Here is a 108666-nt window from a genome sequence, read left to right on the forward strand (position 1 = left end):
TCTCCGGGCTCCGCCCGGCCGCTCCGCGCCTCCCCGACCTAACGCGCCTTCGCGCGGGAGCCTGAGAAGCCGTGTCCGCATCCTAAGGAACCTCTCCCTGTGGGGGAGGCGATCGCGCAGCGATCGGTGGAGGGAGTGAGTGGGAAGCCGACCGCCATCTCGAAAGCTGAAACCATCCCCCCACCGGCCTTCGGCCGCCTCCCCCAGAGGGGGAGGTTCGCTGCTCCAGACCCTCCCCCTGAAGGGGAGGGTCGCTAGGCCATCTCTGGTCACGCTCTGCGTGTTGTGGTTTCATTGTACAGCTTCAGATTGGGGGGGGCTGCCATGATCGAGATTTCGAAACTTGCCCGAGGCGCCGTGCTGGCGCTGGCGGCCGCTACGGGGGGACTGGCCGGGGCGGCCCAGGCCCAGACCTATGTGAAGCCGCCGTGCACGGCCCGCGCCGCGCCGGCCTTCGATGACCAGCTGCATGCTCTCTGGTACCGCCGCTTCTGGACCGGCGACTGCATCGGCCTGCCGTTCTGCATGGCGGGCGAGCCTACCTGGAACGGCAAGGTGGCCGACCTCGTGCAGCGGGCGCCGGCGGCGCGCCGGGCCCAGGTCGCGGCCAAGGCCTGCCGGGTCGGACGCCTGGTCGGCCACGAGTGGGCGCGCAGCAACGACATCCGCAGGATCACGACCGCGGACCTGCAGGTCTTCGCCCAGTCGCTCGATACGGCGCAGAACGTCGAGGCCGCCCTCGACGGCGTGGAGCACCGCGCGCGGGCCATGATGAACTAGACGGCGCCGGCGGCCTTCCCCGGGAGGACCGCGCCGGTTCGGGCAAAAGAAAAGGCGGCGGGTCCTTTCGAACCCGCCGCCCCGTCTTCAATCCGGCTCGAGGCCCGGTCTTAGAACTTGGCCTTGATCGCCACGTAGAAGCGGCGGCCGAGCACGTCGTAGGTCGACGGGTCGGTGTTGGCCTGGACGTAGGAGGTGAAGGTCGGCGGATCCTTGTCGGCCAGGTTGGTGACGCCGCCCCGGATGGAGTAGGTGTCCGTCACGCGCCAGGTGCCGTTCAGGTCGAAGTAGTTGACGGCCTTGATCTTCTGGGTGGCCACCGCGGCGTCGGTCATTTCGCCGATGTAGCGCCAGCGGACGCCCAGATCCACCGGACCGACCGCGTAGGTCAGGGTGGTGGCGTGCTTCCACTCGGGGTGGGCCACGGCGACCGAGCTGATCGAGGTGTTGCCGATCGTGCCCTTCAGCTCCTCGAATTCCTCGCCCGGCAGGCTCTGGATCTTGAAGGTGTTGAGCCAGGTGCCGACCAGGTTCAGCTTGATCGAACCGTACTTGTCGTCGAGGCCGACGGCGCCGAGGCCAAAGCCCCAGTCGACCTGGAAGTCCACGCCCGAGGTCTTGAACTCGGCCAGGTTCAGGTTCGTCAGCGTCATCGTGTCGATTTCGCCGGTCGAGGTGTTACGCGTGAACAGGCTGCAGTAGTACGAGGCGTTGGCGTCGCCGTTGTAGCACTTCTCCAGCACGGTCGAGGCGTCGATGGTGCCGATCGCGTCCTTGATGTCGATCGAGTAGAAGTCGACCGACAGCGACAGCTTTTCGAACAGCGGGTTCTCCAGGCGCGGGGTCCAGACGGTGCCGACGCTGAAGGTGTTGCTGGTCTCTTCCTGCAGGTCCGGATTGCCGCCGCTGAGGGCGTTGATCTGGCCGTTGGCGTAGGTGTAGCTGTCGATGATCGCCGACGGCACGCCCTGCGCCAGGCACTGGGTGCGGACGCTGGCGGCGCTGGAGCCGGTGCGGGCCGAGCTGTCGATCGCGCAGGGATCCTCGTCGATCGCCGGGTAGCCCTGGTTCTGCGGCGAGTAGAGTTCGCCGATCGACGGGGCCCGGACGGCGCGCTGGTAGCCGCCGCGCAGACGGAAGCCGTCGAAGACTTCCCAGTCGCCGTCGATCTTGTAGGCGCCGACGCTGCCGACCGTCTCGTAGTCCGACAGGCGGTAGCCCAGCGACAGGTTCAGTTCCTTGACGAAGGGCAGGTCCTTCAGGATCGGCACCAGGGCTTCGCCGTACAGTTCGTAGACGTCGGTCGACGCGTTGATGGCGTCGGCGGCGTTGAAGCCCACGACGTCGCCGGTCGAGAGCAGGCTGTCGGGCACGTACTGGAAGCTGTCGAACTTGTAGTCGACGCCCACGGCGGCGCGGACTTCACCGGCCGGCAGGTTGAACAGGCCGCCCTGGAAGTTCAGCTCGACGACGCGCTGGTCGGCCGCGGTCCAGTTCTTGGTGGTACGCGAGATGTAGCTGCGGCACGAGTCCGACAGGGCGTTGTTGCCGAACGGGTCATAGCCGCCGTCGCAGATGCTGGCGCCGCCGTCGGAGGCGTCGAGCAGGGTCTGGACCGCCGAGTGGCTGACGTTGCCCGACTGGATCTCGTTCTGCTCGGAGCGGCCGAACGAGGCGTAGAGGTCGTAGGTCCAGTCCTTGAAGCCGGTGTCGCCGCGAACGCCGCCGGCGATCTGGAAGACGTTGAAGGTGGTCTGCGAGATCCGCGCGCCGACGTCGGTGAAGCGCTTGCGCAGCAGGAAGTCGGCGGTCGGGTCCGCGCGGCTGGCCAGGAGGGTCGACAGGTCGGCCGGGATGAAGGGGTTGGTCACCGGCACGGAGAAGCCGGTCGAGCTGGCGGCCGGCGACGGGGCCAGCTGGGTGCGCGAGTCATAGTGGGTGAAGGCGAACGAGCCGTAGAACTCGGCGTGTTCGTTCACTTCGTATTCGGCGGCGCTGTAGATCGAGTAGCGGGTCAGCGGCAGCTGCATCAGGTTCAGCGCGCCGGTGTTGTAGGTGCCGTTCACCGGGATCGTCGAATAGTCGATCGCGGTCGAGCCGGTGTAGTTGACGCCGTTGTAGAACAGCGTGCCGTCGTTGTTGAAGCCGAGGTTGGCGCTCGCCTTCACGGTGCCGGCGGTGACGCCGTACTTGGCGAAGACGGCGTCGATGGCCGCCTGGGTGGGCAGGTTGGTCCCGGTGGCGTCGTAGCGGCCGTACGGGGTGGTCGACGAGGCGCCCGAGATCTTGGCGAAGTCGCGGGCGGCGTTGAACACCTCGCCGCGCTGGGTGTAGCCCACCGACAGGACGGCGTGGCCGCGGTCATCGGCGAACTTGCCGCCGGCGGCGAAGGCCAGCGAGCTTTCCTTGCCGTCGCCGCGCTCGGTCTCGCCGTATTGGGCGTCGAACAGCAGGCCGGTGAAGTTCTTGTTGAGCTTGAAGTTGACCACGCCCGACAGCGAGTCCGAACCGTAGGTCGCCGAGGCACCGCCGGTGATCACCTCGATGTTCTGGATCAGGGTCTGCGGGATGATGTTGATGTCGACCGTGCCGTCCGAGTTGGACGGAACCACGCGGTGGCCGTCGAGCAGCACCATCGTGCGCTGGCTCCCCAGGCCGCGCAGGTCGATGTTGGCCTGACCGCCGTTCGACGGGTTGTTCGAGGTCGAAGACACGGCCGGCACGAACTGCGGCATCTGGTTGAGCAGGGTGTCGACGGTGACCGAACCGGTCTTCTCGATCGCGGCCTGATCCATGGTCATGATCGGGCTGTTGGACACGTAGTCGCGGCGCGCGATGCGCGAGCCGGTGACGACCACTTCCTCGACCGCGGCCGGCTCGTCGTTCGTCTGGGCGTGCGCCAGCACCGGCGCTGCCGTCATGGCGATGACGAGCGCGGACGCGCTCAGAAGATAGGTATTTCTAGCCATTCATAGTCCCCAGTATTCGCCAAAGCGTCGCCGCAATGGTCATGATGGCGAAATAAAATTCCGCCCTGAGGCCAGGGATGGGGACCTTTTGTTTCTCAATTGTGAGGTGACGGTTCTGTAAAATGTATATGAATTACAGCATCGAATAAACGAAGGTATGGTACGATCGTATACAGACGTACAGTTGATGGCTTCGGATTATTTGCGGCAATATATATTGCGACAAGTGAAACAAACCGGCGTTATTCGGGTTCGTCGATATCATTCGGCAATGTGGGCGCGCGTGGCGGGAAGGCCACACCCCGTGTCCGCGTTTCGCCATGGCGGCGCCGGCGCCTAAACGGTAGTCTTTTCCTCATGTCCGATGCTTCCGCCCGCCTGCGTCCCGCTCTCGAATGGCGCACATCCGGGCGGTCCAGACCCACCGATCGCTGGACGCCGGACGAGACCGCCATAGGCCTGTCGTTCGACGGCCGTCCCCACACCGTGCTGATGGCCACTCCGGCCGAGGTCGAGGATCTGGCGCGGGGCTTCACCATCACCGAAGGCGTCGCCCGGCCGCAGGACATCCTGTCGGTCGAGGTCAAGCCGGACGCGCTGGGCGTGCTCGTCGACATCCGCCTGGTCGAGGGGGCGGCGCGCCGCAAGGCCCGTCCGCGCAACCTGGAAGGCCGGTCGAGCTGCGGGCTTTGCGGCGTGCAGCGGCTGGCCGACGCCGTCCGCCCGCTGCCGCCGGCGGGGGAGGGCGTGCGCGTCGCCCATCAGGCGGTGACGGCCGCCCTGGCCAATCTGGAAGACGCCCAGGCCCTGGGGCGCAGCACCCGGGCCACCCACGCCGCCGCCTTCTGCGACGCCGACGGCCGTCTCGTGCTGCTGCGCGAGGACGTCGGCCGCCACAACGCGCTGGACAAGCTGGCCGGGGCCATGGCCCGCGAAGGGCGCGACGCCGGAGCCGGCTTCGTGCTGGTGACCAGCCGCTGCTCGTTCGAGATGGTCGAGAAGGCCGTGCGCATGGGCGCGGGCATGATCGTGGCGGTGTCGGCGCCGACCGACCTGGCCGTGCGCCGCGCCGAGGAGTCCGGCCTGACCCTGGTCGCCCTGGCCCGCGCCGACGGCCACATGGTGTTTTCCCGGCCCGACCGCCTGGTCGAGACGGTTCTGGAGCAAGCGTGATGGCCGACGACGCCGACAATCCCGTCCAAGGGGGCAAGATCCCCGGCGTGAAGCCCTATGGCGGTCCCGCCGGCGGCTGGGGCGCGCTGAAGGCCGTGGCCGGGGCGCTGGCCGACCAGGAAACCGTGGTCGAGGGCGGCAAGACCCTGATGCGGGCCAACCAGCCCGAGGGCTTCGACTGCCCCGGTTGCGCCTGGCCCGATCCCAAGCATACCTCGTCGTTCGAGTTCTGCGAGAACGGGGCCAAGGCCGTGGCCTGGGAGGCGACCTCCAAGCGCGCCACGCCCGAGGTGTTCGCAGCCCACACGGTCAGCGAACTGCTGACCTGGAGCGACCACGCCATCGAGGACCTGGGCCGCCTGACCCATCCCATGGCCTATGACCCGGCCAGTGACCGCTACCTGCCGATCGCCTGGAGCGAGGCCTTCGCCCGCGCCGGCGCGGCCTTGCGGGCCATGGACAATGCGCACCAGGCCGAGTTCTACGCCTCGGGAAGGGCCAGCAACGAAGCGGCCTTCCTGTTCCAGCTGCTGGGCCGCAAGGTCGGCACCAACAATTTCCCCGACTGCTCGAACATGTGCCACGAGCCGACCAGCGTCGGCCTGCCGGACTCGCTGGGCATGGGCAAGGGCTCGGTCAGCCTCGAGGACTTCGACCACGCCGACCTGATCCTGTGCTTTGGCCACAACCCCGGCACCAACCATCCGCGGATGATGGCCACCCTGCGCGAAGCCTCGCGGCGCGGCGCGACGATCATGGCCTTCAATCCGCTGGTCGAGCGGGCCCTGGAGCGGTTCGCCTCGCCGCAGGATCCGGTCGAGATGGCGACCCTGTCCTCGACCCCGATCGCCTCGCGCTACTATCAAGTGAACGTCGGCGGCGACGCAGCCGTGCTGCAGGGGCTGATGAAGGCGGTGCTGGCCTTCGATCGCGCCGCCCGCGAGGCCGGCCAGCCGGCGATCCTCGACGACGACTTCATCGCCGAGCACACGGCGGGCTTCGAGGCCCTGGCCGCCCAGATCGACGCCGCGTCCTGGGACGAGATCGTCGCCGTCGGCGGGCTGTCGCGCGCGGAACTCGAGGAGGCCGCCGCCATCTATGCGCGGTCCAGCGCCGTCATCCTCTGTTACGGCATGGGCCTGACCCAGCACCGCAACTCGTCCAGCACCGTGCAGCAGCTGGTCAACCTGCTGCTCCTGCGCGGCAACATGGGCCGGCCGGGGGCGGGGATCTGTCCGCTGCGGGGCCATTCCAACGTCCAGGGCGACCGCACGGTCGGCATCTGGGAGAAGCCTTCGGCGGCGCTGCTCGACAGCCTGGGCCAGGTGTTCGGCTTCGAACCGCCGCGCGATCACGGCCACACCGTGGTGGAGGCCATCGAGGCCATGGAGGCGGGCGCGATCAGGGTGTTCGTCGGCCTGGGCGGCAACTTCGCGGTCGCCGCGCCCGACCCGCTGCGCACCTACGCGGCCATGCGCAAGGTCGACCTCGCCGTCCACATCGCCACCAAGCCCAACCGCACCCACCTGCTGGTCGGGCGCGAGGCGCTGCTGCTGCCGTGCCTGGGCCGCACCGAGATGGACGTACAGGGCGGGGTGCGCCAGTCGGTGACGGTCGAGGACTCGATGTCGATGGTCCACGCCTCGCGTGGCCTGAACCCACCGGCCTCCGAGCACCTGATGTCCGAGCCGGCCATCGTCGCCGGAATCGCCCGCGCGGCTCTGGGCGAGGCGGATCCGGTCGACTGGGAGGGGCTGATCGCCGACTACGACCGCATCCGCGACCTGATCGAACGGGTCTTCCCCACCGCCTTCACCGACTACAACACTCGTGTGCGCCAGCCCGGCGGCTTCCGCCTGCCGCTGCCGCACGCCGAGCGCAAGTGGAACACGCCCTCGGGCAAGGCCAACTTCCTCACCCACCCGGGGCTCGATGATCCCCGCAAGGGCGACGCTTCGGTGCTGCTGCTGACCACCCTGCGCAGCCACGACCAGTACAACACCACCATCTATGGCGAGAACGACCGCTACCGCGGCGTGTTCGGGCGGCGGGACGTGGTCTTCGTCCATCCTGACGACCTGGCCGAGCGCGGAATCCGCGAGGGCGACGCCATCGATCTGGCCGCCGCCTTCGATGAAACCGGAGCGCGAGTCGTTCGCGCCTTTACGGCTGTCGCTAGAAAAATTCCGCGCGGGTGTGTCGCCGCATACTATCCGGAAACCAATGCTCTGGTAGCGCTGGAGGATCACGACCGGCGAAGTGGTACGCCGGCCTACAAGTCGGCGCCGGTGCGGCTATCGCTGCACGGCGGCTGACGAGGCCGTCTCCACCGTCCGGCGTTGTCCGCAAGGACGAGGGAGCAGAGGCGGTGGACAGAACACTGCAGGCGCGGGTCATTGCGGCCGCCGATCTCGGCGCGGCCGAGCGCGCGCGCTGGAACGCCCTGCGCGCCGCCGATCCGCTGCTGGGCGGTCCCTATTTCGACCTTCGCTATATAGAGACGGCCGCCGACTGCGCCCCGGGCGCGCGGATCGCGGTGCTGGAGCGCGGCGGCCGCATCGTCGGCTTCCTGCCGTTCCAGCGACGCGGCTCGCTCCTGCAGCCGCTGGGCGCGCCGATGAGCGACTTCCACGGCCTGGTCGCCGAGCCCGACGTCGAGCTTTCCGCCGTGCTGGGCCTGCTGGGCGCCGAGCGCATGCGGGTCAGCGGCCTGGTCAGCCGCGAGCCGGCCGGCGAACTTTCGGTGCGCCGCGCCATGGCCGCCGACCTGTTGGGCGGCTTCGAGGCCTACCAGGCCGGCCGTAGCGCTGCCTTCCTGAAGGACAAGCGCCGTCGGGCCCGCGCGCTGGAGCGCGACCACGGCGAGACGGTCTTCACCTTCGAGCGCCCGGCGCCGGATCTGCTGGCATGGCTGGTCGCCCAGAAGCGCGAACAGATCCGCCGCACCCATCAGCACGACATCTTCGCCTGTGGCTGGACCCAGGACCTGCTGCTGCGCCTGGCCGAGCACGACGCGCCCGACTTCGGCCTGCGGCTGGCGGTGCTGCGGGCGGGGGGAACGATCGTCGCCGCCGAACTGGGCCTGACCGCCGGCGATCGCCATCACCTGTGGTTCCCGATCTACGACCCGGCCTTCGCCCGCTATTCGCCGGGCGCGCTGATGACGCTGGAGACCCTGCGCGTCGCGGCCGAGCGCGGTATCGCGCGTGTGGACTTCGGTCCCAGCGAGGAAGCCTACAAGGAAGACTTCGCCGATCCGATGGAGACTGTGCTGGAGGGCGCGATCGCCGTCCGGCCGTCGCTGATGGCGCACCTGAAGGGCGCGCCCGGCGTCGACCGCATCGACGAGGTCGGCAAGCGCCTGGCGCGCCGCCTCGACCGCATCGCCGCCTGCGAGCCGGGCCTGTTCGGCCAGGTCAAGGGCGGCGCCAGTTTCGTCACCGGCCTTGGCCGTCGCCATCCTAAGGTGGGCGCGGGCCTGGGCGCCGGCATCGGCGTCATCGGACTTGGAGTGAGCCTTGGCCTGCTGGCCGACTAGGGCATGACGCCCCGGACTAGAAGTGAGGGAGGAACGCCAATGACCCGTCTCGTCGCGCCCTGGTCGTCCGACCAGATCCAGAGCTTCCGCAAGGCCCCCGTCACCTTCCGTCACAACCTCGCCGAAACCGGCCTGTTCGACGACGACGCCCTGGCGCGCCTGCTCGACGCCTATCCGGCCGAGCTCTACGACATCAACCTCTTCGACTTCGACGCCGAGGGCCAGGCGACCATGCGCACCGGCGCCCGCGGCCGCCTGCCGGGCCGCGAGGTGCTGGCCGGGGTCAAGGAAGGCCGCATCTGGGTGCAACTGCGCCGGGCCGAGGCCTGGTATCCGGCCCTGACCCCGCTGATGAAGCAGGCCTTCGCCGAGATCGGCGGGGAGGCGAGGGGCTTCTCGCCCGTCCAGCTGAACGGCCAGCTGATCATGTCGGCCCCCGGCGCCAAGGTGCCGTTCCATGCCGACGCGCCGGGCGTGATCCTGTTCCACCTGCGCGGCCGCAAGCGGATCTGGATCTATCCGCCCGACGAGGCCCACATGCCCCAGCAGGGCATGGAGAATATTCTGCTCAAGCAGCAGACCGAGGACCTGCCCTATCGCCGCGACATGGACGCCGGCGCCGTGGTCTACGACCTCGAGCCCGGCATGGCCGCCGCCTGGCCGCTGCATGCGCCGCACAGGATCGAGAACCTGGGCACGTTCAACGTCTCGCTGTCGGTGGACTACCAGACCTGGGGCTCGCGCCTGACCAACGGGGCGCACTACGCCAACGGCGTGCTGCGCCGCTGGGGCCTGCCGGTGGCGGCCATGGACAAGACGCCGATGGCGGCCCGCGCCGGCCTCTGGGCGGCCTCGCTGGGGCTCAAGCGCCTGCGGCTTGTCGAGGACCGGATCAAGGCCTTCGAGCGCACCTTCGAGATCGGCGACGCCCAGAAGGCTGCCTGATCGGGTACGTGACAACCGCGTCATGACCTCGATTTAAGTCGTCCTGGCGGGTCTCGCCGACTAGCGTTCCCTCAACGCAACGCCATCCGAGGGGACAAACAGATGCGCGAAATGATCAGCCTGGCCGCCGGCGCGGCCGTCCTGGCCCTGGCCGGAACCGCTTCGGCCGCCGAAGCCAATGTGAAGATCAAGGACGCCGTCGCCCGCGTCGTGGTCATTCCCGAAGCCCGCAACGACGTGAAGGTCGAGTTCCTGACCCGCAATTCCTCGCTGCCGCTCGAGGTCCGCGTCGTCGGCGGCCAGACGATCATCGACGGCAACCTGCACCTCAAGCGCATCCAGAGCTGCAACGGCTCGGGCGAGACCGCCTCGGTGAAGGTGCGCGATCTGGGTGTCGTGAAGTGGGCAGACATCCCGCAGGTGGTCGTCCGCGTGCCGCAGAACGTCTCGCTCGGGGCTTCCGGCGCGGTCTACGGCAGCATCGGCCGCAGCGACAGCGTCGAGCTGGCCAACGCCGGCTGCGGCGATTGGACGGTGGCCAACACCAAGGGCAAGCTGGAGATCAGCCTGGCGGGGTCGGGCGACACCAAGGCCGGCAACGCCGACCGGGTCGAGATCAGCCTGGCCGGCGCCGGCGACATCAGCCTGCAGGAAGTGCGCGAGCTGGAAGTGGCGATCGCCGGTTCGGGCGACGTGAAGGCCGCGGCGATCCGCGGCGGCGACATCGACGTCAGCATCGCCGGCTCGGGCGGGGTCAAGATCGCCCAGGGCCGGGCCCGCGACCTCGACGTCAGCATCATGGGCTCCGGCGACGTCAACTTCGGCGGCGAGGCCGACAAGGTGTCGCTGTCGGTGGCCGGCTCGGGCGACGTCCGCGTCGCCAAGGTCAACGGCCCGGTCAAGAAGTCGTCGATGGGCTCTGGCAACATCTATATCGGCCAGTAAGCCGACCGGCCGCGCACCCACGTAGCCCCATATAAAGAAGAACGCCCCGGAGCTTTCGCTCCGGGGCGTCTTGCTGTCCGTCGGGTCCCGCCTTTGGGAGGAGGGGGGAGGGCGGGGCCCTTGAGGCGCGTGGGCACGCGCCGCGGACGATCGGTCGGACCTTCCCCCAAGAAGGGGGAAGGTCCGGGCTTCCGCTTAGCGGACGCCGAAGCCGAACAGGTCGCCGGCTTGGGCCAGATCGGCGCCAGCGGCGTTGCGGGCCTTCAGGCTGCCGCCGAAGGTGTAGCGCACGCCAACCTTGACCGCGTCCGACTTCAGGTCGGCCAGGTCTTCAGATTCGGTGTGGGTGTACTTGCCGAAGGTCGACCAGCCCGAGTTGGCGAACTTGTATTCGCCGCCCAGGTTCACGTCCCAGGCGTCGGCGTCGATCGAGGAGTCGATCTTCGAGTAGCCGAGGCCGGCGTCCAGACGGAAGTCGTCCGAGACGAAGTAGTTGGCCGTGCCGCGGACGGTCCACAGGTCGGCGTCCAGGTCGTTCGACTGGCCGTAGGCGGCCAGGCCCGTCAGGGTGACGTTGCCCAGGTACTTCTGGGCTTCGGCGCCGACGGCCCACAGGGTGTCGTTCTGCGGACGCGACAGGGCGGTGAAGCCGCCGACGCGCCAGCCGTCGCCGACCGTGGTGGTCAGGTGGGCGGCGCCCGAAGCGACGGTTTCGTCAGCGATGTCGTTGTCCGAGATCGAGACGTCGCCGTTCAGGGTGACGGTCCACGAACCGGTCGGGACGGCGACCGAGCCGTCGATCTTCACCGAGGTGCCGTCGGCGTTGACGACGTTGGTGTCGAGGTTGTTGTAGTTCACGGCGGCGCCGACCGAACCGATGTTCTGGGCGAAGGCGGGAGCCGAAACGGCCACGGCCAGGATGGCGGCGGCGGCGAACAGTTGGGTCTTCATAGTGGGTAATCCCCTTACTCATGTGGGCTCGCCGGCGGGCGGTCGTTTTGGGGGAGGGCCTCCCGTCCGGCGAGCGGGGCGGATCTATGAAGGTTCGATGACGGCCGCAAGGCTTCGTCTGATCGTTCAAGGCCGGATGGTGCGCAAATACTACACTTGCAGGCACGAATTCCGTCCCTATACGCGCGGGTCGCGCATAAAGATTGTGACCATCTAGCGTTGGAAGGTGAACAATGCTCTTTGGCGCCTTGTTTTCGCCGCCTCCATTAAGGGGCGTGGCGAGCGGTAGGGAAGTATTAATCAAACCCTTCCGAAACCCCGCCCGGGGCGCTTGACGAAACCGATTCAGGCACGTAAAAGCGCCCCTCTGTTGGACCGGCTGTGAGCTTCAGGGCTCAAACGCGGTTCGCAAGCGACCCGTACCCTAGCGTCCTTCTCATCCAGAGGAGGGTTCTCCTCGGAGGACGGCGAGGTTGTGGATCACCGGCCCTCGCAGGCGACTGCGCGGGCCAATTTGTTTTGCGGACGCTGCGTTCGGACGTCTCGAAAGAGGAGTCCGGGTTGGTCTTTGAAATGGTTCGAGACGCGGGCGCAGCCCACTAGGAAACCGAGCGATATGGATCGTCAGAACATCCGCATCCGGCTCAAGGCCTTCGATCACCGCGTGTTGGATCATTCCACGCGCGAGATCGTGAACACGGCCAAGCGCACGGGTGCGACGGTGCGGGGCCCCATCCCCCTGCCCACGCTTATCGAAAAATTCACCGTCAACCGCTCGCCGCACGTCGACAAGAAGTCGCGCGAGCAGTTCGAGATCCGTACGCACAAGCGCGTTCTCGACATCGTTGACCCGACTCCGCAGACCGTGGACGCGCTGATGAAGCTCGACCTGTCGGCCGGCGTTGACGTCGAAATCAAGCTGTAAGGAGGGCCGAACTGATGACTCTCCCCGCTAACCGCACCGGCCTGATCGCCAAGAAGCTCGGCATGACCCGCTTCTTCGACGAAGTTGGCCAACACGTGCCGGTCACCGTCCTGTCGCTCGACGGTTGCCAGGTTATCGCTCAGCGCACGGTCGAGAAGGACGGTTACACCGCCCTGCAGCTCGGCGCCGGTGCTCGCAAGCCCAAGAACACCTCGAAGGCCCAACGTGGTCACTTCGGCAAGAACTCGGTCGAGCCCAAGCGGATCGTCGCCGAATTCCGCGTCGAAGAAGCCGCTCTGATCGAAGTGGGCGCGGAATTCACCGCCGACCACTACGTCGCCGGCCAGAAGGTCGACATCCAGGGCGTCACCGTCGGTAAGGGTTTCGCCGGCGCCATGAAGCGCTGGAACTTCGGTGGTCTCCGCGCCACCCACGGTGTCTCGGTCTCGCACCGTTCGCACGGTTCGACCGGTAACCGCCAGGATCCGGGCCGTACGTTCCCGGGCAAGAAGATGGCTGGTCACCTCGGTCAAGAAACCGTCACCACCCTCAACGTCACCGTCTGGAAGGTGGACGTCGAGCGCGGCCTGATCCTGGTCAAGGGCGCTGTCCCCGGCCACGAAGGCAGCTACGTGAAGATCCGCGACGCCGTGAAGAAGGCCGCTCCGGCCGATCTGCCGCGTCCGGGCGCTTTCCGTAAGGCTGGTGAAGCTGCTCCGGCTGCTGAAACCCCCGCTGAAGAGGCCCCCGCGGCGACGACCGAAGAGGGCGAAGGCTAATGAAACTCGACGTCATCAAACTTGACGGCGGCAAGGCCGGCTCCGTGGATCTCGACGATGCCATCTTCGGCATCGAAGACATCCGCGGCGACATCCTGCAGCGCGTCGTGACCTGGCAGCTGGCCAAGCGCCGCTCGGGCAACCACAAGATTCAGGTTCGTAACGAGGTCTCTCGTACGAGCAAGAAGATGTACAAGCAGAAGGGCACCGGCGGCGCTCGTCACGGTTCGCGCCGTGCGGCTCAGTTCGTCGGCGGTGCCAAGGCCCACGGCCCGGTCGTCCGCAGCCACGCCTTCGATCTTCCCAAGAAGATCCGGGCTCTGGCTCTGCGTCACGCCCTGTCGTCGAAGGCCAAGGCCGGCTCGCTGGTCGTGCTGGACAGCGTGGTTCTGACCGAAGCGAAGACGGCCGCCCTGCGCGCCACCTTCGAAAAGATCGGCCTGAAGAACGCCCTGGTCATCGCCGGTCCGGAAGTGGACGCGAACTTCAAGCTCGCCGCCCGCAACATTCCGAACGTGGACGTGCTGCCGAACGCCGGCCTGAACGTCTACGACGTGCTGCGTCGCCAGACCCTCGTCCTGACCAAGGACGCGGTCGAAGCGATCTCGGCCCGTTTCGCTGAGAAGGAAGCCGCCTAATGGCCGCCACCGCTCGCCACTACGACACGATCCTGTCGCCGGTGATCACCGAAAAGTCGACCCTGCTCAGCGAGCTGAACAAGGTTGTCTTCAAGGTGGCCGCCGACGCGACGAAGGACGAAATCGCCGCCGCTGTCGAAGAGCTGTTCAAAGTCAAGGTCACCAAGGTCAACACCCTGGTCACCAAGGGCAAGACCAAGCGCTTCCGCGGCATCGTCGGACGCCGTTCCGACGTCAAGAAAGCGATCGTGACCCTGGCCGAAGGCCAGTCGATCGACATCACGACGGGGCTCTAAGACATGGCCTTGAAGCACTTTAACCCGACCAGCCCCGGCCAGCGCGGCCTGGTGCTGATCGACCGCAGCGAGCTCCACAAGGGCCGTCCGGAAAAGAAGCTCGTTGAGGGCCTCTCGAAGTCCGGCGGCCGTGGCGGCAACGGCCGCATCGCCGTCCGCTTCCGCGGCGGCGGCGCCAAGCGCCTCTACCGTCTGGTGGACTTCAAGCGTCGCAAGCAAGGCGTGGCCACGGTCGTTCGTCTCGAATACGATCCGAACCGCACCGCCTTCATCGCCCTGATCAAGTATCAGGACGGCGAGCTGAGCTACATCCTGGCCCCGCAACGCCTCAAGGCCGGCGACGAAGTCGTCACCGCCGACAAGGTCGACGTGAAGCCGGGCAACGCTTCGCCGCTGCGCACGCTGCCGATCGGCACGATCATCCACAACGTCGAGCTGAAGCCCGCCAAGGGCGGTCAGATCGCCCGTTCGGCTGGCGCCTACGCCCAGCTGGTCGGTCGTGACGCCGGCTACGCCCAGATCCGCCTGAACTCGGGCGAGCTGCGCATGGTCCTCGACACCTGCATGGCCACCGTCGGCGCGGTCTCCAACCCCGACCACATGAACGAAAACCTCGGCAAGGCCGGTCGTGTTCGTCACATGGGTCGTCGCCCGCACGTCCGCGGCGTCGCCATGAACCCGGTCGACCACCCCCACGGTGGTGGTGAAGGCCGCACCTCGGGCGGCCGCCACCCGGTGACCCCGGCTGGTAAGCCGACCAAGGGCGCCAAGACCCGCGTCAACAAGGCCACGGACAAGTTCATCATCCGTTCGCGCCACAAAGCGAAGAAGGGCCGCTAAGCCATGACCCGCTCCGTCTGGAAAGGCCCGTTTGTCGACGGGTACCTCCTGAAGAAGGCCGACGCCGCTCTCGCGTCGGGCCGCAAGGACGTCATCAAGACCTGGTCGCGTCGTTCGACCATCATGCCGCAGTTCGTCGGCCTGGTGTTCGGCGTGCACAACGGCCAGAAGCACGTCCCGGTCTCCGTGTCGGAAGACATGGTCGGCATGAAGTTCGGTGAGTTCGCTCCCACCCGTAACTTCCCCGGCCACGCCGCCGACAAGAAGGCCAAGAGGAAATAATCATGGCCAAGCAAAAGCAAGCTCGCCGCCTTGAAGGCGTTGAGGCGATGGCCAAGGTGCGCACCCTGCGCACCAGCGCCCGCAAGCTGAACCTGGTCGCTCAGTCCATCCGTGGCCTGAACGTCCAGCGCGCTCTGAACGAGCTCGAATTCAGCCACAAGCGCATCGCCCAGGACGTCCGCAAGGCGCTGTACTCGGCGATCTCCAACGCCGAGAACAACCACAACCTCGACATCGACTCGCTGGTCGTGTCCGAGGCCTATGTGGGCAAGAACCTGGTGATGAAGCGTTTCTCGCCGCGTGCTCGCGGTCGGGCCACGCGCGTTGAAAAGCCGTTCTCCGAGATCACCATCGTGGTCCGCGAACTGGGTGAGGCCGCCTGATGGGTCAGAAAGTCAATCCGGTCGGGCTGCGGCTCGGCGTGAACCGCACCTGGGACAGCCGTTGGTTCTCCGACGGCGCCCAGTACGGCAAGCTGCTGCACCAGGACCTCGCGGTCCGCACGATGCTCAAGAAGCGCCTGTATCAAGCTGGCGTTTCGCGGATCATCATCGAGCGTCCTCACAAGAAGTGCCGCGTCACGATCTATGCCGCTCGTCCGGGCGTCATCATCGGCAAGAAGGGCGCTGACATCGAGAAGCTCCGCAAGGACCTCTCGGTGATGACCGAAGGCGACGTCCACCTGAACATCGTCGAGATCCGCAAGCCGGAAACCGACGCTCAGCTGGTCGCCGAGTCCATCGCTCAGCAGCTCGAGCGCCGGATCGCCTTCCGTCGCGCCATGAAGCGTTCGATCCAGTCGGCCGTGCGCCTCGGCGCCAAGGGCATCCGGATCAACGTTTCGGGCCGCCTCGGCGGCGCGGAAATCGCCCGCATGGAATGGTACCGCGAAGGTCGCGTGCCGCTGCACACGCTGCGCGCCGACATCGACTACGGTTTCGCGGAAGCCAAGACCACCTACGGCATCATCGGCGTGAAGACCTGGATCTTCAAAGGCGAAGTGCTGGAGCATGACCCGATGGCGCTGGACAAGCGTCTCGCTTCCGAATCCGGCCCCGCCGGCGAAGGTGGCGGGCGTGAGCGCGGCGATCGCTCGGACCGCGGCGACCGCGGCCGTCGCAATCGGGACTAAGGATAGAGCGCTATGCTGTCACCGAAGAAAACCAAGTTCCGCAAGCAGTTCAAGGGCCGTATCCACGGCGCTTCGAAGGGCGGCACCCTGCTGAACTTCGGCTCCTACGGCCTTAAGGCCGTTGAGCCGGAGCGCATCACGGCTCGCCAGATCGAAGCTGCTCGTCGGGCCATCACCCGTCAGATGAAGCGTCAAGGCCGCGTCTGGATCCGTATCTTCCCCGACGTGCCGGTCACCGGCAAGCCGGCCGAAGTCCGGATGGGTAAGGGCAAGGGCGCCGTCGACTACTGGGCCGCTCGCGTGGCCCCCGGCCGCATCATGTTCGAAATCGACGGCGTGCCGGACGATGTCGCGCGTGAAGCGCTGCGCCTCGGCGCGGCGAAGCTGCCGATCCGCACTCGTGTGGTCACCCGCCTCGACGCGGGCGTGGCCGTGGAGGCTTGAGGCTCATGAAGATCGCCGACATCCGGGGCATGACCCCCGATCAGCTCGCCGAAACCCTGCTGAACCTGAAGAAGGAGCAGTTCAACCTGCGCTTCCAGGGTGCGACGGGCCAGGTCGAGAAGACCCACCGCGTCAACGAAATCCGCAAGGATATCGCGCGGATCAAGACCGTGCTGCGCGCCAAGGCCGCGGCTTAAGGAGAACGATATGCCCAAGCGTATCCTCGAAGGGGTCGTCGTCTCCGACAAGGGTGACAAGACCGTGGTGGTGAAGGTGGAACGCACCATCGTCCACCCCCTTCTGAAGAAGATCGTGCGCCGCTCTAAGAAGTACCACGCGCACGACGAAGCCAATGTGTACAAGACGGGCGAAACCATTCGCATCGTCGAGTGCGCTCCGAAGTCCAAGCTGAAGACCTGGGAAGTGCTTCCCAAGGCTTCGGCTTAATATCTGGAAGGTCTAAACCATGATCCAGATGCAAACTAACCTGGACGTCGCCGACAACTCTGGCGCTCGCCGGGTCATGTGCATCAAGGTGTTGGGCGGCGCAGGCCGTCGCTACGCCAGCGTTGGCGACGTCATCGTCGTCTCCGTGAAGGAAGCCATCCCGCGCGGTCGCGTGAAGAAGGGTGACGTTCTGCGCGCCGTCGTGGTTCGCGTGAACCAAGGCCTGAAGCGCAAAGACGGTTCGATGATCCGCTTCGACAAGAACGCGGCCGTCATCGTCAACAAGCAGAGCGAGCCGGTCGGCACGCGGATCTTCGGCCCGGTTCCCCGCGAACTGCGCGCCAAGAACCACATGAAGATCATCTCCCTCGCGCCGGAGGTGCTGTAATGGCTGCTAAGATCAAGAAGGGCGACCGCGTCGTCGTTCTGGCCGGCAAGGACAAGGGCAAGCAAGGCGCTGTGTCCCAGGTCCTGCCGAAGGAAAACCGGGTTGTCGTGGAGGGCGTGAACATGGTCGCCCGCCACACCAAGCCGACCCAAGCCGACCCCCAGGGCGGCATCAAGCACAAGGAAGCCGCGCTGCACGTCTCGAACGTCGCCATCGTGGACTCCAACGGCAAGCCCACCCGCGTCGGCTTCAAGATCGAAGGCGACAAGAAGGTGCGCGTCGCCAAGACGACCGGCGAGGTGATCAATGGCTGATCAAGCTTACGAGCCCCGGCTGAAGACCGTTTATCGCGAGCGCATCCGCGCCGCGATGAAGGAGCAGTTCGGCTACACCAACGAAATGCAGATCCCCAAGCTGGACAAGATCGTCCTGAACATGGGCATCGGCGAGGCGGTGGCTGACTCCAAGAAGGTCCAGACGGCCATCAAGGATCTGACGGCGATCGCCGGTCAGAAGCCGGTCGCCACGAAGGCCCGCAAGTCCATCGCCGGCTTCAAGCTGCGCGAAGGCATGGTGGTCGGCGCCAAGGTGACCCTCCGCAAGGACCGGATGTTCGAATTCCTGGACCGCCTGGTCACGATCGCGCTGCCGCGCGTGAAGGACTTCCGCGGCCTGAACGGCAAGAGCTTCGACGGCCGTGGCAACTACGCCATGGGCCTGAAGGAGCACCTGGTGTTCCCGGAAATCAACTATGACCAGATCGAACAGATCTGGGGCATGGACATCATCGTCTGCACCACTGCGAAGTCCGACCAGGAAGCCAAGGCTCTCCTGAAGGAATTCCAGTTCCCGTTCGTCAACTAAGAGAGCGGGAAGGGAAAAGCACATGGCCAAGAAAAGCGCCGTCAACCGCAACGAAGCCGTCAAGGCTCTCGTCAAGCAACTCGCCGACAAGCGCGCCGCGCTGAAGGCGATCGCCAACGACGAGACCCTGCCGCTCGAAGAACGCTTCGAAGCTCGCCTGAAGCTCGCGAAGCTGCCCCGTTCGTCGTCGCCGGTTCGCATCCGCAACCGCTGCGAAGTCACGGGCCGCCCGCGCGCCTATTACCGCAAGCTGAAGATGAGCCGGGTTGCGCTCCGCGAGCTGGGCTCGCAGGGCCTGATCCCCGGTCTCGTCAAGTCGAGCTGGTGAGGACGATCATATGTCGATGAACGACCCCCTGAGCGACCTGATCGCTCGCATCAAGAACGCCGCCACGCGCAAGCGCTCCAAGGTCTCGACGCCGGCTTCCAAGCTGCGCGCCCGCGTCCTCGACGTGCTGGCCGACGAAGGCTACATCCGCGGCTACTCGCTCGTCGAGAAGCCCGGTGCGTTCCCCGAATTCGAGATCGAGCTCAAGTACTTCGACGGTGAGCCCGTGATCGCCGAGATCAGCCGCGTGTCCAAGCCTGGCCGCCGCGTCTATTCGTCGATCAAGGACCTCAAGCCGATCAAGAACGGCCTGGGCATCTCGATCCTTTCGACGCCCAAGGGCGTCATGTCGGACACCGCTGCTCGCGACGCTAACGTCGGCGGCGAAGTCCTCTGCCGCGTCTACTAAGGCGCGGGAGGGAAAGAGAACATGTCACGGATCGGTAAGAAAGCCGTCGTCATCCCCGCGGGCGCCACGCTGACGGTCGCGGGTCAGACGGTTACGGTGAAGGGCCCCAAGGGCCAGTCGTCGTTGACCATCGTCGACGAGATCGAGATCAAGCAAGAGGGCAATGAACTCTCGCTGACTCCTCGCGATGATTCCAAGCGCGCCAAGGCGATGTGGGGCCTGTCCCGCACCCTGGTGGCCAACACGGTGCATGGCGTCACCACCGGCTTCGAGGAAACCCTCGAGCTGGTCGGCGTCGGTTACCGCGCGGCCATGAAGGGCACCGCCCTGAGCCTCCAGCTCGGTTTCAGCCACGATGTGGACGTTGCGGCTCCGGCCGGCATCACGTTCGCCGTGCCGAAGCAGACCGAAATCAAGATCGCCGGCGCTGACAAGCAGGCGGTCGGCGAGATTGCCGCGAAAATTCGCCGCATTCGTCCGCCGGAGCCCTACAAGGGCAAGGGCGTGCGTTATGCTGGCGAGAAGGTTCGCCGCAAGGAAGGCAAGAAGAAGTAAGCCATGGCGCTCTCACCTCGCGAATCCGCCGTGCGTCGCGCTCAGCGCAACCGCACCCGTCTCAAGTCGCTGGCCAATGGCCGTCCGCGCTTGTCGGTCTTCCGTTCGTCCAAGAACATCTACGCCCAGATCATCGATGATGAACGCGGCGTGACCCTGGCGTCGGCTTCCACCCTGGAAGCCGACAGCAAGGGCGCGGACAAGGACGCGGCCGCCGCCGTCGGCAAGCTCGTCGCCGAGCGCGCGATCGAAAAGGGCGTCAAGGACGTCGTCTTCGATCGTGGCGGCTACATCTTCCACGGACGGGTGAAAGCCCTGGCCGACGCCGCGCGCGAAGCCGGCCTGAACTTCTAAGGGAAACACAATGGCTCGTGGTGACCAACAGCGCGGTGAAGGCGGTCAACGCCGTGACCGTCGCGACCGCAACGCCCCCGAAGAGCGGGTCGACAGCGACATCGTCGAAAAGCTCGTCCACATCAACCGCGTCGCCGCCACCGTTAAGGGCGGCCGTCGCTTCAGCTTCGCTGCTCTGATGGTCGTTGGCGACCAAAAGGGCCGCGTCGGCTTCGGTCATGGCAAGGCGCGTGAAGTGCCGGAAGCCATCCGCAAGGCGACCGAAGAAGCCAAGAAGACCATGATCCGCGTCCCGCTCCGCGAGTCGCGCACCCTGCACCACGACGGCGCTGGCCGTTGGGGCGCTGGCAAGGTCATGATGCGCGCTGCCCCTCCGGGCACGGGCGTCATCGCCGGTGGTCCGATGCGCGCGGTTCTCGAAACCCTGGGCGTCCAGGACGTCGTGGCCAAGTCGACGGGTTCCTCGAACCCGTACAACATGGTTCGCGCCACGTTCGAGGCCCTGAAGGTTCAATCGTCGCCCCGCCAGATCGCCGCCAAGCGCGGCAAGAAGGTTGGCGACATCCTCGGCCGCCGCGCCGACGGAGCTTCGGCTCCGGACGCTATCGAGGGCTAAGTCATGGCTGAAGCTAAGCAAGTCACGGTCCGCCAAACCGGCAGCCCGATCCGTCGCGAAAAGGACCAGCGGGCCACGCTCGCCGGTCTGGGTCTCAACAAGCTGGGCCGCACGTCCACGCTGGAAGACACCCCGTCGGTCCGCGGCATGATCCGTAAGGTCGCGCACCTGCTGGAAATCGTCGAGTAAGTCTGTTACACGACGACCCAAGATCGCCACCCCGGTGAAAACCGGGGTGGCTTTCGTTTGAAGCTCCGTCTTCTCGGGCGGGGTTTCGCCTAGAGCCTGCCAGGTTTGGATGGAACCATCCAAACCTGATCAGCAGGCTCTAGAACCAAACATTTTGAGCGCTCCAGGGTTAGCTGCGTACACCTGACCCTGGAGCGCTCTGGAATTTCAACGCCGAGTCCGGCCAGGCGGCCGGGCGCAGATCTCCAAGGAGAGGCACATATGACCAAGCTGAACGATCTGGCTCCGGCCCCCGGCTCCACCAAGGGCCGCATGCGCGTCGGCCGCGGCCCGGGTTCGGGCAAGGGCAAGACCGGCGGTCGCGGTGTGAAGGGCCAGAAGGCGCGCTCGGGCGTCGCCATCAACGGCTTCGAAGGCGGTCAGATGCCGCTGCACATGCGTATGCCCAAGCGCGGCTTCAACAACCCCTTCCGTCTCGAGTTCGCTGAAGTGAACCTGTGGCGCCTGGAACAAGCCGTCGAAGCCGGCAAGCTGAAGGCCGGCGCCGAAGTCTCGGTGGCCGACCTGGTCGCCGCCGGCGTGATCCGTCGCGAACTGGACGGCGTGAAGCTGCTGGGCAAGGGCGAGATCAAGTCCGCCCTGAAGCTGACCGTCTACTCGGCCACCGAAGCGGCCGTGAAGGCCGTCGAGGCCGCCGGCGGTTCGGTGACCGTGACCAAGAAGGCCAAGGCGCAAGCCGAAGCCTAAGACCACAGAGTCATCCCGGGCGGTCTTGTCGGACCGCGCGGGAGCCCAGGCGGGGAGGGGCGTTCGCGCACCAGTCCGCCATAAAGCCCCATCGGGATGACGTTCTTTCGAGGCTCGCCGTGACATCACGGCGAGCCTCACCTATGTGTGGCTCCGCACTGGGGCCTACGCCCAGCGATCGGCGATTCCGCCGGCGCTTCGGCCAGGCCCCGTCCAATACTTGGAGCGCGCTCCGCGTCCGTCGCTGAAGACGGCCGGCCGCGTTCTCGTCGTGGGGAATTGAATGGCCTCGGCCGCCGAACAGCTCGCAGCCAATATGAACTTCGGGTCCTTCCAGAAGGCCACCGAACTTCACAAGCGCATCTGGTTTACGCTCATCGCCCTGGTGGTCTACCGCCTGGGCACCTACGTGCCGATCCCGGGCATCAACCCCGACGCCTTCGCCAGCGCCTTCGCCGGCCAGTCGAAGGGCATCCTGGGCATGTTCAACATGTTCTCGGGCGGCGCCGTCGAGCGGATGGCGATCTTCTCGCTGAACGTGATGCCCTACATCAGCGCCTCGATCATCGTGCAGCTGATGGGCTCGGTGTATCCGCCGTGGGAGAAGCTGAAGAAGGAAGGCGGCGAAGCCGGCCGCAAGACCCTGAACCAGTACACCCGCTATCTGGCGGTGATCCTGGCCCTGGTGCAGTCGTTCTCGATCGCCGTCGGCCTGCAGAGCCAGCCGAACCTGGTCTATTCCGACCTGCCGGGCTGGTTCTTCGTGCTGTCGACCGTGGTCTCGCTGACCGGCGGCACCCTGTTCCTGATGTGGCTGGGCGAGCAGATCACCAGCCGCGGCGTGGGCAACGGCGTGTCCCTGATCATCTTCGCCGGCATCGTCGCGGCCCTGCCGCGCGGCCTTGGCCAGCTGTTCGTCACCGCCCAGAACACCGGCAACTACTTCCCGCTCCTGGTGATCTTCGTGCTCGCCGTGGCGGTGATCTTCGCCATCGTGTTCATGGAGCGCTCGCAGCGCCGCCTGCTCGTGCACTATCCCAAGCGCCAGCAGGGCAACCGCATGGTCGGGGGCGACAGCTCGTTCCTGCCGCTGAAGATCAACACCGCGGGCGTCATCCCGCCGATCTTCGCCTCCAGCCTGCTGCTGCTGCCGACGACCGCCATGCAGTTCCTGAACCCGGCCAACCTGCCCAACTGGGCTCAGTGGCTGCCGCCCGTGGTCGGCGCCATGCAGCACGGCCAGCCGCTGTTCATGCTCTGCTACGCGGGCCTGATCATCTTCTTCTCGTTCTTCTACACCTCGGTGGTGTTCAATCCGGACGAGACGGCCGAGAACCTGCGCAAGTACGGCGGCTTCCTGCCGGGCATCCGTCCGGGCAAGCGCACCGCCGAATATCTCGACTATGTGCTGACCCGCCTCACGGTGATCGGCGCGGCCTACATCACGGCCGTCTGCCTGTTCCCCGAGATCCTGATGGGCGCCCTGGGCAACAAGAACTTCGCCCTCGGCGGCACCTCGATCCTGATCGTCGTGACGGTGACCATGGACACCGTCGCCCAGATCCAGTCCCACCTGCTGGCGCACCAGTACGAGGGCCTGATCAAGAAGTCGAAGCTGCGCGGCGGCCGCGGTCGCTGACGCAGGTGTGAAACCGTCGGAAGCCGGATTGTGACAATCCGGCTTCCGTTTTCTTTGTACGCATTCTAGGTCTGACCAAGAGAGGGCGTCAGACCCTTGGAAACGCGTAAAGGGGCTTATATGAACTTGATCCTGTTTGGCCCTCCCGGGGCGGGCAAGGGCACCCAGGCCAAGCGACTGGTCGAGCAACGCGGCATGGTCCAGCTCTCGACCGGCGACATGCTGCGCGCGGCCATCGCCTCGGGCTCCGAGCTCGGCTTGAAGGTCAAGGACGTGCTGGATCGCGGCGACCTGGTCACCGACGAAATCGTCATCGCCCTGATCGAAGAGCGCCTGCCCGAGGCCGAGGCCGCCGGCGGCGCTATCTTTGACGGCTTTCCGCGTACGGTCGCCCAGGCCGAGGCCCTGGACGCCATGCTGGACAAGCGCGGCCAGAAGATCGACTCCGTCGTGCGACTCGAAGTAGACGAACCAGCCTTGATCGAGCGGATCACCAAGCGATACGCGGAGCAGGGGCGGTCTGACGACAACCCCGAAACCTTCGTGAACCGTCTGGCCCGCTACAACGCCGACACCGCCCCGCTGCTCCCGTACTATCGTGCGCAGGACAAGCTGGTGGCGGTCGACGGCATGGGGACCGTGGAAGCGGTCGCCGGAGCGATCGACGCGGCCCTTTCGGTCGTGGCGTGACTTTTAACGGAATCCGTTCCCTGAACGGATTCCGCCATTGACGGATGCGCAACTATCCCTATAACGGGGCGCTTCCGCGAAAGGGCGCGATCTGTGCGCGTCGGTCTGGGTCTTCGGATCGGGCCGAGCGCGCCGTTCGCGTCTTTGGTGCGTGACTAGGAGAACATTAGACGTGGCCCGTATCGCAGGCGTCAACATCCCGACGAACAAGCGCGTTGTCATCGCGCTTCAGTACATTCACGGCATCGGCCCGAAGTCCGCTCGTGACATCGTCACGCAAGTGGGCATCGAGGACGCCCGTCGAGTCAATCAATTGACCGACGCGGAAGTCCTGCAGATCCGCGAGACGATCGACCGTGAGTTCACCGTGGAAGGCGACCTGCGTCGCGAAAACTCGATGAACATCAAGCGTCTGATGGACCTGGCCTGCTACCGCGGCCTGCGTCACCGTAAGGGCCTGCCGGTCCGCGGCCAGCGCACCCACACGAACGCCCGCACCCGCAAGGGTCCGGCCAAGCCGATCGCCGGCAAGAAGAAGTAAGGTAGCCTGACCGATGGCCAAGGAACCGGGTCGCGTTAAAAAGCGCGAACGCAAAAACATCACCTCGGGCGTGGCGCACGTGAACGCCTCGTTCAACAACACCATGATCACCATCACCGACGCGCAGGGGAACACCATCTCCTGGTCGAGCGCCGGCATGATGGGCTTCAAGGGCTCGCGCAAGTCGACCCCGTACGCCGCTCAGATGGCCGCCGAAGACGCGGGCAAGAAGGCTGCGGAACACGGCGTGAAGACCCTGGAAGTGAACGTCTCGGGTCCGGGTTCCGGCCGTGAGTCGGCCCTGCGCGCCCTGCAGGCCGCTGGCATGACCATCACGACGATCCGCGACGTCACGCCGATCCCGCACAACGGCTGCCGTCCGCCCAAGCGTCGTCGCGTCTAGTATTTTTTAGATCCAATTCTCCTTCGCCGGCTGCGTGAAACGCGGCCGGCGAGTCGCGTTCAAGGGACACCACGTGATCGAAAGAAACTGGAACGAGCTGATCCGTCCTGAGAAGCCGCAAATCGAAACCGGCGCCGACGCGACCCGCAAGGCTCGTATCGTCGCCGAGCCGCTCGAGCGCGGTTTCGGTGTGACGCTCGGCAACGCCCTGCGTCGCGTTCTTCTCTCGTCGCTGCAAGGCGCCGCCGTCACCGCCATCCAGATCGATGGCGTGGTGCACGAATTCTCCTCGCTCGAGGGCGTTCGTGAAGACGTCGTCGACATCGTTCTGAACATCAAGCAACTCGCCGTGCGCATGCACGCCGAGGGCCCCAAGCGCATGACCCTGCGCGCCTCGGGCGCCGGTCCGGTCACCGCTGGCCAGATCGAGACCCCGGCCGACATCGAGATCCTCAACCCCGACCACGTGCTCTGCACGCTGGACGAGGGCGGCTCGGTGCGCATGGAATTCACGGTCAACACCGGCAAGGGCTACGTCCCGGCCGACCAGAACCGTCCGGAAGACGCGCCGATCGGCCTGATCGCCGTCGACGCCCTGTACTCGCCGGTCAAGCGCGTGGCCTACAAGGTCGAGCCGACCCGCGAAGGCCAGCGCCTGGACCGTGACAAGCTGACCCTGGAAGTCGAGACCAACGGCGCCGTCACTCCGGTGGACGCCGTGGCCTACGCCGCCCGCATCCTGCAGGACCAACTGCAGATCTTCATCACCTTCGAAGAGCCCAAGGCCAAGGCCGCGGACGAGTCGAAGCCCGAGCTGCCGTTCAACCCGGCTCTGCTCAAGAAGGTCGACGAGCTGGAACTGTCGGTCCGTTCGGCCAACTGCCTGAAGAACGACAACATCGTCTACATCGGCGACCTGATCCAGAAGACCGAAGCCGAGATGCTCCGCACCCCGAACTTCGGCCGCAAGTCGCTGAACGAGATCAAGGAAGTTCTCGCCGGCATGGGCCTGCACCTCGGCATGGACGTGCCGAACTGGCCGCCGGAAAACATCGAAGACCTGGCCAAGAAGTTCGACGACCAGATCTAAGACACTATCGCGCTGAATCCGGGCCGCTCTTCGACCTCATCGAGGCCGAAGGGCGGCCTGGGCCTTTTGAAGCCGCACTGCGGTGGAGGGCCCCGGCGCTTCGTTGTGACCCGGCCGGGATGCGAGCTGGGACTGGTGACAACAGGCGCTTCTTACGCGCCGCTCGGGCCAAGAGCCCAGGAGATACCCAATGCGTCACGGTTACGCCCACCGCAAACTCGGCCGCACCTCGGCTCACCGCACCGCCATGTTCGCCAACATGTCGGCCTCGCTGATCAAGCACGAGCAGATCGTCACCACCCTGCCGAAGGCCAAGGAACTGCGTCCGATCGTCGAAAAGCTGGTCACCCTGGCCAAGCGCGGCGACCTGCACGCTCGCCGTCAGGCCATCAGCTCGGTCCGCGACGTCGAACAAGTCGGCAAGCTCTTCGCCGTGCTCGGCCCGCGCTACAAGGATCGTCAGGGCGGCTACATCCGCGTCCTGAAGGCCGGCTTCCGCTACGGCGACAACGCCCCGATGGCCGTCATCGAGTTCGTCGATCGCGACGTCTCGGAAAAGGGCAAGGACTCGGGTCCGGTCTACGTCAACGAAGCCGAAGACTAAGAGATCTCGGCCTCACAGGCTGAAGTAAGAAGGCCCCGGAGCGATCCTGGGCCTTTTTGCTGTCTGGGGCCCCCGGGGAGGGGCCTCTACAAAACCTCTCCCAGAGGGAGAGGGAGGGGCCCGCCGCGAAGCGGTGGGAGGGTGAGGGGTTACGAGGTCGGACGATGTGCCGGCGCTCCGTCAGGCGCCGTAACCCCTCACCCCAGCCCTCTCCCTATGGGAGAGGGGGCCGGCCGAAGCGCGGGGACCTCAACGGCTGACGATGATCCCGTCGAACTCCGGCAGGGCCAGCGTCAGCTTCTCGCGCGTGAAGGCGCTGGCGGTCAGCGGGCCGTGCACTGTGCCCGGGCCGTCCTTGGCCGCCTCCACATAGTAGAACCGCGGCGTTTCGTCGGGCAGGTCGCGACGGGCGATGACGACGTAGCGGTCATTGCCGCCGTACTGGTCGATGCGCGGCCCCAGCACCGTCTCGCAGGTCAGGGCGTCGCGCTCCCAGCACAGGCTCAGGTGCTCGCCCTTGGCGTCGGACGCCAGGCGATAGCGGCCGGCGACGGTCTCGTAGGTTCCGGCGAACAGGAACCAGCCCAGTCCGCCCTGGCCCCGTCCGTAGCGCACGTCGCGTTCCTGCCATCGGCGTCCAAGGAAGACGCGCTCATGGCACAGGGCAACATCGGGCGTCGAGGTCATGCGGCAGGGAGCAGGCCGGCGCTTGGTCGGCAGGTGGGGCATGATCGGTTCGCTCACGCCGCGCGATTCCGACAGGGCGAATTCGCGGCGGATATCGGCCATTTCCGCCTGGGATTGCTCTGCCGGCGAGATCACGAAGTCCGCCTGCGGGGAGGGCGCAGTCGCGCAGCCCGCCAGCAGGCCGGCGGCGAGGACAATGAGAGCCGCCCTCATTCGCGCGTCAGGTCCTGCCGCTGGAACAGCGTCAGCGCCGCCGCCGACAGGCCGACCGCCCAGGCCAGCAGGAAGGCCAGGGCCTTGGCCCAGGGCAGGGGCTCGTCGACGACGCTGCGGTCCTGCAGTAGCGCCGTCTTCAGCAGGTCGCCCGAGAAGGCCGGCAGCAGCAGGGCCTTCAGGCTCGGCTCGTGCATCCAGGTGGCGACTATCGACTGGGCGGCGGCGAACACCAGGCCGACGATCAGCGCCCCCATGGTCGAGCGGGTGGCCACGCCCACCAGGGCGGCCAGGGCGACCAGGATCACCAACTGCAGCCAGCTGATCGCGAAGGTTCCGGCCAGGTCGGTCAGGGCCTCGCCGCGATAGGCGACAAACGCTCCGCCGCTGGTCGCCGCGCTGAACAGTCCGCCCAGCGCCGCCGCCAGGGCGTAGAGCACGAGGCTGGCCGCCACGGCGGTCGCCGCCGTCGCCAGCTTGGCCAGCAGCAGGTTGACCCGGCCGTTGCGCGGGGTCAGCAGCCGCCAGGTCTCCCAGCGATAGTCGCCGGCCAGCACGGCCGCCGACAGGATCAGCACGAACAACCCCATGACCGGCGAGGCGCCGCCGGCCAGGGCCTTGACCATCCGTCCCACCAGATCGACCGGAATGGGCGGCGCGCCCTTCATCAGCCGGCGGGCGAAAAGCTCGCCGCCGATGGTCAGCACCAGCCCGGCGATGGGCGCGAACAGCACGCCCCAGAATACGGTGCCGCGGTCCTTCAGAAGCCGGAAGCGCTCGGCGGCGAGGGCGTCAACGAGCATCGGCCGGCTCCTTGGCTTGCAGGATGTCGAGATAGGCGCTTTCCAGATCGGCCTCGCGCCAGCGGGCTTCGTGGATGTCGACGCCGGCGCCGACCAGGGCGCGGATCAGGGCGGGGGCCTCGTTGCGCTCGATCTGGGCCAGCACCGCGTCAGGGCCGTCGGCGCGGCCCTGATCGCCCAGCAGCTCCAGCACCTGGGCGACAGGGCTGGCGACCAGGCGCAGGGCCGGCTTGCGGCCGGCCAGGGTCTCGACCGGACCTTCGGCGACCAGCTTGCCCTTCGACATGATCGCCACCCGGTCGCAGACCCGGCGCACCTCGTCCAGCTGGTGGCTGGCCAGGATGATGGTCGCGCCTTCCTCGGCCGCCAGGCGGCGGATCAGTTCGCGGATCTCCTGGATGCCGGCCGGGTCCATGCCGCTGGTCGGCTCGTCGAGGATGGCCAGCGACGGGCGGGTGAAGAACACCGCCGCCAGGCCCAGCCGCTGCTTCATGCCGACGGAGAAGGTCGAGGTCTTGCGGTCGGCGGCCTCGGCCAGGCCCACGCGCTCCAGCCAGCCGCCGATGTCGGCGTCGGCGGCGCCGCTCTGCAGGGCCAGCATCTTCAGGGCGTCGCGGGCGGTCAGGTAGGGCGGATAGCGCGGAGTCTCGATCATCGCGCCCACCTGGCGCAGCGACGAGGCGTGGCCGGCCGGCGCGCCCGACAGCCGGGCGACACCCGAGGTCGGCCGCACCAGGCCCATGGCGATGCGGAAGAGCGTGCTCTTGCCTGCGCCGTTGGGACCCAGCACGCCGAACACGCCGCCGGCGGGAATCTTCAGGGTCAGGTCGTCCAGCGCCCGTACGGCGCCGTAGGTCTTGGTCAGCCCCTCGGCCTCCAGCGCGAAACTCATGCGGCGCGGTCCCGGCTCGGCGGCATCGGCGACTCTCCCTTATGAACTTGGCGCGACTATGGGCGCGGAAACGCCGGTCGGCCAAGTTGTTTGGCGCCAGCAATACGAATTGTCGCCAAGCTGTTCTATAGGGGCGGAAGTCTTCGCTTCAGGGCCTGGCCATGACCGTGCTTTCCCGTTTCGCCGCAATTCTGGCGATCGTCGTTCTTTCCGGTTGCGCCACCGCGCCCCGTCAGGCGGCGCAGACGCCGCCGCCCAAGCCCGCCCTGACCATCCTGGTTTCGATCGACGGCTTCCGGGCCGACTATCTCGATCGCGGCGACACCCCGGCCATGAAGGCCCTGGCCGACGGCGGCGTGCGGGCGGCCATGCGGCCCTCGTTCCCGTCGCTGACCTTCCCCAACCACTACGCCCTGGTCACCGGCATGCGCCCCGACCACAACGGCATCGTCAGCAACACCATGGAGGACCCGGAGATCCCGGGCGTCACCTTCACCCTCTCCAACCACGACGCCGTCACCGACACCCGCTGGTGGAGCATGGCCACGCCGATCTGGACCTCGGCCGAGCAGCAGGGCGTGCGCGCCGGCACCATGTTCTGGCCGGGCTCGGAGGCGCAGATCGCCGGCGTGCGGCCCACCAAGTGGGCGGTGTTCGACCAGAAGAAGCCTTCCAACGACCGCGTCGACACCCTGCTGTCGTGGCTGGACGAGACCAAGGACGCGCCGCTGGGCCTGGCCACCCTCTATTTCGACATCGTCGACAGCGCCGGCCACAAGTACGGCCCGGACTCGGCGGAGGTCCGCAAGGCTTCCGCCGACGTCGACGTCGCCATCGCCCGTCTGGTCGAGGGGCTGAAGGCCCGCGGCCTCTATGACCGCACCAACCTGATCATCGTCGCCGATCACGGCATGGCCCCGCTGCCGGCCAGCCAGCGCGTGGTGCTGGACGACAGCGTCGACCTCTCCAAGCTGCGCTATGTGGGCCTCGGCGCCATCGCCAGCATCTATCCCAAGGCCGGCGAGGAGGCCGCGGTCGCCGCCGCCCTGGTCAAGCCGCACCCGCACATGAGCTGCTGGGAGAAAGCCAAGATCCCGGCCCGTCTGCACTACGGAACCAACCGCCGCATCGGTCCGATCGTCTGCTCGGCCCAGACCGGCTGGTACATCACCACCGCCGCCTCGCAGAAGAAGCGCGAGGGAGAGGGCGGGGAGATGCGCGACGGCGGGGCCCACGGCTACGACAACGCCGACCCGCTGATGCAGGCGGTGTTCATCGCCAGCGGTCCGTCGTTCAAGTCGGGCAAGACCCTGCCGGTGTTCGACAATGTCGACGTCTATCCGCTGTTGGCCAGGGTGATCGGCGTGAAGCCGGAAAAGGTCGATGGCGAACTGGCCCCGGTGAAGGCCGCGCTGCGCTGATCGAAAGGCAAGGGCGGGTCGCGGGGCTCGCCCTTTTCTCTTGCTCAGATAATTGCGTTGTGCGTTAAATATTGCGTCCCAACGCAATAGGAGGCGCGCATGGCCCGCCTGACCTCGGCCCTCTGCTACAAGGATCCCAAGGCCGCCTTGAAATGGCTGGAGGCCGCGTTCGGCTTCGAACTGGTTCTGCTGATCGAGGACGGCGAGGGCAATCTCGCCCACTCGCAGATGACGCTCGGCGAAAGCCACGTGATGGTCGGCAACGAGTGGAGCGCCGACCACGCCAGCCCAGCCTCGCTGGGCGGCAAGAACACCCAGACGGTGCACATCCATATTGACGAGGACGTCGATGCGCATTGCGAGCGCGCCCGCGCCGCCGGGGCCGAGATCCTGATGGCGCCGGAAACCCAGTTCTACGGCGACCGCACCTATCGTTGCCGCGACCCCGAAGGCCACATCTGGACCGTGGGCCAGACCGTCCAGGCCGTTACCCGCGAGGAGGCCGAGGCCGCCACCGGCCTGAAGATCCAGGGCTGGGCGTGACCCCCGACGACTTCCGTCGTTTCGCCCTGGCCCTGCCGGGCGTGGTCGAGGGCGCGCACATGGGTACGACCGACTTCCGCGTCGGCCGCATCTTCGCCACCCTCGGCTATCCCGACGCTCGCCACGGCATGGTCCAGCTGACGCCCGACCTGCAGGCGATGCTGGTCGCCGCCGAGCCCGCCGCCTTCGTCCCAGTCAAGGGCGCGTGGGGTCTGAAGGGAGCGACCAATGTCGTGCTCGACGCCATCGACGAGCCGACCCTGCAGAGCGCCCTGGAGCAGGCCTGGCGGCTGAAGGCCGGCAAGCGGCTGGTCGCCGAACTGGACGCGGGACGGTGAGCATCGACCGCACCCTGGCGGCCCTGGCCGACCCGCACCGCCGCCGCACGGTCGAGCTGCTGGCCGACGGCCCGCGCCGGGCGGGTGAACTCGCCGACGCTCTGGGCCTGTCGCCACCGGCCATGAGCCGTCACCTGCGCACGCTACGGCAGGCGCAGTTGGTCGAGGAGAGCCATCCGCCGTTCGACGCTCGGGTGCGGGTCTACGCCCTGAAGCCCGGTCCAATGGCCGAACTCAAGGCCTGGGCAGCCGCGGCCGAGGCGTTGTGGAGCGACCAGCTCCTGGCGCTGAAGGCGCACCTGGAGACGGAAGGGTGAGCGCCCGCATCCTCGTGGCCCTGCGCATCAAGGCCGCGCCCGCCCGGGTGTTCGACGCCTTCGTCGGCGAGATCGGCGTCTGGTGGCGGCCCAATCCGCTGTTCTCGTTCACGCCGCGCTCGCCCGGCGTGCTGGCCTTCGAGGGAGAAGGGGAGGGCGCGCGCCTGGTCGAGCGCCTGGCCTCGGGCAAGGCCTTCGAGATCGGCCGTGTCCGGGTCTGGACGCCGGGCGAGCGGCTGGTGTTCGGCTGGCGCCAGGCGGCCTTCGCGCCCGGCATGGACACCGAGGTCGAGGTCCGCTTCGAGCCCGTCGGCCAGGAGACCCGCGTCACCGTCGAGCATCGCGGCTGGGAGACCGTGCCCGCCGAGCACGTGGCCCGCCACGGCTTTCCGGATCAGCTGTTCCTGCTGCGCCACGGCCAGTGGTGGACGGGGCTGCTGGAGGGGTTGAGCGCTCACCTAACTCCTCCCCCGTAAAACGGGGGAGGGGGACCGGCGAAGCCGGTGGAGGGGGCGGCGGCGCTCACAGCGCTCTGTCCCTCGCCCCCTCCGTCACGGCGCGTATCCGCACCGCGCCACCTCCCCCGTTTCTCGGGGGAGGAGAGGTTTCCAGCCCTTGCCGACTATCCGCCACGCGGTCAAAGATCCCGCCCCTCGGGAGGTCCCATGTCCGAACCCATCGCCCATCCGGCCCGCAAGGCGGCGCTGGGTTTCATCTTCGTCACCGCCCTGATGGACGTGCTGTCGCTGGGCCTGATGATCCCGGTGCTGCCCAGCCTGGTGAAGTCCATGGCCGGCGGCCGCACCGACGACGCCGCCCAGTGGACCGCCGCCTTCGGCATGGTCTGGGGCGTGATGCAGTTCGTCTGCTCGCCGATCCTGGGCATGCTGTCCGACCGCTTCGGCCGCCGGCCGGTGATCCTGATCTCGATCTTCGGACTGGGGATCGACTACATCTTCATGGCCCTGGCCCCGACCCTGTGGTGGCTGTTCCTCGGCCGGATCATCCACGGGGCCACGGCGGCCAGCTTCTCGGCGGCCGGCGCCTATATCGCCGACGTCACGCCCGAGAAGGGAAGGGCCAAGGCCTTCGGCCTGATCGGCGCGGCCTGGAGCGCGGGGTTCATCGTCGGCCCGGCGCTCGGCGGGCTGCTGGGCAAGATCGACCTGCACCTGCCGTTCTGGGTGGCGGCCGGCATGGCGCTGCTGAACTGGCTGTATGGTCTGCTGGTGCTGCCCGAGTCCCTGCCGCCCGAGCGCCGCGTGGCCCGCTTCGACTGGACCAAGGCCAATCCGATCGGCTCGCTGAAGCTGCTGGGCTCGCATCCCGACCTGCCGCGCCTGGGCGTGGTCAGCTTCCTGATGCAGCTGGCCCACAACGCCTATCCCAGCATCTTCGTGCTCTACACCGGCTATCGCTACGGCTGGGACACCGCCCAGATCGGCCTTCTGATGATGCTGTCGGGCGTGCTGGGGGTCATCGTCCAGGCCGTGCTGATCGGACCGATCGTCGACCGCCTGAAGGAGCGCGGGGCGGTGATCGCCGGTCTCGTCTGCTTCGTCGTCTCGTTCGGGATCTTCGCCTTCGCTCCGACCGGCTGGATCTTCGCCTCGGGCCTGGCCGTCAGCGCCTTTTCGGCCCTGATCCAGCCGGGTCTGATGGGCATGATGACCAAGCGCGTCGGCCCCAGCGAGCAGGGCCAGCTGCAGGGCGCCAACTCGGCCATCATGGGCCTGACCGCCATCGTCGGGCCGGTGCTCTACGGCCTGTCCCTGGCCTTCGCCGTGCGCCACGAGCAGACCCTGCACCTGCCGGGTCTGCCGCTGGTCATCGCCGGCCTGCTGGCCCTGGGCGGTCTGGCCGTGATCCTGCGCACGCGCCGCGCCCGGCCGGCGGCGGTCGGGGAACCCGGCCTTGATCCCGCGCGCTGAAGGCCTTGAATGCGCCCGAAACCTTCGCTGTTTAGGGGCGAACAAACGTGTCCGCTCGCCTTCCGGGCGGTCGCGTCCTGAAGACTGACGGAGTCACCGACTTGTCCAAGCCCGCCCTTCGCGTCCTGATCCCGACCCTGGCCCTGCTGGCCGCCTGCTCGGATCCGGCCTCGCGCAGCCAGGCCCAGTCCATCCCCGACCTCGCCCAGCCGACGCGCAAGTCGCCGACCGATCCGGTGTCGATGAAGGCCTCCTTCGCCCCGGTGGTGAAGAAGACGGCCCCCGCCATCGTCAACGTCGCCAGCCGCCGCGTCGTTCGCCAGCAGGCCGATCCGTTCTGGGACTTCTTCATGGGCGGCCGCGGCGGCGCCCCCCGCTCGCAGGTGCAGGGCTCGCTCGGTTCGGGCGCCATCGTCCGCGCCGACGGGGTGATCATCACCAACCACCACAACATCGAGAACATGAGCGATATCACCGTGCAGCTCGCCGACCGGCGCGAGTTCCCGGCCACGGTGCTGCTCGACGACCCACGCTCGGACCTCGCCGTCCTGAAGATCGACACCAAGGGCGAGCGCCTGCCCACCATCGCCATCGACGACCAGGAGCAGCTCGAGGTCGGCGACCTCGTTTTGGCCATGGGCAACCCGTTCGGCGTCGGCCAGACCGTCACCAACGGCATCGTCTCGGCCCTGGCCCGCACCGACGTCGGCGCGGCCGAGTTCGGCAGCTACATCCAGACCGACGCGGCCATCAATCCGGGCAATTCCGGCGGCCCGCTGGTCGATATGGACGGCGACCTGATCGGGGTGAACACCTTCATCATCTCGCGCTCGGGCTCGTCCAGCGGCGTCGGCTTCGCCATTCCGGCGGCCGTGGTGCGCCAGGTGGTCTCCACGGCTCTCGGCGGCGCCCACAGCGTCGTGCGGCCGTGGCTGGGCGTGCGCGGCCAGCCGGTCACCGGCGAGATAGCCAAGGGCCTGGGCATGTCCACTCCGCGCGGCGTGCTGATCTCCGATGTCTATCCCGGCGCCTCGGCCGACAAGGGCGGAGTCAGGGAAGGCGACGTCATCCTGTCGATCGACGGCCAGCCGGTGAACGACGAAGGCGGCGGCGCTTTCGCCATCGGCACCCACAAGATCGGCGACCGCGTGCCGGTGGTGGTCCGCCGCGGCGATCGCGAGCAGACCCTGACCGTCCGCGCCGAGGCCGCGCCGGAGACCCCAGCCAAGGACGAGCGCACCCTGACGGGCCGCAACCCGTTCGAGGGCGCGACGGTGATGAACATGTCGCCGGCCGCCGCCCAGGACGTCGGCGCCGACGCCTTCTCCGGCAAGGGCGTGCTGGTCACCAAGGTCGGCCAGGGCTTCGCGCTGAACGCCGGCCTGCGTCCGGGCGACTTCGTGCGCGAGGTCAACGGCAAGGCCATCAACACCACCGCCGACCTGGCCGCCGCTGTCCGCAACGAGGCGGCGACCTGGACCGTCGTCATCGAGCGGGGCGGCCAGCGCATCTCGGCCCGTTTCCGCACCTGATCCGGCCACGACCCTCTCCCTTCGGGGAGAGGGTTTCCGCTGAACGCGGAACCTCCTAAACCTCTTCCCATGTCCGATCTCTTCCAAGCCGCCGGCATCGCGCCCCACGCGCCCGCGCCGCTGGCCGACCGCCTGCGTCCCCAGAGCCTCGAAGAGGTCGTGGGCCAGGAGCACCTGCTGGGTCCCGACGGTCCCATCGGGCGCATGGCCGCGGCTCACCGCCTGGCCTCGATGATCCTCTGGGGGCCGCCCGGCACCGGCAAGACCACCATCGCCCGCCTGCTGGCCAAGGCCGGCGGCTACGAGTTCATGCAGATCTCGGCCGTCTTCTCCGGCGTCGCCGACCTGAAGAAGGCCTTCGAACAGGCCCGCATGCGTCGCCAGGCCGGCCAGAGCACCTTGCTGTTCGTCGACGAGATCCACCGCTTCAACCGCGCCCAGCAGGACGGCTTCCTGCCCTTCGTGGAGGAGGGGATCGTCACCCTCGTCGGCGCGACGACCGAGAACCCTTCCTTCGAACTCAACGGCGCTCTGCTGTCGCGCGCCCAGGTGTTCGTGCTCAAGCGCCTGGACGAGACGGCGCTGGAAAGCCTGCTGGCGAAAGCCGAGGCCGCCGAAAACCGCAAGCTGCCGGTCGACGCCGAGGCCCGCCAGGTCTTGATCGCCATGGCCGACGGCGACGGCCGCTACCTGCTGACCCTGACCGAGACCCTGCTGTCGATCGGCACGGACACGCCGCTCAATCCGACCCAGCTTGGCCAGTTGCTCCAGAAGCGCCGCCCGGCCTACGACAAGGATCGGGAGGAGCACTACAACCTGATCTCGGCCCTGCATAAGTCGGTGCGTGGGTCCGATCCCGACGCGGCTCTCTACTGGCTGGCGCGGATGCTGGAGGGCGGGGAAGATCCGCTGTTCATCGCCCGCCGCCTGGTGCGCATGGCCTCCGAAGATATCGGCGCGGCCGATCCGCTGTCCCTGCTGCTGACCACCGCGGCGAAAGACGCCTACGATTTCCTCGGTTCGCCGGAAGGCGAGCTCGCTCTGGCCCAGGCCGTGGTCCACATGGCCAGCGCGCCCAAGTCCAACGCCGTCTACAACGCCTACAAGGCCGCCCGCCGCGCGGCCAAGGAGACCGGCAGCCTCATGCCGCCCTCCCACATCCTCAACGCCCCGACCAAGCTGATGAAGACCCTCGGCTATGGCGACGGCTACGCCTACGACCACGATGTCGAGGGCGGCGTCTCGGGCCAGAACTACTTCCCCGACGGCATGGCCCGCCCGAAGTTCTACGAGCCCAAGCCGATCGGCGCGGAAGCCAAGGTCAAGGATCGCCTCGACCACTGGAGCCAGTTGCGCAGGGGCGGTAAGTGACGGCGATGTCCAAGCCGCCCCGCCGTCCGCCCGCCGCACCCAAGCCCAAGGCCTCCGATAGTCCGATCGAGCTGACGCCCGACGAGATCGCCTTCACGCGCTCGCTGGTGATCCACGAGGACGACAGCGTCTTCGTGCTCAACAAGCCCGCCGGCCTTTCCAGCCAGGGCGGCCGCATCAAGGCCCACACGCTGGACGACCTGCTCTGGGCCCTGGCCCGCCGCGATCGGCCGCGCCCGCGCCTGATCCATCGCCTCGACCGCGACACCTCGGGCGTGATCCTGACCGCCCGCACCAAGCCGGCGGCGACGTTCCTGGGCAAGGCCCTGATGGGCAAGCGCTTCCGCAAGACCTATCTGGCCATCGTCGCGCCCGGCGCGCCCGAGCCGCGCGGCGGTCAGATCGACAAGGCCCTGCGCCGCGAGTCCATCGGCCGCGAGGCCTATATGCGGGTCTGCGAGGACGATCACCCGGACGCGGAAAACGCCCGCAGCCGCTATCGCACCCTGGCCGCCAACGCCCAGGCCGCGCTGGTCGAGCTTTCCCCCGACACCGGCCGCATGCACCAGCTGCGCGTCCACATGGCCTCGATCGGCCGGCCGATCGCCGGCGACAGCCGCTATGGCGGGGCGCTGATGCTGGCCGGCGCGCCGGTGCCTCGGCTGATGCTGCACGCAGCCCGGCTGGTGTTTCCCCACCCCGAAGGCGGCGAGCGGCGGATCGAGGCTCCCATCCCCGACGACATGAAGGCCGTGCTCGAAAAGCTGGACCTGGCCGTCCCGGAACGCTGAACTTGGCCTGGCCGTTTGAGAGGCAAGGGAGAAACGCCATGAAGTCCGCCCGCCTCGTCTGCGTCCTCGCCGCCAGCGCCCTGGTCCTGGGCGCCTGCGCCACCGCCAAGCCTACCGTCTACCGGCCGCAGGCCGCAGCCACCGACGTCGGCTTCGCCCAGTACAAGATGGAGGAGGGGCGCTATCGCGTGACCTTCCGCGGCGGCCCCGGCGCGCCGGTCGGCCAGGTGACCGACTATGCTTTGCTGCGGGCGGCCGAACTGGCCCTGGCCGATGGCTACAGCTGGTTCCGCGTCGCCGACCGGGTCACCCAGTCGACGGGAGGAGGGGGCGGTCCCACCTTCTCGGTCGGCGGCGGTTCGAGCAGCTATGGTCGCCGTTCCGGCGTCGGCCTGGGCGTCGGCACCAGCTTCAACCTCGGCCCCGGCCCGGCGCTCAGCACCACGCTGGAAGTCGTGTTCGGCAAGGGTCCGCGCCCGCCTGGCGAAGCCTACGACGCCCAGAGCGTCGTCAACACCATCGGCAAGGGCATGGGCCGGGTTTGAAGCCTACGCCGCCGCGCGCGCCGCATAAGGGTGCGCCGCCCGCAGCGAGGCGTGGCTGAGGCCGGCGGTCTCGGCGGCGGCGAAATAGCCTTCCGCCGGCAGGCCCTGCAGGCTGACCATCGGCGCCAGGCCGCGGGCCTCGCGGCCGAAGGCCATGATGTCGGCGGCGATCTTCTCGGCTGGGCCGCTGAGGTCGCAGGCGTCCAGCGCCAGGCCCGCCAGGCGGGCGTCGCGCAGGTGCTTGAAGGCTTCCTTGTCCGGCGGCACGCGGGCGACGACGCCGCGGGTCAGGGCTTTCAGCAGGCCGACCACTTCCAGCAGGCGGCCGGCGGGCGTGCCGCGGGTCACGTCCACCAGCTCGATCATCACCCCGCCGCGCAGCAGTGCCAGCGACAGGCCCGAGGTGCCGGTCAGCAGGTCGCGGCCGCGCTGGGTGCCCAGGGTGCGGAACGAGGCCGGCAGCACCAGGTCGGGGCGCTCGTTGCCCTGGGCGGCCTTGGCGAAGGCCGCGCCATAGCGCAGCGTCGCCTCGTCGATGAAGGCGATGTCCTTGTCGGCCAGCTTGGTGATCGCCCGCCCGCTGATCGAGCGGCCGGTGCCCAGGTGGGTGACGATCGGCTCGACCCGAATGGCGGTGGTGACGTTGCGGCGCAGGCCGATCACGTGCTCCAGCGCGAAGTCGACCCGCAGGGCCGCGCCGCCGCTGGTGGTGAAGGCCACGGGCGTGCGACGCATCTCGTCGCTGACGTCCATGTCGGTCCGGAACGGCGAGCGTTCGGAGTCGCGGCGCGCGCGGGCGGCCAGAACGACGGACGGATCGATGGTGCGGCAGACGACGCCGCCGGCCTCGACCCCGATCACCGAGCGCACGCCGATGTCGCGCAGCTCGGCCGCGCCCAGCAGGTGGGTCAGCACGTCCTCGAGGATGCGGATGCTGGCGGCCTGGGCCGACAGGCCCTGGTCATTGTGGGTGGCGATCAGGAAGTCGTCCTCGCTGACCCGTCCCCGCAGGTCGGCGCGGTCGAGATGTTCGTTCAGCTTGCGCTCGACATAGGTCCAGACGTCGGTGCGCTTGTGCTCCCACCAGTCGCCGGCCCAGCGACGGATGGCCTTGATGCTGATCACGTTGACCGAGCCGCGACCGATCAGGTCGGAGCTGGCCAGCCGGTTCAGCATCGCCGGCGGCAGGGCCAGGCGTTCGGTCGTGTCGTCCTTGGGAGGCAGGGAGGCGGGCATCGGACCGTGGGATTCGCGGGAGGAGATCAGAGGTTGCCTCGCTCGCCCTTAACCTCCGGTGCAGGAACAGGGTTGAGGTCGTCTTTACCTTGTCTTCAAAGCCTTGCCCGGCAAGGCCCCGCTTGGTTCCGGACGCGTTAATCCTCGGCGATGTCGGGGATGGCGAAACTGACCGGGATCACGCAGCCCTTCTGGCCCCAGACCGAGCGGTCCGGCTTGGCCCTGTACAGCATGCTGCGGGCGGCCAGGCCGAAGGTCTCGACCGGTTGCGCGCCCAGGATCTCGATCGGCCAGACCCGGCCTTCGGGCGTGATGTCGAACTGCAGCAGCGCCCAGCCCTCGACCCGCTCGCGGGCGAACGGGACGGGATAGGCCTTGTCGAGCGAGAGGTTCAGCGCCGCGCGCTCGACGCGGCAGGCGATCTCGGGCCTGGTGATCGGCTTGGTCGGCGTGTGGCCCGGCGCATCTATCGGCCGGGGGCGGGCGGCCTGCACGCCGTAGCAGCCCTTCACCGGCTTGCCCGACTGGAAGCGGGACTCGGCGATCGCGAAGGCGGCCTGGTCGGCCAGCACCGGGTCGCCGCCCTGGGCCGCGATGCGCACGTTGCGCACCACGCCCTCGGCGTCGATGTCGTAAAGCACCCCGGCCCAGGCGCCGGCGAAGTCGCGGTCGTCGAACCGGCGCAGGTCCGGATAGCTGATCAGGGCCGGCGTGCGGCGCGGAGCCTTGCCGCAGTCGCCGCGCGCCGAGAGGGCGTTGCGAACCACCGGCGAGGCCTCGCGCTTGCGGGTCGCGACGATCTCCAGGAGGCTGGCCGTCGTCGCCTTGGCCAGGGGCGTGAAGGTCTGCGGAACCTCGAGGCGACAACCGGTCGCCGCCTGGCCGGGCGCGAAGCGCCAGCGGGCGAAGCTGGCGATCAGGTTCTGGTCGGCCTGCGCGTTCGGAGCCCGGCGGATGTCGATCGGCGCGCCCTTGGCGTCGACCGCGAAGACGAGGGCGCTGGCCGGCTGATCGTCCGACGAGGGCTTCGCGCCGGAAGCGACGTAGTGGACATTGACGTCCGGGTGGAACGGCGCGCTCTCGATCACGCGCACGTCGCGCCCCTCGCAGCGGATCACCGAAGGCGGCGGGCCGTAGGTCTGGATCCGGGTCAGCGGCGCCAGGCTGGCGGGCGTGGGCAGGGGCGGGGTCAGCGGCGGAGGCGACGGCACCGAACCCTTCGGCGCCACCACGCCTTGCGTGACGGCGCCTTGCGCGAGGACGGGCGCGGCGCACAGCGCCAGGGCCATTGCGAGCAGCTTGCGCATACCATCTCCGCGAGAGTCGACGCGGCGACGCTAAGCGCGGCTATTGTCCAAGGTCAAGCGGGCCCGGCGTTCCCAGCTTGGCGTTCAGGGCTGGTCGGCGCATAAGGAGCCCATGACCAAGGTGCTTCTCGTCGCCGTGGGCGGCGCCGCCGGCTCCGTCGCCCGCTATCTCGTGGGAACGGCCGCGCTGCGCTGGATCGGACCGGGCTGGCCCTGGGGCACCCTGACCGTGAACCTGGTCGGCGGCTTCCTGATGGGCATGCTGACCGGCTGGCTGGCTTTCCGCTCGGCCGGCCAGCAGGAAACCTTTCGGGTGCTGCTTGGAACCGGGGTCCTCGGGGGCTTCACCACCTTTTCGGCCTTCTCGCTGGAGACCGCGCTCATGATCGAGAAGCGCGCCTACGGCTCGGCCTTCACCTATACCGCCGTCAGCGTCGTGTTCGCCGTGACGGCCCTTTTCGCGGGCCTTTATCTCGCCCGCAGGATGTTCGCATGAAAGAAGTTCGCACCATCTACGTCGATGGGGGCGAGGACGGGGTCCGCCTCGACCGCTGGTTCAAGCGCCGCTGGCCGCACCTGAACCACGTCCAGCTCAACAAGCTGTTCCGCTCGGGCCAGGTCCGGGTCGATGGCTCGCGGGCCAAGGCCGACACCAAGCTGGCCGCCGGCAGCCAGATCCGCGTGCCGCCGCTGCCCGACGCGCCCGATCCGGCCGACAAGGGCAAGCTGTCGGCGCGCGACATCGCCTACGCCCGCTCGCTGGTGCTCTACGAGGACGAGGACGTCCTGGCGCTCAACAAGCCCGCCGGCCTGGCCGTGCAGGGCGGCACCAAGACCACCAAGCACATCGACAAGCTGCTCAGCGCCTGGGGCGAGGGCGTCAACCGTCCGCGCCTCGTGCACCGCCTCGACCGCGACACCTCCGGCGTCCTGCTGCTGGGCAAGACCCCCAGCGCCGCGGCCCGCCTCTCGGGCGCCTTCGCCAAGCGCAAGGCCCAGAAGACCTATTGGGCCATCGTCGTGGGCAATCCGCACCCGACCGAGGGCGTCATCGAGCTGCACCTGGCCAAGCGCGGCGTCAACGACCGCGAGATCGTCGTGCCCGCCGATCCGAAGGACAAGGACGCCTCGCCGGCCGAGACCGAGTTCGTCACCATCAGCCGCGCCGGCCCGCGCGTCAGCTTCATGGCCCTGCGCCCGCACACCGGCCGCACGCACCAGCTGCGCGCCCACATGAAGGCCATCGGTCACCCGATCCTGGGCGATCCCAAGTACGGCGACGAGAAGTCGGCCCAGCTGTCGGAAGGGCTGAAGCTGCAACTGCACGCCCGCTCGATCCTGCTGCCGCACCCCAGCGCCGGCATGCTGCACATCGAGGCCCCGCTCAGCCCCGAGATGCAGGCCGGCTTCGCCAAGTTCGGCTTCTCCGAGGACGAGGCCGAGCAGAACCCGTTCGCCCGGCGCCAAACCAAGCGGCGATGAACCAAAACCTCGTTCAGCAGGCCTGGGATCTTCTGGGCCGAGGCCAGGCCGACCAGGCCGCCGTCCTGACGGCGGAGGGCGCCGCACGCGCCACCGCCATGCCGGGCCTGCTGATCGTTCACGCCGCCGCCCTCAAGGGCTTGGGGCGTCACGGCGAGGCCCTGCCGTTCAACGAGCGCGCCGCCCGCGCCGCGCCGCAGGACCGGCTGGCCTGGTACAATCTGGCCGCCACCAACGGCGACCTCGGCCGCCAGGCGCAGGCCGAAGCCGCCGTGCGCAAGGCCATGGCCCTGGGCCTCGACGCGCCGGAGGCCTGGCTGGTCCTGGCACGCGCCATCCAGTTCCAGCACCGCTACGACGAGGCCGAGGCCGCCTTCGAGGGCGCGATCGCCCGTCGCGCCGCCTTCGTCGACGCCCACCGCGATCTGGCCCAGCTGCGCTGGATGCGGACGGCCGACCTCGACCACGCGCTGGCGCCGCTGAAGGCCGTGCTGGCCGGCCAGTCCGATCCGCGCCTGCTGCACGTCCAGGCCCTGGTCGAGGAGTTCGCCGGCAAGCTGCCGCAGGCGCTCGACACCCTGCGCGGCGGCCTGCGCCGCCATCCGGGCGACATCCACCTGCTGCTGACCGCCGCCCACGCCGCCGCCGAACTGGGCGACAGCGCCGAGGGCCTGGCCCACGCCCAGGCGGCCGCCCGCCTGGCGCCGAACGCGGCTCCGGTGCTGAAATCCCTGGCCGAGGCCCTGCTGGCGGCGGGCGACGCGGCCGACGCGTCCTCGGTCGCCGGCTCGATCCTGGCGGCCTTTCCCCATGACCAGCACGCTCTGGCCTTGCAGGCCACGGCCTGGCGGATCCTGGGCGATCCCCGCTACGGCGCGCTCTACGACTACGGCGCCTTCGTGCGGCCCTACGTCCTGCCGACGCCCGATGGCTGGCCCGACCTCGACAGCTTCCTGGCCGACCTGCGCGCGCGCCTTGGCCAGATGCACGACCTGGAGGCCCACCCTCTGCAGCAGTCGCTGCGCGGCGGGGCCCAGGTGCAGTCGCTGCATTCCTCGCCCGAGCCGCTGTTCCAGGCCTTCTTCGCCAGCGCCCGCGCCACTGTCGAGCGCTACGCCGCCGAGATCGGCGAGGGGACCGATCCGCTCCGCATCCGCCGCACCGGCGCCGCCGCCATCCAGGGCGGTTGGTCGGTCAGTCTCAAGCCGAACGGCTTCCACACCGACCACGTCCACCCGCAGGGCTGGGTGTCATCGGCCTTCTACATCGACCTGCCGCCGGGCGTGGATGACGCGAGCAAGCGCGAAGGCTGGATCAAGTTCGGCCAGCCCGGCTGCGCCACCGCGCCGAAGCTGGCGGCCGAGCACGCCGTGAAGCCCGCGCCGGGGACCCTGGTGCTGTTTCCATCCTACATGTGGCACGGCACCGTGCCCTTCACCGGCGACACGCGCCGCCTGACCATGGCCTTCGACGCGGTTCCTGGTTAGAGGCGGCTCCTCAGGTCGTTCGTTTCTGATTTTTAAGTCGTCTCCCTCGCCCTTGTGGCGAGGGCCCATGCCGGCGTCCGCTCAAGCCTCGACCGTTCGGCAAAGGTCTGAGCAACTGAACGATGGATCCTGGGCACAAGGCCCAGGAAGGCGACGAAAGGGATAGGGGGAGGTTCGTTACACCAACCCCGTAACCGCCTTGGCCCCCGCGCTATCGGCGAACACCCTGCGTTCCACCGCCGCCCGATCCACCCCGAGGTGGTCGACCAGCACGCCCTTGAACAGGCCGCGCATGTCCAAGGTCGGGGCCACGTCGCGGTTCTCGAACAGGGCCGTCTCCTTCAGCGTCGGCCAGTCGCCGATGATGCCGCCGCCCTTCAGGCCCCCGCCCAGCACCAGGGCGGTCGAGGCCGTGCCGTGGTCGGTGCCGCCGGTGCCGTTGACCCGGGCGGTGCGGCCGAACTCGGTGGCGGCGACCACCACCGTGTCCTTCCAGTCCGGACCCAGGCCTTCGTGCAGGCCGTCGAGCACGGCGTCCAGATAGGCCAGCCGCGTGGCGATCTGGCCGGGCTGGCCGGCGTGGGTGTCGAAGCCGTCCAGCGACAGGGCGGCGATCTGGGGGCCGTCGGCCTGGCGCATGAAGCCGGCCAGGGTGGAGCCCAGCTTGCGCGCCGCCTCGCGGCCCTGGCGGTTGTCGGCGGGACGGCCGCCCGGCGCGTTCATTGGAGGAGCCATGCCGTTCGCGGTAGTTGGGGCAGGGGCCATGGCGGTCATCGCCGCCTGGGCCATGGCCTCGGTCTCCAGCCCGCGCGCGAAGGCTGGGCCCAGCAGCGCGTCGCCCTTGTAGAGATCCTGCAGCAGGGTGGGCAGGCGCGCGGTCTCGTCGACGCCCTTGCCCGGCGACCAGCTGGCCGCCTGCACCGGACCGCGCAGGATCAGCGGCGCGGTGCCGCCCACCGACAGCGCCTCGGTCCTGCCCGGTCCCATCACCTGCAAGGTGCGGTTCAGCCAGCCGCTGTCGGCGCCGTAGACCTTGGCCTCGCCGGTCTCCAGCACGTCCTGGGCCTCGAAGTGCGAGCGGGCGCGGTCGGGCGTGGCGATGGCCGGCGCGATCCGCGCCTGGCCCTTCAGCGCCAGGGCGTGGACGGCGGTCAGCGACGGATGCAGGCCGAAGGTTCCGTCCAGCTTCAGCGCCTCGTCGGGCTTCAGGGCGATGGCCCCGCGCAGGGCGGCGTAGTCCGGGTCGCCCACGGGCGGGGCGACCGACATCCCGTCCATGCCGCCGCGGCAGACCACGACGATCAGCTTCTTGGTCCCGCTTGCGGCATGGGCCTGTCGCCCGACGAAGCTGACGGAAACACCCAGGCTGGCGGCCGCGGCCAGGAACGAACGACGGGACGGGGAGGGAGAGGCAGCGGTCATCGGCGTTGGAACTCCGGACTCATCACCAGCAGGGCGAAGGCTTCGCGGCGGGTCTCGGCGCGGGCGACGGCGCGGGCCGTGGGCTCGCTCAATCGCGCCCCCAGCGCCGAGCGCGCCAGGGCGTCGGGATCGCGGGTGTCGGCGGCGGCCGAGGCGAAGCCCTGCGCCCACTGCATGCGCTTGATCAGGCCGTCGGGCGAGGCCCAGGCCTGCGCCTCCTCGGGCCAGCCCTTGGGCGAGGGCGGGGTGAACGGCTTCTGGTTCAGGCTGGTCAGGATCGGGTTCAGCTTCTCGATCTTCTCCGGCCGGCCGCCGACGGCGCGCCAGGTCGAGACCACGAACTCGTAGGGCGTCTTGATCTTTGCCGCGTCCGGATCCCAGGCCTCCGGGGCCTCGACCAGGGTCTGCGCCACCTCATCCAGCCGCCCGCCGGTGTCCATCCAGCGCTTCTCAAGCCGCGCGACCAGGGCCGGCGGCGGATCGTCGGCGACGAAGTGACGGGCCAGCTTGCCGCAGACGTGGCGGGCCGTGCGCCGGTCGCTGGCCAGCGCCTTCAGCACCGCCAGCCCCTGGCCCTCGCCGTCCTCGGCGTAGCGCGCGCCCAGTATGGTCCGCTGTCCCGGCTCGTGGGCGCCCGCCCGGAACAGGAAGGCCCCGGCGTCCGGATCCTGCGCCCGGCCGATGCTGAAGCCGGTCAGGGCGCGGGCGAACTCGGTGACGTCGGCCTGGGCGTAGCCGCCATCGACGCCGACGGTGTGCAACTCCAGGATCTCGCGGGCCAGGTTCTCGTTCAGCCCGGCCCGCCGATTGTTGCCGCGTCCCGCCGCCCGGCTGGTCGGACCGATCGACTGGGCCTGGTCGAGATAGGTCAGCATCGCCGGATGGGTGCTGGAGGCGACCAGCAGGTCTTCGAAGCGCCCGAACACGTTGGGTCGGATCGCTTCGCGCTCGAACGGCCCGATCATCACCGCCGTCGCTTGCCGGGTCGCCGACACCGTGAAGTGGTTGGCGAAGAACAAGGCCCAGCGCTCGCGAAAGCCGGCCGGGGTGTCGCAGGCCAGCTGGGCGCGGGAGAGGAAGTCGTCGCTGGTCTTGTCGCGCAGATAGCGCTGGGCGTCGACCAGCGGGATCGGCTTCATGCCGTCCTCGCCCTTGACCGCCCGGGCCTCCTGGCGCATGGCGCGCCGCTCCATGCGGTAGTCGGCGAAAGCGGCGAAGCGCGTGGCGGCGCTGTCGCCGTCGCCTTGCGGCAGGTCCGCGCCCTCGCGGCGGATCTGGTCGGTCAGGAAACCCCTGGGATCGCTTCGGGCCGCGTCGATCTCGCCCGGCCGCGCGCCCATCCCGAAACGGGTGGCGGCGAGGGCGGCCATCAGGTCCTTCGAAGGCAGGCTCAAGGCGGCTCTCCCCAAGGTCTAACTTGCGATCCGGCGGGCTATCGCTCATTCAACGCGGCGGCGACGCTCTTGCTTCGCCCCTATCCGAGAAATGAGCCTTTCCCGTGTCCGACAAGCCCGACCTGATCGACAAGCCGCGCCGCTTCTACAAGGCCGCGACCGCCGGCGAGGCCAAGGACGGCGCCTGGCCGGTGCTGCTGGACGGCCGCACGCCCAAGTCGCCGCAGAAAAGGCCGCTGGCCCTGCCGACCCTGGCGCTCGCGCAGGTCGTCGCCGGCGAGTGGGAGGCCCAGGAAAAGGTCATCGACTCCACGGCCATGCCGGCCACGCGCCTGGCCTTCACCGCCATCGACCGTATCGCTGAGACCCGGGCCGAAGTCGCCCGCGAAGTCGCCGCCTATGCCGGCTCGGACCTGCTCTGCTACCGCGCCGACGGCCCCATGCCCCTGATCGAGCGCCAGGAGCGCGAGTGGGGCGCCATGCTCGACTGGGCCAAGGCCGAGCACGGCGTGGCGCTGACGCCGGTCACCGGCATCATCCATGCGCCCCAGCCGCCGGCCACCCTGGCCACGGTCGAGGCCCTGGCCCTGACCCTGGACGACTTCAGCCTGGCGGGCGTGGCCTACGCCGCCGGCCTGCTGGGCTCCACGGTGCTGGCCCTGGCCTTGCGCGCCGGCCGCGTCACCGGCCAGAAGGCGCTGGACCTCTCCCGCCTCGACGAGATCTACCAGGCCGAACAGTGGGGCGACGACCACGAGGCCGTGATCCGCGCCGCCAACCTGGCGATCGAGGCGGCCGCGCTCGAGCGGTGGTTCGCCGCCCTGCGTCGATAGGAATGGGCCGATGAGAACGGGTCGGTGAAGAGCTTCCTCGTCTACATCCTGGCCGCGGCCTGCGAGATCGGCGGCTGCTTTTCCTTCTGGGCCTGGCTGCGGCAGGGGCGCTCGGCGCTGTGGGCCATCCCCGGCGTCCTGGCCCTGGTCGCCTTCGCCTGGCTGCTGACCAAGGTCGAGGCCGACGCGGCGGGCCGGGCCTTCGCGGCCTATGGCGGGATCTACATCCTCTCGTCTATCGTCTGGATGCGGACGGTCGAGCAGGTGCGTCCCGACCGCTGGGACCTCATCGGGGCGGCGGTCTGCCTCGCCGGCGCGGCCATCATCCTCTTTGGGCCGCGCGCCGCCTGAACCCCAAGCCTTGCCAGCCCCGCCGGGGCTCTTTACGCCTTTGGGTTCCAGTCCCTGCTTGGAGCCCACGACCTTGCAACACATCCTCGAAGAGCTGGATCGTCGTCGTGAGCAGGCCCGCGCTGGCGGCGGTGAAAAACGCGTCGCCGCGCAGCACGCCAAGGGCAAGCTGACGGCCCGCGAGCGGATCGACCTGCTGCTGGACGAGGACTCGTTCGAGGAATTCGACATGTTCGTCGAGCATCGAGGGACCGAGTTCGGCATGGCCGAGCAGAAGGTGGCCGGCGACGGGGTGGTCACCGGCTGGGGCACGATCAACGGCAAGGTCGTGTTCGTGTTCTCCAAGGACTTCACGGTGTTCGGCGGCAGCCTGTCGGGGGCGCACGCGGCCAAGATCGTCAAGGTCCAGCGCCAGGCGATGAAGGCCGGCGCCCCGATCATCGGCCTGTTCGACGCCGGCGGGGCGCGCATCCAGGAGGGCGTGGATTCCCTGGCCGGCTATGCCGACATCTTCCTGGAAAACACCCTGGCCAGCGGCGTCATCCCGCAGATCAGCGTGATCATGGGCCCCTGCGCCGGCGGCGACGTCTATTCGCCGGCCATGACCGACTTCATCTTCATGGTGAAGGATACGAGCTACATGTTCGTCACCGGTCCGGACGTGGTCAAGACCGTCACCAACGAGGTGGTCACCGCCGAGGAACTGGGCGGAGCGCGCGTCCATGCGGCGAAATCGGGCGTGGCCGAAGGGGCGTTCGAGAACGACCTGGAAGCCCTCACGCAAGTGCGCCGGCTGATCGACTTCCTGCCCTCGTCCAACCGCGAGAAGGCGCCGATCCGCCCCAGCTTCGACGATCCCCACCGCGCCGAGCCCAGCCTCGACAGCCTGGTCCCGACCGATCCCGGCAAGCCCTACGACATGAAGGAGCTGATCCTCAAAGTCGTCGACGAGGCCGACTTCTTCGAGATCTCGTCCGAGTGGGCCAGGAACATCGTCTGCGGTTTCGCGCGCATGGACGGCCAGACCGTCGGCATCGTCGCCAACCAGCCGCAGGTGCTGGCGGGCGTGCTCGATATCGACAGCTCCAGGAAAGCCGCCCGCTTCGTGCGGTTCTGCGACGCCTTCGAGATCCCGATCGTCACCCTGGTCGACGTGCCGGGCTTCATGCCGGGCACCAAGCAGGAGTACGGCGGGCTGATCAAGCACGGCGCCAAGCTCTTGTTCGCCTATGCCGAGGCCACGGTGCCGAAAGTCACCCTGATCACCCGCAAGGCCTATGGCGGGGCCTATGACGTGATGAGCTCCAAGCACCTGCGCGGCGACGTCAACTACGCCTGGCCGACCGCCGAGATCGCGGTGATGGGGGCCAAGGGGGCGGTCGAGATCATCTTCCGCCAGGAGGCCAAGGATCCGCAGGCCCTGGCCGCCCGCGAGGCCGAATACAAGGACCGCTTCGCCAACCCGTTCGTGGCCGCGAGCCGTGGCTATGTCGACGACGTCATCATGCCCCACGGCACCCGCAAGCGCATCGTCCGGGCCCTGCATTCGCTGAAGGGCAAGGTGCTGACCAATCCGGCCAAGAAGCACGACAACATTCCGCTGTGACCAAGGGCGGGACGCGAGATGCTCCCCCTCTGGGGGAGCTGTCGCGAAGCGACTGAGGGGGAAGGGAGCCTTCCTTGCTCTCAAATCCATAAAATCCCCGCGAAGGCGGGGACCCAGGCTTTTTCTGAAGCCCCGAGCGCTCGACGATAAAACACCTGGGTCCCCGCTTTCGGGGGAATTTACGGGAGGGGTGCTCCGCCTCTCAGCAGCAACTTCCCCCTCCGGCCCTTCGGGCCACCTCCCCCTACAGGGGGAGGGTCTGATCACACCCGCAACCGCGCCTCGGCCAGGTCGATCTCCCGCGTCAGCCTGGCCTGCGCCTCGCCGTCCACCGCCCGCTGGCGAACAAGCCCGTGCAGCGCCTGCCGCTCGGCCTGCAGGGCCACCAGCCGCACGTCCTTCTCGAAGCCCCGCCCGCGACGGGCCGCCAGGGCCGCTTCGCCGGTCTGGGCCAGGCCGTCGAGGCGGTCGCGATAGATATCGACCACCCGCGCCGAGGCGGTCTGGAAGTCGGCGTCCGAGGCGTGGGGCGAGGCGGCCTGCATCTGTTCGACGGCCTGGACGGCGGCGATGGCCAGGGCCTCGCGGGCGCGCTCGGCCTGCTCATGGCTGGCGGTGTCGGGCGGTAGCTGCAGGTTCTTCATCAGCAGGGGCAGGGCGGTCGCCGAGATCAGCAGCGAAAGCACGATGACGCCGGCCGCCAGGAAGATGGCCAGGTCCCGGGCCGGGAAGGCCTCGCCCGAGGCGGTGACCAGCGGCAGGGTCAGCACGCCGGCCAGGGTGATGGCCCCGCGCGCCCCGGCGCAGGCGGTGGCGGCGATGATCTTCCAGTCGGGGCTGGACCGCTCGTCGCCCCGGCGCTTGGCGCGCAGCAGGGTCAGCTTCAGCGAGCCCCACACCCAGGCGAAGCGCAGCGCGCCGAGACTCAGGGTGATGGCGACCACATAGACGCCCAGCCACCAGGGTTCGTGGTGGCCGGTGGTCTGCGCGGTCTCGACCGCCCCGGCCAGGATCGACGGCAACTGCTCGCCCAGAAGCACGAAGATCACGCCGTTGGCGGTGAACTGCAGGGTGTCCCAGACCATGTTGCGGCGGACGCGGGTGGCGGCCACGGTCTGGCGGGCGACCTCCGAGAAGCTCATCGCCACCCCGGCGGCGACAGCGGCCAGGATGCCCGAGGCGTGCACCCGCTCGGCCAGCAGATAGGCGGCGAACGGGATCAGCAGGCTGATCAGGGTCTGGGGACCGGCGTCCTCGGCGCCCGCCCGGCTCAGCCAGGCGTTCAGCGTGGTCACCACCAGGGTGGTGGCGACGCCGACCACGATCCCGGCCAGGGCCACCCAGGCGAAGTTCAGCACCGCCTCGTGCAGCACGAAACTGCCGGTCAGGGCCGCGGCGATGGCGAAGCGCAGGCAGACCAGACCCGAGGCGTCGTTGAGCAGCGACTCCCCCTCCAGGATGTGCATCAGCCGCTTGGGGATCGGCACCCGCTGGGCGATGGCCGACACCGCGATCGGGTCGGTGGGCGAGATCACCGCCGCCAGGGCGAAGGCCACGGCCAGCGGCATGGCCGGGATCATCCAGTGGATCAGGAACCCTGCCCCGACCACGGTCAGCACGACCAGGCCCAGAGCCAGCTCCAGGATCACCGGCAAGTCCTTGAAGAACTCGTCCTTGGGAATCCGCCAGCCGTCGAGGAACAGCAGCGGCGGCAGGAAAAGCAGGAAGAAGAGATGCGGATCGAGCGAGACCGGCGTCTTGGTGACCAGGGCGATCAGCGCGCCCAGACCGATCTGCACCAGGGGCGCGGGAACGGCCAGCGGCAGGAACCGGGCGGCCGCGCCGCTCAGGACGACGGCGGCCAGCAGGGCCAGAACGATCTCGACAGTCTCCACGCTTTACCTCGTCACCGTTGGGGTCGAGGTTACCGTAGGGTGATGCGTCCGACGGCGCGACCCACAAACCTCGCCCCCCGGGCGAGCCGGGGAGCGAGGGTCTTCAGGGCGTCAGGCGTCGACCGGCTCGCGCGCGGTGGTCGTCGCGCCGAGGCCGGCGCTGATCGCCTGGGCGTAGTCGGCCGGGGTCGGCTGGCCGCCGCCACTGGCTTCGGTCGACCAGATGCCGCCGCTGTTCCACAGGAAGCCGCCGGTGACGCCGGTTCCCGCCGACTGGGCGAAGGCCTGCTCGATGTAGCTGGGATCGCCGCCGTCGGCGCCTTCCACCGCATAGCCGGGCACGATGAACGCGCCGGGGTTGGTCACGCCGGTGTTCGGTGTTCCCTGCACGGCCGCGATCCAGTCGCTCGGCGTGTTGCCGGCGCCGCCCGCATAGCACTGCAGGTTCATCCACTTGACGATCTGGGACTGGCCGTTCTGGGCGTAGACCGCGCTCAGCGCGCCGGTCCAGAAGTCGGTGGCGGTGTAGGGGCAGTAGGTGGCGTAGAGGTCCAGCGACCCGACGTCGAGCGTCAGGGTGACGATCATGTTCTGCTCGTCGTTGGTGTAGCCGGTCTCGGACTCGTAGTCGAAATCGACGCCGCTGACCCCGAAGGCCGACTTCAGCGCCGCCAGGTTGGTCTTCACCGCGTCGCGCGAGCCCAGCCAGGCGGTGAAGTCGCTGGTGGTGCCCCAGGCGCCGACCGAGACGATCAGGTCGCGCACGCTGCCGCCGGTCATCAGCGCCTTGATCAGCTCGGGGAAGTCGGGATTGACACCGCTCTTGCCGTCGGTGGCGTACTGAATCTGGCCGTTCTGCACGAACAGCGTGTCGTTCAGATAGAGGTCGCCGCCCGCATGGATGTGGATCGACCACAGGATCACGGTGGTGACGCCCTGGTTCAGCTGCGCCGCCTGTTCGGCATAGGGCACGGGCGGGGTGGGATAGCCGTCCTGGAACAGGCCGTTGCCGTAGATGGCGATGGGATAGGCCGACATGACGTTGCCTCCGGCTCGGAATGAGCGGGCGCACGCTAGTTCGCGTAACAACCTGGGAGTGTGAATTTTCTCACCTTCTCCAAGAGTTGATATGGCCAAGCTCCCTACAGGTCGAACCGCACCCCCTGGGCCAGGGGCAGGGCGCCGGAATAGTTCACCGTCGCGGTCTGGCGGCGCATGTACTGCTTCCAGCTGTCGGAGCCGCTCTCGCGCCCGCCGCCGGTCTCCTTCTCGCCGCCGAACGCTCCGCCGATCTCGGCGCCCGACGGGCCGATATTGACGTTGGCGATGCCGCAGTCGCTGCCCCAGGGGCTGAGGAACCCCTCGGCCTCGCGCACGTCGTTGGTCATCACGCAGGACGACAGGCCCTGGGGGACGTCGTTCTGGATCGCCACCGCCTCGTCGAACTCGGCGTAGGGCACGATGTAGAGCAGCGGCGCGAAGGTCTCGCGGGCCATGCCGGCCGTCGGCGCGGGCAGGCGGGCGACGGCGGGGCGGACGTAGAAGGCTTCCGGCGCGTCGGCCTCGCGCAGGCGTTTGCCGCCGACCACCTGCGCGCCGTCGGCTCGAGCCTGGTCGAGGGCGTGGACGAAGGCCTCGTAGGATCCCTTGTCGACCAGCGGTCCCAGCAGCACCCCGTCCTGGCGCGGATCGCCGGCCGGCAGGCGCTCGAAGGCGGCGGCGACGGCGTCGCTCACCTTGTCGACCAGGCTCTCGTGCACGATCAGCCGGCGCAGCGAAGTGCAGCGCTGGCCGGCCGTGCCGGCGGCCGAGAACACGATGGCGCGCAGGGCCAGGGAGAGGTCGGCGCTGGGCGTGACGATCATGGCGTTGTTGCCGCCCAACTCCAGGATCGAGCGACCGAAGCGCTCGGCCACCAGTGGGGCGACGGCCTTGCCCATGCGGGTCGAGCCGGTGGCGCTGACCAGCGGGATGCGCGGGTCGCGGGCCAGACGTTCGCCGGCGTCGCGGCCACCCAGCACCACGCTCGTCAGGCCCGTCGGCGCCTCGTCGCCGAAGCGGGCCAGCGCTCGTTCCAGCAAGGCCTGGGTCGCCAGGGCGGTCAGCGGCGTCTTCTCCGACGGCTTCCACACCACCGGGTCGCCACAGACCAGGGCCAGGCACGCGTTCCAGGCCCAGACCGCGACCGGGAAGTTGAAGGCGCTGATCACCGCCACGGGCCCCAGCGGATGCCAGGTCTCGCGCATGGCGTGGCCGGGGCGCTCCGAGGCGATCGTCAGGCCGTGCAGCTGTCGCGACAGGCCGACGGCGAAGTCGCAGATGTCGATCATCTCCTGCACCTCGCCGGCGCCTTCGGAAGCGATCTTGCCGGCCTCCAGCGTCACCAGGGCGGCGAGGTCGGCCTTGGCGGCCCGCAGCTCCTCGCCGAACAGCCGCACCAGCTCGCCCCGGCGCGGAGCGGGAACGCAGCGCCAGGACAGGAAGGCCCGCGCCGCGCCGGCGACCTTGGCCTCGATGGCCTTGGCGTCGTCGAAGGCGACATGGGCCAGCACTTGGCCGTCGATCGGCGAGCGCACCGCGCTTCCGCCGTCGGCGGACAGTCCATCGACCCCAAGGCGGGCCAGGATTTCGCGGGCGTGAGCGGCGGGGGAGGGGAGCAGTGTCGACATGCCCCATGGACGCGCCCCTCGGGCGTCGGGTCAAGACCCGCCTACCGCAACCCGCTTGGGTTGACGCAGCGGCGGGGCGCCGTCAAATGAATCGCCCACGACGGGGTGGATGCGTACGGCGCGACTCGCGAGATGGACGACCAGGGCACGTTGCAACAGGTCCAACAGGGACTTCCGACCAGGGTCGAAGCCTTGCGGGCGCGCGTCGATCGCCGCCTGGCCGAACTGGCGCCTGCGCTGGGCACGGCGCCCGATCGCCTGGTCGAGGCTGTGCGCTATTCGCTGCTGGCGCCGGGCAAGCGCTTTCGTCCGATGCTGGTGCTGCTGGCGGCCGAGGCTTTCGGCGCCAATGAAAGCGCGGCGCTCGACGCGGCCTGCGCCTTCGAGATGATCCACGCCGCCTCGCTGGTGCTCGACGACCTGCCGGCCATGGACGACGCGGGCCTGCGCCGCGGCCTGCCGACCATCCATCGCGCCTTCGACGAGGCCACGGCCATCCTGGCGGGCGTCGGTCTGCTGAACCAGGCCTACGCCGTCATCGCCGCCGACAAGGCGCTGCCTGGCGAGCTGCGCGCCGAGATCGTGGCGCGCGCCGCCGAGGCCGTCGGCTTCATAGGCCTGGTCGCCGGCCAGGCCCGCGACCTGCTCGACCGCGACCAGCTGCGCGACATGGCCGCCATCGATCGTCTGAACCATGAGAAGACCGGCGTGCTGATTATCGCCGCCGCCCAGGTTGGGGCCCTGATCGGCGGCGCCGACGCCGCGGCCGTCGAACAGGTGGGCGAGTTCGCCCGCCGGGTGGGCCTGGCCTTCCAGATCCGCGACGACATCATCGACGCCGAGGGTTCCGTCGAGGCCGCCGGCAAGGATGTCGGCAAGGACGCCTCGATGACCACGGCCGTCTCGCGCCTGGGCCTGGCCGGCGCCCGCGCTGCCATGGAGGAGCACCTCTCCGCAGCCGAGGCCGCCCTGGCCTGCGCCGGCGGCGGCGGACTGCTGGGTCCCTACGCCGGCCGGCTGTTCGCCGCGCGCAAGGCGGCGGCGTGATCCCAGACCCTATTCTGGTTGCTGAAGGCGTCGTGCGTTCCTACGGCCAGCGCCGGGTGCTGAAGGGCGTCGACCTTACCCTGCATCCGGGCGAGATCTACGCCCTGCTGGGTCATAACGGCGCCGGCAAAACCACCCTGGTGCGCGCCATCTGCGGTCGCTTGAAGCCCGACGCCGGGACCGTGCGCCTCAACGGCGCCGACCCGGCCCGCACCCCCGCCGCCCGTGCGGGCCTGGGCCTCGTGCCGCAGGAGATCGCCCTCTACGCCAACCTGTCAGTGCGCGAGAACATCGAGACCTTCGCCGTCCTGGCCGGGGTGCCGCGCGCTGGCATCCCCGCCGCCGTGCGCCGGGCCATGGAGCTGACCCGCACGCTGGAACGCGCCGACGCCCCGGTCCGCACCCTGTCGGGCGGCTTCCAGCGCCGCGCCAACATCGCCGCCGCAATCGTCCACCAGCCGACCCTGCTGATCCTCGACGAGCCGACGGTCGGGGTCGACATCGACGCCCGCGAGGCGGTGGACGCGGTGATCCGCGACCTGCGCGACCTGGGCGTCGCCGTGCTGATCGTCACCCACGACCTCGACCAGGCCGGGGCCCTGGCTGACCGCGTCGGCTTCCTGCGTGACGGGTCGATGGTGCTGGAGGGCGAGCCCCGCGCCCTGGTCGCCGAGGCCTATGGCGACCAGATGGAGATCCTGGTCCACCTGTCCGAAGGCCTCGACACCGCCGGCGAGATCCGCCTGGCCGCCGAGGGTCTGGAGCCGACCCGCCGTCCGGGCGTCTGGACCCGCCTCGACTCCGGCGGCTACGCGGCGGCCGGGCGCCTGGACGCCCGCCTGCGCAAGCTGGGTCTGGCCCCGCGCGAGATCCGCGTGCGCGAGCCGTCGTTGGCCAACCTCTTCACCCTCGTCGCCGACCGGAAAGCCGCATGAAGATGCGGATCGCGATGGCGCTGGCCATGATGCGGGTGATGGCGCTTGAGCTGTGGCGCGACCGCGCGGCCCTGGTCATGACCTTCCTGCTGCCGCCGCTGGTGTTCCTGATCTTCTCGTCGGTGTTCGCCGGGACCTCGGGCGACAATCTCCAACCGAAACTGGCCGTCGCGGATCTGGCCAAGACCGACGCCTCGCGCCGGGTCGCCGCCGCCCTGCTCAAGAGCCCCGACCTTCGCGCCGAGACCGCGCCCGACGCGGCCGTCGTGCGCTCGCGGGTCAAGTCCGGCCAGGTGGACGCCGGCCTCGTCATCCGCGCCGACCCCGCCCAGCCGGGCAGGCCGTTCCTGATCGTCGCCGATCCTTCCCGGGCCGTGGCCGCGCCCCTGGCCCAGGCTCGCACCCAGCAGGCCCTGGCCGCCGCCGCCCCCGACGCGGCTCTGCGCCGTTCGGTCGAGGCCCTGACGCCGGCGCTCGGTGAACTCTCGCCCGTCCAGTCCGCCCGCATCGACGCCGCCGCCGCCGAACTTCGTCGCAAGCCGCCGGCGCTGAAGGAGGACCTCTTCGACCGCGAAGAGGTGGCCGGCGCCCGCAAGGGCGGGGCGGTGATCGCCTATTACGCTGGGGCGGTGATGATCCTGTTCGCCTTGTTCTCGGCCATGCAGGGGGCGCTGTCGCTGATGGAGGAGCGCCGGGCCGGCGTCGCCGACCGCCTGCTGGCGGGCGTGGCCGGCATGGGCCCGGTGGTCACCGGCAAGTTCCTGTTCCTGACCGCCCAGGCGGTGGTGCAGGCCGTGATGATCTTCGTGGTCGCGCAAGGCGTCTACGGCGTCGAGGCCGCCCAGCATTTCCTGCTCTGGCTGCCGACCACCCTGGCGGCCGGCGTCTGCTCGGCGGGCCTGGCGCTGGGCCTCGTCTCGCTGTGCCGCACGCGCGACCAGGCCCAGATGCTGTCGACCTTCGTGATCCTGGTGCTGGCCGCGATCGGCGGCAGCATGGCTCCGCGCTTCCTCATGCCCGCCTGGCTGCAGAGCCTGGGCTGGCTGACGCCCCACGCCTGGGTCATCGACGCCTACCAGGCCGTGCTCTGGCGCGACGGCGGGATCGCGTCGGTGTATAAGGCCTGGATCGTGCTGGTCGCCATCGGCGCGACGGGGCTGGGCGTCGCCCAGGCGCTGTCGCGCGATCCGCAGCGCTAGTTGAGCCAGGACAAGGACGAGCCCGCAGAAGCCTGATCCGATCAGGCGGCGGTCTCCAGAGTAGGAAAGCGATGGTCACCTTCGGACTTCAGGTCGCCCTGTTCCTGGCCGCCTTCGCCTTCATGGAAGGCTTCGCCTGGTTCACCCACAAGTACGTCATGCACGGCTTTCTGTGGGTCTGGCACCGTTCGCACCACGAGCCTCGCCACGGCGCCTTCGAGCTGAACGACCTCTTCGCGGTGGTCTTCGCCGCCCCGGCCATCGTCGCCATCTGGTTCGGGACCAACGGCGGCCTGCCATGGCTGCTGCCCGTGGGCCTAGGGGTCACAGCCTATGGCGCGGTCTATTTCATCTTCCACGACGGCATGGTGCACCAGCGCTTCAAGGTTCCGCTCGGCAAGTCGGCCTACTGGAAGCGCCTGATCCAGGCCCATCGCATCCATCACGCGGTGCACTCCAAGGAAGGCGCGGTGTCGTTCGGCTTCCTGCTGGCCAGGCCCATCCGCGAACTGAAGGCCAAGCTGCGGGCGCGGGGCGTCCAGGCTTAGGTTCTAGCCACCAAGCTTTCGTCATCCCGGAAAGCCCGAAGGGCTTATCCGGGACCCAGGGGGACTGGGCGCGGCGTCTGGGTTCGCCGCCCCGGCGTTGGCGAATGCACTGCGGCGGCCCCTGGGTTCCGGCTCTCCGCTTCGCTCCGGCCGGGATGACGAGCAAAAGAAAGGGGCGGCAAGCAAGCCTGCCGCCCCATCGTCTTCACAAGGTCGAAGCGCCTTACTCCGCCCCGCCGGCCTTGCGGTAGTCCAGCGGCGGCTTGCGATCGCCGACCATGGCCTTGTACTGGAAGCCGTCGCCGCGGCGGCTGTTCAGCTCGGCCTTGGCGTCGGCGATCAGCTTGGGGTTCATGAACAGCTGCGCACCGGTGATCGACAGGGTCTTGGCCGCCACGGCCGCGCCCTTGAGGCCGATCGACGAGCCCGCCGCCGCCACGTTCTGCCAGCTGTGGCCGGCCGAGCCCGGCACGAAGGTCGCCGTCGACAGGCCCACGGTCGGGGTCACCCACGAGATGTCCGACACGTCGGTCGAGCCGCCCACGCCGCCGGTCATGTCGGCCGGGGCGTAGGACTCGATCTTGCCCACCGAGGCCAGGTCGCCGCCGCCGTTGGTCAGGCTCTTGGCCAGGGTCTTGGCGAATTCGGTCTCTTCGGCCGTCCAGGTGATCCCGCCGACGCTGACCAGGCTGTCGTTCATCACCTTGCCCAGCACGTCGTTGGGCAGAAGGTTGTAGACGCCGCCGGTCTGCTCGAACTCGACGCTGGTCTCGGTGGCCATGGCCGCGCCCTGCGCCGCCTTCTTGACGCGGTCCATGACGCTGACCACGACCTTCGGGTCGCTGTTGCGGACGTAGTAATAGACCTCGGCGAAGTCGGGCACGACGTTGGGGGCCTTGCCGCCGTTGGTGATCACGTAGTGGATCCGCGTGCCGTCCGGAATGTGCTCGCGCATGAAGTTGGCGGCGGTGTCCAGCACCTCGACGCCGTCCAGCGCCGAACGACCGGCCCACGGCGCGCCCGAGGCGTGCGAGGACTTGCCGCGGAAGCGGAACTTGCCGCTGATATTGGCCATCGAGGTGCCCTGGCGGGCCGAGTTCTCGTTGCCCGGGTGCCAGTGCAGGGTCACGTCGACGTCGTCGAACAGGCCCTCGCGCACCATGTAGACCTTGCCCGAACCGCCTTCTTCGGCCGGCGTGCCGTAGACGCGGATCTCGCCCTGCACCTTGTTCTGGATCATCCACTGCTTGAGGGCGACCGCGCCGGCCACCGAGGCCGCGCCGAACAGGTTGTGGCCGCAGCCGTGGCCGTTGTCGGCGCCTTCGCGCGGGGTCTTGGTCGGCACGGCGGCCTGCGACAGGCCCGGCAGGGCGTCGAACTCGGCCAGCACCGCGATCACCGGACCCTTGCCCTGCTTGAAGCTGGCGACGAAGGCGGTCGGCTCGTCGGCGACCCCGGCCTTCACCTCGAAGCCCGCGGCCTTCAACTGGTCTTGCAGCACCACCGTGCTCTTGGCCTCCAGGTAGCCGAGCTCGGCATAGTCCCAGATCTTCAGGGCCGCCTCGTTCATCTGCGGGGTGTAGGCGTCGACGTTCGCCTTCAACTGGGTCTTCTGGGCGGCGCTCAGCGGCGCGGCCATGGCGCTCGACGCCATCAGCGCGCAAACCAAGCCTGCGGCGGCGGTCTTGAAGATCGAAGTCACGAAAAGCCTCCCTGAACGCGACGCGAACGGCGCCGCTGTCTACTTCCATGACGCAGGGGGGATGGGTTTCCGCAACCGGGGAGGGGAGAAAGTGGGGCGAAGGTTCGTCCCATCTCCGGTCATCGCCGCCCTGGAGCCGGGGACCTCCACCCCGTCGTGGCGCTTGCCGCAAGGTCAAGCGGAGCCGATGCAAACTCCATTTTGTCAGAGTATAGCTTGCTGCTGCTCGCGTTTGCCGGACCGACGTTCTGCATCGACATCTGAAACGAGCGCCCATCCGAAAAAGCCAAGCTTCCCTTCTTCGTATGGGGTTATGCGTGTTCGCATCCCTGAATGCGATTTCGAAATCTGCTGAAATGTGAAATCCATATTTCAATTTTCGCATTGATCATATCAATTGGATTGACCGGAATTGATTGCTCTGCACATTTAGTCGGACAAATGAAGCGACGAGGAAAATACCTCGCGCTCGACATGGGAGGGATTGATGAAGCGTATTGCCTTCATGCTGTCGGTCGCGCCGATGGCGCTTCTGGGCATGCCCGCGGTCGCGCAAACGACGGCCGCAGCTACGGACACAGCCACCGATACGACGGAGACCTCGGCCGTGACCGAGGTCGTCGTGACCGGCCTTCGCCAGAGCATGCGCTCGGCGCAGACCATCAAGCGCACCTCGGACGCGATCCTCGACGCGGTCGTCGCCGAAGACATCGGCAAGCTTCCCGACAACACGGCCGCCGAGACGCTGGCGCGCATCTCCGGCGTGCAGGTCGAACGGTTCAGCGACGAGGCCAATCGCGTCCTGATCCGAGGCCTGCCCGACGTCGCCACCACCTATAACGGCCGCGAGATCTTCACCGCCGAACTGCGTCGTGTGCAGTTGCAGGACTTCCCGGCCCAGGCCCTGGCGGGGATCGAGATCTACAAGTCCGGCACCGCCGACATCGTCGAGCCGGGCCTGGCCGGCCTGATCAACGTCCGCACGCGTCGCCCGCTGGACTTCAAGGGCCGGTTCATCGGCGGCGGCGTGCGCCTCACCTACAACGACCAGACCGAGAAGTTCGACCCCAACGGCAACATCCTGTTCTCGAACCGCTGGGACACGTCGATCGGCGAGATCGGCCTTCTGGCCAACGCCACCTACGCCCAGTCGCAGTACCGCAACGGCGTGCGGTACAACAATCAGTGGATCCGCCAGGTCAGTCCCGCTTCAAGCGTCTCGCCGGCCAGCGTCGGCAACAGCTTCTACTATCCCCACTCCGTGGGTCTCTATAACGACGGCGGCAAGCGCTACCGGCCTTCGGCGAACGTCGCCCTCCAGTGGAAGCCGAACGACAAGCTCGAGATCTATTTCGACGGGATCTACCAGGGCTATCGCGGCCGGCAGGCGACCGACAACCTGGACGTCAATCTTCGCGACTGGGACTCCACCGTCCTGCAGGACCCGACCCTGACGAACGTCACGCTGGTTCCGGGGACCACCGACCAGGCCGCCGGCTTCACCAAGACCGGCGGCGTCGCGCCCCAGGCCTATCGCTCGACCGGCGCCGATCACACCAACACCTACCAGGGCGCGGTCGGCGCCGTCTGGCGCGGTGATCGCCTGACCCTGTCGACCGACCTCGCCTACGAGGACAGCGAGTACGAGGCCCGCAACTGGAGTCTCGACAGCGCCTTCACCACCGCGCCGACCGTGATCGTCAAGTTCAACGAGAAGGACGGCGCGGCGTTCGACCTCACCGGCTTCGACGCCGCAAACCCGGCCAACTACTACTGGCGCGGCTATTACGAGCGCCACTACATCGCCAAGGGCAGCGGGGTCCAATGGCGCGGCGACGCAGTGTTCGACACCCGCCTGTCGTTCCTGCCCGAGATCAAGTTCGGACTGCGCTACACCGATCGCGACGCCTCGCTGATCCAGGGCTCGCGTTACGCCTGGGTGCTGCCGCTGAAGATCGCGCTTTCCAGTCTGCCCGTGGGGCAGCTCGAGATGATCGAGGATCCGTTCCGCGGCTCCTCGCAGGGCTTCACCCAGTATCTGATGCCGACCCGCGAGGGGATCGCGGCGAACGCCGCCGCTCTGCGGCAACGCTCAATCGAGGCCCTGCAGCAGCTGATCGCGCTCTATCCCAACGACCAGGGCTACAAGGACACCCTTACGGCCTTCAGCAGCCCGGACGTGCCTCTCGACCAGGGCGGCGCCTTCAACGCCACCGAACAGAGCTACGCCGGGTACGTCCAGGCCAAGTACGCCTTCGATGTGGGTTCGATCGCGTTTGACGGCGTGGCCGGCGTCCGGGTGGTTCAGACGGTCGGCGAATACTCCGGCGTCTCGCGCGTCTCGGTCAACGGCGCCACGAGCCTGATCCCCAGGACGATCGAGCAGGACTATACGGACGTGCTGCCCAACATCAGCCTGCGGATCCGGCCGCTCGACAAGGTGCAGTTGCGCCTGGGCTATACCGAGACCCGCACCCGCGTCGATTTCGGCGCGCTCAACCCGGCCCTGAACGTCACGCAGGTCGTTCGCGACCCCAACGAACCGGTCGATCCCAACGCGCCGGTGCAACCCAACGCCTACGGCTCGGGCGGAAATCCCGACCTCGTGCCGCTCACGTCCAAGAACTACGACATCAGCGCCGAGTACTATTTCTCCAGCACGGGCAGCATCACCGTCGCCGGCTTCTATCGCGACCTCTTCGGGTTCACGAGCAACTACACCAGCCGGGTCCAGGACCCGGTCTATGGCCTGATCGAAATCAGCCGTCCGGAAAACTCCGGAGCAGGCAAGATCAAGGGTTTCGAGGTCAACGCCCAGACCTTCCTGGACTTCCTCCCCGAAGCCTTCAAGGGCTTCGGCGTCCAGGGCAACGTCACCTACATCGACGGCAAGAACCAGTTCCCCCAGACGCTCGGCGCCGATGCGTCCTACGTCCGGATTACGGGCCTTTCCAAATGGACCTACAACGCCGCTCTGTTCTACGAGCGCAACGGCGTGACGGGGCGGATCTCCTACAATCGACGTTCGCCCTGGGTCAGTTACTACCGTCAGGCGACCGACGGCTCGCAGTACACCGGCGTAGGGGTGCGGGCGACGTCTCGTCTCGACGCTTCCTTGAGCTACGACCTTTCCAAGCAACTGACCGTCAGCCTCGACGTCAGCAACCTGCTGGCCAAGCCGTTTGAGAACTACAACAACTACTCGCCCGACCGGACCTATCCGGTCGATGTCCGCTACGAGGGCCGCTACTACGGCGTGGGCCTGCGCTTCCGCTTCGGCGAGTGACAGCGGCGCGGGCCGGCGGCTGAGAAGCTGCTGGCCCAACTCGCCCTCGTCGGGTTGATCCGCGGCTGAAGAACGCGATCCGGAGGGACGTGGATCGCCGCTACGGCGAAACCAGAACGATCTCGCCGCCTTCGCCATGGCGAACCTTGGCCGCGCCGTAGGCCGACAGGGCGTCGACGAAGCCGCCGACGTCGCCGGTCTTGAAGCGGCCGCTCATCGGGGTGGCGGCCACGCGCGGCGAGGCGATGCGGATCTTGCGGTCCGAATAGCGGTTCAGCTCACCGACGATCTCGGCCAGCGGCTGGTTGTCGAAGGTCAGGCTGCCCTGACGCCAGCTGGTCAGGGCCGAGACGTCGGCGGCGGCCACCGCCCAGGTCGCGCCCGAACGCTGCTCCAGTCGCGAGCCGGGCAGCAGGTCGACGCTGTTGTGGGCGACCGGGTCGGCGACGCGGATCTTGCCTTCCAGCAGGCTGACCGACCAGACGCCCGGGTCGATGCGCACGTTGAACGCGGTGCCCAGCGCGGTGACCGTGCGGCCCTGCGCCGTCACCACGAACGGCCGATGCGGATTCTTGGCCACCTGGAAGAAGGCCTCGCCGCGATCCAGGGTCAGGCCGCGGCGGGCGCCCCATTCGGTGACGCGCAGCACGGTGTCGGTCGACAGGGTGGCGACCGAGCCGTCGGCCAGGGTGATGCTCTTCTGCTGGCCGACGCCGGTCTGGTAGACGGCCTGGGCCGTCTGGACGGGGGCGACGGCGGGAGCCGAATGATCCGACGGGGCCGTGGCCAGCCATAGGGCCGTGCCGAAGCCGCCGGCCATGACCATGCCGGCGACCGCCGCGGCCCAGCGCATCTGCGGGCGGGCGCGGCGAGCGCGAGCGTTGGCGGCCAGGTCGGCCTTCAGCGAGGCGCGGGCCGCCAGAATCTCGGGTTCATCCGACAGAGCGCCGATGCGCGACCAGACGTCGGCGGCGGAATCGAACGCGTCCTTGTGGGCGGGATCGGCCTTCAGCCAGGAATCGAAGTCACGCCGCAGGCCAAGGTCGTTCGGCCGGTTGTGCAGGCGCGCGACCCATTCCGCGGCGTCCGGTTCACCGGAAGAAGCCAGGTTTGGGGCGGTGTGGCGCATCGTGTTCCTGCAGACGGCTCGTCAGGTGCTTGAGAGCCTTGGCGACGTGTTTTTCGACCGCGCTGACTGAGAGTCCCAGTTGAGCGGCCGCCGCCTTGTAACTCATGCCTTCAAAACGCACGAGCATGAATGCAGCGCGTGTCCTTAAGGGAAGATCACCGAGGGCGGCGGCGGCGACGGCGGCCGCCTGCTTGGCCTGCAGGATCCGGTCGGGCGACAGCTCGTCGAGCGGGTGGTGGATCTCCTCCAGCTCGCAGTGGGCCTGGCGCTTGCGGACGGTGTCGCGGCGGCGGCGGTCGAGCAGGACGTTGGTGGCGGTCTGGAAAATGAAGCTGCCGAGGTTCGACACTTCGCCGCCGTCACGGCGGTTGTGCAGTCGGAGAAGGACCTCCTGGACGAGGTCGTCGACCTCGCCGCCTTCCACCCTTCGGCGGAAGAAAGCTCTCAGGGCCTGCTGATAGGGCAGGGAAGCTTGGGCCAGGCCCTCGCTCCCTCGCGCTCCAGCGGCCAGATTCGCCAGCGCCATACGTCGTCCCCGACACAACGAGTCTTTTTTGTTGCGATCATTCGTCAGCAGCGTGACGACGGGGTCAACCCACGTTCTCGCACTTGCCGTCGGGGCGCCCCGCCTGCCAGATTAACAGGCAGAGTCTCCGGAATGTCCGCCAGGCGGGAGCCCAGGTGGGGGCGAGGGGACGGGATCGCCGGCCAACGGCGACGAGGGGACTGGCCTTGGGAAACGCAGCGGTGAAGGAAGGGGCGCTGCCGAGTACTGGAGCCCCGGGGGTCTTGCACACACGTCATTGTCGATCCGCCCTCGCGGGATGGCTCGCGCTCGCCGCCATGGCGACGCCGGCCGCGGCGATCGCGGCCGCGCCGCGCCGGGTCGACATCGCTGCGGGCACGCCGATGGCCCGGGCCCTGACGTCCTTTTCCGCCCAGACCGACACCGAGATCCTGTTCAATCCAGCCCTGGTGGTGGGGCTGTCGTCGCCCCGCGTGCGCGGCCAGCTGGAACCTGACGAGGCCCTGCGGCGGCTGCTGGCCGGATCGGGCCTGGTCGCCCGCAGGCACGGCGGCCGGCTGCTGATCGAGCGGGCCGCGCTCGTCCGTGCGCCGCCGGCCGCCCCGACCGCGGCTGCGCCCGTCGCCACGGCCGAGGTCGATGCGGTGATGGTCACCGCCCTGCGCCGCTCCATGCCCGAGCAGAGCACGCCGCTGTCGATGCGGGTGATCGGCGGCGAGGCCCTGAACGCCACCGGCTCGGTGACCTTCGAGCGCGTCGCCCAGCGCCTGCCGGGCCTGACCCTGACCAGCACGGGCGTGGGCCGCATGCGCATGACGCTGCGCGGCGTCTACGGCTCTGGCGAGGCGACGACCGCCCTCTATTACAACGACGTGCCGGTGTCGGGACCCAGCGGCACCACCGCCGATCCCGGCGGCTCGTTCCCCGACCTGCTGCTGGTCGACGTCGACCGGCTGGAGGTGCTGCGCGGGCCGCAGGGCACGCTCTACGGCTCCAGCGCCATGGGCGGGGCGGTGAAGGTGGGCTTCAACCGCGCCGACCTGTCGCGCGATCTGGCGGGCCTCGAACTGGAAGGCGGCGTCGTCGGCGGCCGGGCCGGCGGGGCGGCGACCGCCGTGGCCAACAAGACCTTCGCCGACAACCGCGCCGCCGTGCGGCTGACGGCCTATCGCCGCGACGAGGCCGCCTTCGCCGACAACACCCGCCTGGGCCTGACCGGGGTCAATGACGGCCGCACCATCGGCGCGCGCCTGGCCGCCGCCTGGCGTCCGCGCGACGACATGCGCGTCGACCTGCTGCTGGCCGCCCAGGATTCCAAGCTCAACGACACCGGGGCCGGCGCGCCGGGCGAGCCCTCGCATGTCTCGCGCAACTTCGTCCGCACCCCGTTCGACAGCCAGGTCTGGTTCGGCGCCCTGTCGTTCGAGAGCCGCCTGCCGGGGGTGCGGCTCTCGGCCTCGCTGGCCCGCTACGAGTGGAACAACACCCGCCAGATCGACTACACCGGCACCCTGCAGGCCGAGCGCGGCAGCGCCGCCGGCTGCGCCCGCTGGCTGGCGCTCGGCGCCAGCCTCGCCTGCGACGCGGGCCAGATGGGCGCCTACGCCTCCTATGTCGACAGCCGCACGCCGGGCCTGCTGTACCAGCCCATCGACCTCGTCGCCGACGTGCGCGAGGCGCGCCTGACCTCCGACTACGAGGGGGCGCTGCAATGGACCGTGGGCCTGTTCTCCGAGACCCGCCGCGACAGCATCGACAGCCAGGTGCGGGTCGCCGACCCGGCCACCGGCCTGCCTGTCGACGCCGCCGGTTACACCGGCCGCCGCATCGTCGACACCCGCCTTGACCAGGTGGCTGCCTATGGCGAGGCGACCCTGGCCGTGGACGACCGGACCGACGTCACCCTCGGCGCCCGCCGCTTCGCCTATGACAAGAAGACCGTCGGCCGGGTGCTGGTGGTCAACGTCATCTCCGACACATCGGGGGGGAATTTCCGCAACCGGGTCGAGGAGGACGGCTGGAGCATGAAGGCCGTGGCCTCGCGCCGCTTCACGCCCCGGCTGATGGGCTACGCTCAGATCTCGCAGGGCTTCCGGCCCGGCGGCGTCAACACCGCCCCCGGCCTGCCGGCCGAGCTTCAGGCCTACGGGTCCGACATGCTGTGGAACCGGGAGCTTGGCCTCAAGTCGCGCTGGGCCGGCGGGCGGCTGTCGGCCAACCTGGCGCTCTACAGCATCGACTGGCGCGACATGCAGTATTCGGCGACCAGCGCCAACGGGGCCTTCGCCTTCGTCACCAACCTGGGCCGCGCCCGCATCGACGGCGCCGAGTTCGACATGGTCTGGAGCCGGGGCGTCTCGAAGCTCGGCTTCAACCTGGCCGCCACCGAGGCCGTGCTGACCCAGGACCAGACCACCGGCGCCATGGCCGGCCTCGGCCACGAGGGCGACCACCTGCCGGCCGTGCCGCGCACGGCCTTCACCGTCTGGGGCGAAACCCGCCGCGAGCTGCCGGGCGGGGCCGCCCTGATCCTCAACGGTTCGGCCGCCTATGTCGGCGAATCCCGCTCGACCTTCGAGTCGGTCAGCCCCGGCTCGGGCCGCGACCTGGGCGGCGTCACCCTGCTGGACGGGCGTGTGGCGATCGAGCAGGGGCGGGGGTCTGTGGGCCTGTTCGTCGAGAACCTGCTCGACTCCGACGCCCCGCTGTTCATCACCACGGGCCGCCTGCCGCAATCGTTCTCGCCCCAGCCGCGCCGCGTGGGTCTGAGTCTGCGTTTCGCCTACTGAGCGATGTTTTCGCCTCTTGGGCGAGTTCGTGTTAACCTTCCCGCACGCGCCCGTCAGAGGCTCGGTTCATCGTTAGGGAGGTTCAACATGGCCCACGCCATGCGTGTTTCCGTGCGTCCCGTGTTCTTCAAGACCTGCGACGTCAACAAGCCGGAGTCGCCCGAACTCCGGCACGCCGGACCCTGCATCCAGTGGGACAGGGTCGGCATCATCGCCATGGTGCTGGTGTTCGGCGCCGGCCTGGCGACCTGGGCGTACGCAGCGCTCTGAAACACCTCGCCGATCACCGATTTCCCAGGTGACGGCGCCCGTCTCGTCGCGCCATGCTCTTCCTTTGGACGCTCGTTCTTCAGGGCGGGGGCTTGGGGGAGCGCATGGCGGACGAGACGAGCAATCTCTGGAACGACGACCTGGCGCCGACCACGGCGGCCCAGCGGACCTGGCGCGCGCGTCACTTCGCGGCCCTGTGGCTGGGCATGGTCATCGCCGTGCCCGCCTACATGCTGGCCGCCGGCCTGGTCGAGCAGGGGATGTCGGCGGTCCAGGCCGTCTGGGCGGTGCTGCTGGGCAACCTGATCGTCCTGGTCCCCATGCTGCTGATCGGCCACGCCGGCGCCAAGCACGGCGTGCCCTATGCCGTGCTGGCCCGAGCCTCGTTCGGCTGGCGGGGCGCGCGGCTGCCCGCTCTGGCCCGCGCCATCGTCGCCTGCGGCTGGTACGGCATCCAGACCTGGATCGGCGGCGGCGCGCTGCTGACCCTGCTCGGCGTCATGGTCGGCGCCAGGCTCGACGGCCCGATGATCCCGCTGCTGGGCATCGGGATGGGTCAGTTACTGGCCTTCCTGGCCTTCTGGCTGATTCAGCTAGCCTTCGTCACCAAGGGCCTGGAGACCGTCCGCAAGCTCGAGACCTGGACCGCGCCGGTCAAGGTGATCGTCTGCGTGGCCCTGGTGTGGTGGGCGTTGTCCAAGGCCGGCGGCCTCGGCCCCATCCTGCACGAGCCCTCGGCCTATGACGCCGGCGGCGCCAAGGCCGGCCGCTTCTGGGCTGACTTCGGCCCTGCCGTCACCGCCATGACCGGCTATTGGGCCACGCTCGCCCTCAACATCCCCGACTTCACCCGCTTCGCCCGCACCCAGAAGGACCAGATCGTGGGTCAAGCCTTGGGCCTGCCAGGTCCCATGGCCCTGCTGGCGGCGATGAGCGTCGTCGTCACCTCGGCCACGGTGCTGATCTTCGGCAAGGCGATCTGGGACCCGGTGGCCCTGTCGGGCGACATCGGCGGGATCGCCGTGCTGGTCGGCCTGGTGGTGATCAGCCTCGACACCGTCTCGTGCAATATCGCCGCCAACCTGGTCGGCCCGGCCTACGACTTCGCCGCCCTTTGGCCCAGGCGGATCACCTACCGCATCGGCGGCTACATCACCGCCGTCATCGGCGTGCTGATCATGCCCTGGAAGCTGCTGGAGAGCACGGCGGGCTATATCTTCGTCTGGCTCACCGGCTACGGCGCGCTGCTGGGACCGATCGCCGGCATACTGATCGTCGACTACTGGCTGCTGCGCCGTACGGTGCTGGACGCGCCAGGCCTCTACGACCGCGCGGGACCCTACACCTATCGCAACGGCTGGAACCCGGCGGCCCTGATCGCCTTCGCCGTCGGGGTGGCGCCCAACCTGCCGGGCTTCCTGCACGCGGCGGCCCCGCACGCCTTCGCGGGCGTCGGCGCGCCCTGGACGACCCTCTACCAGTACGCCTGGTTCGTCGGGGCGGGGCTGGCCGGCGCGCTCTACTGGGGCCTGATGGCGAGAAAAACACCCGGATAATATTGACTCCATAATTCGTCCGGGTAAAAAGCTGTCTACCCAAGGAGACGGCGATGAACTCGCGCAAGGCGCTGCTGCGCGCCTACAAGGAAGAAAAGCCCACGCCCGGCGTCTACGCCGTGCGCTGCGGGCGCACCGGCCAGGCTTTCGTCGGCGGCACCGAGAACGTCGCGACCCGCCAGAACGGCGTCTGGTTCTCCCTGCGCCTGGGCTCGCACCCCAACGCCCGCCTGCAAGGCGCCTGGAACGCCCATGGCGAAACGGCTTTCGCCTTCGAGGTGCTGGAAACGATCGACGCCGAGGGGCTGGAGCCGAAGGGCAGGGCGCTTCGCCTGGCCGACCGCCGCAAGCACTGGTGCGAAGCCCTGAACGCGGTAGACCTCGTCCGATGACCTACGCCCTGTTCGAGACCGGCGCTCGCCTCGCCGCCGGCGACCAGCTGACCGTCGCCCTGGCCGCCCAGGCTGTGTTCGCAAGGCGTCCCGACGCCGCCCTGCTGATCTTCGATCCCGACGGCCGGCAGGTGGACTTCGACCTGCGCGGAAGCCCCGAGGATCTGGCCGCCCGCCTGGCGCCGGCCGAGGCCGAACCCGAAACCCCGCGCGGCCGCGGCCGGCCCAAGCTGGGCGTCGTCGCTCGTGAGGTGACCCTGCTGCCGCGTCACTGGGACTGGCTAGCCGCCCAGCCCGGCGGGGCCTCGGTGGCCCTGCGCAAGCTGGTCGAAGCCGCCCGCCGCGAGGCCGAGGCCCCCGACCGCCTGCGCCGCGCCCGCGACGCCGCCTACCGCTTCGCCAGCGCCGCCGCCGGCGACGCCCCGGGTTTCGAGGCGGCCATGCGGGCGCTCTATGCTGGGGACAAGGAAGGGTTCGAGGCGGGCCTCGCGCAATGGCCGACCGACGTGGCGGCGCACGCAAGAGCGCTTGCGGAGTTTTGAGCCTTCTCCCCTTGCGGGAGAAGGTGGCGGCCGAAGGCCGTCGGATGAGGGGTCTCTCAGAACTGAGTGACAGCGCCCAGCCTATCCGCTTCCCGCAGCTTTGAGGTCTGAGAGACCCCTCACCCGACCCGCTTCGCGGGCCACCCTCTCCCGCAAGGGGAGAGGGATCACCTCGCCCTGACCTCCGCCAGCACGGCCCCATACGCCGCCTCGAACCGTGTCTGATCCGCCTCCGGTTTGCCCGGATAGACCTCCCGCAACGCCGCGATCCGGCCCGCGACCGCCAGCAGCCACGCTTGGTCCTTCACCCGCGCCACCCGCGCCTCGACATCGACCTCGCCGGCATAGGTCAGCAGCGCCCGCACCTGGTCGCGCGCCTGCTCGCGCGGATTGGGCGTCGCATCGCCCCGCGCCTTCCATGCCGTCCATCGCACGGCCCGGACGATCTGTTCGGCGAAGCGCGGATCGGCCCAGGTCGTCTCGTTGTGGCCGAGGTTGGTGAAGAACAGTCGGCCGTTCCCCACGCTGCGCACCCAGCTCACCGGCACGGCGTAAGGCCGCTTCAGCGGGGCGCCCGAAAAGTCCAGGCTCTGGATCACCCGCACGGCGGATGGGTCGAAGCGCCTGTACTGGTAGATCTCCTCGACCAGGTCGACGCTGCGGCCCCAGGGCGCGGCCAGCGGATGATTGTCGAGCGCCTTGACGCGAACCTTCTGCTCTTCCGTCCACGGATGGCCGCCGAACTGGCCGTTCAGCATGGTCGTGTAGTCCAGGCCCGGACCCGCATAGTCCCAGCCGGTATCGGCGGCGCTGTGCAGGCCCACGAACCCCAGCTTGCCGGCCGCCAGGCGCGCCTGCACGGCCGCCCAGGCTTCGGCTGAGATCGGCAGGGCGCCGGTGGTGTAGAACACCAGCACGTCCACGGTCTCCAGCCGCTGCGGCGTGATCTCGCGGGCGTCCTGGGTGACCTCGGTCGTGAAGGCGCCGCTATGCTTGCCGATGGCGATCATCGCCGCCTCGGAGGGCGCCAGGCCGCCGTCCGCCGGCCGCGTCACCGGCCGATGCCGCCAGCCGACCGACTGGTCGAGATAGAGCACGCGGATCGGCTTCTCGGCCGCCGTGGCGACGCTGGCGCCCGCCAGGCTCAGGACCGCAACGACCAGGGCCAGCAGGATGCGCACGGCTTCAGGCCTTGCCGCGCGGCTGCAGCAGGTCCCAGCGGTTGCCGTAGAGGTCCTCGAACACCGCCACGCTGCCATAGGCCTCGTGCCGGGGCTCCTCGAGGAAGGTCACCCCGGCCGCGGAGAGGCGCGCGTGGTCGCCGTCGAAGTCGTCGGTGTGCAGGAAAAGCCAGACCCGGCCGCCGCCCTGGGCGCCGACCATCGCCGCCTGGCGCTCGTCGGCCGCCTTGGCCAGCAGGAAACGCGAGCCGCCCGGACCAGGCGAGACGACCACCCAGCGCTTGCCCGCGCCCAGTTCGCTGTCCTCCACGAGATCGAAGCCCATCTTGCCGACATAGAAGCCCAGGGCCTCGTCATAGTCGCGCACGAGCAGAGACAGGAGGGCGAGGTGCTGGGCCATGGCGACTCACGCGGGGAAAGGGGAGGGACAGCGCGGACTTTGGGGCCAATTCCCCATCCGTAAAATCCCCGCGAAAGCGGGGAACCAGGCTTTTTCTGAAACGCGCGACGCTCGACGACAAAACACCTGGGTCCCCGCTTTCGCGGGGATTTTACGGTGGAGGGGCGCTAGCCCCCGAACAGCTTCAGCAGATAGCTCGGCGCGGCGTTGGCGATCGACAGCGACTTGATGGCCAACTGCTGCTTGACCTGCAGGGCCTGGAGACGCGTCGCCTCCTGGGCCATGTCGGCGTCGACCAGCCGGCCGACCGAGGCCTCCAGCGTGTCCTGCAGCTTGTCGATGAAGGTCAGGTGGGTGTCGAGCGCGTTGGCCTGGGTGCCCAGGGTGGACAGGGCGGCAGTGACCTTCTGCATCACGCCGTCCATGGCCTTGATCTCGACGTTTGTCGGCCGGGTCAGCAGGTCGGCGGGCATGCCCGACATCGTGGCGCCGCCGGTCGACAGGTCCACGTGGTCGACGTCGATGGTCGAGTCGGCCTTGGCGTTGGCCAGGGCCTTGATCGAGCCGTTCGAGCCCGACGAGATAAGGTTCACGCCGTTGAAGCTGGCGTTTTCGACCGCCCGGTCGATCTGCTTGCGCAGCGAGACGTAGTCGTCGCTCAGCGCCTTGCGGCTGGCGGTGGTCAGGCTGGCGTCGGAAGCCGCCAGCATCTTCTGCTTCATCTGGTCGAGCAGGTCGGTGACCGTGTCGCCGGCCGCCAGGGCCACGTCAGTCGTCGATTGGCCGCGCTGCAGCGAGGCGCGCACGGCGTCCAGCGACTTGGCCTCGGCCGACTGCATCTTGGCGGTCGCCCAGACGGCGGGATTGTCCTTGGGGCTCGAGATCTTCAGGCCGGTCGCGATGCGGCGCAGCGTGGTCGCCAGTTCGCCATTGATGGCGTTCAGCGATTGCAGGGCGATCATCGCCCCCACATTGGTGTTGATGCTGTTCAGCGGCATCGACCCGTTTCCCGGCGCGGCCATTCTGGCCAAGGACGCGTTTTGCATCCAAGGCGCAGTTCTGCACGCGTTGCGTTAGCGGATCGTTAGGATGCGCGGAAAAGTTCTTGGAGCCTGATCTCTCTCCCGCAAGGAGAGAAGGATTTCCTCACCATCCCAGCGCCGTTTCCCCCCGCAGGATCGCCTCGGCCTGCGCTGAATGCTTCCCGCCGTCCCGGTCGTGCAGCACCAGAGCCGGCAGCAGCACCAGCGGCGCCTTGCCGGTCTTCACCGCCCGCACCATCACGCGCTTGGCTGGCGCATCGGCGAAGGGCTGCACCGGGCGGATGCGGAACGAGCCGGCCTTGGGGGCCAGCAGGGCCAGGATGTCGGCCAGGCGGTCGGCGCGGTGGATCAGGGTGATGGTCCCGCCCTCGCGCACGGCCTTCAGGGCGAAGGCGGTCCAGGCGGAAAGGCCCGCGTCGGCCATCCAGGCGCCGGACTTTTCCGGCGCCGGCGCGCGCAGGGCCTTGGGATCGTCGAAGAACGGCGGGTTGCTGATCATCGCGTCGAACACCGGAAGCCCCAGCGCCCGGAAGCCGGCCGCCACGTCGCCCTCGAATATCTCCACCCGATCGGCCAGCCCGTTGAGATCCGAGTTCTGCCGAGCCAGGGCGGCGGCGGCCGGATCGCGCTCCAGTCCGACGAATCGCGCGCCTGGCCGGCGGGTCGCGGCGGCCAGCAGGGCCCCGCCGACCCCGCAGCCGGCCTCGATCACGCGATCGCCGTCGCCCGCGTCGCAGGCGGCCGCCAGCAGGGCCGCATCGAGCCCGGCCCGGTATCCCGCCGCCGATTGGCGAAGCTTGACGCGTCCGTCCAACACGCGATCTTCGGTGACGGAGGGAACGGAGGAGGGGTCTGACAACGTTTCGGGCCTTGTGCTCGCCTTGACCCTGACCTATCCCGCCACCATTGTCGCTCGCAACGGTCCTGGCGCCGCGCGTGGCGTCGCCTGAGGAGTACATGGTCTTGGACGCAGCTGCAGCGACCCTCGCCCGACAACCGGGATCGGTGGATCGTCTCGTGCGCCTGGCCTCCGCCGACATGGCGGGCGTCGACAGCCTGATCACCGATCGCATGCAGAGCGACGTTCCGGTGATCCCGGCCCTGGCCGAGCACCTGATCGCCGCCGGCGGAAAGCGCCTGCGCCCGCTGCTGACCGTGGCCGCCGCGCGCCTGGCGGGTTCCGAGAACGACCACTGCCTGAAGCTGGCCGCGGCCGTCGAGTTCATCCACACCGCCACCCTGCTGCATGACGACGTGGTCGACGGCAGCCAGCTGCGCCGCGGCAAGGTCGCCGCCCACCTGATCTGGGGCGCAGCCCAAAGCGTGCTGGTCGGCGACTTCCTGTTCGCCCGCGCCTTCGAGTTGATGGTCGAGACCGACTCGATGCGCGCCCTGCAGATCCTGGCCCAGGCCAGCCGCGTCATCGCCGAGGGCGAGGTGATGCAGCTGATGCGCAGCCACGACCTCAACCTGTCGCAGGCGCTCTATCTCGAGATCATCGCGGCCAAGACCGCCGAGCTGTTCGCCGCCGCCGCCGAGGCCGGCGCGGTGTCGGCCGGCGTCGACGCCGAAAAGTCCAAGGCCCTGCGCGACTACGGCATGAGCCTGGGTCTCGCCTTCCAGCTGGCCGATGACGCCCTCGACTACGGCGGCGCCACCGAGACCCTGGGCAAGAACGCCGGCGACGACTTCCGCGAAGGCAAGGCCACCCTGCCGCTGCTGCTGGCCATCGCCCGCTCCGGCCCGCGCGAGGCCGAGTTCTGGGAACGCGCCATCGGCCGCCGCGAACAGACCGAGGCCGACTTCCGTCGCGCCCGCGAGCTGATCATCGGCACCGGCGCCCTGGACGCCACTCTCGACCTGGCCGCCGAGCACGCCGACAAGGCCAAGGCGGCCCTGGCGGTGTTCCCGCAGAACGACTGGCGCGAGAGCCTCGAAAGCCTCGCCGACTTCGCGGTCAGCCGCCGGGCCTGATGGCGCAGGACTACAATCCCTCCGGCGACCCTCATGGCCATGACCGTCACCACGGCGCCCACGCGGCCGGCGAGGCGGCGGGCAAGGTGATCGGCGGCGGCGTGGGGGTGCTGGTCGGCTTCGCCCTGATCCTCCTCTTCTTCGGCCCGCTGCTGTGGGCCCCGATCTTCGCCGGTCTCGGCGCGGCGCGCTTCACGCCCGGCGCCTGGCAGCCCTGGCTGGCCGGGCTCGCGGCCGCCGGCGCGGCGCTGTTCGTCCAGTTCCTGCTGCTCGTCCAGAAAAACCCGGTGCTGCGCTATCCCGTGGTGGCTCTGTTTTCGGTCGCCTGGGTCGGCGGCCTGTGGCTGGAGCTCACCGCGCCGCCGCACGACTGGCTGACCACGGCCCCGGCCTGGCATGCGCCCGGCCCGTGGAGCTGGGCCCTGATCGGCCTTGGCGTCGTCGTCTATGCCGGCCTCTACCTCCTGGCCCTGTCGCGCTTCGGCAAGGGGCGCTGGGCCAAGCGCTGGCAACTGCTGCGGTGAATTCGCGGTAAGGTCGCGTCCGCAAGCTCGACAACGGCGCGGCGACGTCCCAAATCTCGGACGGAGACGAAAGGACCGCGATGATCCGCTTCATCCTCAACCTGCTCTGGTTCTTCCTCGGCGGCTGGCTCTCGGGCCTGCTGTGGCTGCTGGGCGGCCTCCTGCTGGCCATCACGGTCGTGGGCCTGCCCTATGCGGGCGCGGCCTGGCGCATCGCCGGCTTCGCCTTCTGGCCGTTCGGCAAGGAGATCGTCAGCCGCGACCTCGTCACGGGTCGTAGCGACCTGGGCACCGGTCCGCTGGGCTTCGTGCTCAACGTGATCTGGTTCGTGCTGGGCGGCTGGTACATCGCGCTCAGCCACCTGCTGATCGCCGTGGCCGAAGCCATCAGCATCATCGGCATCCCGTTCGCCATCAAGGACCTGCAGCTTGCCTGGATCGCCCTGGCCCCGATCGGTCGCACGGTGGTGCGTCGCTAGAATCCGGTGAACAGCCGGTCCAGCGCGCGCCGGATCGCATCCTCATGAGCTGCGAGGGAGGCGACGCGCTGGCGAAGCAGCATCGTCGAAACGCCGACCAGCTCGGGAATGAAGGCGAGAAGCGCCTGACCGTGGATTTCAACCTCGGCCGACAGCTCGCTGAGGGGCAGGGCGCTTTGCGGCAAATAGAGCGGAGCCACGACGACGGTGGGAAGATCCCCGGCGTGGTGCGACTGAAGCACGACGACATAGGGCGCGGCCGCACGGGTGCGGATCGAGGGATTGGGAAAGACGTCGAACTGGCGGATCACCACCTTCGCAGGTCGTCCCCAAAAGCGCCGCCGGCTTCCACCCGTTCACGATAGTGCCGGATCGCCTCGGCGTTCTCTTCCGCCCACCGCCGCGCCCGTTCCTCGGCGCCGGCCGGGTCCACCTTCTGTAAGTGCAGCCGCAGCTGCGTCTCGCTCATGCCGGCGACCGAGATCCCCAGCCGCTGCGCCTGCGCCAGCAGTTCCGGATCGACGCCCCCAGGCGTGATGTCGAGTTCGGGCTTGCCCATGGCCTGAAGGCTATCACGCCTCGTCGTCGCTCGACAGCAGCACGTCCAGGAAGGTCTGGCGGCGGTTTAGGAAGTTGCGGGTCACCTGGAAGTGCTCGGTGTCCTCGTAGTCCACCCGCTCCAGTCCGCGCTCCGAGGCCTGGTAGATCCAGGCGTCCGGATAGCCCAGCAGGATCGGCGAGTGGGTGGCGATGATGAACTGCGAGCGCGCCAGCACCAGTTCGTGCAGCCGCGCCAGGAACGACAGCTGCCGGGTCGGCGACAGGGCCGCCTCCGGCTCGTCGAGGATGTAGAGGCCGTCGCCGCGGAAGCGGTTGTCGAAGAGCGAGAAGAAGGCTTCGCCGTGCGATTGCTCGTGCAGCGGAACATCGCCGTAGCCGGACACGCCGACTTCCTCGATGTAGCTGGCGACGTTGAAGAAGCTTTCGGCGCGCAGGAAATAGCCGTCGATCGGCCGCAGATGTCCCCGGACGCGGCGAATGTGCTGGCTGAGCGGGGAATGCGAGGCGCGGGTGGAGAAGTTGACGTTCGCCGAGCCGCCTTCGGCGTTGAAGCCCCAGGCCACGGCCAGGGCCTCGATCAGGGTCGACTTGCCCGAACCGTTCTCGCCGACCAGGAAGGTCACACGCGGGTGGAAGGCCAGGGTGTCGAGGCCGCGCACGACCGGCAGGTTGAACGGATAGGCGCCGGCGTTCCAGCCCTCGCGCCGCTCGAAACGGGCTTCGATCCAGTAGGGGCGGTCGAGGGCGGTCATTCGACCTCCCGCATAGCATCGGTTCGTCGCGGCGGGGAGGCGCCGCGCCCATACGAAAACGGGGCGGTCGCGAAATGCGCCGCCCCGTTGCGTCAGTCGTTCAGTCGGTCGAGCCTCAGCCCGGCGAGACCATGTTTTCCGGGCGGACGTACTGGTCGAACTCTTCGTTCGTCAGGTAGCCGCCGCCTACGGCTTCCTCGCGCAGGGTGGTGCCGTTCTTGTGGGCGGTCTTGGCGATCTTGGCGCAGATGTCGTAGCCGAGGCGGCCGTTCAGGGCCGTGACCAGCATCAGCGAGTTCTCGACGCCCTTCTGGATGTTGTCGATGCGGGGCTCGATGCCCACGACGCAGTTGTCGGTGAAGCTGATCGCCGCGTCGGCCAGCAGGCGCACCGACTGCAGGAAGTTGTAGGCCATCACCGGGTTGAAGACGTTCAGCTCGAAGTGGCCTTGGCTGCCGGCGAAGGTCAGGGCGGCGTGGTTGCCGAACACCTGCACGCAGACCTGGGTCAGGGCTTCACACTGGGTCGGGTTGACCTTGCCCGGCATGATCGACGAGCCCGGCTCGTTTTCCGGCAGGGCCAGTTCGCCCAGGCCCGCGCGCGGGCCCGAGCCCAGGAAGCGGATGTCGTTGGCGATCTTGAACAGCGAGGCGGCGACCGTGTTGATCGCGCCGTGGCTGAACACCATGGCGTCGTGGGCGGCCAGGGCCTCGAACTTGTTCGGGGCGGTGGTGAAGGGCAGGCCGGTGATGGCGGCGATAGCTTCGGCCACGCCTTCGGCGAAGCCGATCGGGGCGTTCAGGCCGGTGCCGACGGCGGTGCCGCCCTGGGCCAGTTGCATCAGCTTGGGCAGGGTCTGCTCGATCCGCTCGATGCCGTTCTCGACCTGCTGGGTGTAGCCGCCGAACTCCTGGCCCAGCGTCAGCGGGGTGGCGTCCTGGGTGTGGGTGCGGCCGATCTTGATGATCTGGGCCCAGGCTTCCGACTTGGCCTTCAGGGCCGCGTGCAGGTGCTTGAGCGCCGGCAGCAGGTCCGCAACGATCTGCTCGGAGCAGGCCACGTGCATCGCCGTCGGATAGGTGTCGTTCGACGACTGGCTCATGTTGACGTGGTCGTTCGGGTGGACGGGCTTCTTGGTCCCCATCTCGCCGCCCAGGATCTCGATCGCGCGGTTCGAGATCACTTCGTTGGCGTTCATGTTCGACTGGGTGCCCGAGCCGGTCTGCCAGACCACCAGCGGGAAGTGGTCGTTCAGCTTGCCTTCGATGACCTCGTTGGCCGCCTGGACGATGGCGTCCTTCACGCCGGCGTCGAGCTTGCCGAGCTTGTGGTTGGTTTCGGCGGCGGCGCGCTTGACGATGCCCAGGGCCCGGACGACCGGCAGCGGCTGCTTCTCCCAGCCGATCTTGAAGTTGCCCAGGCTGCGCTGGGCTTGCGCACCCCAGTAGCGGTCGGCGGCGACTTCGATGGGACCGAAGGTGTCGGTCTCGGTGCGCGTGGCGGTCATGCGGCGGATCCTCAAGCGATGATGCGGGCGGTCTACCCCCCGAGGGCCGCCTTCGCAACGCCATGGTGCGCCGCAACGACGTTAGTTATACCGGCGGACGCCAGGAGGACCCCATGCTCGTCGCCACCACCAACGATCTGCCCGGTTACCGCGTCGTCGAACACCTCGGCTTGGTGCGGGGCGTCACCGTCCGCTCGCGCAGCGTGATCGGCAATATCGGCGGCTCCATCCAGTCGATCTTCGGCGGCAGCCTGTCGATCTACACCAAGCTGGCCGAGACGGCCCGGCAGGAGGCCTACGACCTTCTGGTGCAGCACGCCCGCGAGATCGGCGCCGATGCGATCATCGCCATGCGCTACGACGCCAACGAGATCATGGACGGGATCACCGAGGTCCTGGCCTACGGCACCGCCGTGAAGGTCGAAAAGCTCTGAGCGTGGCGGATCTCGACCGGGACGACTGGGTCCATCACGGCAAGGTCAGGGCGCGCGAGGCCGGCGGCGAGCTGACCATCGTCGTCGACGGCCTGACCACCCAGGCCAAGTACTACAAGCCGCTGATCTACGAGTTCTTCCGCAAGAGCTGGCGCGGCGCGCGGCCGGCCTGGGGCGAGTTCTCGGTCGAGATCGGCATGGAGTTCGTCGGCGAGCCGCCGTGGCTGGATCTCGACAACCTGGCCAAGGCGCTGCTCGACGCCATCAAGGGCTACGCCTTCCACGACGACGCCCAGGTCGCCCGGCTGCTGGTCGAGCGGCGAGCGGGCGAGCGCGAGCGGATCGTGATCGTGGTGCGGAAGCTAGAGTCGCGCTTTCTGCGGGGCACGCTCGAGGGCTGACGCGCCGAGCGAGATGTAGAGCACGATCAGGAAGGCCAGGTAGCGGCCCAGGCTGGACGGCTCCGCGCCCGGCGCCAGGGGCACGAAGCCCAGCAGGATCAGGTTGGCCGCCGCCGCGCCCGGCAGGGCGAAGGCCATGGCCGGATAGAGCCGCCGGCTGCGGGGAATGCGCAGCAGCCGCGACACGGCCTGGAAGGCGAAGGTGACCAGCGCCGCCGCCAGGAAGGCGTTGGCCGCGTAGAACCAGAAGGCCCGCTCGATCAGTTCGGCCCCGAAGGCGCCGTAGAACAGCGTGACCGCCAGCCAGGCCCCGAGGCCCGTTCCGGCCAGGATGCAGACGTTCCGTTTCGACACGTGCGAACTCCCCCTCGTCGCTACGAAGAGGGAGCCTGCACGGGCCGTGCCGGATCAGGTGTTCCAGAATTCCAGGAAGCCCCAGGCCGCCAGCACGATGGAGAAGCTGGTGAAGATCAGGGCGGTGACGGTGAAGGCCAGCTTGCGCAGGTCGCTCCAGCTGTCGACGCGACGGCCGCCGCGCCAGACGACCGGCGCCATGATCAGGGTGAAGAGGCTGAGCACGGTGGCGATGAAGGCGCAGGCCGAGGCCGTCAGCAGCCAGCCGCTGGGCCAGCCGAAGACCACGGCGGCCACGTCGCCCGAGCCCACGGCGAAGGCGGCTACGCAGGCGATCGCCGCCAGCCACAGCACGGCTTGGGTCGTCTGCAGCAGGCTGGCGCGGGCCTGGCTGGTGGTCTGGCGGGTGTCGCGGCGGCTGCGGATGAAGACGCCAGCCAGGGTGGCGATCGAGGCCAGGGCCGCCAGGACGGCCGCGGCGCTCAGCACGCTGGCGCGGAACAGCGGGCCGACACGCTCGTAGGCGGCCGCGCCCGACGGCGCGAAGAAGCGGACGGGCGCGCCGTCCTGGCGTTGGAACACCAGTACATCGGCGCCGTCGGCGGCCTTGAAGACGTCCTCGCGGTCGGTGGGGATCCAGAGGCGCGTGCGGCCGTCGCTGGTGATCGCCAGGCCGCCCTGGGCGCTGGCCCGCACCTTGGCGACGCCGATCAGGCGGCCGACGAAGCCTTCCAGGCCGCCATAGGCGCGGCGATCGGTCAGGTAGTCGCCTTCGTAGGCCAGGGCGGCTTCCGGGGTCAGGCGCGTGAAGGCCGGCACGGCGCGGGCCGGCGCATAGAAGCGCTCGACGATCGAGGCGGGCAGGGTGGCGGGCAGGTCCTCGCCGGTGTCGGTGTTGACCGCGATGAAGATCCCGAGGCCGAGGTCGGGGACCAGCACCATGTTGGAGTGGAACCAAAGGGTCGCGCCGGCGTGGCCGAACCCGCGGCGGGCGCCGGGCAGGGGAATGTCCTGGAAGCCGGCGTTCCAGCCGGCGGCGCCGGCGGCGGGGCGATAGCCGGCCGTGCGGAAGGCCTGGGCGGCGCGCTGCGAGAAGACGGTGCGGCCGTCGATCGTTCCGCCGTTCAGCAGCAGGGTCATGTAGCGGGCCATGTCGGCCGCGGTGCTCGAGGCCGAGCCGGCGGGGGCGATCTGGCCGATGAACTCCACCGGCTGGGCTTCCAGGCCCAGCGGCGTCCAGCGGTAGCCTTCGGCCAGGTCGGCGGCGAGGGCCGGGGCCATGGGCGCGGGCAGGTCGTCGCGCCAGGCGCGCGGCTCGCGGAAGGTGGTGCGCTGCAGGCCGGCGGGCACGATCACCCGTTCGGCGATCAGGTCCTCGAACGGCTTGGCGCCGGTGTTGGCCAGGGCCGCGCCGACCAGGGCGACGCCATAGTTCGAATAGGCCGGCAGCAGGCCGGGCTCGCGCACCCGGTTGGGACGCTCCTGGCGCAGATAGACGTCGAGCGGGCGCACGCGGCGCTCCTCGCGCTCGAACAGTTGGCCCAGGACGCGATCCTCGAAACCGGCGGTGTGGGTGTAGAGGTCGCGCACCCGGACCGGCGTCTTCTTGCCCTGGTCGCGCACCTGCAGCTTCTCGGGCAGGTAGACGTTGATCGGCGCGTCGGGACGAATGCGGCCGGCGTCGATCTCGTTCTGCAGGGCGATCCAGGTGAATGTCTTGGAGATCGAGCCGATGCGGAACAGCGTGCGGTCCGGATCGACCGCCCGACCGCGCGCCAGGCTGGCCGCGCCATAGCCCTTCTTCAGCACCACCTGGCCGTTCTGGACCACCGAGACGGTGACCCCGGCGATGTGGTCCTCGGCCATCGCCCGGCGCACGGCGCCGTCGACGAAGGCTTCGAGTTCAGGGGCGGGCAGGGGCGTGACGCCCGGCAGGACGGCGACCGGCGGCGGCGCGGCGACAGCGGCCGAGGCAGGCGCGGCGGCGCGGCGGAAGGTCGGCCGGGGCGACGGCGCAGCGGACGTGGACGGCGCGGCGGGCGCAGGCGTGGCGGTCGCCGTCGACGCGCCGTCCTGACTGGTGGCGCTTCCCGCCCCCGCGAGCCAGAGGGCGACGATCGTCGCGCACCGCACGACCTTGGACGACATACGCAACGTCACGAACCCCACCTCTTCGGCCAACGCGTCAGAAGGGTCTTCTTAGGCCAATTCGTCAGGCGAGGGACACCGGCGTCGGGAAGAAAAACGCGCCTGACCGTGCGCGGCTGTTCAATTTTCGCCCGACGACGGCGAGGCCTTCGGCGTGGGCGCCGGTTTGCGGGTCTTGGCGAAGGCGTAGAGCGGCAGCAGCGGCCGCAGTTCGGGGCCGATCCACAACTGCGGCTCCGAGGGCGGCTTGGCGCCGGTGTCGATCTCCTTGCGCGCCACGCAGGCCTGCACCGCCCGGCCCAGGACGGCGAAGTCGCGCGCCTTGCCGATCTCGCTCAGGAAGCAGTCGTCGAAATAGGGGTAGCGATCGCTCTCGCCGCAGCCGAACGAGGTGCGGTCGGGGCGGGCGGCGGTCAGGATCATCCGGTCGTCGCGCTCCAGCGACGGCACGAACACGCCCGAGAAGCAGGCCGAGATGACCACGATAGACGGTCGGCCGGGACAGGCGCCGTCGACCATCGCCGCCAGCTCCTGCGGGCGGAGCAGCTTCCTGCCCATGACCACGCCCTCGGGCGCGCCGTGCGAGGTGATGTAGACGAGGCAGCCGGCGGGGGAGGCCTTGGCCGCCGATCTCAGGCCCGCCTCGATCGCCTTGGCGTTCGAGGCGTTCAGGGCCTGGTCGCGATAGCGCCTGGGGCGGACCGAGAACTGCGTCGGCGCGGGAAAGCCCAGGCCGACCAGGCTTTCGGAGACGTCGTGGCGGGCGTTGTCGAAGGCTTCGGTCGAGCCGCCCCCATGGGCGCGCCAGTCGCCGGCGATCACCACCGACGCCCAGTGATCGAACGGGCTTTCGGCTCGCGCTGGCGCAATCGCCAGGCAGGCCAGCATCAGTCCGACCAGGAACCCCGCCGCTCGCCCCATTCCTCGTGATCCCTATTTCTTGAACTTGGCGAAGGGCGTCGGCAGCGCCGTGCCCGTGGAGGTCGCCAGCAGGCGGCCTTCGGCGTCGTAGAGCTCGCCTTCCATGAAGCAGACGGTGCGCCCCCATTTCACAACGCGGCCGACGCCGCGCAGCGGGCCGGGCAGGGCCGGCCGCAGGAAGCTGGTCTTCATCTCGAGGGTGGGCACGACATGGGTCATGCCCGAGGTGATCAGACCGGCCACCGACATGCATTCGTCGAGCATCGCGCAGACGAAACCGCCCTGGATCTGACCCATCGGGTTGGCCAGCAGGTCGGCGCGGGCGTCGAAGGCGATTTCGATGCGCCGCTCGGCCTGGCTGACGGCGGTCAGCCGAAAGCCCAGCGTGGAGGCGCTGGGCGGCACGTTGCTGGAGGCGTGGAAGCGCGCGAGGATCGCCTCGTCGGTGAGGGTTTGGGTCTCCTCCGAGGCGATGTCGCTCAAGGCCTACTTCTTCCGGAACTGGTCGAGCGAGATGATCTTGGGCGCCTCGTCGCCGTCGGCGGCGGGCGGGGTCGGCTCGGGCTCCGGCTCGACCGGGGCCGGCTCGATCTCCGGGGCCTCGAACTGCAGGGCGAACTGCACCGACGGATCGTAGAAACGGGTCACGGCCGAGTAGGGGATCGACAGCCGCTTGGGCTGGCCGCCGAACTTCAGCGTCACCGAGAAGAAGGTCTCGCCCGGGGCGAGGTCCCAGTACTGGTGCTGCAGGATGATCGTCATCTCGTCGGGATACTTGCCGAGCAGGTCCTGCGGGGCCGAGACGCCGGCCGCCTGGGTCTTGAAGGTGATGTAGAGGTGGTGCGGCTCGGGCAGGCCGCCGGGCGCGGCGGCCTTCTTCAGCGCGGCCTTCACGACGCCGCGCAGGGCGTCCTGGGCCATGGCCTCGTACTGCATCAGGTCTTCGGTCGGAGGAGTGCGGGCCATGGATCTTCGATTAAGCAAAAACGAAATTCGAAGGGCCAGCGTAACCCGTCGCGGGCCTTCGGCAAAGGCGCCCGCATGCGGTAGTCACATACTATTTTAGAGACTGTCGCATCTGGCCCGGCCGCTGAAGGTCCCGGCCGTCGGGAGCACGGCCGCCATGCTCCTGCCTCGCGCGAGTTCGACCTGACGCAAGACGGGCCAAACGGGCGTCGGATCAAATTTCAGGATGAGCGGGAAAGTGGAGGGATTCTGTCGCCAGGCTCTCCCATTCCTTCTCAAGAGAGAGGAGGGAGCCGTCCACATTCTTGGAAAGTGGAGGGATTCTGTTGCCAGGCTCCCTCCGGGCCCCGCCTAAGGATCTGAACCCCTAGGACTTAAGAGGCGAATTCACCGGCGCCGCATTACGCAGCGACAGCGAACTCTTCAGCGAAGTTATCGTTCGCATTTAGTTTAATGGCCCGAAACGGTGGGCCAAGCCGAGAGAAAGCAAACACCTTTACACGTCTGTCGATGCTGATCGGCCCCATGCAGTCCCGTGATAACTCGGGAGAGATTTGGTGGAGCCGCCGGGAATCGCACCCGGGTCCAGTCCGCTTATTACGTGCGCGTTTATCCCCATAGTTCGGCCGAAGCCGGACAATCCCAATATAGGGGTTCGCACCCCGGGAGGGAAGGGGAAGCGTCAAACGCTCCCCAGGCTGAGGCGACCTTCCGCCAGGCGTCCGGTGATGACCGCGCCGTGGTCCTCGAACAGTTTCAGGGTTTCGCCGACCAGGACGTAGGCGCCGGTGAAGACGCCGCTGGGCTCGGCGTGCACTTCGACGAAGCGGCCGTCGGGGCGAAGCTCCAGGCTGTAGCGGCCATCGGGCGAGGACCAGACGCCGGAGACGGGGAGGTGGTCGATCATCATGGCAGGATCCTCCAGGCGGTAGCGGACGAGAACAGGGCGGGCAGGGCGGTCGCGACGGCGGCGGCCGCCAGCAGGGCGGCGGCGAACCAACGCGGAGCCGCCGTCGCGCGACGGGGCGTGTGGCGGGTCATGGCCTGGCTTTGATTTGGAGCTTTGGTTCTGGGGGAGCGCCGCAGGCGGCTGCGGCGGTACGAGGCCACTATGTGCCGGCGGGCCGTCCAGTCGGTAGAGCGATGCTCCGCATTGATTGCACGATCCTACGGATCAGCGCGGCGGGGCGGCGGCTTCCGGAGGTGTGACCGGAGTCTCGGCCGGCGGTTCCGGCTCGTCGTCGTCGACCACCGGCACGGCCGGCGGCTGGGGACGGTTGGAGGTTTCGGCCTTCAGCTGGCCGCCCTGGGCGATCAGGTCGGCATAGGCCTTGGACTGGCGCGAGAAGTCGCCGCCGCGCGGCAGCACCGCGTCGAACAGCGGATCGCGCCCGGCCGCCGCCCCGACCACGGCCGAGAGAACGCCGGCGATCGAGCCGACCTCGGCGTCGTCGCAGGCGCGGCGCAGGTGGCGGGCCTGGCCGGGGACCAGCAGGGTGACGTCCCAGGAGACGCCGTCGACGCACAGGGCCTCGATCGAGCCGCCGCCGTAGTCGACGATCACGCTGCGCGGCTGGCTCCAGGCGCCGTCGCCGGCCAGGGCCTTGAAGGCGGCGATGCGCTCGCCGGGCAGTTCTGTGTTGATGTCGACCCGGCGGCCGATCTCTGGGGTGCAGCAGCCGAGGCCGGCGCGGGCCTGGACGAAGGCGCGGCCGTCGCGGCGCACGGTGACGCGGATGACGGCCTGGCGCACGCCGCGCGCGGGGCGGGCCCAGGCTTCCAGCACCAGTTCGCCGCGGCGGACCAGCTGGATCTGCAGCGGTTGCAGGCCCCACAGGCGGTAGAGCAGGGGATCGACGCCGTTGTCGACGGGAACTGGCTGTTCCTTGCGTCCCAGCCGTCGGCCCGACAGCGGTTCGACCTCGGAGGCGGGGCGCGGGGTCTCGTTCGACCACCAGACCGCCGGATCGGGGGGCGGCGGAACGACGGGCGCGACCGGTTGGGCCTGAGCCGAGAGCGCCAGGGCTCCCGCAAGGATGGCCGATCCGATCGCGCCCATGGCCGCTACATTCCTTCGACGCCCCGCTCGATGGAAAGGACGCCCGTGCGGGAAAGTTCCACCAGGCCGAGCGGACGCATCAGGTCGAGGAACTTGTCGATCTTCGACGGCGCGCCCGAAATCTCGAACACGAAGCTCTCCAGCGTGGTGTCCACCGGCTTGGCGCGGAAGATCTCGGCGATGCGCAGGGCCTCGACGCGATCCGGACCCGAGCCGCGCACCTTGACCAGGGCCAGTTCGCGCTCGACGCCGTTGGGGTCGCGGGTCACGTCGTGCACGCGGCGCACGTTGACCACCTTGTTCAGCTGGGCCTCGATCTGGTCGAGCACCTGGCGCGTGCCGCGGGTGACCACGGTGATGCGGCTGGTGTGGGCCTTGCGGTCGGTCTCGGCGACCGTGAGGCTCTCGATGTTGTAGCCGCGCGCGGCGAACAGGCCGACCACGCGATGCAGCACGCCCGGCTCGTTGTCGACCAGCAGGGCGAAGGTCGCCGTCTGCTCGGCCTGCTCGTTGGGGCTGAGGTCGTAGGCCGAGGCGGGGGCCGGTTGGACGTTGGCGGTCATGTCTGAGCTCTGACTTCTGGTTCGTTGGCTTGTTTCGGCTTGCCGCCACGTCGACGGGAAAGAGCCGGCAGGGCATCCCAGTCGCCGCGCATCATGGCTTCTTTCTTGGCGCGCGACCAACCCTTGATACGGCGTTCGGCGGCGATGGCGTCAGTTATGTACTGGAAAGCCTCGCACCAGACCAAGGTAACGGGAAGTCGGGCCGACGTGTAGTCGCCGCCCTGGCCCTGTTGATGAGCGGACACCCGCACCGTCACATCAGGACCGCGATGTGAGCCGACGTAATACGAGTTGTCGCGGCACCGCAGCATGTAAGCCCACGCGCTTTGAACGTCGTACATAGGCCTTGCGTCCTTCGAGGCGATCCCTTGCGGGCTCGCACCTCAGGATGAGGAAGTCAGTGCGTGGCGGAAGCAGAAAAACCTGGCCTTTACCTACATTCCTCATCCTGAGGCGCCCTCCGCAGGAGGGCCTCGAAGGACGCAATGCCGATCAGACCAGCCCCGCGCCGTCCTCGCCGATGACGCTGCCGATGTCCTCGACCTCGCCCATGATCATCTCGTTGTGGGCCTTGCCCGAGGGGATCATCGGCAGGCAGTTCTCGTGCTTCTCGACGCGGCAGTCGAAGATCACGGGCTTGTCGCTGTTGATCATCTCCAGGATCTTGGCGTCCAGCTCGGCCGGATCCGAGCAGCGGATGCCGACGGCGCCATAGGCCTCGGCCAGCTTCACGAAGTCGGGCAGGCTGTCGGAATAAGAGTGGCTGTAGCGCTCGCCGTGCAGCAGCTGCTGCCACTGGCGGACCATGCCCATCCATTCGTTGTTCAGGATGAAGATCTTGACCGGCAGGTCGAACTGGATCGCCGTCGACAGCTCCTGGATGCACATCTGGATCGAGGCTTCGCCGGCGATGTCGACGACCAGGCTCTTGGGGTGGGCCAATTGCACGCCCAGGGCGGCGGGCAGGCCGTAGCCCATGGTGCCCAGGCCCCCGGAGGTCATCCAGCGGTTCGGCTCCTCGAAGCGGAAGAACTGCGCCGCCCACATCTGGTGCTGGCCGACTTCCGTCGTGATGTAGACGTCCTTGTCCTTGGACAGCTCGTACAGGCGCTGGATAGCGTACTGCGGCTTGATGACCGTCTCGGAGCGCTTGTAGGACAGGCACTGACGGGCGCGCCAGGCGTCGATCTGGGCCCACCAGTCGGTCAGGGCGGCCTTGTTGGGCTGGTGGCCGGCGGCCTTCCAGGCTTCGATCAGGTCTTCGAGAACGCTGCCGGCGTCGCCGACGATCGGCAGGTCGACGCGGACGTTCTTGTTGATCGACGAGGCGTCGATGTCGATGTGGATCTTCTTGCTGCCCGGCGAGAAGGCGTCCAGGCGGCCGGTGACGCGGTCGTCGAAGCGGGCGCCGACGCAGATCATGACGTCGCAGTCGTGCATGGCGTTGTTGGCTTCGAAGGTGCCGTGCATGCCCAGCATGCCCAGCCACGCCGGATCGGCGGCCGGGAAGGCGCCCAGGCCCATCAGGGTCGAGGTGACCGGCGCGCCGGTCAGGGCCTGGAATTCACGCAGCGCCTGGCTGGCCTTGGGGCCGGCGTTGATGACGCCGCCGCCGGTGTAGAAGATCGGCCGGCGGGCGCCCGCGATGATCCGGGCGGCCTCGGCGATGCGGCCCGCGTCGCCCTTGATGCGCGGCGAATAGGCGTGGCTCGAGGCGACCTCGGTCGGGCCGTAGTATTCGCCCTTGGCGAACTGGACGTCCTTGGGGATGTCGATCAGCACCGGACCCGGACGGCCGGTGGTGGCGATCTTGAACGCCTCGTGGATGATCTGCGGCAGGTCGCGGACGTCTTTGACCAGGTAGTTGTGCTTGGTGCACGAGCGGGTCATGCCGACGGTGTCGGCTTCCTGGAAGGCGTCGGTGCCGATCAGGTGGGTGGGGACCTGGCCGGTGATGACGACCATCGGGATCGAGTCCATCAGGGCGTCCATGATGCCGGTGATGGCGTTGGTCGCGCCCGGACCCGAGGTGACCAGGACGACGCCCGGCTTGCCCGAGCTGCGAGCGTAGCCTTCGGCGGCGTGGGTCGCGCCCTGCTCGTGGCGGACCAGGATGTGCTGCAGGCGCGGCTCGTGGAACAGCGCGTCGTAGATCGGCAGCACCGCGCCGCCCGGATAGCCGAACAGGACCTCGACGCCCTGGTCCACGAGGCCGCGGACCACGATCTCGGCGCCGGTCATGGCGCGGTTGGCGGCATCGGCGGGAGCGTTGCTCTCGATGGTCTGATGGGCGGTCATGGCGGAAGTCCCGGATGGACGTGGAAAGCTGGGCTTTGGGGGCGGCGGAAAAGAAAAAAGGCCCCGAAGGACCTTTGTGCGCGCGACCGATCTATCAACGTGACTTCGAGGTCACGCCGTGAACGGCCGCTCCATAAGTACGATCATGGTGGTGCGCACGAGTGTTGCTCCAAATGGATGATCGGGGAATGCCATGCTCGCCTGAGGGCGTCAAGGCGCGGTTTGACGCAAGAAACGACCCGTGGCGGATAGGTCGCAACGGGTCTGGCGCGAATTTCAGCCCAACGTTTCAAGAAGCAGGGCAAGAGCTTGCTCGGCGAAGCGCTGCATGTTCGCCTGCCGATCATCCATCCCGGTCTCGATGGTAAGACTGACCTCGCGATCCGCTCCCACGACCGCCATGCAACCGTGGCCGGCCACGTCGCCGTAGCGGTTGCCCTCCGGCCCGGCCGCGCCGGTCTCCGACAGGCCCCAGGTGGCCTTCAGGTTCTTGCCGGCCACGCGGGCCAGCAGCAGGGCGTAGGGCTCACTGGCCGAACGCAGCCCGTCCATGGCCTTCTGCGGGATGTCCAGCAGGGTCAGCCGCGCTCGCGCGGTATAGACGACCGCGCCGCCCGCGTAGAATTTCGAGGCTCCCGGCTGGGCCAGCAGCGCCGACGAGATCAACCCGCCGGCGGAGGATTCGGCGACGGCCACGGTCTCGCCGCGTTCGGTCAGGCGAGCGGCGACGGCGGCGGCCTGGCGGGCGAGTTCGGTCATGGGAAGATCCTGTGGCGGGCTGGTCCAGGCCTTACGCCAAGTCGTCCGGTTCCCGCGAGCCTTTGTGCAGCGGGGCGAGCTTTCTCCAGTCCGGCGTCTGGTTCCTGAACCAGGTGAGCTGGCGCTTGGCGTAGCGGCGGGTCTCCTGGCGGGCGGCGTCCAGGGCCTGGTCCAGACTGGTCTCGCCGCGCAGGTGGGCGGCCAGTTCGCGATAGCCGACGGCCTTGAGGGCGGGCAGGGCGGGGTCGAGACCTCGCGTCTCCATGGCGGCGACTTCCTCGAGGGCGCCGTTCTCGACCATCAGGGAGAGGCGCGTATCGCAGCGGGCGTAGAGGTCGGCGCGCGGCGGATCGAGGACCACGCCGCTCCATTCGTCGGCCTGCAGGACGGGGCGGGTGTCGGCCTGCCAGTCCGACAGCGCCCGGCCGGTGGCCACGGCCACGGCGTGGGCGCGGACCAGGCGCTGGCGGTCGCCGCTTTCGATGCGGGCCTCGGCGGCGGGGTCCAGCGGGCGCAGCAGGTCGCGGAAGCCCGCCTCGCCCTGGGCGGCGTAGAGCAGGCCGGAGATCTCGCGCTGGCTTTCGGGCACCGACGGCACCTCGGCCAGGCCATGGGTCAGGGCGCGGAAATAGAGGCCGGTGCCGCCGACGACGATGGCGGGACGGCCGCGAGCGGCGATGTCGTGCAGCACCCTGACGGCGGCCGCCTGCCAGCGGCCGACCGACCAGCCCTCGGCCGCGTCGGCGACGCCGAACAGGTGATGCGGCGCGCGGGCCGTCTCTTCCGGCGAGGGGGCGGCGGTCAGCACCCGCAGGCCGGCGTAGATCTGCATGGAGTCGGCGTTGACGATCTCGCCGCCGGTGCGTTCAGCCAGGTCCAGCGCGTAGGCCGACTTGCCGCTGGCCGTCGGCCCGGCGATCATCCAGACGCGCGAGCCGGGCGCGAAGGGCGTTTCGGCGGTTGCGGCGGGGTCGGTTCTCTCCATGAAGCGTACATACATGATTGCTGCGGCGATGGTCGCCTCCCTGACGTGTGGATCGGCGCTGGCGGCCGTCACGCCGGCCAAGCCCAAGTCGCCGCCGCCGGCCGCGGCCGCCGCGGCGGCCGCGGCGGCCGCGCCGATCCCGGACCTGACGCCCCAGGAGAAGGCCGGCTGCGGCGCGGTGCTGGTGATCCTGGGCAAGGTGGCCGCCACCTATCCGCAGGTCTTCGCCAGCAAGGGCGCCGACGGACGCGGCATGCAGTTCGTGCTCGAGGCCTTCGGGGCCAAGGGCCGCATCATGATGGACGAGGCCTTCGAGGACGGCGCCGAGAAGGGCGTCAAGCCGAGCAAGGTCTATGAGGACGGCCTGTCCTTCCTGTTCGAGAACGTCCAGCCCGCGCCGGGCGAAACGGCCGAGGCCGCCGGCAAGCGCGCCGGCATGGCCCTGCTCCAGCGCTGCACCGGCATCGAGGCGCAGTAGGCGGAAGCGGCTTGACGGGGCGGGGCGACTGGCTTAGCCGCCCCGTTCATGCACGTCCTGACCCTCGTCGGCCCGGAGGCCGAAACCCTCGCCGCAGCCCTGTCGCTCGGCGAGGTCGTCGCGCTTGGCCCCGATGCGGTCGACGTGATCTTCGACGCCGACCCGGCCCAGGTCCGCGACCAGGCGGTCGCCGCCATCGGCGACAAGCCCGTCGACTTCGCCATCCAGCCGGTCGAAAATCGCAGGAAGCGCCTGCTGATCGCCGATATGGACTCGACGATCATCAACGTCGAATGCCTGGACGAGCTGGCCGACTTCGCCGGCGTCAAGGACAAGGTCTCCGAGATCACCGAGCGCGCCATGCGCGGCGAGCTGGCCTTCGAGGGCGCCCTGCGCGAGCGGGTCGGCATGCTGAAGGGTCTGGCGACCACGGCCCTGCAGACCTGCTTCGACGAGCGCGTGCGGCTCAATCCCGGCGCCGAGACCCTGGTCAAGACCATGGCCGCCCACGGCGCCCGCTGCGCCCTGGTCTCGGGCGGCTTCACCTTCTTCACCAGCCGTGTGGCGCAGGCCGCCGGCTTCCACCTGAACCGCGCCAACACGCTGATCGAGGCCGACGACGTCCTGACCGGCGAGGTCGGCGACCCGATCCTTGGCAAGGAGGCCAAGCTGGCCGCCCTCAACGAGGAGACGTCGGCTCTGGGCCTGACCCCGGCCGACGCCCTGGCCGTGGGCGACGGCGCCAACGACCTGGCGATGATCGAGGCCGCCGGCCTGGGCGTCGCCTATCGCGCCAAGCCGATCGTGGCGGCCCAGGCCCACGCCAAGGTCGATCACGCCGACCTGACCGCGCTGCTCTACTTCCAGGGCTATCGCGCCGAGGAGTTCGCTCAGTGAGCTTTCCGCGCCGCGTCGAGGCGGTGGTCTTCGACATGGACGGCCTGCTGCTCGACACCGAGACCGTCTATCGCGCCGCGATGATCGACGCCGGCAAGGTGTTCGGCGCGCCGATCACGGCGGCGACCTACGCCTCGATGGTGGGCAAGACCAATCCCGAGTGCGCGGTGATGCTGCGCGAACTCTATGGCGACGACTTCCCCGTGAAGCCGTTCTTCGAGCGGCTGTGGACCGACGTCGAGCTGCTGCTGGAAGCCGAGATCCGGCTGAAGGACGGCGTCGAGGAGATCCTCGATCACCTGGACGACCTGGGCCTGCCGCGCGCCATCGCCACCTCGAACGGCCTGCCGGCGGTGGAGCGGTATCTCGGCCGCTTCGACCTGCTGCCGCGTTTCCATGCGGTGGTCGCCCACCATGACGTGACGCGGCACAAGCCGTTCCCGGATCCCTACCTGCTGGCCGCCGAGCGCCTGGGCGTCGATCCGACCCTGTGCCTGGCGCTGGAGGACTCCCATCCCGGCGTCCGCGCGGCGCACGGGGCGGGGATGATGACGATCATGGTGCCCGACATCCTCGATCCGACCGAGGAGATGCACGAGAAGTGCGTCCACATCGCCGACAGCCTGCACGTCGTGCTCGACCTGCTGAAGCGGCAGGCCTGAAGGTTCAGGCCTGCCTGGCCTGATCGGTCTCGGCCTCCTCGGCGCTCCAGGCGGTCAGGAACTCGGTCAGGGCCGGCAGGCCCATCGGCCTGGCGATGTGATAGCCCTGGGCGATGTCGCAGCCCATGACCTGCAGCATGGCCAGGGCCTCGCGCGACTCCACGCCCTCGGCGACAACCTTGAGGCCCAGGCTGTGGGCCAGGTCGACGGTCGACTTGACCAGCAGGGCGTCCTTGGCCTCGCGGTCCATGCCCATGACGAAGGCCTTGTCGATCTTCAGCTCGTCGGCGCGGATCTGCTTGAGATAGGCCAGGGATGACAGGCCCGAGCCATAGTCGTCGATCGACACGGCGACGCCGGCGGCGGCGAACTGCTCCATCACCTGCAGGGCCACGGCGGGGTTGCCGACCACGGCCGTCTCGGTGATCTCGAAGCACATGCGCGCGCCGGCGGCCGTCACGCGCTCGATGGCCTGGCGGGCGAAGCCGACGTCGTCGACCAGGCGGCCGGAGATGTTGACCGACATCAGCAGGTCGTGGCCGGCGGCGCGCAGCACCTGCTGGTCGGCGATGGCCTGGTCGATGACGTAGTCGGTGAGGGCGCGGATGTGGCCGGTCTCCTCGGCCATGCCGACGAAGAGGTCGGGGCCCAGGAAGCCGCGAGTGGGGTGGATCCAGCGCACCAGGGCCTCGGCGCCGGTGATCGCGCCGGTGCGCAGGTCGAGCTTGGGCTGGTGGTTGAGGAAGAGGGCGCCGGTGCGCACGGCCTCCAGCATATCGCTCATCAGGGAGAGGTTGCTGGCCGGGTCGCCATAGGCCGTCTCGTCGAAGGCGGCGGCCTTGCGGCCGGCGTCGCGGGCCTGGTCCAGCGCGATCATCGCCTGCTCGATCAGGCGGTGCGGATCGATCTCGCCCTGGCGGCCGGCGGCCAGGCCGTTGCTGACGTGGATGTCCACCAGGTCGCCGCCCAGGCGCACGGGCGCCTCCAGGATCGGCGTGGCGGAGGTCACGATGGCGACCGCCTCGTCGAGGTCGGTCAGGCTGGAGACGACGCAGAGGGTCGAGGTGGTCAGGCGCCCGACCATGACGTCGGGATTGTGCGACCGCACCCGCTCGCCGATCTCGACGATCAGTTCGGTGGCCAGGGCGTAGCCGATGGCCCCGCGCACGAAGGTGAAGCGGTCCAGGCCCAGGGCGCCGATGATCACCGGCCGGCTCGGATCGGCGGCCATGCGGGCGGCGATCTCGGTTTCCAGGGCGTGGCGGTTGGCCAGGCCCGTCTCGGCGTCGTGCATGGCCAGGTGGGTGATCCGCGCCTCGCGGTCGCGGATGCCGTCGGCCATGCGGTTGAAGCTTTCGGCCAGGCGGCCGATCTCGTCGCGGGTCTGGACGGCGACCTGGACCTCGCGGCCCTGCTCCAGTTCCCGGGCGGCGGCGTCGAGTTCGGCGATGGGGCGGGCGAGACCGCGCGAGAGCATCCAGCTGGCGGCGATCACCAGAGCCGCGCCGACCAGGCCGGCCAGCGCCACGGCGGCCAGCAGCAGGCGGTACGGGGCCAGGGCCAGGGCGAGGGGGTAGCGCAGCACCAGGGCCGAGGCGCCGCCGCCCAGCGCCTTCAGCGGCTTGGCCAGCACCAGTTCGTCGCCGGCCGGACCCTGGACGCGGCCTGGCGCGCCGTCACCCTTCAGAGCCTGTGTCACGAAGGCGGTGAGGGCGGGGGTCTGACGGTCGGCGTCCTGGGCGCGCCACGGCTCGCCGTCGCGCCCCGTCTCGCGGCTGAAGACGTCGGCGTCGAGGCGGATCGCCGACAGCCGTTCCAGCGCCCGCATCTCGCGATCGTCGAGGCGGACGCCGAACACGACCCAGCCGGTGAGGGTGGGCGACAGGATCGGGGCCGAGATCAGCTGGTAGGGCTCGCCGCCGACCATGAAGACGCCGCCGGCGCCGTCCTCGGCGTCGAGGGCGGTCCACAGGCGCTCGGCGTCGACCTTGGCCGGATCGACGCCGGTCAGTTCGCCGTCGACGTTCATCATCACGGCCAGGTCCAGGCCCATGCGGCCGCGCAGGTTGGCCAGGGCGGACTCGATGGTCGGGGCGTCGCGGGTGGCGACGGCGGCGCGGAAGCCGAAGTCGCGCGACAAGAGGTCGGCGCCGTCGCGCAGGCGCTGGGTGCGCAGCGCCCAGACGCGGTCGAAGACCCCGCCGGTGGCGGCCAGTTCCTGGCGCACGGTCTGCTGGGACGTGGCCGCGATCGTCAGGTAGACGGTGACGGCGATCGCGCCCAGCGCCATGGCGAAGAGCCCGGCGTAGAGGACGGTCAGCCTGGTCTGCAGACGGTGGAACATCGGCCGGTCCTAGTGGCTCATCGCCGCCGGGGCGCGCAGCTCGATCGAGACGTCCTGCGAGACCGCGCCGCGCAGGGCGGTGACCGGAACGGTCTTCTCGTTCCTGGGCGCGCGCAGATAGGGGTGCCAGACCTTGACCACGACCGGGCCGTCCGGCGCGCCGCGGATCACGGCCTTGCCCGAGGCGTCGGTCTTGGCGGCGTACTGGGTGTCGACCACCTTGATGAAGCCCACCATCTGGTCGTGGATGTTGCAGCCGATGGCCGCCACGCCGACGGCGGGCATGCGCACGACCCGGTTCTCCTCGCGACCGTAGAGCTTCAGCTCGAACTTGTTGCCGGCCGAGAACGAATAGACGTGGTGGCGCACCTTATCGAGGTTGGGGAACGAGACCTCGGCGCCGGCCGGGACGATCAGCACGAACGGGTTGAACTGGATGTTCTGCTGGGCGACGCGGTAGGGCCAGTCGAACTTGATCGGGCCTTTGGCCGGCTGGCCGTTCGGATAGACGGTGACGACGGCGTCGGCCACGGGCCTGCCGTCGCTCCCGCGCACCGAGAGCGTGAGGTCCGCCGCCATGGCGTGCGTCGAGAAAATCGCAACCGAAAATAGTATTGGGGCGATCTTCATCGAGCTGGCGACGATCTTGCGCATGATTTCCCCGAAGCTGAAGGACAAATTGTCGCAGCGCTGAAGTCTAACCCTAGGCGAGATGTTCTAACGATTGCGTAAAGTCTTGCCCCTAGCGTCGCCCGCATGGATTTCGGGGATCGGGGCGGCATGGGCAGGACGAAGGCGGCGGCGCTGGCGGGATGCGCCGTGACGCTCGGCGGCGCGCTGTGGGGCGGATCGGCCCTGGCCGGCGAGATGGAGTCTGGCGGCAAGCTGCTGCTGACCGGCGGCGTCAGCGCCCTGGAGGGAAGCGCGGGCGGCGGCCTGTCGACCTGGGCGGTGATCGCCGGCAACGAGACCTCGCGCGGCGTCGGCGGCAAGGTCCACGCCACCTATGTCGATGTGCCCGACTACGAACTGCGCGCCTATGGCGGGGCGGTGGGGCTGTTCGACCGGGTCGAGCTGTCGCTCGCCCGCCAGGAATTCGACACCGGGGCGACGGGGGCGAAGCTGGGCCTCGGCAAGGGCTTCACCTTCAAGCAGGACGTGGTCGGCGTGAAGGTGCGGCTGCTGGGCGACCTGGTCTATGACCAGGACACCTGGGTCCCGCAGGTGGCCGTCGGCGCCCAGTGGAAGAAGAACGACCAGGGCGCGATCGTGCGGGCCGTGGGCGGCGAGGACGACAGCGGCGTCGACTACTATGCGGCGGCCACCAAGCTGCTGCTCGACAAGAGCCTGCTGCTCAACGGAACCGTGCGGCTGACCAAGGCCAACCAGACCGGCCTGCTGGGCTTCGGCGGCGATCGGAACGACAGCTATCGGGCCCAGTTCGAGGGCTCGGCCGGCTGGCTGGTCAGCAAGCGCCTGGCGCTGGGGGCCGAGTACCGCACCAAGCCCGACAACCTGGGTTTCGCCAAGGAAAGCGACTGGGTGGACGTCTTCGCCGCCTACGCCGTCAACAAGACCGTCTCGGTGACCGTGGCCTATGTCGACCTGGGCGACATCGCCACCTTCAAGGACCAGCGCGGGCTCTATGTCTCGCTGCAGGCCGGCTTCTAGGAGCGCCAGATCATGATCCGCCACAACGCCCTCCGCGCGGCCATGGCCGCTGGCTTCGCCCTCGGCTTCTCGGGCCTAGCCCAGGCCCAGGACGCCGCCGTTCCGCCCGGCGAGCAGCCGGTCGATCCCTACGTCCAGTCCAACGCCAACGCCGGCGCGGCGCCGATGAGCGACAAGGCGGTGTTCGAGGCCTTCCACGGCCGCGAAGGCCTGGCCCGGATCACCAGCGATCTCGTCGACCGCAATCTCGCCGACCCCCGCATCAAGGACATCTTCGCCACCGCCGACGTCGTGCGCCTGAAGCGGACCCTGACCGAGCAGTTCTGCTACGTGCTGGGCGGCGGCTGCGACTACACCGGCAAGGACATGACCGCGGCCCACAAGGACCAGGGCATCACGCCTCGCGACTTCAACGCCCTGGTCGAGAACCTGCAGTGGGCGATGGACAAGGAAGGCGTGCCCTTCGCCGCCCAGAACAAGCTGCTCGCCAAGCTGGCCCCGATGGCGCGCCAGACCGTGGAGCGGAAGTAGGCTTCCTTCTCCCCTTGCGGGAGAAGGTGGCGGCCGAAGGCCGACGGATGAGGGGTCTCTCAAACGGAAAACGCCGCGACAGCTGATCGGCTGTCGCGGCGTTTCTGTACGTGCAACCCCTCACCCGACCTCCCTTCGGGAGGCCACCCTCTCCCGCAAGGGGAGAGGGAACGGGTCAGCCCGCCGGGCCCTTGTCGAAGTACTTGAAGAAGGCGCTGTCGGGGGAGAGCACCAGCGTCGTGTCGCCCTGGCCCAGCGACTGCTCGTAGGCCTGCATCGAGCGGTAGAAGGCGGCGAACGAGGGGTCGCGGCCGAAGCTGGAGGCGAACAGCTGGGCGCGCTGGGCGTCGGCTTCGCCTCGGATCTTCTCGGCCTCCTCGTAGGCGGTGGCGACGATCTCGCGGCGCTGCTGGTCGCCGATGGCGCGCAGTTCGGCGGCCTCCTGCTTGCGGGCCGTCTGCATGCGCTCGAACACCGCCTGCTGGTTGGGCTCGGGCAGGTCGGCCCGCTTGATGCGCACGTCGATGATCTCGAGCCCCAGCTGCGAGCCGGCGACCTGGCGGGCGACCTCGGTGCGGATGTCGGCCATGATCTCGGCGCGCTTGCCGGCGATCACGTCCTCGGAGTTCCGCCGACCGATCTGCTCGCGCAGGGCGGCGTTGACGATGCGGTCGAGGCGATCGCGGGCCACGCTCTCGCGGCCGAGCTTGCGGTAGAACTGGCGCGGATCGGAGATGCGGTAGCGGACGAAGGCGTCGACGACCAGCTTCTCCTGGTCGGCGGCCGTGACCTCTTCCTGGTTGGCGGCGATGTCGATGTTGCGCTTGTCGAAGCGCAGCACCTTGTCGATCGGGGCCTTCAGGTGGAGACCTGGGTCGAGGACCACGCGCACCGGGTCGCCAAAGCGCACCACCAGGGCCTGCTGGCGCTGGTCGACCTGGTAGACGGTGGTCGACAGCAGGATCAGGGCGGCGAGGGCCGTGGCGCTGGCCGCGATCAGCGGGGTGTTGGGATTGGAAGATCTCATGGCGCGGCTCATCGGGCGGCTCCCTCGACGGGCGCGGGAGCCACGCGCGGACGGAAGGTGTCGGACGGCAGGATCACCGGGGCGTTGGCGCCCTTGCTGTCGATGATGACCTTGTTGGACTTGGCCAGCACGCGCTGCATGGTCTCGATGTAGAGGCGCTCGCGGGTGACGCCTGGGGCCAGCTTGTACTGCTCGTAGACCTGGTTGAAGCGGGCCGCGTCGCCGGCGGCCTCGCGCACCACCTGCTCGCGGTAGCCCTTGGCCTGCTGGATGATGGTGGCCGCCTCGCCGCGGGCGATGTTGGCCGCCGACTGGGCGTTCTGGGCCGCGCGCTGCACGTCGCGGAAGGCGTCGAGCACCGGGGCGGGGGTGGTGGCGACCTGGATGCGGACGCCCTCGATGCGGACGCCGATGTTGTAGCGGTCCAGCGTCTGCTGCATCAGCGCGCGGGTCTGGCTTTCGACCTGGCCGCGGCCGTTGGTGAGGATCGGGGTGAGGGCGGTCTTGCCGACCACCTCGCGCATGGCGCTCTCGGCCACGTCCTTGATCACGGCGTCGGGGGCGCGGACGTTGAACACGAACTTGCCGGCGTCCGACACGCTCCACTGGATGGTGAAGGAAAGGTCGACGATGTTCTCGTCGCCGGTCAGCATCAGGCGCTCGGCGGGAACTTCCGCGCCGGGCACGCCGCCGACGTCGAGGGTCTGGATCGACGTGACGGGCACGCGCTCGACGTCCTCGATGGGCCAGGGCAGGCGATAGCGCAGGCCAGGATCGCTGGTGCGGCTGTAGGCGCCGAAGGTGGTGACCACGCCCTGCTGGTTGGGCTGGACGACATAGACGCCCGACACCAGCCACAGGCCGACCACGGCGGCGGCGCCGAGGGCGAAGGCCTTGCCGCGGCCGGGGCCGCCGAAGGTCTCGCGCAGGCGGCCGGTCAGGCGATCGACCAGTTGGGCGACGTCGATGGGCGGCGGCGGAACGCCGGGCGGGCCGGAGGGGCGGCGTGTCGGGTCGGGCTTGCGCCCGCCGTCGTTCTTGTCGTCGCCCGGCGGGGGCGAGCCCCAGGGGCCGGGTCCGGCGTTGTCGTTCCAGGGCATGGGCGGCGCTGTCTTCCCGTCGCTCGTTCTTGTTGGCGGAGGTTGCGGGCAACCTCCTTGGGCTTGTTGGTGCGGAGGCCGTGGGGCGACCTCCTCAGGCTTGTTGGCTGGCGGGGTTGTAAAACAGACCCCGCACGCGGATATGAGGACCCCCACGCGACAAGGCAAGACACTGACGTGACCGCAAGCTCTTCTGCAACTCCCGATGACGCCCGCGAGGCCCTCGATCGCATCGAGGATCCGGCCACGGGGCTGGGTCTGGTGAAGGCCGGCCTGGTGCAGGGGCTGGTGGTGCGCGAGGGCAAGGCCGGTTTCGTGCTGGAGGTGCCGGCCTCACGCGTGGGCGGCTACGCGCCGGTGCGCGAGGCGGCCGAGAAGGCGCTGGCGGCCCTGCCGGGGATCACCCGGGCCCAGGTGGTGCTGACCGCCCAGGCTCCGGCCGAGACGACCCGCGTGCGCAAGGGCGCGCGGGTGGCCGACGACCCGCAGGCTCAGGTCGCCCCGCCGCCGGCCTCGGAAAAGCCCGCCCACGTGCGCCACGTGATCGCCGTGGCCTCGGGCAAGGGCGGGGTGGGCAAGTCCACCGTCTCGACGAACCTGGCCTGCGCGCTTGCGGGGCTGGGGCTGAAGGTCGGGCTGCTGGACGCCGACATCTACGGCCCCTCGGCGCCCCGGATGATGGGCGTCGACGGCGAGCCGACCTTCGAGGACAAGAAGCTGCTGCCGCTGGAGGCGCACGGCGTGAAGCTGATGTCGATCGGCTTCATGGTCGACGAGGGCAGGGCGATGATCTGGCGCGGGCCGATGGCCTCGTCGGCGGTGCGCCAGCTGATCCACGACGTGGCCTGGGGCTCCGAGGCCGAGCCTCTGGACGTGATGGTGGTCGACCTGCCGCCGGGCACCGGCGACATCCACCTGACCCTGGTGCAGAAGCTGCGCATCGACGGCGTGGTGCTGGTCACCACTCCGCAGGAGATCGCCCTGATCGACGCCCGCCGGGCCGCGGCGATGTTCGCCAAGACCGCGACGCCGATCCTGGGCCTGGTCGAGAACATGGCCTTCTTCGCCGACCCGGCGACGGGCGCGCCGATCCCGATCTTCGGTTCGGGCGGCGGGGTGGCGGAGGCGGAGGTCCTGGGGACGCCGCTGCTGGCCCAGGTGCCGATCGAGATGGCCGTGCGCGAGGCCGGCGACGCGGGCCGGCCGGTGGTGCTGGCCGCGCCGGACAGCGCGGCGGCCAAGGCGTTCGTGGAGGCGGCGAAGGCGGTCTGGGAAGGCATCCGGGACTAAAAACCCCCTCAGTCGCTCCGCGACAGCTCCCCCAGAGGGGGAGCATCTCGAAGAGCGCCGCATCAGCCAGATCCTCCCCCTCTGGGGGGAGGTGGCCCGGAGGGCCGGAGGGGGCCTTCCACCCGAACAAACGAAAAAGGCCGCCCGGAGCGATCCGGGCGGCCTTTCCGTGTTCAGAGGCTGGAGAGCCTTAGAAGGTCCAGCGGACGCCGGTCGAGAGCACGGCGCCCGAACCGGTGGCTTCGCCCTTCAGGACGGTCGTGGTGGCCGCGGCGGTGCCGGCGTACGAGACGTCGGTGCGGGTGATCACGGCCTTGTCGAAGTCGATGTAGCTGGCGCCGAAGTCGAGCATCAGGTTCGGCTTGGCGGCCCAGGTGGCGCCGACGGCGTAGAGCATGCGGTCGCCGTCCGGCACGCGGGCGGTGCGGCCGTTTTCCGGGGTCGGGGTCGGGTCCTTCTGGACGCCGCCGCGCAGTGTCAGGCGCGGGGTCAGCTGGTGATCGACGCCGATGGCGATGGTCGTGATGTCCTTGTAGTCTTGGTCGATCACGGTGGTGCCGGCTGCGCGGGTGACGCGGATGGCGTCGAACTCGCTCCAGCCGATGCGGCTGACCGAGGCGTTCAGCGTGGTCTTCGGGGTCACGGCCCAGCGGGCGCCCAGGGTGGCCATCCACGGGGTGGTGATGGTGGCTTCACCGGCGTAGGTCCCGTTCTGGGCGGCCAGCAGGCTGCCCAGGCCCGAGATGCCGATCTCGCCCTTCAGGGTGTGTTCGATCTTCGAGCGGTAGCTGGCGCCGATCGACAGGGTCGAGACCGGGCGGTACTGGGCGCCGACGGTCCAGCCGTAGTCCCAACCGTCGCCGGTCAGCGACTGGCGGCCGGTGTCGGCCAGCAGCGGCGAGATCTGCGGCAGGGCGTTGGTCAGGTTCGCATCGGCGTATTCGGCGCTGACGCCGACGCCCAGGTCGATCTGGTCGGTCAGGCGGTAGGCCACCGTGCCCTGGATGTCGATCGAGGTCAGGCGCGACTTCAGGGCGTCGTAGCGGGCGAAGTTGCCTTCACCGTACTTGGTGGTGAAGTTGTACGGGGCGGCGGTCGACAGGCCGACGACGATCTTGTCGTTCAGGCGCCAGGCGCCGGCGAAGTTCGGCAGCAGGCCGTTCAGGATCGGGTTGCTTTCGCGGGTTTCGCCGCTGATGGCGGTGGTCGCCTGGCCCGGACGGGTGATGGTCGAACCGGTGTTCTTGACGTCCGAGTTCACGAGGATGGCGTGCAGGCCGCCGTAGACTTCGGCGTGCTCGACGCTGGCGATGGCGGCGGGGTTCCACCACAGGCTGGCGGCGCCGGTGTCGGCGACTTCGCCCGAATAGGCGCGGCCCGAACCGCGGACCGATTGTTCCTGCAGGTAGAAGCCCGAGGCCGAGGCTTGCGAGGCGGCGGCGAGGGCGACGACGGCCGCGCTGGCGGCGAGGATCTTACGCGAGAGAGACATGACTGACGCACCTTCTAAGGGAGCTTGGGGAGGCTATTCGGTCCGCCAAACGCCTTGCAGCGCTGGAGGTTGCCGTCGCCTCTAACTGATCTTTTCAAAAAACGTTGCTATTTATTCGCTTCGCGGTGAATTTTGTTCATCGCGTCAAAGAAATGGCGGCTTTTAGGCCTCACTCTATTCGCCGTTACGTCAGAAATGCTGCCTTCCCTTAGGTAAAGCCATGTATTCGCCTAAATCGCGAACGGCGCTCTTTTGACGGTTTTGTCAGCTTTGAAAAGCGACGGGCGCGAGACCTGGATCCCGCGCCCGCGCCATCGTGCTTTACCTTGGGGAAGCTTCAGCCGCCGGCGAGCTTCCTGAAGAACTTCTGGCCCTGCTCGCCGCCGTTGAAATAGGCCTGCTGGCCCGGTTCGGCGGTGATCTGCTCCCAGCTGTCGCGGACTTCCTCGGCCGACAGCCCGCCTTCGCCCAGATAGACGCCCTCGGTCTCGAAGATCCGCGACAGGGCGAAGGCGCCGGCCCCGGCGGTCAGGATCGCGCCGGTCGGGGCGTCTTCCGACACCAGGTAGACGACGCCGGGGGTCACGTATTCCGGCTTCAGCTTCTCCAGCACTTCCGGCGGCATCAGGCCTTCGGTCATGCGGGTGGCGGCCACGGGGCTGATGGCGTTGATCTTGACGTTGTTCTTGGCGCCTTCGAGCTTCAGCGTGTTCATCAGGCCCAGCACCGCCATCTTGGCCGCGCCGTAGTTGGACTGGCCGAAGTTGCCGTACATGCCCGAGGACGAGGTGGTGACGACGATGCGGCCGTAGTTCTGGGCCTTCATGATGTCCCACACGGCCTTGATCGGCTTGAAGGTGCCGAAGACGTGGACCTGGATCACGGCCTCGAAGTCGGCCAGCTCCATCTTGGTCAGGGTCTTGTCGCGCAGGATGCCGGCGTTGGCGACCAGGATGTCGATGCGGCCCCAGGTGTCGATCGTGGTCTTCACGAGGTCGGCGACGCCGGCGTCGTCGGTCACCGAGGCACCGTGGGCGATGGCCTGACCGCCGAAGGCCTCGATCTCGGCGACCACGGCCTTGGCCGCGTCGGACGAACCGCCCGAGCCGTCGACGCTGCCGCCCAGGTCGTTGACCACCACCTTGGCCCCGCGCCGAGCCAGCTCCAGGGCGTGCTGACGCCCGAGCCCGCCGCCCGCGCCCGTGACGATCGCCACCTGACCGTCGAAGCGAATGTCGTCCGCCATGCCCTAAGTCTCCCTCAAACGCGTGTTTGGTTTCGCGCGTTTGTGCGGCGGCGGGGCAGGGGCGTCAAGGGCGCCCCCGCCTTGGGTCTCCGTGATCAGCTCTTCTTCGGCTTGGTCAGGCCGCCGGCCACGGGAGCGGTCGGCTTGTCGCGTTTGGCGCCCGCCTTCTTGCCGGGCTTCATGAACTTCACCAGCACGCGCTGGCCGACCAGCAGCGGGGCGCCGTCGGCGCTGACCACGACCTCGACGACGCGTTCGTCGCTGCGCTGGCTGGGGTCGTCGGAGGCCAGCTTGCGGGCGCCGAAGACGGCGGCGCGGCGCAGGACGCGGCCGACATAGACCTTGTCGGGGTCGCTCTCGGGCTGGATCTCGACCTCCTGACCGGGCTTCACGTTGGGCAGGTCGGCCTCGACGATCTCGGCGCGGACGATGCGCTGGGTGTCGGGCTCGAGATCGAACATCGAGGTGACGTTGAGGGTCGAGGCGCCGGCGCCGGGATTGGCGTAGCGGCGGGCGATGCGGCCGTTGGCCGGCGCGCGGATCACCGTCAGCTCCTGGGTGAAGTTGGCTTGGCCGACTTGAGCCGTCGCAACGGCGATGGCGGCCTGCTGGGCGCCGATATTGGCCTGGGCCTGGGCGATCTGGTCGCTGGCCTGGTCGAGGCGCTGGGCGGCGACGAAGTTGGAGGCCGACAGGTTCTGCAGGCGCTTGTACTCGCGCTGGGCGGTGCGCAGCTGCACCTGGTGCAGGGCCAACTGGGCGCGGGCCGAGGCCAGGTTAGCGGCGGCGGTCTGGGCGGCCAGGCGCGGCTCGTCGTCCTCCTGCTTGGCCAGCGGCTGGCCGGCGACCACGACGTCGCCTTCCTGAACGAAGACCTGGCGCACGATGCCCTGGCGGCGCGCGGCCACCTGGATCACGCCGCCCTCGACGTCGGCCTTGCCGTTGGCGATGGCCGCGTAGGGGGAGGGCTCCTCCTGGGCGGCGGCGACCTCGAGCTTCTTCTTTTTCTCCGCGGCCTGGCCCTTCACATAGAAGAAGCCGCCGCCGAGCAGGCCGATGACAACGATGACGATCCAGAAGGCCGGACGGCGCAGGAACCTGGGCATGTGGAACTTCCCCCGGGAAATCAGTGGCTGAGCGGCGCGGGATCGGCGTCCGGCGTGCGGCGCACGTCGTCCAGGATCCGGCCGTCTTCGATGTGGATGACGCGGTCGGCATAAGCCTCGAGCCGCGGGTCGTGGGTCACGCAGATCACCGCCGCGCCGCGCTCGGTGGCGGCGGCGCGCAGCAGCTTGATCACCGTCTCGCCGCTCTTGCCATCTAGGGCGGAGGTCGGTTCGTCGGCGAAGATCAGATTGGGGTTCTTGGCGAGGGCGCGTGCGATGGCCACGCGCTGCTTCTCGCCGCCCGACAGCTCGGACGGGCGCTGGTTGACGCGGGGGCCAAGGCCCACGGACTCCAGCGCCGCCTGGGCGCGGCGGGCGGCCTCGCCGGGGCCGACGTCCTGGTACTTCAGCACCGTCATCACCTGCTGCTTGGCGGTGAGGGCGGGGAAGAGGTTGAAGCCCTGGAAGATGAAGCCGCAGTGATCCAGGCGGAAGCGGTCGATGCGGCCGGGCGGCAGCGCCCACAGGTCGTCGGCCTCCAGCGCCGAGACGTGGCCTTCGTCGGGCTTGAGCAGGCCCGACAGCGCCGCCACCAGGGTGGATTTGCCAGAGCCCGAGGGACCCATGACCATGGTCACGTCGCCGTGGCGGGCGTTGAAGTCGACCCCCTTGAGCACCTCGATGAAGGTGCGGCCGGTCTTGAACCGCTTGACCAGGCCCTTGGCGGCCAGGGCGGTCTCGCCGCGCTTGTGGGCGTTGTTGTTTCCGCTCATCGCAGCAGGTCCGCGGGTTGGCTGTTCTTGAGGACGCCGAGCGACAGGAAGCCCGACAGCATGGCGATGACGACGAGGAAGACGGCGACCACCGCGACCAGCACCGGCGGGAAGTACATCGGCACGCCGCCGGCGACGGCCAGCAGGCTGACCAGCCAGGTCAGCAGGCCCGCGGCGAACACGCCGACGATCCCGACCCAGAAGGACAGCTCCATGACGATGTTGCGCAGGTCGCCCATGGAGACGCCCAGGGCCCGCAGGGAGGCGAATTCCTTGATGTTGGCCATGATCGCCCCGCGCAGGGTCTGCCAGGTGATGGCCACGCCGATCAGCAGGCCCAGGAACGCCGAGAAGCCCAGCATGATGCCGATGATCTGATCCTCCAGCATGGCCCCGGAATTGGCGTCGGCCAGTTCCTGGCGGGTCCAGGCGCGGAACTTGCCGTCGGCCTTCTTGTTGAGCTGGGCGGCGACGACCTCGGCGTGGGCCGGGTCGCGGATCTGCACCATCAGCGGGCCGACGCGCTGGCCGGTGTCGGCCTCGCCCAGCATGCGCAGGGTGTCGCGCGACATCACCAGGGTGGGCTGGATGATGTTGGGATAGCCGGTGGTGACCACGCCGATGGTGATGGTCTTGCCGTTGTAGAGAGCCTTGTCGCCCTTCTTGACGCCCAGGCGCTTGAGCGCCGTCTGGTCGACGGCCACGGCGTAGGGACGGCGCAGGGCCTCGATCATCGAGCTGGTGTAGTCGGTCGGCACGGTCACGTAGCCGGGAATGGCGTCGATGACGGTGACGTTGACGAACTCGGTCTTGCGGGCGCTGCCGCCCTTTTCGCCGCGCTTGGCGCGGGCCTCGGCCTTGGCCTGCTCTTCCGGCGACAGGATGTTCTGGAAGCGGCCGCCCGAACCGTCGAGCGGGGCGACTTGGATCACCTCGGGGTGGCTGTAGACCAGCGGGATCATCCGGCGGGGCAGGCCCGAGGGGCCGCCGAACAGCGCCTTGGCGCCGGGGCCCAGCACCATGATGTCGGCGCGGGCGCGGTCGATCTGGGCGGTGAAGCCCTTGCCGATGCCGACGAACATGCCGACCTGCGCCAGCACCAGCAGGCCCGAGAAGGCCAGGGCGACGACGGCCGCCATGTATCGACGCCACTCGTACAGCAACGTGGCCAAGGCCAACGACATTACGGACCGCTCCCCCAATTCACGGTTGTAGAAGAACAGCGGGATCGCCGTCCGGCCAAGTTAAATCGGGGTAAGCTAAATCCCTTCGATGAAACGCCGTGCGCGAGCACGTTTGTTGCGTCGGCACGCCGACATCCGAAACAGGGCTGGCGGCGGCGGTTCGGCTTGGCTATGAACTGTTATATTGTACGCCGGTATCGGCATCGGCGACGCCCAGGTAATCATCCGCGTCAGGGACACGCGTTAGGAAAGGACGCCTCATGAAGATTTCGACTCTGGCCGCCTCGGCCCTGGTGCTCTCGTTCGCGGCCGCCGGCGCCGCCCAGGCCGACGAGGGGATGTGGACCTTCGACAACTTCCCCTCGGCCAAGGTCAAGCAGACCTACGGCGTCGATATCGACCAGAAGTGGCTCGACACCGTGCGCGCCTCGGCCGTGCGCCTGACCACCGGCTGCTCGGCCTCGGTGGTGTCGGGGCAGGGCCTCGTCTTGACCAACAACCATTGCGTGGCCGACTGCAGCCAGTCGCTGTCGAGCGAAGGCAAGGACTACGTCAAGGACGGCTTCCTGACCGGCGCGCGCGAGGAAGAGCTGAAGTGCGCGGGGATGCAGGCCGAGGTGCTGCTGTCGATCGTCGACGTCACCGACCAGGTGAAGGCCGCGGGCGCGGGCAAGACCGGCCAGGACTTCGTCAAGGCGCGCGACGCGGCCTTCGCCACCGCCGAGCTGGCCGCCTGCGGCCAGGACAAGACCCTGCGCTGCCAGACCATCAGCTTCTACCGCGGCGGCCAGTACAAGGTGTACAAGTACCGCCGCTACGCCGACGTGCGCCTGGTGTTCGCGCCGGAATACGCCACGGCCTTCTTCGGCGGCGATCCGGACAACTTCAACTTCCCGCGCTTCAACCTCGATAGCGCCTTCCTGCGCCTGTACGAGGACGGCAAGCCGGCCGTGACGCCCAGCCACCTGACCTGGCGCGCCACCGCCCCGGTCGAGGGCGAGCCGACCTTCGTGGCCGGCAATCCGGGCACCACCCAGCGCCAGTTGACGGTCTCGCAGCTGGAGACCAACCGCGACCTGATCATCCCGGTCGGCCAGCTGCAGCGCTCGGAGATGCGCGGCCGCCTGATCCAGTTCGGCGAGCAGAACGAAGAGAACAAGCGCATCGCCAACCAGCCGCTGGCCGGGGTGGAGAACAGCTTCAAGGTGTTCTTCGGCCAGCAGTTCGTGCTCAGCGACAAGAAATTCATGGACGCCAAGCGCGCCGCCGAAACCGACCTGAGGGCCAAGGTCGTCGCCGATCCCAAGCTGTCGGCCGAGATCGGCGACCCGTGGGGCGAGATCGACAAGGCGCAAGTTTCCCTGGCCGACCAGTTCGTGGCCATGCGCCAGCTGGAGACCTCGGCCGGCGGCGGTTCGGACCTCTACGGCTACGCCCGCACGCTGGTGCGCGGCGCTCAGGAGCGCGCCAAGCCCTCGGCCGAGCGCCTGCCGGAATATGCCGACACCCGCCTGCCGCTCGCCGAAAAGCGCCTGCTGGACAACCGCACCGTCGATGCGCCGCTGGAGCAGCTCTATCTTGAGCACTGGCTGCTGAAGACCCGCGAATACCTGACCGCCGACGCCCCGGCCGTGAAGCTGCTGCTGGTCAAGGAAAGCCCCGAGGGCCTGTCGGCTCGCCTGGTCGCCGGCAGCAAGCTGGCCGATCCGGCCGTGCGCAAGGCGCTGTGGGACGGGGGCCTGGCCGCCGTCCAGGCCTCGGACGACCCGATGATCCAGTTCGTGCTGAAGACCGAAGGCGCGGGCCGCGAGGTGCGCAAGACCTACGAGGCCACCGTCACGGCGCCGACCGACGCGGCGGCCGAGCGCATCGCCAAGGCCCGCTTCGCGGTGCTGGGCGACAGCGTCTATCCGGACGCGACGTTCTCCCTGCGCCTGTCGTACGGCAAGGTCGCCGGCTGGACCCATCGCGGCCGCACGATCACGCCCTTCACCGACTTCGCCGGCTTCTACGACCGCATCACCGGCGCCGAGCCCTTCGAGGCCGCGCCGCGCTGGATCGCCGCCAAGGACAAGCTGAACCCCAAGACGGTCTACGACTACGTCACCACCAACGACATCATCGGCGGCAATTCCGGCTCGCCGGTGATCGACGCCAAGGGCCGGGTGATCGGGGCCGCCTTCGACGGCAACATCCACTCGCTGGGCGGCGCTTTCGGCTATGACGGCGCGATCAACCGCACCGTGGTGGTCTCGACGGCGGCGATCACCGAGGCCCTGACCAAGGTCTACGGCCGCGACGCGCTGGTGAAGGAACTGGTCTCCGGGAAGTGATCCTGATCCCTCTCCCCTTTACGGAGGTGGGGAAGGGTTTCTGAGAAACAGGACGCCGCGACAGCCGACCCGCTGTCGCGGCGTTTTGCGTTCCAAGGGGGCGGACACCTCTCCCCGTAAAATCCCCGCGAAAGCGGGGACCCAGGCTTTTTCTGCAACCCGCGGCGCTCGACGATAAAACACCTGGGTCCCCGCTTTCGCGGGGATTTTACGGATGGGGGGTCTCTCTAGCGACCGTCGTTCCTCCCCACTTTCTCGAATCCGCATTTCACCTCTGCAACATGCTGAAATGTGGAATGTTTTTCGCTGGTGTCGGAGCGCGCCCGGGGCAAGGGCGCGCGTTTCTCGCGCTTCGTGCGCGTCCACCGGCACCAGGAGAAATCGCCTTGAGCGTTTCCAGCCTGAGCAGTTCCTCGATCATGCAGCAGCTGCTGCAGTCGATGCGCAGCTCCTCAACGACGTCCGCGGCCAGCGCGACGTCATCGTCCAGCGGCTCGTCCGCTGGGCAAGAAATGCAGGTCGGCAGCGGTTCACCCCCGCCGCCGCCCCCGCCGGCCATGAGCTCGCAAGGCTCCAGCGGCGAAAGTTTCAGCTCAGAAACCCTCGGCTCGCTGCTTTCCATGCAGGAAGGCGGCATGGGCCAGATGGGGGGAATGAGTGGTCCTCAGGGCATGAGCGGGGGGCAGGGGGGCTTTGAGTCCCTCGACACCGACGCCGACGGTACCCTGTCGACCG

General features: G+C 68.8%; 119 protein-coding genes, 1 other RNA gene and 1 pseudogene (1 of these 121 only partly in view). 72 read left to right on the top strand and 49 right to left on the bottom strand.

The annotated features are described in order from the left end of the window. Nucleotides 1-324: 324 nt before the first annotated feature. Complete coding sequence (locus AC07N1_RS06550) at nucleotides 325-780, top strand: hypothetical protein (protein ID WP_494671078.1); 456 nt, start codon at nucleotides 325-327, stop codon at nucleotides 778-780. A 110-nt stretch (nucleotides 781-890) separates the two neighbouring features. Here AC07N1_RS06550 and AC07N1_RS06555 read toward each other — a convergent pair whose 3' ends face one another. Next, nucleotides 891-3749, bottom strand: coding sequence for a TonB-dependent receptor domain-containing protein (locus AC07N1_RS06555; RefSeq protein WP_494671079.1), 2859 nt, complete (start codon nucleotides 3747-3749; stop codon nucleotides 891-893). Between the two features lie 357 nt (nucleotides 3750-4106). On the opposite strand from AC07N1_RS06555, the gene fdhD reads away from it, so the two are divergent. The 5 genes from fdhD (at nucleotide 4107) to AC07N1_RS06580 (ending at nucleotide 10350) form a co-directional block, all read left to right on the top strand. Then, a complete protein-coding gene (gene fdhD / locus AC07N1_RS06560) occupies nucleotides 4107-4922 on the top strand; it encodes a formate dehydrogenase accessory sulfurtransferase FdhD (protein ID WP_494671080.1) in 816 nt (271 codons plus the stop codon). Further along, nucleotides 4922-7237, top strand: coding sequence for an FdhF/YdeP family oxidoreductase (locus tag AC07N1_RS06565; protein ID WP_494671081.1), 2316 nt, complete (start codon nucleotides 4922-4924; stop codon nucleotides 7235-7237). Before fdhD ends, AC07N1_RS06565 begins: the two co-directional genes overlap by 1 nt. A gap of 53 nt (nucleotides 7238-7290) precedes the next feature. Continuing rightward, the gene (locus AC07N1_RS06570; protein WP_494671082.1) at nucleotides 7291-8460 is read left to right on the top strand and encodes a GNAT family N-acetyltransferase; all 1170 of its coding nucleotides are present in this window, start codon (nucleotides 7291-7293) and stop codon (nucleotides 8458-8460) included. Nucleotides 8461-8499: 39 nt separating this feature from the next. Continuing rightward, on the top strand, nucleotides 8500-9405 hold the full coding sequence (locus AC07N1_RS06575) for a transcriptional regulator (protein WP_494671083.1): 906 nt from the start codon (nucleotides 8500-8502) through the stop codon (nucleotides 9403-9405). Nucleotides 9406-9507: 102 nt separating this feature from the next. Continuing rightward, nucleotides 9508-10350, top strand: coding sequence for a GIN domain-containing protein (locus tag AC07N1_RS06580; RefSeq protein ID WP_494671084.1), 843 nt, complete (start codon nucleotides 9508-9510; stop codon nucleotides 10348-10350). A gap of 195 nt (nucleotides 10351-10545) precedes the next feature. Here AC07N1_RS06580 and AC07N1_RS06585 read toward each other — a convergent pair whose 3' ends face one another. Continuing rightward, entirely contained in the window at nucleotides 10546-11301 is a 756-nt protein-coding gene (locus AC07N1_RS06585) for an outer membrane protein (RefSeq protein WP_494671085.1), read from the bottom strand. A gap of 616 nt (nucleotides 11302-11917) precedes the next feature. Between AC07N1_RS06585 and rpsJ the strand changes: the two genes are divergently transcribed. From rpsJ to rplQ, 27 genes are all read left to right on the top strand, one after another. Continuing rightward, nucleotides 11918-12226, top strand: coding sequence for a 30S ribosomal protein S10 (gene rpsJ, locus AC07N1_RS06590; RefSeq protein WP_004616952.1), 309 nt, complete (start codon nucleotides 11918-11920; stop codon nucleotides 12224-12226). A gap of 14 nt (nucleotides 12227-12240) precedes the next feature. Next, nucleotides 12241-13005 carry a 50S ribosomal protein L3 gene (gene rplC / locus AC07N1_RS06595; RefSeq protein WP_110119910.1) on the top strand — a complete coding sequence of 255 codons (765 nt, stop codon included), beginning with the start codon at nucleotides 12241-12243 and terminating at the stop codon, nucleotides 13003-13005. Then, entirely contained in the window at nucleotides 13005-13643 is a 639-nt protein-coding gene (gene rplD, locus AC07N1_RS06600; protein WP_494671086.1) for a 50S ribosomal protein L4, read from the top strand. The genes rplC and rplD overlap by 1 nt, the downstream gene beginning before the upstream one ends. Continuing rightward, nucleotides 13643-13939, top strand: a complete 297-nt coding sequence (locus AC07N1_RS06605; RefSeq protein WP_110119912.1) for a 50S ribosomal protein L23 — start codon at nucleotides 13643-13645, stop codon at nucleotides 13937-13939. Before rplD ends, AC07N1_RS06605 begins: the two co-directional genes overlap by 1 nt. Before the next feature lie 3 nt (nucleotides 13940-13942). Continuing rightward, nucleotides 13943-14779, top strand: coding sequence for a 50S ribosomal protein L2 (rplB, locus tag AC07N1_RS06610; RefSeq protein WP_110119913.1), 837 nt, complete (start codon nucleotides 13943-13945; stop codon nucleotides 14777-14779). 3 nt (nucleotides 14780-14782) lie between these two features. Then, nucleotides 14783-15061, top strand: coding sequence for a 30S ribosomal protein S19 (rpsS, locus tag AC07N1_RS06615; protein WP_012285669.1), 279 nt, complete (start codon nucleotides 14783-14785; stop codon nucleotides 15059-15061). Nucleotides 15062-15063: 2 nt separating this feature from the next. Next, on the top strand, nucleotides 15064-15444 hold the full coding sequence (rplV, locus tag AC07N1_RS06620) for a 50S ribosomal protein L22 (protein ID WP_058348435.1): 381 nt from the start codon (nucleotides 15064-15066) through the stop codon (nucleotides 15442-15444). Next, nucleotides 15444-16193, top strand: coding sequence for a 30S ribosomal protein S3 (gene rpsC, locus AC07N1_RS06625; RefSeq protein WP_110119914.1), 750 nt, complete (start codon nucleotides 15444-15446; stop codon nucleotides 16191-16193). Before rplV ends, rpsC begins: the two co-directional genes overlap by 1 nt. Before the next feature lie 12 nt (nucleotides 16194-16205). Beyond that, a complete protein-coding gene (gene rplP, locus AC07N1_RS06630) occupies nucleotides 16206-16637 on the top strand; it encodes a 50S ribosomal protein L16 (RefSeq protein WP_109455088.1) in 432 nt (143 codons plus the stop codon). Nucleotides 16638-16642: 5 nt separating this feature from the next. Then, nucleotides 16643-16834, top strand: coding sequence for a 50S ribosomal protein L29 (rpmC, locus tag AC07N1_RS06635; protein WP_494608042.1), 192 nt, complete (start codon nucleotides 16643-16645; stop codon nucleotides 16832-16834). A 10-nt stretch (nucleotides 16835-16844) separates the two neighbouring features. After that, the gene (gene rpsQ, locus AC07N1_RS06640; protein WP_101715813.1) at nucleotides 16845-17084 is read left to right on the top strand and encodes a 30S ribosomal protein S17; all 240 of its coding nucleotides are present in this window, start codon (nucleotides 16845-16847) and stop codon (nucleotides 17082-17084) included. A gap of 19 nt (nucleotides 17085-17103) precedes the next feature. Beyond that, complete coding sequence (rplN, locus tag AC07N1_RS06645) at nucleotides 17104-17472, top strand: 50S ribosomal protein L14 (RefSeq protein ID WP_058348440.1); 369 nt, start codon at nucleotides 17104-17106, stop codon at nucleotides 17470-17472. Continuing rightward, complete coding sequence (rplX, locus tag AC07N1_RS06650; RefSeq protein WP_110119916.1) at nucleotides 17472-17786, top strand: 50S ribosomal protein L24; 315 nt, start codon at nucleotides 17472-17474, stop codon at nucleotides 17784-17786. Before rplN ends, rplX begins: the two co-directional genes overlap by 1 nt. Continuing rightward, nucleotides 17779-18336: a 50S ribosomal protein L5 gene (rplE, locus tag AC07N1_RS06655; protein WP_110119917.1), complete on the top strand. Its 558-nt coding sequence runs from the start codon at nucleotides 17779-17781 to the stop codon at nucleotides 18334-18336. Before rplX ends, rplE begins: the two co-directional genes overlap by 8 nt. 22 nt (nucleotides 18337-18358) lie before the next feature. Next, nucleotides 18359-18664 carry a 30S ribosomal protein S14 gene (rpsN, locus tag AC07N1_RS06660; RefSeq protein WP_110119918.1) on the top strand — a complete coding sequence of 102 codons (306 nt, stop codon included), beginning with the start codon at nucleotides 18359-18361 and terminating at the stop codon, nucleotides 18662-18664. Between the two features lie 10 nt (nucleotides 18665-18674). Next, nucleotides 18675-19073 carry a 30S ribosomal protein S8 gene (rpsH, locus tag AC07N1_RS06665; protein ID WP_110119919.1) on the top strand — a complete coding sequence of 133 codons (399 nt, stop codon included), beginning with the start codon at nucleotides 18675-18677 and terminating at the stop codon, nucleotides 19071-19073. Between the two features lie 21 nt (nucleotides 19074-19094). After that, nucleotides 19095-19628 (top strand): 50S ribosomal protein L6, encoded by a 534-nt coding sequence (gene rplF, locus AC07N1_RS06670; protein ID WP_494671087.1) that lies wholly within the window; start codon nucleotides 19095-19097, stop codon nucleotides 19626-19628. A 3-nt stretch (nucleotides 19629-19631) separates the two neighbouring features. Then, nucleotides 19632-19982 (top strand): 50S ribosomal protein L18, encoded by a 351-nt coding sequence (gene rplR, locus AC07N1_RS06675; protein ID WP_110119921.1) that lies wholly within the window; start codon nucleotides 19632-19634, stop codon nucleotides 19980-19982. Nucleotides 19983-19992: 10 nt separating this feature from the next. Next, complete coding sequence (gene rpsE / locus AC07N1_RS06680) at nucleotides 19993-20598, top strand: 30S ribosomal protein S5 (protein ID WP_110119922.1); 606 nt, start codon at nucleotides 19993-19995, stop codon at nucleotides 20596-20598. A 3-nt stretch (nucleotides 20599-20601) separates the two neighbouring features. Then, complete coding sequence (gene rpmD / locus AC07N1_RS06685) at nucleotides 20602-20787, top strand: 50S ribosomal protein L30 (protein WP_099579521.1); 186 nt, start codon at nucleotides 20602-20604, stop codon at nucleotides 20785-20787. Nucleotides 20788-21048: 261 nt separating this feature from the next. Then, entirely contained in the window at nucleotides 21049-21534 is a 486-nt protein-coding gene (rplO, locus tag AC07N1_RS06690; RefSeq protein WP_494671088.1) for a 50S ribosomal protein L15, read from the top strand. Between the two features lie 283 nt (nucleotides 21535-21817). Continuing rightward, on the top strand, nucleotides 21818-23173 hold the full coding sequence (gene secY / locus AC07N1_RS06695; RefSeq protein WP_494671089.1) for a preprotein translocase subunit SecY: 1356 nt from the start codon (nucleotides 21818-21820) through the stop codon (nucleotides 23171-23173). A 120-nt stretch (nucleotides 23174-23293) separates the two neighbouring features. After that, entirely contained in the window at nucleotides 23294-23863 is a 570-nt protein-coding gene (locus AC07N1_RS06700; RefSeq protein WP_494671090.1) for an adenylate kinase, read from the top strand. 172 nt (nucleotides 23864-24035) lie between these two features. Then, nucleotides 24036-24404, top strand: a complete 369-nt coding sequence (rpsM, locus tag AC07N1_RS06705) for a 30S ribosomal protein S13 (protein WP_494671091.1) — start codon at nucleotides 24036-24038, stop codon at nucleotides 24402-24404. A gap of 13 nt (nucleotides 24405-24417) precedes the next feature. Next, nucleotides 24418-24807, top strand: a complete 390-nt coding sequence (gene rpsK, locus AC07N1_RS06710; RefSeq protein ID WP_004616890.1) for a 30S ribosomal protein S11 — start codon at nucleotides 24418-24420, stop codon at nucleotides 24805-24807. Nucleotides 24808-24880: 73 nt separating this feature from the next. Then, the gene (locus AC07N1_RS06715; protein WP_494671092.1) at nucleotides 24881-25897 is read left to right on the top strand and encodes a DNA-directed RNA polymerase subunit alpha; all 1017 of its coding nucleotides are present in this window, start codon (nucleotides 24881-24883) and stop codon (nucleotides 25895-25897) included. 190 nt (nucleotides 25898-26087) lie between these two features. Continuing rightward, nucleotides 26088-26501: a 50S ribosomal protein L17 gene (gene rplQ / locus AC07N1_RS06720; protein WP_110119927.1), complete on the top strand. Its 414-nt coding sequence runs from the start codon at nucleotides 26088-26090 to the stop codon at nucleotides 26499-26501. 12 nt (nucleotides 26502-26513) lie between these two features. Here rplQ and AC07N1_RS06725 read toward each other — a convergent pair. From AC07N1_RS06725 to AC07N1_RS06740, 4 genes and pseudogenes are all read right to left on the bottom strand, one after another. Beyond that, nucleotides 26514-26702: pseudogene (locus tag AC07N1_RS06725) on the bottom strand (hypothetical protein). Between the two features lie 48 nt (nucleotides 26703-26750). Then, the gene (locus AC07N1_RS06730) at nucleotides 26751-27290 is read right to left on the bottom strand and encodes a hypothetical protein (protein ID WP_494671093.1); all 540 of its coding nucleotides are present in this window, start codon (nucleotides 27288-27290) and stop codon (nucleotides 26751-26753) included. Nucleotides 27291-27397: 107 nt separating this feature from the next. After that, nucleotides 27398-28204, bottom strand: a complete 807-nt coding sequence (locus AC07N1_RS06735) for a DUF2705 family protein (RefSeq protein WP_494671094.1) — start codon at nucleotides 28202-28204, stop codon at nucleotides 27398-27400. Next, nucleotides 28194-29096, bottom strand: a complete 903-nt coding sequence (locus AC07N1_RS06740) for an ABC transporter ATP-binding protein (protein WP_494671095.1) — start codon at nucleotides 29094-29096, stop codon at nucleotides 28194-28196. Before AC07N1_RS06740 ends, AC07N1_RS06735 begins: the two co-directional genes overlap by 11 nt. A 161-nt stretch (nucleotides 29097-29257) precedes the next feature. Between AC07N1_RS06740 and AC07N1_RS06745 the strand changes: the two genes are divergently transcribed. The 10 genes from AC07N1_RS06745 to AC07N1_RS06790 all read left to right on the top strand — a co-directional run bounded on the left by AC07N1_RS06745 (nucleotide 29258) and on the right by AC07N1_RS06790 (nucleotide 37885). After that, complete coding sequence (locus AC07N1_RS06745) at nucleotides 29258-30517, top strand: alkaline phosphatase family protein (protein ID WP_494671096.1); 1260 nt, start codon at nucleotides 29258-29260, stop codon at nucleotides 30515-30517. Between the two features lie 99 nt (nucleotides 30518-30616). Beyond that, entirely contained in the window at nucleotides 30617-31060 is a 444-nt protein-coding gene (locus AC07N1_RS06750) for a VOC family protein (RefSeq protein WP_494671097.1), read from the top strand. Next, on the top strand, nucleotides 31057-31398 hold the full coding sequence (locus AC07N1_RS06755; RefSeq protein WP_494671098.1) for an MmcQ/YjbR family DNA-binding protein: 342 nt from the start codon (nucleotides 31057-31059) through the stop codon (nucleotides 31396-31398). The genes AC07N1_RS06750 and AC07N1_RS06755 overlap by 4 nt, the downstream gene beginning before the upstream one ends. Next, nucleotides 31395-31715, top strand: coding sequence for an ArsR/SmtB family transcription factor (locus AC07N1_RS06760; protein WP_494671099.1), 321 nt, complete (start codon nucleotides 31395-31397; stop codon nucleotides 31713-31715). The genes AC07N1_RS06755 and AC07N1_RS06760 overlap by 4 nt, the downstream gene beginning before the upstream one ends. Beyond that, entirely contained in the window at nucleotides 31712-32191 is a 480-nt protein-coding gene (locus AC07N1_RS06765) for an SRPBCC domain-containing protein (protein WP_494671100.1), read from the top strand. Before AC07N1_RS06760 ends, AC07N1_RS06765 begins: the two co-directional genes overlap by 4 nt. 189 nt (nucleotides 32192-32380) lie before the next feature. Continuing rightward, nucleotides 32381-33646, top strand: a complete 1266-nt coding sequence (locus AC07N1_RS06770; protein ID WP_494671101.1) for a TCR/Tet family MFS transporter — start codon at nucleotides 32381-32383, stop codon at nucleotides 33644-33646. Nucleotides 33647-33747: 101 nt separating this feature from the next. Continuing rightward, on the top strand, nucleotides 33748-35178 hold the full coding sequence (locus tag AC07N1_RS06775; protein ID WP_494671102.1) for a Do family serine endopeptidase: 1431 nt from the start codon (nucleotides 33748-33750) through the stop codon (nucleotides 35176-35178). 69 nt (nucleotides 35179-35247) lie between these two features. Then, complete coding sequence (locus AC07N1_RS06780) at nucleotides 35248-36549, top strand: replication-associated recombination protein A (protein WP_494671103.1); 1302 nt, start codon at nucleotides 35248-35250, stop codon at nucleotides 36547-36549. A gap of 5 nt (nucleotides 36550-36554) precedes the next feature. Continuing rightward, complete coding sequence (locus AC07N1_RS06785) at nucleotides 36555-37340, top strand: RluA family pseudouridine synthase (protein WP_494671104.1); 786 nt, start codon at nucleotides 36555-36557, stop codon at nucleotides 37338-37340. Nucleotides 37341-37378: 38 nt separating this feature from the next. Beyond that, a complete protein-coding gene (locus AC07N1_RS06790; protein WP_494671105.1) occupies nucleotides 37379-37885 on the top strand; it encodes a CC0125/CC1285 family lipoprotein in 507 nt (168 codons plus the stop codon). A 3-nt stretch (nucleotides 37886-37888) separates the two neighbouring features. Here the strand turns inward: AC07N1_RS06790 and AC07N1_RS06795 are convergent, their stop codons facing one another. Both AC07N1_RS06795 and AC07N1_RS06800 read right to left on the bottom strand, forming a co-directional pair. Beyond that, nucleotides 37889-39121 (bottom strand): hypothetical protein, encoded by a 1233-nt coding sequence (locus tag AC07N1_RS06795; protein ID WP_494671106.1) that lies wholly within the window; start codon nucleotides 39119-39121, stop codon nucleotides 37889-37891. A 137-nt stretch (nucleotides 39122-39258) separates the two neighbouring features. Beyond that, the gene (locus tag AC07N1_RS06800) at nucleotides 39259-40428 is read right to left on the bottom strand and encodes a hypothetical protein (protein ID WP_494671107.1); all 1170 of its coding nucleotides are present in this window, start codon (nucleotides 40426-40428) and stop codon (nucleotides 39259-39261) included. A gap of 112 nt (nucleotides 40429-40540) precedes the next feature. On the opposite strand from AC07N1_RS06800, the gene crcB reads away from it, so the two are divergent. The 3 genes from crcB to AC07N1_RS06815 are packed head-to-tail and all read left to right on the top strand — an operon-like array spanning nucleotide 40541 to nucleotide 43397. Then, entirely contained in the window at nucleotides 40541-40924 is a 384-nt protein-coding gene (gene crcB, locus AC07N1_RS06805) for a fluoride efflux transporter CrcB (protein ID WP_110118190.1), read from the top strand. Then, a complete protein-coding gene (locus AC07N1_RS06810) occupies nucleotides 40921-41910 on the top strand; it encodes an RluA family pseudouridine synthase (RefSeq protein WP_110118191.1) in 990 nt (329 codons plus the stop codon). Before crcB ends, AC07N1_RS06810 begins: the two co-directional genes overlap by 4 nt. Then, nucleotides 41907-43397, top strand: coding sequence for a 2OG-Fe(II) oxygenase family protein (locus AC07N1_RS06815; RefSeq protein WP_494671108.1), 1491 nt, complete (start codon nucleotides 41907-41909; stop codon nucleotides 43395-43397). Before AC07N1_RS06810 ends, AC07N1_RS06815 begins: the two co-directional genes overlap by 4 nt. A gap of 177 nt (nucleotides 43398-43574) precedes the next feature. Here AC07N1_RS06815 and AC07N1_RS06820 read toward each other — a convergent pair whose 3' ends face one another. After that, nucleotides 43575-44819, bottom strand: coding sequence for a DUF1501 domain-containing protein (locus AC07N1_RS06820; protein WP_494671109.1), 1245 nt, complete (start codon nucleotides 44817-44819; stop codon nucleotides 43575-43577). Then, nucleotides 44816-46213, bottom strand: coding sequence for a DUF1800 domain-containing protein (locus AC07N1_RS06825; RefSeq protein WP_494671110.1), 1398 nt, complete (start codon nucleotides 46211-46213; stop codon nucleotides 44816-44818). The genes AC07N1_RS06820 and AC07N1_RS06825 overlap by 4 nt, the downstream gene beginning before the upstream one ends. A 104-nt stretch (nucleotides 46214-46317) precedes the next feature. Between AC07N1_RS06825 and AC07N1_RS06830 the strand changes: the two genes are divergently transcribed. The 3 genes from AC07N1_RS06830 (at nucleotide 46318) to AC07N1_RS06840 (ending at nucleotide 49003) form a co-directional block, all read left to right on the top strand. After that, a complete protein-coding gene (locus AC07N1_RS06830; protein ID WP_494671111.1) occupies nucleotides 46318-47046 on the top strand; it encodes an ATP12 family chaperone protein in 729 nt (242 codons plus the stop codon). A 24-nt stretch (nucleotides 47047-47070) separates the two neighbouring features. Next, complete coding sequence (locus tag AC07N1_RS06835; protein ID WP_494671112.1) at nucleotides 47071-47397, top strand: YnfA family protein; 327 nt, start codon at nucleotides 47071-47073, stop codon at nucleotides 47395-47397. Nucleotides 47398-47470: 73 nt separating this feature from the next. Then, a complete protein-coding gene (locus tag AC07N1_RS06840) occupies nucleotides 47471-49003 on the top strand; it encodes an acyl-CoA carboxylase subunit beta (RefSeq protein WP_494671113.1) in 1533 nt (510 codons plus the stop codon). A 263-nt stretch (nucleotides 49004-49266) separates the two neighbouring features. On the opposite strand, the gene AC07N1_RS06845 is transcribed toward AC07N1_RS06840, so the two are convergent. The 3 genes from AC07N1_RS06845 to amaB all read right to left on the bottom strand — a co-directional run bounded on the left by AC07N1_RS06845 (nucleotide 49267) and on the right by amaB (nucleotide 53567). Further along, on the bottom strand, nucleotides 49267-50898 hold the full coding sequence (locus tag AC07N1_RS06845; protein ID WP_494671114.1) for a Na+/H+ antiporter: 1632 nt from the start codon (nucleotides 50896-50898) through the stop codon (nucleotides 49267-49269). A 111-nt stretch (nucleotides 50899-51009) separates the two neighbouring features. Then, the gene (locus tag AC07N1_RS06850; protein WP_494671115.1) at nucleotides 51010-51936 is read right to left on the bottom strand and encodes a hypothetical protein; all 927 of its coding nucleotides are present in this window, start codon (nucleotides 51934-51936) and stop codon (nucleotides 51010-51012) included. A 104-nt stretch (nucleotides 51937-52040) separates the two neighbouring features. After that, nucleotides 52041-53567 carry an L-piperidine-6-carboxylate dehydrogenase gene (gene amaB / locus AC07N1_RS06855; protein ID WP_494671116.1) on the bottom strand — a complete coding sequence of 509 codons (1527 nt, stop codon included), beginning with the start codon at nucleotides 53565-53567 and terminating at the stop codon, nucleotides 52041-52043. A gap of 192 nt (nucleotides 53568-53759) precedes the next feature. On the opposite strand from amaB, the gene AC07N1_RS06860 reads away from it, so the two are divergent. From AC07N1_RS06860 to AC07N1_RS06875, 4 genes are all read left to right on the top strand, one after another. Next, on the top strand, nucleotides 53760-54614 hold the full coding sequence (locus AC07N1_RS06860) for a polyprenyl synthetase family protein (RefSeq protein ID WP_494671117.1): 855 nt from the start codon (nucleotides 53760-53762) through the stop codon (nucleotides 54612-54614). 32 nt (nucleotides 54615-54646) lie between these two features. Continuing rightward, nucleotides 54647-55549, top strand: coding sequence for an ABC transporter ATP-binding protein (locus tag AC07N1_RS06865; RefSeq protein WP_494671118.1), 903 nt, complete (start codon nucleotides 54647-54649; stop codon nucleotides 55547-55549). Beyond that, nucleotides 55546-56748: an ABC transporter permease gene (locus AC07N1_RS06870; RefSeq protein ID WP_494671119.1), complete on the top strand. Its 1203-nt coding sequence runs from the start codon at nucleotides 55546-55548 to the stop codon at nucleotides 56746-56748. The genes AC07N1_RS06865 and AC07N1_RS06870 overlap by 4 nt, the downstream gene beginning before the upstream one ends. A gap of 71 nt (nucleotides 56749-56819) precedes the next feature. Continuing rightward, nucleotides 56820-57296 (top strand): sterol desaturase family protein, encoded by a 477-nt coding sequence (locus AC07N1_RS06875; protein WP_494671120.1) that lies wholly within the window; start codon nucleotides 56820-56822, stop codon nucleotides 57294-57296. 44 nt (nucleotides 57297-57340) lie between these two features. On the opposite strand, the gene AC07N1_RS06880 is transcribed toward AC07N1_RS06875, so the two are convergent. Together AC07N1_RS06880 and AC07N1_RS06885 are read right to left on the bottom strand one after the other, a co-directional pair. Next, complete coding sequence (locus AC07N1_RS06880; protein WP_494671233.1) at nucleotides 57341-57496, bottom strand: hypothetical protein; 156 nt, start codon at nucleotides 57494-57496, stop codon at nucleotides 57341-57343. Between the two features lie 23 nt (nucleotides 57497-57519). Further along, on the bottom strand, nucleotides 57520-58950 hold the full coding sequence (locus tag AC07N1_RS06885) for an amidohydrolase (protein WP_494671234.1): 1431 nt from the start codon (nucleotides 58948-58950) through the stop codon (nucleotides 57520-57522). Nucleotides 58951-59485: 535 nt separating this feature from the next. Here AC07N1_RS06885 and AC07N1_RS06890 point away from each other — a divergent pair. Further along, nucleotides 59486-62284 carry a TonB-dependent receptor gene (locus AC07N1_RS06890; RefSeq protein ID WP_494671121.1) on the top strand — a complete coding sequence of 933 codons (2799 nt, stop codon included), beginning with the start codon at nucleotides 59486-59488 and terminating at the stop codon, nucleotides 62282-62284. A gap of 100 nt (nucleotides 62285-62384) precedes the next feature. On the opposite strand, the gene AC07N1_RS06895 is transcribed toward AC07N1_RS06890, so the two are convergent. Both AC07N1_RS06895 and AC07N1_RS06900 read right to left on the bottom strand, forming a co-directional pair. Next, nucleotides 62385-63413 (bottom strand): FecR family protein, encoded by a 1029-nt coding sequence (locus tag AC07N1_RS06895; RefSeq protein WP_494671122.1) that lies wholly within the window; start codon nucleotides 63411-63413, stop codon nucleotides 62385-62387. After that, nucleotides 63376-63939, bottom strand: a complete 564-nt coding sequence (locus tag AC07N1_RS06900; RefSeq protein ID WP_487289654.1) for an RNA polymerase sigma factor — start codon at nucleotides 63937-63939, stop codon at nucleotides 63376-63378. The genes AC07N1_RS06895 and AC07N1_RS06900 overlap by 38 nt, the downstream gene beginning before the upstream one ends. A gap of 317 nt (nucleotides 63940-64256) precedes the next feature. On the opposite strand from AC07N1_RS06900, the gene AC07N1_RS06905 reads away from it, so the two are divergent. The 5 genes from AC07N1_RS06905 to AC07N1_RS06925 all read left to right on the top strand — a co-directional run bounded on the left by AC07N1_RS06905 (nucleotide 64257) and on the right by AC07N1_RS06925 (nucleotide 69488). Then, nucleotides 64257-66728, top strand: coding sequence for a TonB-dependent receptor (locus AC07N1_RS06905; protein WP_494671123.1), 2472 nt, complete (start codon nucleotides 64257-64259; stop codon nucleotides 66726-66728). Nucleotides 66729-66827: 99 nt separating this feature from the next. Further along, nucleotides 66828-66998: a hypothetical protein gene (locus AC07N1_RS06910; protein ID WP_233245147.1), complete on the top strand. Its 171-nt coding sequence runs from the start codon at nucleotides 66828-66830 to the stop codon at nucleotides 66996-66998. Between the two features lie 104 nt (nucleotides 66999-67102). Then, nucleotides 67103-68554, top strand: coding sequence for an NCS1 family nucleobase:cation symporter-1 (locus tag AC07N1_RS06915; RefSeq protein WP_494671124.1), 1452 nt, complete (start codon nucleotides 67103-67105; stop codon nucleotides 68552-68554). Between the two features lie 53 nt (nucleotides 68555-68607). After that, nucleotides 68608-68946, top strand: a complete 339-nt coding sequence (locus tag AC07N1_RS06920; protein WP_494671125.1) for a GIY-YIG nuclease family protein — start codon at nucleotides 68608-68610, stop codon at nucleotides 68944-68946. Next, on the top strand, nucleotides 68943-69488 hold the full coding sequence (locus AC07N1_RS06925) for a DUF2239 family protein (protein ID WP_494671126.1): 546 nt from the start codon (nucleotides 68943-68945) through the stop codon (nucleotides 69486-69488). The genes AC07N1_RS06920 and AC07N1_RS06925 overlap by 4 nt, the downstream gene beginning before the upstream one ends. 167 nt (nucleotides 69489-69655) lie before the next feature. On the opposite strand, the gene AC07N1_RS06930 is transcribed toward AC07N1_RS06925, so the two are convergent. The 4 genes from AC07N1_RS06930 to AC07N1_RS06945 all read right to left on the bottom strand — a co-directional run bounded on the left by AC07N1_RS06930 (nucleotide 69656) and on the right by AC07N1_RS06945 (nucleotide 72971). Beyond that, nucleotides 69656-70669, bottom strand: coding sequence for a ThuA domain-containing protein (locus AC07N1_RS06930; RefSeq protein ID WP_494671127.1), 1014 nt, complete (start codon nucleotides 70667-70669; stop codon nucleotides 69656-69658). 4 nt (nucleotides 70670-70673) lie between these two features. After that, a complete protein-coding gene (locus AC07N1_RS06935) occupies nucleotides 70674-71069 on the bottom strand; it encodes a VOC family protein (RefSeq protein ID WP_487289665.1) in 396 nt (131 codons plus the stop codon). A 167-nt stretch (nucleotides 71070-71236) separates the two neighbouring features. Further along, nucleotides 71237-72067, bottom strand: coding sequence for a flagellin (locus AC07N1_RS06940; protein ID WP_494671128.1), 831 nt, complete (start codon nucleotides 72065-72067; stop codon nucleotides 71237-71239). A 148-nt stretch (nucleotides 72068-72215) separates the two neighbouring features. After that, on the bottom strand, nucleotides 72216-72971 hold the full coding sequence (locus AC07N1_RS06945; RefSeq protein ID WP_494671129.1) for a tRNA1(Val) (adenine(37)-N6)-methyltransferase: 756 nt from the start codon (nucleotides 72969-72971) through the stop codon (nucleotides 72216-72218). A gap of 104 nt (nucleotides 72972-73075) precedes the next feature. On the opposite strand from AC07N1_RS06945, the gene AC07N1_RS06950 reads away from it, so the two are divergent. From AC07N1_RS06950 to AC07N1_RS06960, 3 genes are all read left to right on the top strand, one after another. Then, entirely contained in the window at nucleotides 73076-74086 is a 1011-nt protein-coding gene (locus AC07N1_RS06950; RefSeq protein WP_487289668.1) for a polyprenyl synthetase family protein, read from the top strand. Beyond that, nucleotides 74086-74610, top strand: a complete 525-nt coding sequence (locus tag AC07N1_RS06955) for a hypothetical protein (RefSeq protein WP_494671130.1) — start codon at nucleotides 74086-74088, stop codon at nucleotides 74608-74610. The genes AC07N1_RS06950 and AC07N1_RS06955 overlap by 1 nt, the downstream gene beginning before the upstream one ends. 80 nt (nucleotides 74611-74690) lie before the next feature. Continuing rightward, nucleotides 74691-75089, top strand: a complete 399-nt coding sequence (locus tag AC07N1_RS06960) for a YccF domain-containing protein (RefSeq protein ID WP_494671131.1) — start codon at nucleotides 74691-74693, stop codon at nucleotides 75087-75089. Here AC07N1_RS06960 and AC07N1_RS06965 read toward each other — a convergent pair. The 4 genes from AC07N1_RS06965 to fumC all read right to left on the bottom strand — a co-directional run bounded on the left by AC07N1_RS06965 (nucleotide 75086) and on the right by fumC (nucleotide 77909). Next, nucleotides 75086-75400: a CcdB family protein gene (locus AC07N1_RS06965; protein ID WP_494671132.1), complete on the bottom strand. Its 315-nt coding sequence runs from the start codon at nucleotides 75398-75400 to the stop codon at nucleotides 75086-75088. The two genes, AC07N1_RS06960 and AC07N1_RS06965, sit on opposite strands and share 4 nt — an antisense overlap. Beyond that, nucleotides 75397-75648 (bottom strand): type II toxin-antitoxin system CcdA family antitoxin, encoded by a 252-nt coding sequence (locus tag AC07N1_RS06970; protein WP_494671133.1) that lies wholly within the window; start codon nucleotides 75646-75648, stop codon nucleotides 75397-75399. Before AC07N1_RS06970 ends, AC07N1_RS06965 begins: the two co-directional genes overlap by 4 nt. A 13-nt stretch (nucleotides 75649-75661) precedes the next feature. After that, nucleotides 75662-76402 (bottom strand): AAA family ATPase, encoded by a 741-nt coding sequence (locus tag AC07N1_RS06975; RefSeq protein ID WP_494671134.1) that lies wholly within the window; start codon nucleotides 76400-76402, stop codon nucleotides 75662-75664. A gap of 115 nt (nucleotides 76403-76517) precedes the next feature. Then, the gene (fumC, locus tag AC07N1_RS06980) at nucleotides 76518-77909 is read right to left on the bottom strand and encodes a class II fumarate hydratase (protein ID WP_494671135.1); all 1392 of its coding nucleotides are present in this window, start codon (nucleotides 77907-77909) and stop codon (nucleotides 76518-76520) included. A 113-nt stretch (nucleotides 77910-78022) separates the two neighbouring features. On the opposite strand from fumC, the gene AC07N1_RS06985 reads away from it, so the two are divergent. Next, nucleotides 78023-78343, top strand: coding sequence for a YbjQ family protein (locus tag AC07N1_RS06985; protein ID WP_494671136.1), 321 nt, complete (start codon nucleotides 78023-78025; stop codon nucleotides 78341-78343). Nucleotides 78344-78345: 2 nt separating this feature from the next. Next, nucleotides 78346-78744 carry a RusA family crossover junction endodeoxyribonuclease gene (locus AC07N1_RS06990; RefSeq protein ID WP_494671137.1) on the top strand — a complete coding sequence of 133 codons (399 nt, stop codon included), beginning with the start codon at nucleotides 78346-78348 and terminating at the stop codon, nucleotides 78742-78744. Here the strand turns inward: AC07N1_RS06990 and AC07N1_RS06995 are convergent. From AC07N1_RS06995 to miaA, 15 genes are all read right to left on the bottom strand, one after another. Next, nucleotides 78706-79098, bottom strand: a complete 393-nt coding sequence (locus AC07N1_RS06995; protein WP_494671138.1) for a hypothetical protein — start codon at nucleotides 79096-79098, stop codon at nucleotides 78706-78708. The genes AC07N1_RS06990 and AC07N1_RS06995 overlap by 39 nt on opposite strands. Before the next feature lie 54 nt (nucleotides 79099-79152). Beyond that, on the bottom strand, nucleotides 79153-81258 hold the full coding sequence (locus AC07N1_RS07000) for a serine hydrolase domain-containing protein (protein WP_494671139.1): 2106 nt from the start codon (nucleotides 81256-81258) through the stop codon (nucleotides 79153-79155). 108 nt (nucleotides 81259-81366) lie between these two features. Continuing rightward, complete coding sequence (locus AC07N1_RS07005) at nucleotides 81367-82167, bottom strand: C13 family peptidase (RefSeq protein WP_494671140.1); 801 nt, start codon at nucleotides 82165-82167, stop codon at nucleotides 81367-81369. A gap of 12 nt (nucleotides 82168-82179) precedes the next feature. Beyond that, nucleotides 82180-82650 carry a PaaI family thioesterase gene (locus AC07N1_RS07010; RefSeq protein WP_494671141.1) on the bottom strand — a complete coding sequence of 157 codons (471 nt, stop codon included), beginning with the start codon at nucleotides 82648-82650 and terminating at the stop codon, nucleotides 82180-82182. A gap of 3 nt (nucleotides 82651-82653) precedes the next feature. Then, a complete protein-coding gene (locus tag AC07N1_RS07015) occupies nucleotides 82654-83133 on the bottom strand; it encodes an SspB family protein (RefSeq protein ID WP_494671142.1) in 480 nt (159 codons plus the stop codon). 311 nt (nucleotides 83134-83444) lie between these two features. Next, nucleotides 83445-83810: a transfer-messenger RNA gene (ssrA, locus tag AC07N1_RS07020) on the bottom strand. 5 nt (nucleotides 83811-83815) lie between these two features. Beyond that, nucleotides 83816-84043 carry an Atu4866 domain-containing protein gene (locus AC07N1_RS07025; protein WP_494671143.1) on the bottom strand — a complete coding sequence of 76 codons (228 nt, stop codon included), beginning with the start codon at nucleotides 84041-84043 and terminating at the stop codon, nucleotides 83816-83818. Beyond that, on the bottom strand, nucleotides 84040-84174 hold the full coding sequence (locus AC07N1_RS07030; protein WP_255580265.1) for a hypothetical protein: 135 nt from the start codon (nucleotides 84172-84174) through the stop codon (nucleotides 84040-84042). The genes AC07N1_RS07025 and AC07N1_RS07030 overlap by 4 nt, the downstream gene beginning before the upstream one ends. 133 nt (nucleotides 84175-84307) lie before the next feature. Next, nucleotides 84308-85192 (bottom strand): hypothetical protein, encoded by an 885-nt coding sequence (locus AC07N1_RS07035; RefSeq protein WP_494671144.1) that lies wholly within the window; start codon nucleotides 85190-85192, stop codon nucleotides 84308-84310. A gap of 5 nt (nucleotides 85193-85197) precedes the next feature. Further along, nucleotides 85198-85755 carry an acetolactate synthase small subunit gene (gene ilvN / locus AC07N1_RS07040; RefSeq protein ID WP_110121059.1) on the bottom strand — a complete coding sequence of 186 codons (558 nt, stop codon included), beginning with the start codon at nucleotides 85753-85755 and terminating at the stop codon, nucleotides 85198-85200. After that, the gene (locus tag AC07N1_RS07045; RefSeq protein WP_494671145.1) at nucleotides 85752-86096 is read right to left on the bottom strand and encodes a GIY-YIG nuclease family protein; all 345 of its coding nucleotides are present in this window, start codon (nucleotides 86094-86096) and stop codon (nucleotides 85752-85754) included. The genes ilvN and AC07N1_RS07045 overlap by 4 nt, the downstream gene beginning before the upstream one ends. A 151-nt stretch (nucleotides 86097-86247) precedes the next feature. Continuing rightward, the gene (locus AC07N1_RS07050) at nucleotides 86248-88053 is read right to left on the bottom strand and encodes an acetolactate synthase 3 large subunit (protein ID WP_494671146.1); all 1806 of its coding nucleotides are present in this window, start codon (nucleotides 88051-88053) and stop codon (nucleotides 86248-86250) included. 111 nt (nucleotides 88054-88164) lie between these two features. Continuing rightward, nucleotides 88165-88212 carry a hypothetical protein gene (locus AC07N1_RS07055; RefSeq protein ID WP_370444040.1) on the bottom strand — a complete coding sequence of 16 codons (48 nt, stop codon included), beginning with the start codon at nucleotides 88210-88212 and terminating at the stop codon, nucleotides 88165-88167. Nucleotides 88213-88329: 117 nt separating this feature from the next. Continuing rightward, a complete protein-coding gene (locus tag AC07N1_RS07060; RefSeq protein WP_494671147.1) occupies nucleotides 88330-88812 on the bottom strand; it encodes a CinA family protein in 483 nt (160 codons plus the stop codon). 31 nt (nucleotides 88813-88843) lie between these two features. Beyond that, on the bottom strand, nucleotides 88844-89734 hold the full coding sequence (miaA, locus tag AC07N1_RS07065; protein WP_494671235.1) for a tRNA (adenosine(37)-N6)-dimethylallyltransferase MiaA: 891 nt from the start codon (nucleotides 89732-89734) through the stop codon (nucleotides 88844-88846). A 61-nt stretch (nucleotides 89735-89795) separates the two neighbouring features. On the opposite strand from miaA, the gene AC07N1_RS07070 reads away from it, so the two are divergent. From AC07N1_RS07070 to AC07N1_RS07080, 3 genes are read left to right on the top strand one after another with little or no spacing between them, the layout of a single operon-like run. Continuing rightward, nucleotides 89796-90275, top strand: a complete 480-nt coding sequence (locus AC07N1_RS07070; RefSeq protein WP_494671148.1) for a hypothetical protein — start codon at nucleotides 89796-89798, stop codon at nucleotides 90273-90275. 48 nt (nucleotides 90276-90323) lie between these two features. Further along, nucleotides 90324-91172, top strand: coding sequence for a phosphoserine phosphatase SerB (gene serB / locus AC07N1_RS07075; RefSeq protein ID WP_494671149.1), 849 nt, complete (start codon nucleotides 90324-90326; stop codon nucleotides 91170-91172). After that, entirely contained in the window at nucleotides 91169-91834 is a 666-nt protein-coding gene (locus AC07N1_RS07080; protein ID WP_494671150.1) for an HAD family hydrolase, read from the top strand. The genes serB and AC07N1_RS07080 overlap by 4 nt, the downstream gene beginning before the upstream one ends. Before the next feature lie 4 nt (nucleotides 91835-91838). On the opposite strand, the gene AC07N1_RS07085 is transcribed toward AC07N1_RS07080, so the two are convergent. Both AC07N1_RS07085 and AC07N1_RS07090 read right to left on the bottom strand, forming a co-directional pair. Beyond that, complete coding sequence (locus AC07N1_RS07085; protein ID WP_494671151.1) at nucleotides 91839-94178, bottom strand: putative bifunctional diguanylate cyclase/phosphodiesterase; 2340 nt, start codon at nucleotides 94176-94178, stop codon at nucleotides 91839-91841. Between the two features lie 9 nt (nucleotides 94179-94187). After that, nucleotides 94188-94832, bottom strand: a complete 645-nt coding sequence (locus AC07N1_RS07090; protein ID WP_494671152.1) for a cupredoxin domain-containing protein — start codon at nucleotides 94830-94832, stop codon at nucleotides 94188-94190. Between the two features lie 126 nt (nucleotides 94833-94958). On the opposite strand from AC07N1_RS07090, the gene AC07N1_RS07095 reads away from it, so the two are divergent. Both AC07N1_RS07095 and AC07N1_RS07100 read left to right on the top strand, forming a co-directional pair. Further along, nucleotides 94959-95849: a DUF3034 family protein gene (locus AC07N1_RS07095; RefSeq protein ID WP_494671153.1), complete on the top strand. Its 891-nt coding sequence runs from the start codon at nucleotides 94959-94961 to the stop codon at nucleotides 95847-95849. Between the two features lie 12 nt (nucleotides 95850-95861). Then, entirely contained in the window at nucleotides 95862-96380 is a 519-nt protein-coding gene (locus tag AC07N1_RS07100) for a group I truncated hemoglobin (RefSeq protein ID WP_494671154.1), read from the top strand. Nucleotides 96381-96555: 175 nt separating this feature from the next. Here the strand turns inward: AC07N1_RS07100 and hflC are convergent, their stop codons facing one another. Together hflC and hflK are read right to left on the bottom strand one after the other, a co-directional pair. Next, the gene (gene hflC / locus AC07N1_RS07105) at nucleotides 96556-97419 is read right to left on the bottom strand and encodes a protease modulator HflC (protein ID WP_494671155.1); all 864 of its coding nucleotides are present in this window, start codon (nucleotides 97417-97419) and stop codon (nucleotides 96556-96558) included. Further along, nucleotides 97416-98507, bottom strand: a complete 1092-nt coding sequence (gene hflK / locus AC07N1_RS07110) for an FtsH protease activity modulator HflK (protein WP_494671156.1) — start codon at nucleotides 98505-98507, stop codon at nucleotides 97416-97418. The genes hflC and hflK overlap by 4 nt, the downstream gene beginning before the upstream one ends. A gap of 177 nt (nucleotides 98508-98684) precedes the next feature. On the opposite strand from hflK, the gene AC07N1_RS07115 reads away from it, so the two are divergent. Further along, nucleotides 98685-99797: an Mrp/NBP35 family ATP-binding protein gene (locus AC07N1_RS07115; RefSeq protein WP_494671157.1), complete on the top strand. Its 1113-nt coding sequence runs from the start codon at nucleotides 98685-98687 to the stop codon at nucleotides 99795-99797. A 190-nt stretch (nucleotides 99798-99987) separates the two neighbouring features. On the opposite strand, the gene AC07N1_RS07120 is transcribed toward AC07N1_RS07115, so the two are convergent. The 5 genes from AC07N1_RS07120 to AC07N1_RS07140 all read right to left on the bottom strand — a co-directional run bounded on the left by AC07N1_RS07120 (nucleotide 99988) and on the right by AC07N1_RS07140 (nucleotide 105598). Further along, nucleotides 99988-101289, bottom strand: a complete 1302-nt coding sequence (locus AC07N1_RS07120; RefSeq protein WP_494671158.1) for an outer membrane protein transport protein — start codon at nucleotides 101287-101289, stop codon at nucleotides 99988-99990. Nucleotides 101290-101626: 337 nt separating this feature from the next. Beyond that, complete coding sequence (locus AC07N1_RS07125; protein ID WP_487289707.1) at nucleotides 101627-102535, bottom strand: SDR family NAD(P)-dependent oxidoreductase; 909 nt, start codon at nucleotides 102533-102535, stop codon at nucleotides 101627-101629. A 95-nt stretch (nucleotides 102536-102630) separates the two neighbouring features. Further along, on the bottom strand, nucleotides 102631-103641 hold the full coding sequence (locus tag AC07N1_RS07130; protein WP_494671159.1) for an HlyD family secretion protein: 1011 nt from the start codon (nucleotides 103639-103641) through the stop codon (nucleotides 102631-102633). A 20-nt stretch (nucleotides 103642-103661) separates the two neighbouring features. Beyond that, nucleotides 103662-104414 (bottom strand): ABC transporter ATP-binding protein, encoded by a 753-nt coding sequence (locus tag AC07N1_RS07135; protein ID WP_492857196.1) that lies wholly within the window; start codon nucleotides 104412-104414, stop codon nucleotides 103662-103664. Beyond that, on the bottom strand, nucleotides 104411-105598 hold the full coding sequence (locus tag AC07N1_RS07140; RefSeq protein ID WP_494671160.1) for an ABC transporter permease: 1188 nt from the start codon (nucleotides 105596-105598) through the stop codon (nucleotides 104411-104413). Before AC07N1_RS07140 ends, AC07N1_RS07135 begins: the two co-directional genes overlap by 4 nt. Nucleotides 105599-105858: 260 nt before the next feature. Here AC07N1_RS07140 and AC07N1_RS07145 point away from each other — a divergent pair, with 260 nt between their 5' ends. Both AC07N1_RS07145 and AC07N1_RS07150 read left to right on the top strand, forming a co-directional pair. Beyond that, entirely contained in the window at nucleotides 105859-107931 is a 2073-nt protein-coding gene (locus AC07N1_RS07145) for a S46 family peptidase (RefSeq protein ID WP_494671161.1), read from the top strand. Between the two features lie 386 nt (nucleotides 107932-108317). Continuing rightward, on the top strand, nucleotides 108318-108666 hold the 5' portion of the coding sequence (locus tag AC07N1_RS07150) for an EF-hand domain-containing protein (RefSeq protein WP_494671162.1). It continues 632 nt past the right edge of the window; only the first 349 of its 981 coding nucleotides appear in the window; the start codon lies at nucleotides 108318-108320; its stop codon lies off the right edge, out of view.

The sequence above is a fragment of the Caulobacter sp. GW821-FHT09B11 genome (genome assembly GCF_059418205.1).

Coding starts and splice junctions, on each gene's coding strand:
- AC07N1_RS06735 (WP_494671094.1), bottom strand. CDS start 28,204: ATGCTCGTTGACGCCCTCGCCGCCGAGCGCTTCCGGCTTCTGAAGGAC.
- AC07N1_RS06790 (WP_494671105.1), top strand. CDS start 37,379: ATGAAGTCCGCCCGCCTCGTCTGCGTCCTCGCCGCCAGCGCCCTGGTC.
- AC07N1_RS07070 (WP_494671148.1), top strand. CDS start 89,796: ATGAAGCGTACATACATGATTGCTGCGGCGATGGTCGCCTCCCTGACG.
- fumC (WP_494671135.1), bottom strand. CDS start 77,909: ATGACCGCCACGCGCACCGAGACCGACACCTTCGGTCCCATCGAAGTC.
- AC07N1_RS06780 (WP_494671103.1), top strand. CDS start 35,248: ATGTCCGATCTCTTCCAAGCCGCCGGCATCGCGCCCCACGCGCCCGCG.
- rpmD (WP_099579521.1), top strand. CDS start 20,602: ATGGCTGAAGCTAAGCAAGTCACGGTCCGCCAAACCGGCAGCCCGATC.
- AC07N1_RS06915 (WP_494671124.1), top strand. CDS start 67,103: ATGGCGGACGAGACGAGCAATCTCTGGAACGACGACCTGGCGCCGACC.
- rplP (WP_109455088.1), top strand. CDS start 16,206: ATGCTGTCACCGAAGAAAACCAAGTTCCGCAAGCAGTTCAAGGGCCGT.
- rpsS (WP_012285669.1), top strand. CDS start 14,783: ATGACCCGCTCCGTCTGGAAAGGCCCGTTTGTCGACGGGTACCTCCTG.
- AC07N1_RS06605 (WP_110119912.1), top strand. CDS start 13,643: ATGGCCGCCACCGCTCGCCACTACGACACGATCCTGTCGCCGGTGATC.
- AC07N1_RS07120 (WP_494671158.1), bottom strand. CDS start 101,289: ATGTCTCTCTCGCGTAAGATCCTCGCCGCCAGCGCGGCCGTCGTCGCC.
- AC07N1_RS06895 (WP_494671122.1), bottom strand. CDS start 63,413: ATGCGCCACACCGCCCCAAACCTGGCTTCTTCCGGTGAACCGGACGCC.
- AC07N1_RS07035 (WP_494671144.1), bottom strand. CDS start 85,192: ATGGGCGCGATCGGATCGGCCATCCTTGCGGGAGCCCTGGCGCTCTCG.
- rplC (WP_110119910.1), top strand. CDS start 12,241: ATGACTCTCCCCGCTAACCGCACCGGCCTGATCGCCAAGAAGCTCGGC.
- AC07N1_RS06885 (WP_494671234.1), bottom strand. CDS start 58,950: ATGGCGTCGAGCGCCATGGCCGCGCCGCTGAGCGCCGCCCAGAAGACC.
- AC07N1_RS06905 (WP_494671123.1), top strand. CDS start 64,257: ATGGCGACGCCGGCCGCGGCGATCGCGGCCGCGCCGCGCCGGGTCGAC.
- AC07N1_RS06745 (WP_494671096.1), top strand. CDS start 29,258: ATGACCGTGCTTTCCCGTTTCGCCGCAATTCTGGCGATCGTCGTTCTT.
- AC07N1_RS06550 (WP_494671078.1), top strand. CDS start 325: ATGATCGAGATTTCGAAACTTGCCCGAGGCGCCGTGCTGGCGCTGGCG.
- hflK (WP_494671156.1), bottom strand. CDS start 98,507: ATGCCCTGGAACGACAACGCCGGACCCGGCCCCTGGGGCTCGCCCCCG.
- rpsJ (WP_004616952.1), top strand. CDS start 11,918: ATGGATCGTCAGAACATCCGCATCCGGCTCAAGGCCTTCGATCACCGC.
- ilvN (WP_110121059.1), bottom strand. CDS start 85,755: ATGACCGCCAACGTCCAACCGGCCCCCGCCTCGGCCTACGACCTCAGC.
- rpsN (WP_110119918.1), top strand. CDS start 18,359: ATGGCCAAGAAAAGCGCCGTCAACCGCAACGAAGCCGTCAAGGCTCTC.
- AC07N1_RS07005 (WP_494671140.1), bottom strand. CDS start 82,167: ATGGGGCGAGCGGCGGGGTTCCTGGTCGGACTGATGCTGGCCTGCCTG.
- AC07N1_RS06900 (WP_487289654.1), bottom strand. CDS start 63,939: ATGGCGCTGGCGAATCTGGCCGCTGGAGCGCGAGGGAGCGAGGGCCTG.
- AC07N1_RS06565 (WP_494671081.1), top strand. CDS start 4,922: ATGGCCGACGACGCCGACAATCCCGTCCAAGGGGGCAAGATCCCCGGC.
- AC07N1_RS07145 (WP_494671161.1), top strand. CDS start 105,859: ATGAAGATTTCGACTCTGGCCGCCTCGGCCCTGGTGCTCTCGTTCGCG.
- AC07N1_RS06880 (WP_494671233.1), bottom strand. CDS start 57,496: ATGGGGCGGCAGGCTTGCTTGCCGCCCCTTTCTTTTGCTCGTCATCCC.
- rplX (WP_110119916.1), top strand. CDS start 17,472: ATGGCTGCTAAGATCAAGAAGGGCGACCGCGTCGTCGTTCTGGCCGGC.
- AC07N1_RS06875 (WP_494671120.1), top strand. CDS start 56,820: ATGGTCACCTTCGGACTTCAGGTCGCCCTGTTCCTGGCCGCCTTCGCC.
- AC07N1_RS06890 (WP_494671121.1), top strand. CDS start 59,486: ATGAAGCGTATTGCCTTCATGCTGTCGGTCGCGCCGATGGCGCTTCTG.
- AC07N1_RS07045 (WP_494671145.1), bottom strand. CDS start 86,096: ATGTACGACGTTCAAAGCGCGTGGGCTTACATGCTGCGGTGCCGCGAC.
- AC07N1_RS06955 (WP_494671130.1), top strand. CDS start 74,086: ATGGCGCAGGACTACAATCCCTCCGGCGACCCTCATGGCCATGACCGT.
- secY (WP_494671089.1), top strand. CDS start 21,818: ATGGCCTCGGCCGCCGAACAGCTCGCAGCCAATATGAACTTCGGGTCC.
- AC07N1_RS07060 (WP_494671147.1), bottom strand. CDS start 88,812: ATGACCGAACTCGCCCGCCAGGCCGCCGCCGTCGCCGCTCGCCTGACC.
- AC07N1_RS06970 (WP_494671133.1), bottom strand. CDS start 75,648: ATGGGCAAGCCCGAACTCGACATCACGCCTGGGGGCGTCGATCCGGAA.
- crcB (WP_110118190.1), top strand. CDS start 40,541: ATGACCAAGGTGCTTCTCGTCGCCGTGGGCGGCGCCGCCGGCTCCGTC.
- AC07N1_RS06870 (WP_494671119.1), top strand. CDS start 55,546: ATGAAGATGCGGATCGCGATGGCGCTGGCCATGATGCGGGTGATGGCG.
- AC07N1_RS06555 (WP_494671079.1), bottom strand. CDS start 3,749: ATGGCTAGAAATACCTATCTTCTGAGCGCGTCCGCGCTCGTCATCGCC.
- AC07N1_RS07095 (WP_494671153.1), top strand. CDS start 94,959: ATGGGCAGGACGAAGGCGGCGGCGCTGGCGGGATGCGCCGTGACGCTC.
- AC07N1_RS06810 (WP_110118191.1), top strand. CDS start 40,921: ATGAAAGAAGTTCGCACCATCTACGTCGATGGGGGCGAGGACGGGGTC.
- rpsK (WP_004616890.1), top strand. CDS start 24,418: ATGGCCAAGGAACCGGGTCGCGTTAAAAAGCGCGAACGCAAAAACATC.
- hflC (WP_494671155.1), bottom strand. CDS start 97,419: ATGAGCCGCGCCATGAGATCTTCCAATCCCAACACCCCGCTGATCGCG.
- AC07N1_RS06940 (WP_494671128.1), bottom strand. CDS start 72,067: ATGCCGCTGAACAGCATCAACACCAATGTGGGGGCGATGATCGCCCTG.
- rplN (WP_058348440.1), top strand. CDS start 17,104: ATGATCCAGATGCAAACTAACCTGGACGTCGCCGACAACTCTGGCGCT.
- rplD (WP_494671086.1), top strand. CDS start 13,005: ATGAAACTCGACGTCATCAAACTTGACGGCGGCAAGGCCGGCTCCGTG.
- AC07N1_RS06920 (WP_494671125.1), top strand. CDS start 68,608: ATGAACTCGCGCAAGGCGCTGCTGCGCGCCTACAAGGAAGAAAAGCCC.
- AC07N1_RS06815 (WP_494671108.1), top strand. CDS start 41,907: ATGAACCAAAACCTCGTTCAGCAGGCCTGGGATCTTCTGGGCCGAGGC.
- rplO (WP_494671088.1), top strand. CDS start 21,049: ATGACCAAGCTGAACGATCTGGCTCCGGCCCCCGGCTCCACCAAGGGC.
- AC07N1_RS07100 (WP_494671154.1), top strand. CDS start 95,862: ATGATCCGCCACAACGCCCTCCGCGCGGCCATGGCCGCTGGCTTCGCC.
- AC07N1_RS06700 (WP_494671090.1), top strand. CDS start 23,294: ATGAACTTGATCCTGTTTGGCCCTCCCGGGGCGGGCAAGGGCACCCAG.
- AC07N1_RS07140 (WP_494671160.1), bottom strand. CDS start 105,598: ATGTCGTTGGCCTTGGCCACGTTGCTGTACGAGTGGCGTCGATACATG.
- AC07N1_RS06750 (WP_494671097.1), top strand. CDS start 30,617: ATGGCCCGCCTGACCTCGGCCCTCTGCTACAAGGATCCCAAGGCCGCC.
- AC07N1_RS06935 (WP_487289665.1), bottom strand. CDS start 71,069: ATGGCCCAGCACCTCGCCCTCCTGTCTCTGCTCGTGCGCGACTATGAC.
- rpmC (WP_494608042.1), top strand. CDS start 16,643: ATGAAGATCGCCGACATCCGGGGCATGACCCCCGATCAGCTCGCCGAA.
- AC07N1_RS07015 (WP_494671142.1), bottom strand. CDS start 83,133: ATGGCCCGCACTCCTCCGACCGAAGACCTGATGCAGTACGAGGCCATG.
- AC07N1_RS06770 (WP_494671101.1), top strand. CDS start 32,381: ATGTCCGAACCCATCGCCCATCCGGCCCGCAAGGCGGCGCTGGGTTTC.
- AC07N1_RS06575 (WP_494671083.1), top strand. CDS start 8,500: ATGACCCGTCTCGTCGCGCCCTGGTCGTCCGACCAGATCCAGAGCTTC.
- AC07N1_RS07125 (WP_487289707.1), bottom strand. CDS start 102,535: ATGGCGGACGACATTCGCTTCGACGGTCAGGTGGCGATCGTCACGGGC.
- rplF (WP_494671087.1), top strand. CDS start 19,095: ATGTCACGGATCGGTAAGAAAGCCGTCGTCATCCCCGCGGGCGCCACG.
- miaA (WP_494671235.1), bottom strand. CDS start 89,734: ATGATCGCCGGGCCGACGGCCAGCGGCAAGTCGGCCTACGCGCTGGAC.
- rpsE (WP_110119922.1), top strand. CDS start 19,993: ATGGCTCGTGGTGACCAACAGCGCGGTGAAGGCGGTCAACGCCGTGAC.
- AC07N1_RS07130 (WP_494671159.1), bottom strand. CDS start 103,641: ATGCCCAGGTTCCTGCGCCGTCCGGCCTTCTGGATCGTCATCGTTGTC.
- AC07N1_RS06785 (WP_494671104.1), top strand. CDS start 36,555: ATGTCCAAGCCGCCCCGCCGTCCGCCCGCCGCACCCAAGCCCAAGGCC.
- rpsC (WP_110119914.1), top strand. CDS start 15,444: ATGGGTCAGAAAGTCAATCCGGTCGGGCTGCGGCTCGGCGTGAACCGC.
- rplE (WP_110119917.1), top strand. CDS start 17,779: ATGGCTGATCAAGCTTACGAGCCCCGGCTGAAGACCGTTTATCGCGAG.
- AC07N1_RS06975 (WP_494671134.1), bottom strand. CDS start 76,402: ATGACCGCCCTCGACCGCCCCTACTGGATCGAAGCCCGTTTCGAGCGG.
- AC07N1_RS06910 (WP_233245147.1), top strand. CDS start 66,828: ATGCGTGTTTCCGTGCGTCCCGTGTTCTTCAAGACCTGCGACGTCAAC.
- rplB (WP_110119913.1), top strand. CDS start 13,943: ATGGCCTTGAAGCACTTTAACCCGACCAGCCCCGGCCAGCGCGGCCTG.
- AC07N1_RS06850 (WP_494671115.1), bottom strand. CDS start 51,936: ATGTCGGCCTATCCCATCGCCATCTACGGCAACGGCCTGTTCCAGGAC.
- rplV (WP_058348435.1), top strand. CDS start 15,064: ATGGCCAAGCAAAAGCAAGCTCGCCGCCTTGAAGGCGTTGAGGCGATG.
- rpsQ (WP_101715813.1), top strand. CDS start 16,845: ATGCCCAAGCGTATCCTCGAAGGGGTCGTCGTCTCCGACAAGGGTGAC.
- rplR (WP_110119921.1), top strand. CDS start 19,632: ATGGCGCTCTCACCTCGCGAATCCGCCGTGCGTCGCGCTCAGCGCAAC.
- rpsH (WP_110119919.1), top strand. CDS start 18,675: ATGTCGATGAACGACCCCCTGAGCGACCTGATCGCTCGCATCAAGAAC.
- AC07N1_RS07030 (WP_255580265.1), bottom strand. CDS start 84,174: ATGACCCGCCACACGCCCCGTCGCGCGACGGCGGCTCCGCGTTGGTTC.
- AC07N1_RS07050 (WP_494671146.1), bottom strand. CDS start 88,053: ATGACCGCCCATCAGACCATCGAGAGCAACGCTCCCGCCGATGCCGCC.
- AC07N1_RS06985 (WP_494671136.1), top strand. CDS start 78,023: ATGCTCGTCGCCACCACCAACGATCTGCCCGGTTACCGCGTCGTCGAA.
- AC07N1_RS06580 (WP_494671084.1), top strand. CDS start 9,508: ATGCGCGAAATGATCAGCCTGGCCGCCGGCGCGGCCGTCCTGGCCCTG.
- AC07N1_RS06585 (WP_494671085.1), bottom strand. CDS start 11,301: ATGAAGACCCAACTGTTCGCCGCCGCCGCCATCCTGGCCGTGGCCGTT.
- AC07N1_RS06730 (WP_494671093.1), bottom strand. CDS start 27,290: ATGGCCGATATCCGCCGCGAATTCGCCCTGTCGGAATCGCGCGGCGTG.
- rplQ (WP_110119927.1), top strand. CDS start 26,088: ATGCGTCACGGTTACGCCCACCGCAAACTCGGCCGCACCTCGGCTCAC.
- AC07N1_RS06960 (WP_494671131.1), top strand. CDS start 74,691: ATGATCCGCTTCATCCTCAACCTGCTCTGGTTCTTCCTCGGCGGCTGG.
- AC07N1_RS06740 (WP_494671095.1), bottom strand. CDS start 29,096: ATGAGTTTCGCGCTGGAGGCCGAGGGGCTGACCAAGACCTACGGCGCC.
- fdhD (WP_494671080.1), top strand. CDS start 4,107: ATGTCCGATGCTTCCGCCCGCCTGCGTCCCGCTCTCGAATGGCGCACA.
- AC07N1_RS07135 (WP_492857196.1), bottom strand. CDS start 104,414: ATGAGCGGAAACAACAACGCCCACAAGCGCGGCGAGACCGCCCTGGCC.
- AC07N1_RS06795 (WP_494671106.1), bottom strand. CDS start 39,121: ATGCCCGCCTCCCTGCCTCCCAAGGACGACACGACCGAACGCCTGGCC.
- AC07N1_RS07085 (WP_494671151.1), bottom strand. CDS start 94,178: ATGTTCCACCGTCTGCAGACCAGGCTGACCGTCCTCTACGCCGGGCTC.
- AC07N1_RS07025 (WP_494671143.1), bottom strand. CDS start 84,043: ATGATGATCGACCACCTCCCCGTCTCCGGCGTCTGGTCCTCGCCCGAT.
- AC07N1_RS06925 (WP_494671126.1), top strand. CDS start 68,943: ATGACCTACGCCCTGTTCGAGACCGGCGCTCGCCTCGCCGCCGGCGAC.
- serB (WP_494671149.1), top strand. CDS start 90,324: ATGCACGTCCTGACCCTCGTCGGCCCGGAGGCCGAAACCCTCGCCGCA.
- amaB (WP_494671116.1), bottom strand. CDS start 53,567: ATGTCGACACTGCTCCCCTCCCCCGCCGCTCACGCCCGCGAAATCCTG.
- AC07N1_RS06820 (WP_494671109.1), bottom strand. CDS start 44,819: ATGACCGCTGCCTCTCCCTCCCCGTCCCGTCGTTCGTTCCTGGCCGCG.
- AC07N1_RS06800 (WP_494671107.1), bottom strand. CDS start 40,428: ATGCGCAAGCTGCTCGCAATGGCCCTGGCGCTGTGCGCCGCGCCCGTC.
- AC07N1_RS07090 (WP_494671152.1), bottom strand. CDS start 94,832: ATGCGCAAGATCGTCGCCAGCTCGATGAAGATCGCCCCAATACTATTT.